At 66.3% G+C, this 114,891-nt stretch carries 100 protein-coding genes (2 of these 100 running past the window's edge); 40 read left to right on the forward strand and 60 right to left on the reverse strand.

Features of this window, described 5'->3' with window-relative positions; all coding sequences use genetic code 11:
- A protein-coding gene (locus C7I55_RS02940) for a glycoside hydrolase family 2 protein (protein WP_199192691.1) crosses the window boundary here: on the reverse strand, positions 1-1,267 show its 5' portion. Its footprint begins 713 nt before the window's first position; 1,267 of the gene's 1,980 nt are visible here — the first part of the coding sequence; it begins with the start codon at positions 1,265-1,267; its stop codon lies beyond the left edge, outside the window.
- A gap of 923 nt (positions 1,268-2,190) precedes the next feature.
- On the opposite strand from C7I55_RS02940, the gene C7I55_RS02945 reads away from it, so the two are divergent.
- The 3 genes from C7I55_RS02945 to kduI all read left to right on the forward strand — a co-directional run bounded on the left by C7I55_RS02945 (position 2,191) and on the right by kduI (position 8,145).
- Entirely contained in the window at positions 2,191-4,968 is a 2,778-nt protein-coding gene (locus C7I55_RS02945) for a TonB-dependent receptor (RefSeq protein WP_106511358.1), read from the forward strand.
- Between the two features lie 131 nt (positions 4,969-5,099).
- Positions 5,100-7,235 (forward strand): CehA/McbA family metallohydrolase domain-containing protein, encoded by a 2,136-nt coding sequence (locus C7I55_RS02950; RefSeq protein ID WP_146150911.1) that lies wholly within the window; start codon positions 5,100-5,102, stop codon positions 7,233-7,235.
- A gap of 70 nt (positions 7,236-7,305) precedes the next feature.
- A complete protein-coding gene (gene kduI, locus C7I55_RS02955) occupies positions 7,306-8,145 on the forward strand; it encodes a 5-dehydro-4-deoxy-D-glucuronate isomerase (protein WP_106511360.1) in 840 nt (279 codons plus the stop codon).
- Positions 8,146-8,318: 173 nt separating this feature from the next.
- Here kduI and C7I55_RS02960 read toward each other — a convergent pair whose 3' ends face one another.
- From C7I55_RS02960 to C7I55_RS02970, 3 genes are read right to left on the reverse strand one after another with little or no spacing between them, the layout of a single operon-like run.
- Complete coding sequence (locus C7I55_RS02960) at positions 8,319-9,218, reverse strand: sigma-70 family RNA polymerase sigma factor (RefSeq protein ID WP_269845190.1); 900 nt, start codon at positions 9,216-9,218, stop codon at positions 8,319-8,321.
- A complete protein-coding gene (locus C7I55_RS02965; RefSeq protein ID WP_106511362.1) occupies positions 9,205-9,648 on the reverse strand; it encodes a hypothetical protein in 444 nt (147 codons plus the stop codon). Before C7I55_RS02965 ends, C7I55_RS02960 begins: the two co-directional genes overlap by 14 nt.
- Entirely contained in the window at positions 9,645-10,409 is a 765-nt protein-coding gene (locus tag C7I55_RS02970) for an SDR family oxidoreductase (RefSeq protein ID WP_233222009.1), read from the reverse strand. Before C7I55_RS02970 ends, C7I55_RS02965 begins: the two co-directional genes overlap by 4 nt.
- A 166-nt stretch (positions 10,410-10,575) precedes the next feature.
- On the opposite strand from C7I55_RS02970, the gene C7I55_RS02975 reads away from it, so the two are divergent.
- The 5 genes from C7I55_RS02975 (at position 10,576) to C7I55_RS02995 (ending at position 18,414) form a co-directional block, all read left to right on the forward strand.
- Positions 10,576-11,031: a carboxymuconolactone decarboxylase family protein gene (locus C7I55_RS02975; RefSeq protein WP_233222010.1), complete on the forward strand. Its 456-nt coding sequence runs from the start codon at positions 10,576-10,578 to the stop codon at positions 11,029-11,031.
- Positions 11,032-11,450: 419 nt separating this feature from the next.
- Positions 11,451-11,702, forward strand: coding sequence for a hypothetical protein (locus tag C7I55_RS02980; RefSeq protein WP_106511363.1), 252 nt, complete (start codon positions 11,451-11,453; stop codon positions 11,700-11,702).
- Entirely contained in the window at positions 11,702-15,193 is a 3,492-nt protein-coding gene (locus C7I55_RS02985) for an NACHT domain-containing protein (protein ID WP_106511364.1), read from the forward strand. Before C7I55_RS02980 ends, C7I55_RS02985 begins: the two co-directional genes overlap by 1 nt.
- Positions 15,194-15,797: 604 nt before the next feature.
- Positions 15,798-16,070 carry a hypothetical protein gene (locus C7I55_RS02990; RefSeq protein WP_106511365.1) on the forward strand — a complete coding sequence of 91 codons (273 nt, stop codon included), beginning with the start codon at positions 15,798-15,800 and terminating at the stop codon, positions 16,068-16,070.
- 484 nt (positions 16,071-16,554) lie between these two features.
- The gene (locus tag C7I55_RS02995) at positions 16,555-18,414 is read left to right on the forward strand and encodes a sulfatase-like hydrolase/transferase (RefSeq protein WP_158266259.1); all 1,860 of its coding nucleotides are present in this window, start codon (positions 16,555-16,557) and stop codon (positions 18,412-18,414) included.
- Positions 18,415-18,499: 85 nt separating this feature from the next.
- Here the strand turns inward: C7I55_RS02995 and C7I55_RS03000 are convergent, their stop codons facing one another.
- The 11 genes from C7I55_RS03000 to C7I55_RS03050 are packed head-to-tail and all read right to left on the reverse strand — an operon-like array spanning position 18,500 to position 33,009.
- A complete protein-coding gene (locus tag C7I55_RS03000; RefSeq protein ID WP_106511367.1) occupies positions 18,500-19,960 on the reverse strand; it encodes a DUF6519 domain-containing protein in 1,461 nt (486 codons plus the stop codon).
- 9 nt (positions 19,961-19,969) lie between these two features.
- Positions 19,970-22,138 (reverse strand): hypothetical protein, encoded by a 2,169-nt coding sequence (locus C7I55_RS03005; RefSeq protein WP_106511368.1) that lies wholly within the window; start codon positions 22,136-22,138, stop codon positions 19,970-19,972.
- Entirely contained in the window at positions 22,135-25,041 is a 2,907-nt protein-coding gene (locus C7I55_RS03010) for a putative baseplate assembly protein (RefSeq protein WP_106511369.1), read from the reverse strand. Before C7I55_RS03010 ends, C7I55_RS03005 begins: the two co-directional genes overlap by 4 nt.
- The gene (locus C7I55_RS03015) at positions 25,038-27,515 is read right to left on the reverse strand and encodes a putative baseplate assembly protein (RefSeq protein ID WP_106511370.1); all 2,478 of its coding nucleotides are present in this window, start codon (positions 27,513-27,515) and stop codon (positions 25,038-25,040) included. Before C7I55_RS03015 ends, C7I55_RS03010 begins: the two co-directional genes overlap by 4 nt.
- Positions 27,512-27,871: a GPW/gp25 family protein gene (locus C7I55_RS03020; protein ID WP_106511371.1), complete on the reverse strand. Its 360-nt coding sequence runs from the start codon at positions 27,869-27,871 to the stop codon at positions 27,512-27,514. Before C7I55_RS03020 ends, C7I55_RS03015 begins: the two co-directional genes overlap by 4 nt.
- Positions 27,872-27,878: 7 nt before the next feature.
- Positions 27,879-28,202 carry a hypothetical protein gene (locus C7I55_RS03025; protein ID WP_106511372.1) on the reverse strand — a complete coding sequence of 108 codons (324 nt, stop codon included), beginning with the start codon at positions 28,200-28,202 and terminating at the stop codon, positions 27,879-27,881.
- 14 nt (positions 28,203-28,216) lie between these two features.
- A complete protein-coding gene (locus tag C7I55_RS03030; protein ID WP_106511373.1) occupies positions 28,217-28,744 on the reverse strand; it encodes a phage baseplate assembly protein V in 528 nt (175 codons plus the stop codon).
- On the reverse strand, positions 28,741-29,871 hold the full coding sequence (locus C7I55_RS03035) for a hypothetical protein (RefSeq protein ID WP_106511374.1): 1,131 nt from the start codon (positions 29,869-29,871) through the stop codon (positions 28,741-28,743). The genes C7I55_RS03030 and C7I55_RS03035 overlap by 4 nt, the downstream gene beginning before the upstream one ends.
- Complete coding sequence (locus tag C7I55_RS03040; protein WP_106511375.1) at positions 29,864-30,184, reverse strand: hypothetical protein; 321 nt, start codon at positions 30,182-30,184, stop codon at positions 29,864-29,866. The genes C7I55_RS03035 and C7I55_RS03040 overlap by 8 nt, the downstream gene beginning before the upstream one ends.
- Positions 30,181-30,834 (reverse strand): hypothetical protein, encoded by a 654-nt coding sequence (locus C7I55_RS03045; protein WP_106511376.1) that lies wholly within the window; start codon positions 30,832-30,834, stop codon positions 30,181-30,183. Before C7I55_RS03045 ends, C7I55_RS03040 begins: the two co-directional genes overlap by 4 nt.
- Before the next feature lie 9 nt (positions 30,835-30,843).
- A complete protein-coding gene (locus C7I55_RS03050) occupies positions 30,844-33,009 on the reverse strand; it encodes an eCIS core domain-containing protein (protein ID WP_199192692.1) in 2,166 nt (721 codons plus the stop codon).
- Between C7I55_RS03050 and C7I55_RS28430 the strand changes: the two genes are divergently transcribed.
- A complete protein-coding gene (locus C7I55_RS28430) occupies positions 32,989-33,339 on the forward strand; it encodes a hypothetical protein (protein ID WP_199192693.1) in 351 nt (116 codons plus the stop codon). The genes C7I55_RS03050 and C7I55_RS28430 overlap by 21 nt on opposite strands.
- 6 nt (positions 33,340-33,345) lie before the next feature.
- Entirely contained in the window at positions 33,346-33,927 is a 582-nt protein-coding gene (locus tag C7I55_RS28435; RefSeq protein ID WP_199192694.1) for a hypothetical protein, read from the forward strand.
- Positions 33,928-34,510: 583 nt separating this feature from the next.
- Here C7I55_RS28435 and C7I55_RS03060 read toward each other — a convergent pair.
- From C7I55_RS03060 to C7I55_RS03090, 7 genes are read right to left on the reverse strand one after another with little or no spacing between them, the layout of a single operon-like run.
- Positions 34,511-34,762: a hypothetical protein gene (locus C7I55_RS03060; RefSeq protein WP_106511377.1), complete on the reverse strand. Its 252-nt coding sequence runs from the start codon at positions 34,760-34,762 to the stop codon at positions 34,511-34,513.
- Positions 34,759-36,840, reverse strand: a complete 2,082-nt coding sequence (locus C7I55_RS03065; protein WP_106511378.1) for an ATP-binding protein — start codon at positions 36,838-36,840, stop codon at positions 34,759-34,761. Before C7I55_RS03065 ends, C7I55_RS03060 begins: the two co-directional genes overlap by 4 nt.
- A complete protein-coding gene (locus tag C7I55_RS03070) occupies positions 36,837-38,090 on the reverse strand; it encodes a DUF4255 domain-containing protein (RefSeq protein ID WP_106511379.1) in 1,254 nt (417 codons plus the stop codon). The genes C7I55_RS03065 and C7I55_RS03070 overlap by 4 nt, the downstream gene beginning before the upstream one ends.
- Positions 38,087-38,929, reverse strand: a complete 843-nt coding sequence (locus tag C7I55_RS03075; RefSeq protein ID WP_106511380.1) for a hypothetical protein — start codon at positions 38,927-38,929, stop codon at positions 38,087-38,089. Before C7I55_RS03075 ends, C7I55_RS03070 begins: the two co-directional genes overlap by 4 nt.
- On the reverse strand, positions 38,926-39,714 hold the full coding sequence (locus C7I55_RS03080) for a T4 family baseplate hub assembly chaperone (protein ID WP_158266260.1): 789 nt from the start codon (positions 39,712-39,714) through the stop codon (positions 38,926-38,928). Before C7I55_RS03080 ends, C7I55_RS03075 begins: the two co-directional genes overlap by 4 nt.
- Positions 39,665-40,192, reverse strand: a complete 528-nt coding sequence (locus tag C7I55_RS03085) for a phage tail protein (RefSeq protein ID WP_106511382.1) — start codon at positions 40,190-40,192, stop codon at positions 39,665-39,667. Before C7I55_RS03085 ends, C7I55_RS03080 begins: the two co-directional genes overlap by 50 nt.
- Before the next feature lie 12 nt (positions 40,193-40,204).
- Positions 40,205-41,965 carry a phage tail sheath family protein gene (locus C7I55_RS03090; RefSeq protein ID WP_106511383.1) on the reverse strand — a complete coding sequence of 587 codons (1,761 nt, stop codon included), beginning with the start codon at positions 41,963-41,965 and terminating at the stop codon, positions 40,205-40,207.
- 1,443 nt (positions 41,966-43,408) lie between these two features.
- Here C7I55_RS03090 and C7I55_RS03095 point away from each other — a divergent pair.
- Positions 43,409-44,761, forward strand: a complete 1,353-nt coding sequence (locus C7I55_RS03095; RefSeq protein ID WP_106511384.1) for a glycoside hydrolase family 43 protein — start codon at positions 43,409-43,411, stop codon at positions 44,759-44,761.
- Between the two features lie 6 nt (positions 44,762-44,767).
- On the opposite strand, the gene C7I55_RS03100 is transcribed toward C7I55_RS03095, so the two are convergent.
- Genes C7I55_RS03100 through C7I55_RS03125 form a run of 7 tightly spaced genes read right to left on the reverse strand, consistent with a single transcriptional unit; the run spans position 44,768 to position 53,980 of the window.
- A complete protein-coding gene (locus C7I55_RS03100) occupies positions 44,768-46,183 on the reverse strand; it encodes an AMP-binding protein (RefSeq protein ID WP_158266261.1) in 1,416 nt (471 codons plus the stop codon).
- Positions 46,180-47,022, reverse strand: coding sequence for a hypothetical protein (locus tag C7I55_RS27975; RefSeq protein ID WP_158266262.1), 843 nt, complete (start codon positions 47,020-47,022; stop codon positions 46,180-46,182). The genes C7I55_RS03100 and C7I55_RS27975 overlap by 4 nt, the downstream gene beginning before the upstream one ends.
- Positions 47,019-48,302 carry a diacylglycerol/polyprenol kinase family protein gene (locus tag C7I55_RS03105; protein WP_106511386.1) on the reverse strand — a complete coding sequence of 428 codons (1,284 nt, stop codon included), beginning with the start codon at positions 48,300-48,302 and terminating at the stop codon, positions 47,019-47,021. The genes C7I55_RS27975 and C7I55_RS03105 overlap by 4 nt, the downstream gene beginning before the upstream one ends.
- A 14-nt stretch (positions 48,303-48,316) precedes the next feature.
- Entirely contained in the window at positions 48,317-49,411 is a 1,095-nt protein-coding gene (locus C7I55_RS03110; RefSeq protein ID WP_106511667.1) for a DUF3419 family protein, read from the reverse strand.
- Complete coding sequence (locus C7I55_RS03115) at positions 49,408-51,819, reverse strand: PEP/pyruvate-binding domain-containing protein (protein WP_158266263.1); 2,412 nt, start codon at positions 51,817-51,819, stop codon at positions 49,408-49,410. The genes C7I55_RS03110 and C7I55_RS03115 overlap by 4 nt, the downstream gene beginning before the upstream one ends.
- Positions 51,820-51,827: 8 nt before the next feature.
- Positions 51,828-52,754 (reverse strand): UbiA family prenyltransferase, encoded by a 927-nt coding sequence (locus tag C7I55_RS03120; RefSeq protein ID WP_199192695.1) that lies wholly within the window; start codon positions 52,752-52,754, stop codon positions 51,828-51,830.
- The gene (locus C7I55_RS03125) at positions 52,751-53,980 is read right to left on the reverse strand and encodes a hydroxymethylglutaryl-CoA reductase (protein ID WP_106511388.1); all 1,230 of its coding nucleotides are present in this window, start codon (positions 53,978-53,980) and stop codon (positions 52,751-52,753) included. The genes C7I55_RS03120 and C7I55_RS03125 overlap by 4 nt, the downstream gene beginning before the upstream one ends.
- A 217-nt stretch (positions 53,981-54,197) precedes the next feature.
- Here C7I55_RS03125 and C7I55_RS03130 point away from each other — a divergent pair, with 217 nt between their 5' ends.
- The 4 genes from C7I55_RS03130 (at position 54,198) to C7I55_RS03145 (ending at position 58,561) form a co-directional block, all read left to right on the forward strand.
- Positions 54,198-56,546: a VIT domain-containing protein gene (locus tag C7I55_RS03130; protein WP_106511389.1), complete on the forward strand. Its 2,349-nt coding sequence runs from the start codon at positions 54,198-54,200 to the stop codon at positions 56,544-56,546.
- Positions 56,546-57,310, forward strand: a complete 765-nt coding sequence (locus C7I55_RS03135) for an archaeosortase/exosortase family protein (protein ID WP_106511390.1) — start codon at positions 56,546-56,548, stop codon at positions 57,308-57,310. Before C7I55_RS03130 ends, C7I55_RS03135 begins: the two co-directional genes overlap by 1 nt.
- On the forward strand, positions 57,304-57,840 hold the full coding sequence (locus tag C7I55_RS03140) for a hypothetical protein (protein WP_158266264.1): 537 nt from the start codon (positions 57,304-57,306) through the stop codon (positions 57,838-57,840). Before C7I55_RS03135 ends, C7I55_RS03140 begins: the two co-directional genes overlap by 7 nt.
- Positions 57,841-57,961: 121 nt before the next feature.
- A complete protein-coding gene (locus tag C7I55_RS03145; protein WP_106511392.1) occupies positions 57,962-58,561 on the forward strand; it encodes a L,D-transpeptidase family protein in 600 nt (199 codons plus the stop codon).
- Positions 58,562-58,586: 25 nt separating this feature from the next.
- Here C7I55_RS03145 and C7I55_RS03150 read toward each other — a convergent pair whose 3' ends face one another.
- The gene (locus tag C7I55_RS03150; protein ID WP_106511393.1) at positions 58,587-58,796 is read right to left on the reverse strand and encodes a dodecin; all 210 of its coding nucleotides are present in this window, start codon (positions 58,794-58,796) and stop codon (positions 58,587-58,589) included.
- 117 nt (positions 58,797-58,913) lie between these two features.
- Here C7I55_RS03150 and C7I55_RS03155 point away from each other — a divergent pair, with 117 nt between their 5' ends.
- Positions 58,914-60,665, forward strand: a complete 1,752-nt coding sequence (locus C7I55_RS03155) for a DUF885 domain-containing protein (RefSeq protein ID WP_106511394.1) — start codon at positions 58,914-58,916, stop codon at positions 60,663-60,665.
- Between the two features lie 22 nt (positions 60,666-60,687).
- On the opposite strand, the gene C7I55_RS03160 is transcribed toward C7I55_RS03155, so the two are convergent.
- From C7I55_RS03160 to C7I55_RS03200, 9 genes are all read right to left on the reverse strand, one after another.
- Entirely contained in the window at positions 60,688-61,086 is a 399-nt protein-coding gene (locus tag C7I55_RS03160; RefSeq protein WP_106511395.1) for a hypothetical protein, read from the reverse strand.
- Positions 61,087-61,165: 79 nt separating this feature from the next.
- Positions 61,166-61,657: a hypothetical protein gene (locus tag C7I55_RS03165; protein ID WP_106511396.1), complete on the reverse strand. Its 492-nt coding sequence runs from the start codon at positions 61,655-61,657 to the stop codon at positions 61,166-61,168.
- Between the two features lies 1 nt (position 61,658).
- Positions 61,659-62,243, reverse strand: a complete 585-nt coding sequence (locus tag C7I55_RS03170; RefSeq protein ID WP_233222011.1) for a demethoxyubiquinone hydroxylase family protein — start codon at positions 62,241-62,243, stop codon at positions 61,659-61,661.
- A complete protein-coding gene (locus C7I55_RS03175; RefSeq protein WP_233222012.1) occupies positions 62,240-62,728 on the reverse strand; it encodes a disulfide bond formation protein B in 489 nt (162 codons plus the stop codon). The genes C7I55_RS03170 and C7I55_RS03175 overlap by 4 nt, the downstream gene beginning before the upstream one ends.
- A 25-nt stretch (positions 62,729-62,753) precedes the next feature.
- A complete protein-coding gene (locus tag C7I55_RS03180) occupies positions 62,754-64,100 on the reverse strand; it encodes a S41 family peptidase (RefSeq protein ID WP_106511398.1) in 1,347 nt (448 codons plus the stop codon).
- A 198-nt stretch (positions 64,101-64,298) separates the two neighbouring features.
- The gene (locus tag C7I55_RS29170) at positions 64,299-65,474 is read right to left on the reverse strand and encodes a murein hydrolase activator EnvC family protein (RefSeq protein WP_106511399.1); all 1,176 of its coding nucleotides are present in this window, start codon (positions 65,472-65,474) and stop codon (positions 64,299-64,301) included.
- Positions 65,475-65,478: 4 nt separating this feature from the next.
- Positions 65,479-65,901, reverse strand: coding sequence for a 23S rRNA (pseudouridine(1915)-N(3))-methyltransferase RlmH (locus C7I55_RS03190; RefSeq protein WP_106511670.1), 423 nt, complete (start codon positions 65,899-65,901; stop codon positions 65,479-65,481).
- 131 nt (positions 65,902-66,032) lie between these two features.
- Entirely contained in the window at positions 66,033-66,428 is a 396-nt protein-coding gene (gene rsfS, locus C7I55_RS03195) for a ribosome silencing factor (RefSeq protein ID WP_106511400.1), read from the reverse strand.
- A 9-nt stretch (positions 66,429-66,437) separates the two neighbouring features.
- Positions 66,438-67,079, reverse strand: coding sequence for a nicotinate-nucleotide adenylyltransferase (locus tag C7I55_RS03200; RefSeq protein ID WP_106511671.1), 642 nt, complete (start codon positions 67,077-67,079; stop codon positions 66,438-66,440).
- A gap of 186 nt (positions 67,080-67,265) precedes the next feature.
- Between C7I55_RS03200 and C7I55_RS03205 the strand changes: the two genes are divergently transcribed.
- Positions 67,266-68,408, forward strand: coding sequence for a DUF3667 domain-containing protein (locus C7I55_RS03205; RefSeq protein ID WP_106511401.1), 1,143 nt, complete (start codon positions 67,266-67,268; stop codon positions 68,406-68,408).
- Between the two features lie 80 nt (positions 68,409-68,488).
- Here C7I55_RS03205 and C7I55_RS03210 read toward each other — a convergent pair whose 3' ends face one another.
- From C7I55_RS03210 to C7I55_RS03220, 3 genes are all read right to left on the reverse strand, one after another.
- Complete coding sequence (locus C7I55_RS03210; RefSeq protein ID WP_106511402.1) at positions 68,489-68,860, reverse strand: hypothetical protein; 372 nt, start codon at positions 68,858-68,860, stop codon at positions 68,489-68,491.
- A gap of 116 nt (positions 68,861-68,976) precedes the next feature.
- Positions 68,977-70,953, reverse strand: a complete 1,977-nt coding sequence (ftsH, locus tag C7I55_RS03215) for an ATP-dependent zinc metalloprotease FtsH (protein ID WP_106511672.1) — start codon at positions 70,951-70,953, stop codon at positions 68,977-68,979.
- A gap of 205 nt (positions 70,954-71,158) precedes the next feature.
- The gene (locus C7I55_RS03220; RefSeq protein ID WP_106511403.1) at positions 71,159-72,076 is read right to left on the reverse strand and encodes a DUF481 domain-containing protein; all 918 of its coding nucleotides are present in this window, start codon (positions 72,074-72,076) and stop codon (positions 71,159-71,161) included.
- A gap of 44 nt (positions 72,077-72,120) precedes the next feature.
- Between C7I55_RS03220 and C7I55_RS03225 the strand changes: the two genes are divergently transcribed.
- On the forward strand, positions 72,121-73,248 hold the full coding sequence (locus tag C7I55_RS03225) for a hypothetical protein (RefSeq protein ID WP_158266265.1): 1,128 nt from the start codon (positions 72,121-72,123) through the stop codon (positions 73,246-73,248).
- Between the two features lie 89 nt (positions 73,249-73,337).
- Here C7I55_RS03225 and C7I55_RS03230 read toward each other — a convergent pair whose 3' ends face one another.
- The 4 genes from C7I55_RS03230 to C7I55_RS03245 all read right to left on the reverse strand — a co-directional run bounded on the left by C7I55_RS03230 (position 73,338) and on the right by C7I55_RS03245 (position 76,442).
- Positions 73,338-74,804 carry an ammonium transporter gene (locus C7I55_RS03230; protein WP_106511405.1) on the reverse strand — a complete coding sequence of 489 codons (1,467 nt, stop codon included), beginning with the start codon at positions 74,802-74,804 and terminating at the stop codon, positions 73,338-73,340.
- A 115-nt stretch (positions 74,805-74,919) separates the two neighbouring features.
- Complete coding sequence (locus C7I55_RS03235; RefSeq protein ID WP_106511406.1) at positions 74,920-75,258, reverse strand: P-II family nitrogen regulator; 339 nt, start codon at positions 75,256-75,258, stop codon at positions 74,920-74,922.
- A gap of 11 nt (positions 75,259-75,269) precedes the next feature.
- Complete coding sequence (locus C7I55_RS03240; protein WP_106511407.1) at positions 75,270-76,013, reverse strand: TorF family putative porin; 744 nt, start codon at positions 76,011-76,013, stop codon at positions 75,270-75,272.
- Between the two features lie 270 nt (positions 76,014-76,283).
- Positions 76,284-76,442 carry a helix-turn-helix domain-containing protein gene (locus C7I55_RS03245; protein WP_233222013.1) on the reverse strand — a complete coding sequence of 53 codons (159 nt, stop codon included), beginning with the start codon at positions 76,440-76,442 and terminating at the stop codon, positions 76,284-76,286.
- A 220-nt stretch (positions 76,443-76,662) separates the two neighbouring features.
- On the opposite strand from C7I55_RS03245, the gene epsC reads away from it, so the two are divergent.
- Both epsC and C7I55_RS03255 read left to right on the forward strand, forming a co-directional pair.
- Positions 76,663-77,361, forward strand: a complete 699-nt coding sequence (gene epsC / locus C7I55_RS03250) for a serine O-acetyltransferase EpsC (protein ID WP_106511409.1) — start codon at positions 76,663-76,665, stop codon at positions 77,359-77,361.
- Positions 77,361-77,696 (forward strand): DUF2794 domain-containing protein, encoded by a 336-nt coding sequence (locus tag C7I55_RS03255; RefSeq protein WP_106511410.1) that lies wholly within the window; start codon positions 77,361-77,363, stop codon positions 77,694-77,696. Before epsC ends, C7I55_RS03255 begins: the two co-directional genes overlap by 1 nt.
- 198 nt (positions 77,697-77,894) lie before the next feature.
- Here C7I55_RS03255 and C7I55_RS03260 read toward each other — a convergent pair whose 3' ends face one another.
- The 3 genes from C7I55_RS03260 to C7I55_RS03270 all read right to left on the reverse strand — a co-directional run bounded on the left by C7I55_RS03260 (position 77,895) and on the right by C7I55_RS03270 (position 81,314).
- Complete coding sequence (locus C7I55_RS03260) at positions 77,895-78,461, reverse strand: outer membrane beta-barrel protein (RefSeq protein ID WP_106511411.1); 567 nt, start codon at positions 78,459-78,461, stop codon at positions 77,895-77,897.
- Between the two features lie 181 nt (positions 78,462-78,642).
- Positions 78,643-80,295, reverse strand: coding sequence for a COG3904 family protein (locus C7I55_RS03265; protein ID WP_106511412.1), 1,653 nt, complete (start codon positions 80,293-80,295; stop codon positions 78,643-78,645).
- Positions 80,296-80,420: 125 nt separating this feature from the next.
- Positions 80,421-81,314: a LysR family transcriptional regulator gene (locus C7I55_RS03270; protein WP_106511413.1), complete on the reverse strand. Its 894-nt coding sequence runs from the start codon at positions 81,312-81,314 to the stop codon at positions 80,421-80,423.
- Between the two features lie 96 nt (positions 81,315-81,410).
- On the opposite strand from C7I55_RS03270, the gene C7I55_RS03275 reads away from it, so the two are divergent.
- A complete protein-coding gene (locus C7I55_RS03275) occupies positions 81,411-82,520 on the forward strand; it encodes an aldo/keto reductase (protein WP_106511414.1) in 1,110 nt (369 codons plus the stop codon).
- Positions 82,521-82,574: 54 nt separating this feature from the next.
- Here C7I55_RS03275 and C7I55_RS03280 read toward each other — a convergent pair whose 3' ends face one another.
- Positions 82,575-84,041: a PAS domain S-box protein gene (locus tag C7I55_RS03280; RefSeq protein WP_106511415.1), complete on the reverse strand. Its 1,467-nt coding sequence runs from the start codon at positions 84,039-84,041 to the stop codon at positions 82,575-82,577.
- A gap of 163 nt (positions 84,042-84,204) precedes the next feature.
- Here C7I55_RS03280 and C7I55_RS03285 point away from each other — a divergent pair, with 163 nt between their 5' ends.
- Positions 84,205-84,474 carry a GlsB/YeaQ/YmgE family stress response membrane protein gene (locus tag C7I55_RS03285; RefSeq protein WP_106511416.1) on the forward strand — a complete coding sequence of 90 codons (270 nt, stop codon included), beginning with the start codon at positions 84,205-84,207 and terminating at the stop codon, positions 84,472-84,474.
- 17 nt (positions 84,475-84,491) lie between these two features.
- Entirely contained in the window at positions 84,492-85,025 is a 534-nt protein-coding gene (locus tag C7I55_RS03290; RefSeq protein WP_106511417.1) for a general stress protein, read from the forward strand.
- Positions 85,026-85,296: 271 nt separating this feature from the next.
- Here C7I55_RS03290 and C7I55_RS03295 read toward each other — a convergent pair whose 3' ends face one another.
- The 3 genes from C7I55_RS03295 to C7I55_RS03305 form a co-directional block, all read right to left on the reverse strand.
- Positions 85,297-86,379, reverse strand: a complete 1,083-nt coding sequence (locus C7I55_RS03295) for a hypothetical protein (RefSeq protein ID WP_106511418.1) — start codon at positions 86,377-86,379, stop codon at positions 85,297-85,299.
- A gap of 58 nt (positions 86,380-86,437) precedes the next feature.
- On the reverse strand, positions 86,438-87,358 hold the full coding sequence (locus tag C7I55_RS03300) for an SDR family NAD(P)-dependent oxidoreductase (protein ID WP_106511419.1): 921 nt from the start codon (positions 87,356-87,358) through the stop codon (positions 86,438-86,440).
- Between the two features lie 246 nt (positions 87,359-87,604).
- Positions 87,605-88,123, reverse strand: coding sequence for a hypothetical protein (locus tag C7I55_RS03305; protein WP_106511420.1), 519 nt, complete (start codon positions 88,121-88,123; stop codon positions 87,605-87,607).
- A gap of 165 nt (positions 88,124-88,288) precedes the next feature.
- Here C7I55_RS03305 and C7I55_RS03310 point away from each other — a divergent pair, with 165 nt between their 5' ends.
- The 5 genes from C7I55_RS03310 (at position 88,289) to C7I55_RS03330 (ending at position 91,824) form a co-directional block, all read left to right on the forward strand.
- Positions 88,289-88,696, forward strand: coding sequence for a hypothetical protein (locus C7I55_RS03310; RefSeq protein WP_106511421.1), 408 nt, complete (start codon positions 88,289-88,291; stop codon positions 88,694-88,696).
- 16 nt (positions 88,697-88,712) lie between these two features.
- A complete protein-coding gene (locus C7I55_RS03315) occupies positions 88,713-88,991 on the forward strand; it encodes an HPr-rel-A system PqqD family peptide chaperone (protein WP_106511422.1) in 279 nt (92 codons plus the stop codon).
- Positions 88,988-89,851 carry an HprK-related kinase A gene (locus C7I55_RS03320; protein ID WP_106511423.1) on the forward strand — a complete coding sequence of 288 codons (864 nt, stop codon included), beginning with the start codon at positions 88,988-88,990 and terminating at the stop codon, positions 89,849-89,851. Before C7I55_RS03315 ends, C7I55_RS03320 begins: the two co-directional genes overlap by 4 nt.
- The gene (locus tag C7I55_RS03325; RefSeq protein ID WP_106511673.1) at positions 89,848-90,849 is read left to right on the forward strand and encodes a nucleotidyltransferase domain-containing protein; all 1,002 of its coding nucleotides are present in this window, start codon (positions 89,848-89,850) and stop codon (positions 90,847-90,849) included. Before C7I55_RS03320 ends, C7I55_RS03325 begins: the two co-directional genes overlap by 4 nt.
- Positions 90,850-90,948: 99 nt before the next feature.
- Complete coding sequence (locus C7I55_RS03330; protein WP_106511424.1) at positions 90,949-91,824, forward strand: alpha/beta fold hydrolase; 876 nt, start codon at positions 90,949-90,951, stop codon at positions 91,822-91,824.
- 6 nt (positions 91,825-91,830) lie between these two features.
- Here C7I55_RS03330 and gph read toward each other — a convergent pair whose 3' ends face one another.
- Positions 91,831-92,493 carry a phosphoglycolate phosphatase gene (gene gph, locus C7I55_RS03335; protein WP_106511425.1) on the reverse strand — a complete coding sequence of 221 codons (663 nt, stop codon included), beginning with the start codon at positions 92,491-92,493 and terminating at the stop codon, positions 91,831-91,833.
- A 77-nt stretch (positions 92,494-92,570) separates the two neighbouring features.
- Between gph and glmU the strand changes: the two genes are divergently transcribed.
- Both glmU and glmS read left to right on the forward strand, forming a co-directional pair.
- Entirely contained in the window at positions 92,571-93,929 is a 1,359-nt protein-coding gene (glmU, locus tag C7I55_RS03340) for a bifunctional UDP-N-acetylglucosamine diphosphorylase/glucosamine-1-phosphate N-acetyltransferase GlmU (RefSeq protein ID WP_106511426.1), read from the forward strand.
- Positions 93,930-93,932: 3 nt separating this feature from the next.
- Positions 93,933-95,759 (forward strand): glutamine--fructose-6-phosphate transaminase (isomerizing), encoded by a 1,827-nt coding sequence (glmS, locus tag C7I55_RS03345; RefSeq protein ID WP_106511427.1) that lies wholly within the window; start codon positions 93,933-93,935, stop codon positions 95,757-95,759.
- 436 nt (positions 95,760-96,195) lie between these two features.
- Here glmS and C7I55_RS27980 read toward each other — a convergent pair whose 3' ends face one another.
- Positions 96,196-97,143: a DUF5681 domain-containing protein gene (locus C7I55_RS27980; protein WP_158266266.1), complete on the reverse strand. Its 948-nt coding sequence runs from the start codon at positions 97,141-97,143 to the stop codon at positions 96,196-96,198.
- A gap of 1,040 nt (positions 97,144-98,183) precedes the next feature.
- Positions 98,184-99,005, reverse strand: coding sequence for an alpha/beta fold hydrolase (locus tag C7I55_RS03355; RefSeq protein WP_106511429.1), 822 nt, complete (start codon positions 99,003-99,005; stop codon positions 98,184-98,186).
- A gap of 325 nt (positions 99,006-99,330) precedes the next feature.
- Between C7I55_RS03355 and C7I55_RS03360 the strand changes: the two genes are divergently transcribed.
- Entirely contained in the window at positions 99,331-99,570 is a 240-nt protein-coding gene (locus C7I55_RS03360) for a DUF2171 domain-containing protein (protein WP_199192696.1), read from the forward strand.
- Between the two features lie 526 nt (positions 99,571-100,096).
- On the opposite strand, the gene C7I55_RS03365 is transcribed toward C7I55_RS03360, so the two are convergent.
- The gene (locus C7I55_RS03365) at positions 100,097-100,885 is read right to left on the reverse strand and encodes a carbon-nitrogen hydrolase family protein (RefSeq protein WP_106511430.1); all 789 of its coding nucleotides are present in this window, start codon (positions 100,883-100,885) and stop codon (positions 100,097-100,099) included.
- Positions 100,886-101,265: 380 nt separating this feature from the next.
- Between C7I55_RS03365 and C7I55_RS03370 the strand changes: the two genes are divergently transcribed.
- Positions 101,266-101,688, forward strand: coding sequence for a GFA family protein (locus C7I55_RS03370; protein WP_106511431.1), 423 nt, complete (start codon positions 101,266-101,268; stop codon positions 101,686-101,688).
- A 440-nt stretch (positions 101,689-102,128) separates the two neighbouring features.
- The gene (locus C7I55_RS03375; protein ID WP_233222044.1) at positions 102,129-105,182 is read left to right on the forward strand and encodes a sensor histidine kinase; all 3,054 of its coding nucleotides are present in this window, start codon (positions 102,129-102,131) and stop codon (positions 105,180-105,182) included.
- Between the two features lie 36 nt (positions 105,183-105,218).
- Here the strand turns inward: C7I55_RS03375 and C7I55_RS03380 are convergent, their stop codons facing one another.
- Together C7I55_RS03380 and C7I55_RS03385 are read right to left on the reverse strand one after the other, a co-directional pair.
- Positions 105,219-107,342, reverse strand: a complete 2,124-nt coding sequence (locus C7I55_RS03380; protein ID WP_106511433.1) for a xanthine dehydrogenase family protein molybdopterin-binding subunit — start codon at positions 107,340-107,342, stop codon at positions 105,219-105,221.
- Positions 107,339-107,806 carry a (2Fe-2S)-binding protein gene (locus C7I55_RS03385; protein WP_106511434.1) on the reverse strand — a complete coding sequence of 156 codons (468 nt, stop codon included), beginning with the start codon at positions 107,804-107,806 and terminating at the stop codon, positions 107,339-107,341. Before C7I55_RS03385 ends, C7I55_RS03380 begins: the two co-directional genes overlap by 4 nt.
- A 262-nt stretch (positions 107,807-108,068) precedes the next feature.
- Here C7I55_RS03385 and C7I55_RS03390 point away from each other — a divergent pair, with 262 nt between their 5' ends.
- The 4 genes from C7I55_RS03390 to C7I55_RS03405 all read left to right on the forward strand — a co-directional run bounded on the left by C7I55_RS03390 (position 108,069) and on the right by C7I55_RS03405 (position 111,828).
- Entirely contained in the window at positions 108,069-109,403 is a 1,335-nt protein-coding gene (locus C7I55_RS03390; protein ID WP_233222014.1) for a c-type cytochrome, read from the forward strand.
- A gap of 140 nt (positions 109,404-109,543) precedes the next feature.
- Positions 109,544-109,927, forward strand: coding sequence for a DUF305 domain-containing protein (locus C7I55_RS03395; protein WP_233222015.1), 384 nt, complete (start codon positions 109,544-109,546; stop codon positions 109,925-109,927).
- A complete protein-coding gene (locus tag C7I55_RS03400) occupies positions 109,924-111,360 on the forward strand; it encodes a YncE family protein (protein WP_106511437.1) in 1,437 nt (478 codons plus the stop codon). The genes C7I55_RS03395 and C7I55_RS03400 overlap by 4 nt, the downstream gene beginning before the upstream one ends.
- A gap of 39 nt (positions 111,361-111,399) precedes the next feature.
- Positions 111,400-111,828 carry a PaaI family thioesterase gene (locus C7I55_RS03405; protein ID WP_106511438.1) on the forward strand — a complete coding sequence of 143 codons (429 nt, stop codon included), beginning with the start codon at positions 111,400-111,402 and terminating at the stop codon, positions 111,826-111,828.
- A 49-nt stretch (positions 111,829-111,877) separates the two neighbouring features.
- On the opposite strand, the gene C7I55_RS03410 is transcribed toward C7I55_RS03405, so the two are convergent.
- Positions 111,878-112,249 (reverse strand): response regulator transcription factor, encoded by a 372-nt coding sequence (locus tag C7I55_RS03410; protein ID WP_106511439.1) that lies wholly within the window; start codon positions 112,247-112,249, stop codon positions 111,878-111,880.
- A 198-nt stretch (positions 112,250-112,447) separates the two neighbouring features.
- Between C7I55_RS03410 and C7I55_RS03415 the strand changes: the two genes are divergently transcribed.
- The 3 genes from C7I55_RS03415 to C7I55_RS03425 form a co-directional block, all read left to right on the forward strand.
- Entirely contained in the window at positions 112,448-114,040 is a 1,593-nt protein-coding gene (locus C7I55_RS03415) for a PAS domain-containing sensor histidine kinase (protein WP_106511440.1), read from the forward strand.
- A gap of 123 nt (positions 114,041-114,163) precedes the next feature.
- Positions 114,164-114,805, forward strand: a complete 642-nt coding sequence (locus C7I55_RS03420) for an NADPH-dependent F420 reductase (protein ID WP_106511441.1) — start codon at positions 114,164-114,166, stop codon at positions 114,803-114,805.
- A 27-nt stretch (positions 114,806-114,832) separates the two neighbouring features.
- A protein-coding gene (locus tag C7I55_RS03425) for an alkene reductase (protein WP_106511442.1) crosses the window boundary here: on the forward strand, positions 114,833-114,891 show its beginning. The gene runs 1,018 nt beyond the window's last position; 59 of the gene's 1,077 nt are visible here — the first part of the coding sequence; it begins with the start codon at positions 114,833-114,835; its stop codon lies off the right edge, out of view.

A 114,891-nucleotide genomic window follows, 5' to 3' on the forward strand; every position in this document is an offset into this window, starting at 1 on the left:
GCTCGACCTTGATGTGCTTGCGCAGCATGTTGAAGCCGGCCTTCTTCAGATACGCCAATTCCCAGCGTATCGCCTCCTCGGAGGGCGGCGTCAGCAGTCCGTCGGGCCACCAGCCCTGATCGAGGGTGCCGTTCTGGAACAGCGGCTTGTTGTTGAGCAGCAGCGCCGGCTGACCCGCGACCGGCCCGGCCCCTAGCGAGCTCTTGCGCATGCCGAAATAGCTCTCGACCGTGTCGGTCGGTGCGCCCTCGACCCTTGCGTCGCGGTATGCGGCGGCCTCGCGCTCGGTCAGGATCACGTCGCCGCGCGACTGATGCGGGCTTTTGTCCGTGTAACCGACTAGTGGATTCGCGACCTTCACCAGTTCCAGCTTGAGGTCGTACAGGAACGGGTCGGACGGCGACCACAGGCGCGCGTCCGGGATCGCCAGCCGGCCAGGGCGGTTGCCCCGCACGATCACGCTCGCGATCTTCCTACCTCTCGACGAGGCAGTGATCCGCACCGCGTCGGTATCGGTCGCGCTGTGGTTGAGGGCAACGTCGACCGCCAGCTCGCCTTTGTCGATATCGGGCGTGATCTTCACGTCCTCGATATGAAGCGGCGGTACCGGCTCCAGCCATACCGTCTGCCAGATGCCACTCACCGGCGTGTACCAGATGCTGTTGGGGTCGAGCTGTTGCTTGCCCCGGGGCTGCGCTCCAGCGGACGTCACATCGCTTACCTGCTCGACCAGATCGTTTTGGCCCGAGCGCAAATAGTCGGTCACGTCGAGTGCGAACGAGTCGGACCCGCCACGATGCGAGCCGACCAGCGAGCCGTTGACCAAGATGTGCGCTTCATAGTCAACGGCGCCAAAGTGCAGCAGCACGCGCTGGCCCTGCCACTCCGCCGGCACGGCGAAGTTCCTGCGATACCAGATCCGATCGGTGGGCAGCACCGATCGCGCGACACCGGACAGTTTCGCTTCGACCGCGAAAGGAACCAAGATCTTGCCGTCGGCGGTTGCCGGCATCGGCGCCGTCTTGTTGCGGATCGCATAATCCCACTGCCCATTGAGATTGAGCCAGCGCTCGCGCTTCATCTGCGGACGGGGATAGCTTCGCCAGGCATTGTCGGGGCGTACCTGCTTGCCCCAACGCGTGATCAGATCGCTGGTGTAGATTGGTGCACCGGTCTGCGCCTGCACCGGGGCCTGCGCCTGCGCCGAGACCGGCGCCGCCAGCGCGAGGGCGGTGAAGCCAAGCAACACATGCTTCATTCCGATCATGTCTTCCCCTCCTGTTCGGCCGGACGCCTGCTCGTATTCACGGACGCCGGGGGGACGATCGAATCTTGGCCATATCCCGTGGCCGTCCTCCTCTCATCGCGCCCACATACTTAAGCCACTCACTCCGTCGTCCGGGCAAACCCAAAGCTCCATAGGTCGCCACTGCAAACTCCACAACTCATATGACAACATTCTGATGATGGATCTGCCGACACTGCCTCGGCGCGGATTGGAATGGCAGATCTCGCACTCGCATACAGCTGATCCATCGGCGCGGCACGGCACCAGAAGGATGATCCCGGAGGTCTAAGGCCCGTCGAACCAGGACGAGTCCCCGAGGCGAGAGTCGGTGTGCCCCGTCAAGCAGGCGGCGGGAGGCCTTGCGGCAACGCGTATTCCAGCGTGCACTCGCTCAGCTTCACTCCGCCTTCTTCAAGCAAGAAAGAGATACTTGTATGATAACAAATCCGATGATAGTGATTCGGCTATCGACCGATGAGGACGGCAAGAACCCGCCCACCGGTCGACCGACTTTGCAGGTGATCGGCTTGAGCGCACGCGTGGCGCACAAATCGTTCTCGGCACAGTGGAGAGGAGCGTCAGGCATTTCCGAGCATAAGGCTGTCCCGTGTCGCGGGCGCATCTGAGCGCGTTAAGCTAAGCATTGGCCTAGAAGGCGGAAGGTCGGGTGAGTTGTTGCTTACCCGAGCGGGGGTCGACGCATGTCGCGCGTCCGTGCTGCTCATCCCGGCAGGCCGCTGGCGCGGCGGCAGTTCTTGCGAGCGGAGCGCACCGATCTCGCCGGTCCGCCGCGCCGAAAGGCGGCACCGCTGGGTGCACATCATTGCTCCCGGACGGGGCGGCAGCCGGCGCCGCTGCCTGATTAAGTAAAAAGATATGACAACATCAGAGAGGGGAATATAATGCTGAACCGGTGTGCATCTGCCGCCTTGCTGACCATGGCCGGCCATATCGTGGGGATGCCGCCGGCCTCCGCCCAGGCGGCAGACGCCCCGGAAGTCGCCCCACCCGCGCCCGCGGCAGCTGACTCCGCTTCGGAGCAGGAGATCGTCGTCACCGGCATCCGTCAGAGCCTGCAGGCCGCCGCCGACATCAAGCGGACCGCGGTTAACGTAGTCGACTCGATCGTCGCGGAGGACATCGGCAAGCTCCCCGATCTGACCACAGCGTCCGCGTTGCAGCGCATCCCCGGCGTTCAGGTGGTGGTCGGCGGCAACAACGAGATCGTCGGGGCGCGCATCCGGGGTCTGGAGGACATCATCTCGACTCTGAACGGGCGCGAGATCTTCACCGGGGTCGGGCGCGGGTTCTCCTTCCAGGATCTGCCTGCGGAGGCTCTTGCAGGCGTCGACGTCTACAAGTCGAACTCGGCTGATCGGATCGAAGGCGGGGTCGGCGGCGGGGTCAATCTGCGTCTGCGCCGAGCGCTCGACTTCAAGGAACTGACGCTGTCCGGCAGCGGCCGTGTCACCTATTTGCAGGAAGCGGGATCGGACAACACGTTCAATCCCGCCGTCAGCGGCCTCGTCGCCAACCGCTGGAACACGGGCATCGGCGATATCGCGGCGATGGTCGGCATCTCCTACCAGCGCAACGAATATGCCCGTCCGGTTGCCTGGAACGATTGGACGCGCAGCACCAACGTCGCCCCTGGCCGCACGTCCCCGAACCTCCATTCTCCGACCGGGTTCGCCGCGGGCGTCGAACATGGCCATTACGAACGTCCGCAAGGCAATTTCTCGCTCGAATGGGCGCCCGACAAGACCAGCAAGATCTATCTGGAAGGCCTCTATGCCGGCTTTCGCGGCAACGTCTACCAGGCTCGCCCCACCTTTCGCGCGTTTACCGGCACGTCCTTCGTCGCCGAGGCCGGCGATACGTGCGAGGACTTCGCGGTGGGGCCAGACGGCTATTTCTCGTCCAACGTCCGCTCCGAAAGCAATCCCAGGGGAACCGGCACGATACAGCGCCTCTGCAACGCCACCGGCTATACCGCCAGGAACATCGAATATTACACCGCGAGCGTCGCCAACAAGGCGAAGACGGATATCTTCGTGATCGCGACCGGCTTCAACAAGCAATATGGGGCGCTCAGCTGGAACACCGACATCTCCTATGAATCCTCGACCAACCGCAACGACAGCTTCCGCGTCGACATCGGCAAGCGTATCCCCGAGCTGATCCAGGTCCGCGACGACAATCACGTCGTCAAGGCCACGATGCCCGGCAATCCGATGAACGACCCTGCTGGCCTCGCCTTCACCAACGGCATGACCGAGGATATCAATCGCAGCAAGGGCACGATGTGGGCCGTGATGAGCGACCTCAGATACGATTTCGGCGGCTTCATCGATTATATCCAGGCTGGTGTGCGCGTTGCCCGGCGCAAGGCGGGGTTCGAACAATATCTCGGCGGACCGCCCGCACCGGGCGGATCGTTCGTCACTCCGCTCGCCACGGCGGGCCTGCCGTCCAACATCCTCGTCGAGGCTCCCGGCGTGCCGCAGATGAACGATGGTGCAGGCTACCTGCAGATCGACCCGGAATATTTGATGCAGGAGGATATCAAGCGGCAGCTGCGCACGCTCTACCGGATATCGCCGGACAGGCCGGCATTCGATCCGACCCGCGATTACGACGCGCAGGAGAAGAATTACGCGGGGTTCGTGCAGGCTCGCTATGCCTTCGCGCTCACCGACGGGATCGAGGTCGACGGCCTGGTCGGCGCCCGCCTGACCCGCACCGACCGCACGATCGCCGGTGCCGGCCGAGTCACCGATCCGGCGACCGGGACTTTCACGGTGGTTGCGGTCAACCGCTCGACCAGCGACACCGACATCCTGCCCAATGCCAGCGCACGGGTGAACTTCGGTGGCGGGCTGCAATCCCGGCTGAACTATTCCAAGACGCTGTCGCGGCCGAGCTTTTCGCAGCTCAATCCGGGGCTCAGCTACGTCGTGTCCTACGTCAACACCATCCAGAATTCGGGTTCGGGCGGCAATCCGGATCTTCGGCCACAAAAGGCCGACAGCTTCGATGCCTCGCTCGAATATTATTTCGGCCGCAGCAACTACGTGTCGGCGGTGGCATTCTACCGCGACATTACCGATCGCGTGGTCACCGGAACCGAGGTTCGCACCATCGACGGCCTTCAATATGTGATCTCGACGCCGCGCAATCTCGGCTCGGCCACGATCAAGGGCCTTGAGCTCAGCGGCCAGATCTTCTTTGATTTCCTGCCCGAAGGGCTGGACGGTCTGGGCGCACTCGGCAATTTCACCATCGTCGATAGCGAGGTGACCACCCCCGACGACCGGCTGCAGGGCCTGTCGCTGCTCGGCGTCTCGAAATACAATTACAACATAGGCCTGATCTACGAGAAATACGGCATCTCCGCGCGCGTGATCTACACCTACCGCTCGCGCTATTTCGACGGCGACATCACCAATGGCCTGTCGCTCAGGCCGGTCTCGCTTCCTGTCGGCCTGAACGGTATCCGCGCGGCCGGACGTCTCGATTTCGGCGTGAATTACGACCTGACACCCGACATCACCCTCAGCTTCGCGGGGACCAACATCACCGGGCAGAGGACGATCAACTTCGAAACCCGTCCGGATTTCCCGCGCGAGGTCCGCAACGATGATACCACCTACTCGCTCGGCGTGCGCTTCAGCTTCTGAGGCTTGGAATAGGAACGATATGCCCGATCCCCGCCGATGACGGACGGAGGGGAGGGCTCGGGCGGCCCAGCAGGGTTCGCATCACCGGATGATACAGGAGAAACGTTTTGCGCGGTTCGAAAAAGCACAGGATGACATGGCTGGGAGTGGGGTTCGCTCTGGCCGGCATCGCGGCACCGCTGGCTGCGGCGCCGGCTGGGGGGGGCCTCACCAAGCTGAGCCGGTCGACGCAGGCGCTGTCGGGAGACGTGCGGGTGACTCGCGCCGCAGATGCGGTGACGATCGACTGGCCGGCTGGAAGCGCGGTGCGCGGCGAGCTGGTGCTGTCGCTCCAGCGCGATCGTCCGCTGATCCAGTCGGTGGCGATCGGCGGCCGCGCCGTGCTCTCGGGAGTCGATCCGGCGGGTGTGGTGACCGTCGGCACGCGCGATCTCAAGCAGGGATGGACCGTGTTCTTCGACAATCCTCGTGAGCGGCCGTTCGAAGCCTTCCCACTCACGCTGCGGCGTGACGGTATCAGCGTCCGCAAGGATGGGGGCTACACCAAGGTCACGGTCGGCGGTGCGGCCGCGGGACCGTTTTCGGGCACGTTCGAATTTACCATCTATCCAGGCTCGCCACTGATCCGGGCAGCGATGGTGATGTCGACCCAGCGACCGGCAACGGCCTACACGTTCGATGCCGGACTTACCGCACCGACCTCGGCCGCGATGCCGTGGCGATCGATCGCCTATACCGATCTGACCGACACCCTGGTGCGGCGCGAAGGCGCGGACGCCCGCAGGCCGGCGGCCGCCCCGGAAGTGCGCGCGCGCATGATCGTCGCCGAAGGAGCGGCCGGCGGCGCGCTTGCGATCGTGCCGCCGCCGCACCAATTCTTCTACCCCGTCGATTATGCCAACAACGACAACAGCGCCTGGTACGGCAGCGACTATCGCGTGCTTGCCGGGCGCACGGGCTTCGGAGTGCGTCAGACCCTGGAGGGGGACCGACGCTGGGTGCCATGGGTCAATGCGAAGCCGGGCACGATGCAGGACATGGGTATCTTCTACCTGGCCGACCAGGGCGATGCCGCCACCGTCAGCCAGGCGGCACTGGCGCTGACTCGCGGCGATCGCTTCAAGGCGCTGGCCGGGCACCGTACTTTCACCAGCCATTATCACGTCGAACACGCGGTCGACTTCCTCAATCGTGCGCGCTTCCAGCAATCGACGGGCGTGCCTGCCGGCCTTGAAACTCCCGAGTTCGTCTCACGCTTCAAGGCGATGAACGTCGAGATCGTTCATCTCGCCGAGCTGCATCTGGGAAACAAGGAGCTCGATCGTGCCGGAGACCGGCTCACCCTGCTAAAGACGATTCACGGCGAGACGGCGCGACTCTCCGACGATCAATTGCTGCTACTACCGGGCGAGGAGCCGAACGTGCATTTGGGCGGCCATTGGCTCAGCATGTTCCCGAAACCAGTTTACTGGACGCTCGATCGCAAGGAAGGTCAGCCGTTCGTCGAAGACGATCCGGTGCTCGGCAAGGTCTATCACGTGGGGTCGTCCGACGACGTCCTCAAACTGATGGAGGTCGAACGGGGGCTGATGTGGACTGCTCATCCACGAATCAAGAGCTCGTTCGGCTTCCCCGATGCCTACCGCGAGGCACCCTTCTTCAAGAGCGATCGCTTCCTCGGCGGCGCCTGGAAGGCAATGCCCTCCGACCTTTCCGAGCCCCGGCTGGGCTCCCGTGTCCTCGACCTGCTGGATGACATGAACAATTGGGCGGCGGGCCCCGGAGAGCGCAAGATCACGCCAGGCGAAGTCGACGTTTTCCAGATTGACCGTCGCAGTGAGCTCTATGCGCACATGAACGTCAATTATCTGCGGCTGAACGGACCGCTGCCGACCCATGCGGGCGGCTGGAGCTCGGTGCTGGACGCGGTCCGCGGCGGTCACTTCTTCACGACTACGGGCGAGGTCCTGATCCCGAGCTTCACCGTCGATGGCGCGCAGAGCGGCGAAACCGCTGCCGCCGGCACGCGGGCGAAAGTCCGGGCAACTATCGAGTGGACGTTTCCATTAGCCTTTGCGGAAATCGTGAGCGGTGACGGCACCCGAGTCTTCCGCGATCGCATCGATCTGACCGACGGAGCGCCGTTCGGCAGCCGTACGATCACTAGGGAAATCGATCTCGGCGGGCGCAAGTGGGCCCGGCTTGAGGTGTGGGATGTCGCGGCCAACGGCGCATTCACCCAGCCGGTGTTCCTCGATCGCCGGTGACTGTCTGCTGGCGCGCTGCCCCGCCCCTCCCGACGTCAAGGCGGCCGAGCTTTTCAAACGAAAGACGAACATGTTCGAACGAACCTATTACGCCACCCATCCCGATGTGATGCAGGGTGCGCCCACCGAGACGCTGCGCGCGCTCTACCTAATCGACACATTGTTCCGACCGGGCGCATGCGTCCTCAACTACACGCACGCAGACCGGCTGGTGATTGGAGGCGTTGTGGTGGAGCATGGCAGCGTGGTTCTCCCCGCGCAGGTCGAGCCCGCGTCCACTGCGGGTCATCCCTTTCTCGAGCGTCGCGAATTGGCGGTAGTCAACGTTGGCGCCGCCGAAGGAGCGGTGACGGTCGATGGCGAGCTGTTCACGCTGGCGCCAAAGGATTGCCTCTACGTGACGATGGGCGCGGCCGACGTGCAGTTCGCGGGCGATGGCGCGCGCTTCTATCTGGTGTCGGCGCCCGCGCACGCCGCATTCCGAACCCGCAAGGTTTCCATTGTCGATGCCAATCGGCTCGAGCGCGGGAGCATGGAGGAGGCCAATGATCGCACGATCTACCAACTCGTCATCCCCGGCGTCTGCGATAGTGCGCAGCTGGTTCTCGGAATGACGACGCTGAAGCCCGGCAGCGTCTGGAACACGATGCCGCCGCACGTCCATGCGCGCAGGAGCGAGATCTATTTCTACTTTGAACTCGGCGACACCCAGGATCGAGTAATGCACTTCATGGGCGAGGGAGAGGCCACCCGTCACATTGTCCTCGCCAACGAGCAAGCTGTGATCTCTCCGCCCTGGTCAATCCATATGGGCGTGGCTACCCGTGCCTACACGTTTATCTGGGCGATGGCGGGGGAGAACCAAGATTATGGCGATATGGACGTCATGGACATCTGCCAACTCCGCTAGGTGCCGACGGACGGTGGTCTCGCCATGTCCTCGGCTGTAAACAGCCATCGGCTCCGGCCAGCCTTACGCCTAGGTGGCCGGCCGGATGGCGGAGTACGCAGCTTCCGCTCATGACCGCCGCGCTTATTCGCCCCGCCCACTCGCAACGACAGCTCCCGACCAATTCACGACCTTCAGTGGCTGTGCTGCGGATGACCGTCTGTGCCGAAAGCTGCCGCCACATGGCGGAGCTTGTCAGGATTACGAACTATATAGATCCCCATGATGCGGCCATCGCGTACATCAAGCGCAGTGGTCTGGAGCACGTCGCCCCGATCGATACTGATGTAGCCGGGCAGGCCGTTAATGGTCGCGGTGCGTAGCAGCGTCGGCGCTGACGTGTACTTCCGACGCAGCCCGAGGAACAAGCGAAGCGCTCGGTCGATCCCACGCACCACATTGCGGAAAGCGATGACCTTGCCGCCGCCATCGGAATGGATCTCGACGTCGCGCGCCAGCAATGCCGACAATGCGACCGTGTCACCGTCGCGCGCAGCAGAAAAGAAGGCTCGCGCGATCTGATCGGCCTCCGTCGCCTCTACGGTAAAACGTGGCCGCGCATGCTGCACGTGCTTGCGTGCGCGCGAGGCAAGCTGTCGCACGGCTGCAGGCTCCCGCCCCAATGTCGTCGCGACATCGGTCAGCGCCATGTCGAACACGTCGTGGAGCAGAAAGGCAGCACGCTCCAGCGGCGACAGGCGCTCCATGGCGAGCATCAGAGTGAGCGTCACGTCATCGGCGATCGCCTCCTCCGCCTCGGTCGTGCCCATGAGCGGTTCGGGCAGCCAGGCCCCGACATAGGTCTCCCGGCGTGCGCGGGCCGACTTGAGCTGGTCGAGGCAGAGACGCGTAACAACGCGGGTCAGATAGGCCGCCGGCGTGTCAACGCTCTCCGCCCTTGCCGCCCATCGCAGCCAGGCCTCCTGAACGACATCCTCCGCCTCGCTGACCGATCCGAGCATCCGATAGCCAAGACGCAGCAGTCTTGGCCGCTCGGCCTCGAAACCAGCGAGGCGTCCGTCATTGGGCGGCACGAGAGTCCTCCACCGGATGCGACCGGCGACTGCCGCCTGCCGCATCGCGCCACGCCCACAGGGCGAGAGCGGCCGTCAGTATAGCCGGAAGTGTCACTGCGGGAAAATCCTGAACCAGCGCGCCCGTCCCGCAGATGCCCACCGCCACCTCCCAGAAATGGAACAGCGCGTGGCCCCCAAGCCAGAGCGCAGCGAGGGACCACAGCGTGACGCGTGCCGCCGGCCGCGCGGCACCCGTCAGCATCGCGATACCGACTAGAAGGAAGATCAGTCCGATATCGCGCAGGAAGTGCTGGTTGAACGGGCCGGTGGTGGTGACGCCCGGGACCGCGAAGTACCAGTTCGCAGGCGAGATCAGCATGAACAAGCCATTGGCTATGGCCCCGAGACCGAGCGCTACCGCCAGCGCAATAGGATGGCGCCTGTTCATGCCTGCCCCTGCGACTGAGCGGCAAGCCACGCATCAAAACGCGTAGACGCAATCCGAGCGTCCTCTCTAGGCACCAGCGTGTGGTCGTCGGCGGGGGCGCCGAAATAGTTGCGATCGTCCGTGACGACGATCCGGCGCGGATCATCTCGCGCGCCAAGCCAGCTGGCGGTGAATTCCGCGAGCGGCGCGCGCTCGGGTCCCGCGACTTCGACGATGCCATCTGCCGGATCAGCCGTGGCTATCTCGGCAAGCAGGGCCGAGATGTCGGCGGCAGCGACCGGCTGGAGCGCAATGCGCGGCAAGTGCGCGGCGTCGCCCTGCGTATAGCCGTCCGCGATGGTTGACAGAAATTCGAAGAACTGGGTGGCCCGCACGATCGTGTAGGGAACGCCGCCAGCGGCGATCAGCTGTTCCTGCGCTAGCTTGGCACGAAAATAGCCCGAGGCTTGAAGGCGATCCGTGCCGACGACCGAGAGCGCGACGAAGTGGCGCACCCCGGCGTCGCGGGCCGCTTCCAGCAGGTTCGCCGTGGTGCCGCGAAAGAAGGCGAGAGCGGCCGCATCATCGAACGAAGGAGCATTGCTGACATCAACTAGCACCGCAGCATCTGTCAGCGCCCGAGCCAAGCCTGTTCCGGCTTGGGCATCAACGCCGGTGCTGGGCGATGCGGCGACGACCTCATGACCCTCGGCCCGCAGCAGTCCGACGAGGGGTCGGCCGATCAGTCCGGTGCCGCCGATAATAACGATCTTCATGTCCATGTCTCCGATGCAAGTGACTGCCTGCATGACGAGATGGCCGCCTCCGGTGTGACATGGGACGAAGGCGGGAACGAAAAAAAATCTGCTTCAAAATGTCACGATGCACCGGCGTACCTCGTCAAGTCAGCGAGCGCCGATGCTCGGCGCCGATTGCAAGGAAAGCAGCATGACCGAGATGAAGCGCTTGAACTGGTCGGAAATTGCGCCCGAGGGCGCCAAGGCTCTGTTCGGTATCCATCATTATGTGACCAGGAAGACTGAGCTTCCTGAAGAGCTGATCCATCTGATCTTTCTACGAGTGTCGCAAATCAACGGCTGCGCCCATTGCATCGATATGCACACCCGTGATCTGCTCAAGACCATGGCGATCGACAAGGTCTCGCTGGTCCCCGTCTGGGCGGAGGTGCCGCACCTGTTTTCTGACCAGTATCGAGCAGCGTTGGCCTGGGCGGAGGAAGTGACCAATGTCAGCACGACCCATGCTTCAGACGAAGCCTATGCCGCCGCTGCCGCCGCCTTTGCTGACAAGGACTTGGTCGATCTCACGCTAGCGATCGCGGCAATGAACGCGTTCAATCGCCTCGGCGCGCCATTCCGCCTGCCGGTCGCTGCGAAGCCATAAGCTCGCGAAAGGGGAAGCATACCTTTGCTTCCCCTTTCGACGGCACGCGACCATTGTACGCCGTTGTCAGGTAGTGGCTGGAACGTCGGCTCACCCCGAAACTCGCCGTTCACCGCGCTGGTAGCCCCCAAGCCCTGCCGTAGCAGTGTCTAACACGTTTCGACATGTCTTGCCCCCGGCTACACAGCGTTCCCGATGATTGATCGCCCCGAGAGGCATGCCCCGACATCCGTCTGAACCACGTTGGAAAAAGCGAATGTCCCGAACAGCGCGCCGGCGAAGGTCAATATCGCGATGATCGCGAGGACGGCGCGGTGCCAGCATAGCCGCGATACCGGCCGGAGGGTTGCTGGAACTGCTCGTCCTGCAGTTCGGCCGAGGTGAGGAGCTCCACCAGTCCCGGCCAGCAAAGGTCCGCGATGACCGAGGAGCAAAGCCTCGCCATCCAGCGCGATTACGCAATGAAGGAGGGTCGCCGCGAGATTGATGTCCGCCTGTCCATGGCCTACTACTTCATCATGCGGATGAACCTGGACCTGCCGCCGACCCGCGCGCAAATCTGCCTGAGCAACATTGACGAGGTAAGGAAAGCGATCGACGACGCCAAGGCCGGGTCGAAGACGCGCATCCTGGAGCGCAAGGGGCGGTCGGACGGCCTGGACGCGCGTTGATGGAGGGCGGGGGCGCGGCGACCCAGGGCGGTGTCGGCTACCAGGACCAGGTCGCGGCCCTCTACATGGGGCGCATGCTCGACCAGCGGCCCCGGCCGCCGAAGGACCGGCCTGAATCGGTCAGGATCGAGGCGACGTCAGCGGTCGACGACGCGCTCGTCGAGATGGCAGACGGCCGCCGCCTCTTCATCCAGGCGAAGCGCGCGCTCGCCACCAACGGCGCCGCGTGGACGGGCATGTGGAAGGCCTTCGCCAACCAGGTGACAACAGACTTCCGCCCCGGTGACTCGCTCTCCCTCGCGATCGGCGAGACCACGACGATGGCAACCCGCCTCAGGGAAATCTGCACGCGCTCGGACGAGCCCGACGTCGGGGAGTGGCACCAGAGGCTCAACGAGCCGCAGCGCCGCCTCGCTATCGCGATAGCGGCCGCGCTCGGCGGCGACCACGCTCTAGCACTGTACGTATGTCAGCAGCTCGACGTCGACATCTGGCCTGCGGAAGGGCTGGCGCGCGACTATGCGCCGCTCTGGATGCCAGCGTGCGACCAGTCGCCGGACCGGCTCCACGCCGTCCTTACCGGAATCGCGCTCGAGGGCGCCGCCATCCGCCAGCGATTCGCGCCTGCCGAACTCTACGACCGCCTGCGCGCGGACTGGGACATCCGCATCGATTCGCCTGAGTCGTGGGGTGCGCCACGCTATCGCGGAGCGATTGCGAGGTCCGCCGTCGTGACGCTGCCGGGCACCGGCTTCAGCCGACCGATAGGCGACGACTTCTTGTGGCCGCGCTGCCTGCCCTACGACCGCGGCCGCAAGCCGGACTTCGACGACGACGCGCCGCGGTGGCGGGAAGCGGGGGACTCGGCCGCGGAGACACTCCGGAACTTCCCCAGCGCCGATCTGGATTCGGTTGTCCTCATCGCCGGCCCGGGGTTCGGGAAGTCGACCCTGGTCCAGGCGATCGCGGCGAGGCTCGCAAACGACGGGCTCCTTCCAGCCATCATACGGATTCCCGAACTGGCGGACGCCGGCTCCGGCATCGCCGAGTTCCTCGCGAACGAGGTCAACTCGGCGTTCGGGGTAGGCATAGACTGGGCCGCCGCCGCCGGCGCGGGCACGCTCGTCCTGCTACTCGACGGACTCGACGAGGTCTCAGGATCGCGGCGGTCGGCGGTGCTGCAGAAACTGTCCGACTACCGCGCCAGCTCGCCTCAGGTGCGATGGCTCATGACGGTGCGGGATCCCGCGGCCCTCGCCATGCCCGAAGGTGTGCGCGTCCTTGAGCTGGCACCCCTTAGCGACGAGGAGATAGACCGCTACGTCGAATTCTACCGGCCGGGCGAACCCGCACTGCCGGCGCTGATACGCGAACGCCTGCGCGGGCGGCCCGACCTAAACCGCCTAGTACGCATCCCGATATTCCTCGCGCTGATGCTGGTGCTCCGGCAGGAGGAGAGAAACATCAGCAGGAGCGACCTGCTCGAGACCTATCTCGAAGTCCTGTTCAACCCCAAGGACTACAAGGCGTCGCAGGACGAGGCCGTCGATCCGACCACCCTGCGCAAGATCGCCGAGCGCGCCGCGTTCGAGGCGCTGGAGGATGACGATGTGGGCATGGGCGCGCAGGCACTCGACGGGTGCACCCACCACCTAGCACCGGAAGTCGGCCCTGACGTCGTCCGCCGCTCCCTGCTCAGCCGGGGCGTGATACGGAGGGTCAACGCAGTGCGCTTCGACTTCCCGTTCCCGATCGTGCAGGAGTTCCTGGCATCGACCGAGCTGCTGCGAAACCACGCGCCGGAGCTGGAGGCGCGCCTTAAGATGATCGCGCACCGTCCGTGGGCCCAGGCGATCCAATTTGCGCTCGAGCGGCATCCCGATCCCGAACCGCTCGTGCGGCATCTGCTCTCGACGACTGACGACGCCTTCCACACCGCGCTCCGCCTCACAGGACGCTGCGTCTCGAACGGGATGCGGCTTCCGGCAGGGCTCCGAGACGAGGTGGGCGACCGTCTCGTGGCGATCTGGGGCCGGACCTCCTGGCGGACCGCCGAGCTCGTGGCGGGCATCATCATCGACGCGTTCTCGCAGCCCCTCCACCCGGCAGTTCGCGAGCGACTTGGCGACCGGCACCTCATTCACCACGGCTCGGACGCGATTCTGGCGCGGCACCGAGACCAGGCGCTAACGTTGGATGTCATGGCGCGGCTGCTGGCCGGTGACATCGAGCACATGTTGAACATCGGCGAGCTCCAGGGAGAGGTGAACCGCATCGGAGGACCGGTCTTCGCGATGTATGTCGGCGCGGCGCTCACCAACCCGTCAGACGGCGCATCCGGGGCTATCACGGCGCTGATCTTGCACATGAGCCGCGGGTCGGTCCCCGAAGTCGACGCCCACGACGCCTTCTCGAATGAGGAACTTCCGATCGGGGTCAGGCTGGCAGCCTGGGTGCATACGGACGCGCCGGTCGAGGACGTGATCGAAGGCCTGATCTCGGAGGCGCTCCGCGTCGACGATTACGAGCACCGTAGTTCCGCGGCGCGGGCGCTGAGCGTCCCAGCGATGAGCACGGAGGCGGCGCTCCGGCTACTCCTGGACCCCGATCTGGAGGATGAAGCGCGCGAGAAGGCGCTGGACTACCTACTGGCGGACTGGCTCCGCTCGAAGGAGCGCGGCCGCATTGAGGAGCTGGCCCGCGACAAGTCGTTGCCCAACGCTCTGCGCGACCGCGCGGAACTCTTCGCCCTGGCCGCCGGCGCGGGGGAACTGATCGACCCGCTGGTCGAGCGTATGTCGGCCACGGACGCACAGATGGTGGCCGCCGTGGCGATCATGTTCGGGCATGTGCCGCGGCGCGGGCCGGTCGAGCGCGCTGTCGAACTGATCGAGGCCCGGGACTGGTCCCCCGCCGACCGGTTGACGATCGCGCATTCGTTGATCACGGGCCTGACCTACCGCATGGAAATGTTCTCGTTCCGATCGGGCACGCTTCACCCGATCCCGCCACACCCCGGACGGGCGATTCCCCTCGAGCTCATCAGGCGGTGGCTCTCGCTCGGCGGCTACACGGCACGAGAGCGGCTACGTCTCGCGCTGGAAGCGATCCGGATCGGGGCGTCTTCAGCGTCGGATCTGTCGGTTCTCCTAGAGGATGCACTGAAGGAACCCGCCGACAGCCACGCGGCGGACGCGTCGACCGCCGGGCGGGCCATCGAGGAGCTGGAAAAGGGGCCCAACCGGCTCACTCTCCCGCGTCTCCTCGAATTGCTGGCCGAGGAGGACTACAACATGTCGTCTTCAGCAGCGAGCGTGATCGCTGGGCGGGGAACCAGAGAGGCAGCCGACTCCCTCATCAGAGCCTACGGCCGACTCGAGGACGGTTACCTTAAGGGAGCGGTCCTCGATGCGCTCGAACCGCTGGCCGGGCGGCTTGGACTGCGCGTGACGCGGGAAGGCAAAGAGCTTCGCGCCGTCAGCTCGCGCTGAGGACCCATCAGTCCTCTAGGCTCGAGCTGAAACTCGCGATGTCGGTTTCAGCCACTAGCCAGCTAAATACCGCCAGTCAGCAACCGGCCAGACCTGCTCCTTCAGGACCGCGAGTGGCTACGCCGGCGAGCGTCAGGTTCTGGGAGGACCAGCCGTTCGAGTTCCCAGCACCGATCGGCCGCTTTGTCCCAAAGCTTGCACTTCCTTGGGCAGATGCCCTCCATCGGTAACGCCTCCTCAGGGATCGGCAATATCGGTGAGCGGCGACGCGTGTTGACGCGTTACGACACTGCCGCGAGTGATTCGCATGGGAGCCCTGATGTCCGGAGCCGTGCCAGAAGAGCCGACCGCAAATGTGGGGCAAAGTGTGGAGGCGAAGCTTCTTTTAACCTGGTAAACCCAATAACGATCAAACACTTACGGGAAAATCACGGTAGCCTCCCGCCCTACGCTCGCTCCTGTTCGACAAGTTCACGTCATCGAGACCCTCTCGCATCGCTTCGAGTATCTCGTCGGCGCCCACGATCATCTGTGGACCCGACCTGCTGGATAGGGTCTGACCCTGCTATGACGCCCGTGGGGAGAGACAGGAGAGGTTTACAGGATGAGGAAGGTGCTGCTCGCGGCCGCGCTGCTCGCGCTCGTCGGATGCGACACTCGGGCGGCGATCTGGACCGCGTGGGTCTACGAGGATTGGGACAACCGGACGAAGAGTGAGAGGCTGACGGGCTTCAAGACTTTCGAGCAGTGTCAGGAGGCGGCGATCTCGAGGCTGCGCTCCTATCCCGAGCCCGATGGCGGCGATTACGAATGCGGCTACAAATGCGAATACAAGCCCTCGATGCAGACGAACGTCTGTAAGGAGACCCGGAAGTAGCGGGAGGCGTCCTGATCGTTGCCCTCACTCGGAGCGGCGTCGATGATCGTGCCCACCATTCCCTCTGGCCGGCGTTGGCGAGCGCCTGATGCGAATCGAACTCGATCCATACGCAACGACGGCCATAATCGTCTCCACTCGGTCCACAGTGGACCAGATTATCTCGGCGAAATGTTGGCATTTTTGTTGGTGCCATGTCTCGCGTCTTCAAAGAAATCGAGCAAGTACAAGCGCTTGTGAAGATCTTGTGAGTCCTCTCCTGGCACCACACTCTCCTTCTAGGGAGCAGTGTCGATAAATCCCCGATCGCGGGAAAGGCCGCCGTTCCTGGCATGGATCGGTTCGCGGCAGGCGCCGTCAAGACAGGCGCGAACTGCCTCAGCTGTCGGTCATGATCGTGAAGGGCTGGATCCGCGGCGAAGCTGCGTGGTGCCAAGCGACGCTGAGATGCGCTACACCCGGTCGGAGCAGGGGTGGGGGCATCATGGTGAGCGATCGAGTCGCTGGAGCAAGCGGGCAGCGCGGCACTTCCGGTATCTACGGCCCGTTTCGAATGGCCTATGCAGGCTTGATCGCGGCCTTGTGGCTGGTTCAGACGTCCGGGCGGCTCGTGCTTTTCTGGCAAGCAGGCACCGGCACCGGACCTCTCGCTGTGCTGCTGCACTTCGCGCTGGCTTTCTCCCTTCTGTGCATGCTTGGCCTGATCCTCACGCTACTCGGTGCCGGTCGCCGGTTCGAGGCCGTTCGCGTGACCTTGGCAGTGGTGCTGCTCGCAGCCGTCCACACGATCCTGACCCTGTTCGACATCTACCAGGCCATCTTCATCAATCTCACCGGGAATCCGGCACCCACCCTGATCATCTTTCGTGCGACTCCTCTCGCCCTGTCGCTTCTCGACAATATCGGGATCAGTCCGTTGCGGCTTGCCGCTGCCGTCCTGCTGGTGTTCGGTGTGCATATTCTCCTCTATTGGCCGCTTGGCGGTCTCCTGATGCGGCTCTCGCGCCGCCTGGCGCGAATCCGGGTGCGCATTGGGGCCTTGCGGGTGAGCGGTCGGGTGGGGCTCGCCGCTGCGTCGGTCGGCACCTATGCGGCCGTCGGCATGGTGCCCCTCGGCGTCAGGGGCGGCGAGCCTGTTCTCGAGGGTTTGAGGCCCGTCTTCCAGATCGCGCCACCCGAATTGCTGGCGGCGGCGCGTGCACCGGGACGATCGCATCGACCGACGATCCGAAAGCCGGCGCCGGCGGCGAGCCGCCCGTTGGTCCTGATCGTCGTCGACGCGCTTCGCCGCGACCGGATGGGCGTCTACAATGACGAACTCACGAACACGCCGTTCCTGAGCAGCCTCGATGCGCAGGGAAAGCTGCACAAGTTCGACGGCTACGCCACCTGCACCTTTTCCTTCTGCGGGATCATGAGCATTCTCGCGTCGCGGAGCTGGAACGATTTCGGGACCCGGCCGGACACCCTGGTCGATCTCCTTGCGGCGCATTCCTACGATATCCGGCTGGTCCTTGCAGGCCAGCATGCGAGTTTCGGGGGGCTGACGACTCTGCTCGGCGGCCCGATCACCAGCATTTCCGATCAGCCGTCCGGCACGCAACCGAACGATTGGCGGGCGATCGATACGCTTGAAACGCTGCAGGTTCCGGATCCGCGACGCACCTTTCTGTACATGCACCTGATGTCCACCCACGCCGGCTCCTTCATCCACCCGGACTTTCGGGTAACCCCCGACGATAGCGGAATGGTCGGTGCCTATCTGTTCAGTCCCTCGGGCAAGTCGGACTATCGACGGATATACGATCTGCGGGTCCGGCAGGCTGACGAGATCATTCGCCGGGCGTTCGAAGTTCTCGCCCGCAAAGGCCTGTTCGAAGACGCACTCGTCATCATCACCGCTGATCACGGGCAGCGCACATCCGAGGGCGGTCTCCTCTATCATGGCGGGGAGGCTGATCCTCCGACGCTCGCCGTTCCGCTCCTCCTCTATGACGCGCGCGACCGAGCCTATCCCGCACGAGATCCGGCAAGCCTGATCGATGTCGCGCCGACGTTTGCCGAGGCGATCGATCTTCCCGCGGCGGCTGGATGGAGGGGCGTCGCTTTGCAGCGAACGGCGCAGCGTCAAGCCGTCCCGGTCGGCACATCCGAATCCACCGGCATCGTCTGGGGCGAGGGAAACCGCGCTCTACTGTATCTTTGCAATCGCGACACCGGCCGGGAGCGGTTGACGCCTCTGCGGACGGGTGGACTCGCAACGGCGCCCGAGCTTCTCCAGCGGGCACGGCGCCTCCACCAGGTCGCGGCGGCGCCGGTCCGCGAAGCGGCCTGCCGGATGTGATATCCAAGATAGAAACCGTGGTCGCGCCCTGAATTCACCGGGCAAGGATTCTTTCCCGCGGTGCCTGCAGCGGGGGTGAGTGGCGCTAGCGCTTCTTGGCCGCCTCCGGCTTGGCGGCCGTCCCGGCTCTGGTGGCTTCGCCCTTGACCGTGCCGGTCAAAGCGTTGTTGCCACCCGTTGCCCGATCTTCGATACGACAGGGGAGACGCTGGATGCAGCAGCGTAGATCGGAAAACTCGGAGGTACCCGCCGCATTGGCAATCCGGCCCGCGAGCGGTGCATAATGATGCTGCGGGCCATGCGGTCGCTGGAATTGAGGGTTACCCGGGAGCCCTGGCCATTCCACTTCGCCGGTCAGGATACGCGCCGGGATCATCCAATAATCGCCAGCGCGGTAGGCGCCACCCTGCTCGAAGGTGATCTTCACGCCAGCCTCCAACTCGATCTCCACATCTTCGGCAATCGCGATCGCGCCGCCGGCCTTCGCCGGGTCGCCGGGATGGTCCCATCGGCGCAGCAGCGCGTGCCGACCCAGCGCCTCCGCCTCGGAATAGGTCGGCAATGGCGCTGAGCCATTGGGCAGCGAAAGCTCGACGCGCAAGTCGTCACGCTGCACCTTCGCGACCTGCGCAAGCAGGCCCGCCGCCCCGGCGGAATCGTCCACCAGCTCGACCCAGTCGCCCTCGACCAACGTGGTCGCCTCGTCCCGGCCGAGATGACCCAGGACCATGCGATTGCCGTTGCTCGACAGGACCGGAAAGGTGATCGCGCCATTGTCCCGCGACCATTTGAAGGTCGCGCCGCTGCCTTCTTCTTCGGCGTCGCCGCCGGTTTGAATTTCCACCCGATAGAGCTGGTTCTCGGCACCCCGGTAGCGGGCGTCGGGCGCGATCGAGCAGAGCGAGTCCGATCCCTCGCTTGGATTGGCACGCGCGCGGAGGCGCCCCGATCCCAGTCCGACGAGCGCGTCGAACGCCGACCGATCGTCGATGTCGAGCAGCAGGCGCACCTGCCAGCGGATGCGCGCCCGGCCGCACGTGTCGATCCCGCCGAGCGCCACCTCCCGGATATACGGATCCTGATCGGCCGAGACATAGTCTTCCCAGACGTCGAGATAGGCGAGCCAGTTGCGCTGGCGGAGCGAGTCCGGGGGCGTCTCGCCGAAGGGGAAGCCACCCTGGGCACGGTAGCGGATCGCGTCCCCGGCCTCGACAGGCAGTCCGCCGACATAATAGCGGCCGGGCAGGATCAGCAGATCGTCGTCCCCCAGTTCGCCTTTCTCCGCCTTCAAGATGGCGTCGACCTCGGCGGCGCGCTCCGGAGAAAGCGAGGCGCGAGACTCGGCGCTGACGATCTGGAAGCCGCATTCGGTCGCAGGCCCTGCGGCCGGACCGAACAGGTCTCGGGTCAGCGCGCGCATATAGCCAAGCAGGATCGCGGTCTGCTCGTTCCAGTCGGAGTCGAGTTGTACGCGCCCCTGCTGCATCAGAACGCGGCTGTACTGACTGCCGGCATGATAGCTGTCGCGAGAGAAATCGCCCTTCATCACGGCCTCCTAATTGGCAAATATGACGTCGGGTTCGGTCGACGCCGGGGAATATTCAGACAGCCTCTCTCGCAGGCTCGCTTCCCGTTGCGGCTGGAAGAGATCGTGGAAGACGCCCATTTCGGACTCGTCGTCGGCGCCGCGGCGAATCTCGACGGCGCACCATTGCGACAATTGCGCATATGCGGCGTTGCCGTAGCGGATGCTGTTGAAATGGGGGCGGACGCGTGCGGCCTCGATCGCCGGATCGACTCCCGGCCGGGCGCCGGCCTGTTCGGGCTGGCAGTGGCTGCGGCGGGGCGTACGCGATCCGGGGGGGACGTAGCAGAAGCGCATGCAGCCGAGCTGGCGGCGGGCGACGCGGACCTCGCCCGTGAAGATGCTGTTTTCGGCCAGCGGTATCGCATGGGTCTGGACACGGCCGAACACTGTGCAGCGCGTGAACGAAGCCTTGGCGAAGGCGAGGGGCAGGGTGTTGGCGCTGATGGCGGCCCGCTGGTCGCTCGTTGCATCGACGATGCTGTCGCTGAGCAGGATTTCGACGGGATCGCTCTGCACTTCATCGGCAACGACCTGGATAGCGCCGATGATCGATGCGGAGATCCGGATGCGCGCATTGCTGTCGATCAGTTCGAGCCCGGGCTCGCTCGGGCGCTTCGGGTCGCAGTCACAGGTCAATCCCCAGCCCGGGACGAGTGTGCAATGTCGAATCGTGACGTCGCACAGATCTCCCTCGGCAAAGCGTTCCTCATCGTTGCGATCGGGACCGGAAATCTGGATGCCGCGCCCCGCGACAAGCAGGCCGTCGAGCACCAGGCGGCTGCCCGCCTTGCCGGTGACGGTGAAGGCGTCGGGCCGATCCGCCATATAGTCGAGCAGGCGGATGACAGGGCGCGTACGATCTGCCGCGCGGATTTGCAGATACTCACCCGCAGCCAGTTCGAGCGCGAGCTGTTCGCTATAGGCCGAGCTGTCGAGGATCTCGATCACTGCGGCGCGTGGGCGGTCCGCACGATGGTCTCGTACCTCGCGCCATGCTTGAAGCGCGGCGGTGATCGACTTGTGGATGTCTTTGCCGATGCGGTCGCGGCTGACCTGGTAGAGCTCGAAAGCAGCCGGCTGTGCGAGTGGGCGGTGATATTCTCCGCCGCCGATGTCGGCGGAGAACGCCGTCCGATAGTCCACCCAGACCCCGTGCTTGGGGGGCTGGCGGACCGGGAACAGGATGCGGCCGCGTTCCGGATCGACGAGCAACTGGCCGCGGCCGGCTCGGTAATGCCAGTCGGCGAGATCGGCAGGGACGATGCGTGCCGCCGGAACCGGCTGCGGTGCGCCCTTTTCGGGCCAATCAGGCGCGTAGATCGCCAGGCTCTTGCCTGCGCCATAGAGTGCTTCGCTCGCGTGAACGACAGGCGTGCCGTGGTCGTGGCGATGCTCGAGTGCGCGGCGGCGGATGCGGACCGGAAGGTTGGCCTCTCCGGCGATGGTTGTCGGAACCGTCTCGGGTACCGCGCGGGCATAAAGCGGGCTGTCGTTCCCGAGAATGCTGAAGCTGTAGCATTGAGAGCCTTCGCTCTCCACGCAGTAAGCCGGGGCGTGCGTAACGCTGTAGGTTCTCAGCCGCCAGGCGAAGATGCCAACCGACGGCACGTTGAAGCGGCCGTGGCGGCGGATGTCGACATTGTGGGCGATGGAGTCGAAGGGTGTGCCGAGGCGGGCAAGGGAATCGCTGTCGCGGAGATCGGGACGGCGGCCGCGCTCGGGGCGGACATGCGCGATGTGCTGCGTGCGCGCGAGCAACGCGTAGAATTCGACGGCGCGCGAGGGCCAGCCCGAAATGCTGTTGGCGAGCTCCTCGAGCAGCGCCAGCGTGCCCTTGCGGCGGCGCCAGGCGAGCGTGTTGGCGATCTCGGCGCGTGGCGTGATTGCCGGGGTGCGTGCCCGCCCGGCGGCGGCCACCGGCCGATAGCCCACCAGATCACCGATATAGGGTACGGCCCAATCGGCGCAGGTCTCGATGAACCAATTGGCATATTGCTGGGTGATGTCGCCTTCAACAGCGTCGACCTGCTCGCCGATCAGCGTGACCAGCCCGCGCAGCGGGTAGCCGGCGTCGGCATCGCGCCGGCGAAGATAGTCAGGCAGCAGCTCGTAGAGCGCGTGCGGCTGGAGGCTCATGACGGAAGCTCCTGAAGGATCAGCGTTTCGGGAACCGCGGGCGAGAGATAGGCGATCTGGTGCCGTTCGACGCTGATCCTCGGCCGGGCCTGGTTGAGCGTGTCGGCCAGCTTCACCCCACCGTCGCCGAGGATCTGCTCGCCCGTGATCGCGTCGAAGACGTCGATATCGACTGACACCACGCCCCGGACGCGCTGGATTGCCCGGAAGGCGTGGCTGAGAAACACCGGCGCGCCGAGCTCCTGCGCGTCGAACGCGAAAGCGCTGAGCATCGCGGCCCGGATCTTGGGCTCGACGGCTTCCCAGAGATAGTCGGGATCGATCCGCACGCCTGCCTGTGTGACGATGCTCCGCCGTTCGCGTACCGCAAGCGTCAGCGGGATCATCGGGTCGCCGAAGCGATGGAGAGCGTCCTTCAGGTTGGCGAACAGGTCCGCGCTCTCGTCGATCGGCGCGTCGTCGACGCCCGCAACGACGACGGTGATGCGGTTGCCGGTCCGCCATGCCGAGGCCTTGCCGATCCCGCCGAAGGCCCGCGCGAAATCGGCATAGTCGCTGGTCGAGAGCAGCCGGTCGAGCGCCATGATTGCAACAGGTGCGTTGCGGCGGATGGCCTCGATGCTTTCGCGATCCGCACCGCCGGAGGCGCGGATCGGATTGATCACGTCCTTGACCCCCAAGGGACGGGACGCGAGCAGGCTGATCTGGCGGGCGGCAACGTTTCCCGGGGCGCCGATACCGCTGCGGTAGCGTGCCTTCACATTCTCGCGTCCGGTCGGCAGGCGCATGCCTTGCCTGCCGTTGCCGAAGATCACGACGGGTTTGTCGTCGTTGCCGGTCTTGGTCGTGAACTTGCGCTCAGTCGCGTCCACCGCGGCAAGCGTCGAGACCTCGCGCCACAGCACATCGTTCACGCGAACTTCGAGCGTGCTGGCAATACCCGACGGAGTACGTGCCGAGACATGGGTAAGCGGCGGCTGACGAAGGAGGAAGCTCTGGAGCGGCTGCGCGGCATTGCCGCTGCCCATCACCTCGGCGCGCGTTTCACCATGCGTCGCATGCGCGACGTTCGCGTAGATCGTCACGGTGTCCCGCTTGTAGCGATACGCGAGCCCCGCAATCCCCGTGGCGGTCGAGGCGGCGATCCTTACGACCGAATGATAGGTGTCTCCCGCCTGAGGCTCCGTTTCGGGTGGGTCGCCGCCGTTGGACCCGTTCGGCACCGTGCTGAATGCGGCGAACTCCTTGCCGGGAGTGCTGTCGCTGTCCTCATCGTCATCGTCATCGTTGTCGTCGCTGCCGTTGTCGTTGTCGTTGTCGTTGTCGTCGTTGTTGTGCACGGCAACGGTCCGTACCGTCTGCTCGACTCCCGAGAGCATCACCAGCTCGGTGGCTCGGATGCCGGGAATGGGGTTGCCCTTGCCGTCCGGAATGTCGGTGCGCTCGCCCTCCACGATCAGCCAACGACCGGAATCGAGGCCCTCGTACAGATCGTCCAACTCGATGACGTCGCCGAACACATCGTCGGTGATCGGCGCGTCCGTGAGTTCGAGCTTCTCGCTGCCGAGATAGACCCGTGAGCCGCGCACCATGCTGAAATCGTCGTTGTAATTCAGCCACTGCGGATGTTCGTCGCCCCACGAGATCACGAGCGACTTGCCCGACAGCCCGAAAGCAGCGAGCGACTGGCGGCGGATGGTTGCGGACGAAGGCGGCGAGACGGTCGATAGATCGGCCCGTTCGATAATCACGCGTGTGCCCGGCGCGATGTCATAGTCCGAATCGAGCGCAATCTGAAATGAGTGATGGACCGTGTTGTCGCTGGAATTGAGAACCCATTCCGCGAAAGTCGGGGGCTCGCTCTCGCTGCCGACCTTGGTGAGCTTGAGCGGCGCATTATGCCCGAACGGGCGCGCCTCTATCCGCATCGCATACACTTCGAGCGTCGGCGGGACTGACGGCCCGGCGTTGCGCAGCGCTGAATAGAGCGAGCGTGCCAGCGCGGGATCGGAATCGGCGAGCAGCTTGGGCAGGGTATCGGCCCGGCTGGAAAAGCTGCTCGCGACGCTTCGCGCCAACTGCGCGCTGCCCCGCGGCGCACGGCTCTGCGGCCGGCGAAGCGCATCGAGCGACGCTGCGTCGAGCACCGGCGCGTTGCCGGTGTCGGCGACAGGCGGCTCGCTCGAACTCTGCTTGGGAGAAGCAAGCGTCACGTGGGTGCGTTGCGCTACCTCGTCGGGCTTTACCGTGGCGATCCGGATCGGCCAAAGGACAGCGCCCGTCTCGCCGATGAGCAGCATGTCGCCGGGCTTCAGTCGAGTCGCGGTGCCTTTCAGAAAGAGGCCATCCTGGACGATCATCCGCAGCATCTGCGGCTGAGTCAGGCGAGGGTGGATCGCGTTCCATTCGAAGCGCGCCGGCAGGTCCTCGCTGGTCTCGAAGGCCTGCATCGTCTCGCCGGGATTGGGTATGCTGTTCGCCTTGGTGCCCTTGGGGATCACCACCGGGGCGGCATCCTTTTCGAGGCCGAAGGCAAGGTAGACGCTGGCAGCGACGCCCGGACGCGGGACATATCCGATCAGTCGGGCGAGCTCGACGAGCGAGCGGCGCTCGGTGGCCGTGCGCAAATAGCCCTCATTGGCGATCCGCTCCTGATAGAAGCAGAGCACGTCGGCGATGGTGGCCCAGGCATCGAGCATCGCGATTGCCGGATCGCCGAGATCCCGCGTCCGCAACGCCGCGAGCTCGGGATAATCGGAGGAGGAGAGTCGGGCGAGCATCGTCTCGAGGAAGCTGGAATGTGTCCCGATCCTGGTGTTGAGTGCGTTGAGCCCTGGACGGTTGTCGATCGGCAGCGGCGTCACGGCGTGGAGGCCGTCGCAGCATCCGCACGTGCAGCTCATCGCCCACCTCCCATGTCGAATTCGAGCCGGCCGTTTTCCGGATAGTTCGGATCGTTATCGAGCCGAGCGATTTCGCCGGGGCGCAGCACCAATCGGCCGGTGTCGAGCGCACTGGTGTCGCCCGGGCGGTCGAGCGGCTGCAGCGCGGTGACTCGCACCGTCTCGATCCCGTCCACTGCCATCGCCGCGGCGATCACCTGGGACAAAGCGACCGGCTGGCCGAAACGCCAATTGTCGGGGTGGAAGAACCCCGGCGTGCCGTCCATTCGCAGGCGATTGGCAAAGATGTCGAGCAGTGCGCTCTTGATATGCGCGCGGTTGAAATGGGGCAGGACGCAAACGTGCAGCGCCAGGCGCAGAGGCACGATCCGCGCCTCGGTGACCACGACGTCGTGGCCGATCCGCCGGTAGCGTTCGAGGGCTTTGGTGACGTCGCCGATCAGATCGGGTGAAGACTCGGTGCGGCGCAGGGGGTCGATCGCGACCCGGGCCTCGTGCCAGCTTCCGGTCCAGCGGAGCTTCGCCGCGGCGCCCTGAAGTGGCGCCTCGCGGGCGGCCAGTTCGGCATAATCGTCGGCGATGATCGCGCGCTCGCGACGGGACTGGATCATACCGGGCGCGAACAGGCATGCCTCCGCGACCGGCTCGGGATCGGCGCCGCCACGCGCGGCCAGCGGGTTGCGGACCGTGATGGTGGGACCTTCCACGATGGCGTCGCGCAGGACGAGCAGGCCGATTGCCTCGCGGCCGACATTGCCCGCGATCCCGCCGCCGCTGCGATAGGTGGCGAGCAGTGCCGAACCGAGATCCGGCGCGCGTCCGTGGCGGCCGTCGCCGAAGCGGAGATGGGCAAAGCCGTCATCATCGATCTCGGCGACGAAATCGCGATCGTCGCTGCCGCTGGCGATCAGGTCGCGGCGCGGCAACCAGTTCGACGCTCCGTCGGCGAGACGGATTGCGGGAAGCGCGGCGCGCGGGTCGCGGATCGACAGCGCCGCTGCCGAAAGGGAAGCCAGGATCGGGTCCGCGAAGGTAAGCGGTGCCCGATCGAGCGTGGGCGCATAGGCCGCGGCCTCGCGGCGGACTTCGATGACGCTGCCTTTGCACGCGCAGTCGCCGGGAAGCTCCCTTCCGATCACCGGACCGAGCGGCTGAATGCCGGTAGCGCCATGGTCGACGGGCACCACGTTGCCGCGCGCGATGCTGACGTCGCGGACGCTGTCGCAATCGGGCGCCGGGCGGCGGGTGGAGATGCAGAGCGGAAACGGAAGCGCGTCCTCGGCGCTCCATTCGACGTCGACGAGCAGCACATCGAGCAGCGCGTCCTGGTTCGGCGTCACCCGGGTGAGCCGGACGACGTGGCGGTGCGCGGCGTCAGCGTCGGCCGGGTCGCCGGTGCGGGGCCCGAGCACTTCCTCGAAGACCAGATAATCGCCGGGGCGGAGCGCGAGCCGACGCGCGCTCTCGTCATCGCCGCCTTCGCCCGGCGTGGCTGGATCGACGAGGGTGGCGCGGGTCGTTCCGATCGGCAGGCAGCATTCACCGTCGCCCCAATCGTGAAAGGCAATTCGGCTGTGGGCAGCGCGGAAGACGATGGGACCCTCGAGGCCGAGCGGCTCGAAGATCTGCGTGCCCTGCCCGAACTCGGCGAACAGCTCCGGCGGAATAAGCGCGCCGGCATTCGGGTCGATACGCTCCGACCTCGTGGCGAAAAAGAAGTCGTCCGGCGAGGCCCGCGTGAAATCCATGTCGGTGTCGACCGTGACGAAGGCACGCGCGTTGCACCCTTCGTGCAGCGCATAATCGATCAGCCGCAGGTGCCGGCGGATCGAGAGCCGCCGGCGCGCAGTGTCGAGATACGCCTCGGTGGCGACGGCATCCTGATAGTAACTGAGATAATCTCCGGCATAAGCAAGCAGCTCGACGAGAGTGACGCAGAGATCGGGGGCGTGACGCTCGCGCCATTCCGGCAGGATCAGCGCCAGACGATCGTACATCAACTGGCGGAAGCTCGCATAATCCTTCGCCAGATAATTGATGTCGGGCGCGGTCCGCAGCTCGGGTGGGCAGCGCACGAGCGCGCCGCAATCGACATCCGACGGGCAGTTGGTTTTGAAGCTGAAGTCGAGGCAGCGGAAGCGCGGATCGATGCCAGGTACGTCGAGCAGGCACAAAGTGTAGGTCGAGAAGTCGCCGGGACGATCGAGCGTGACCTTGAGGCAGTCGTCGAGTTCTTCGTCGTGCGAGGGGTCCAGAGCGACACGGACCACCTTGATGTCGCGGATCCGCTGGCCGCCGGTGACGCGGACATTGTCAGGAGTGAGCCCCTTGGGAATGCCGTCGAAGAAATGAAGGCAAAGCGACATCTGGTCGTCGGCGACGTCGAGATAGTCCAGCCCGTTCCAGTCGGGATTGTCGAACAAGCGTCGGCGCCGCTGATCTACGCGGCAGGAGAAGGCTTCGTCACCGCTCATGGGATGCTCCTCTCGAAGCTGGTCTCGACGACGTCTCCGGTCCGTCGGACCGCGTAAGTGACGTCGACGGTGAGCTTGGCATCGTCGCTGGTCACTTCGAGGTTGCGGACCTCGATCAGGTCGCCGAGCCAGCGATCGAGCCCGGCCTGAACGGTGAATTGCAGCGCGGCGGCGACTTCGGGGCTGTTCGCAGCGAACACCATCTGGAGCAGGCCACTGCCGGAGTCGGGACGGTTCACCCGCTCACCGGGATTGGTGAACAGGAATATCTCGATCATGTCGCGGACGTGACGATCGTCGCCACAAGCGGCGGTGCGGCCGCGGCTGTCGAAATGGAGGGGAAAGGCGATGTTCATGGTGCCCTCACATTGCCGAGACGCGGGGCTGAGTGGCGACGATCATCAGCGGCGTGCCGGTCGGGATGCACGTCGCCTGGCTATCCATCAGCAGCACCGGCTGGCCCATCGCGGTCACGCGGATCGCCGAGCTGACGAACTGGGCCGTCGCGCAGGGCGGCGCGCCCGAGCTCATTGCCGGGAAGGTGCAGCCGGCCACCGTATAAGGAGAGGCGAGGGTCACGATCGGCTGGCCGCTGACGGTCACGCGCGGAAAAGGCGCAGTGGGCTGCGCCATGCCTGCGTGGGTGCAGAGCACGGTCGCACCCGAATGCAGCATGAAACCCGGCATTGCGAATCCCTCCCCTAAGTGACCTTGAGCGCACCCTGGTTGACGTCGGTGATCCCAAGCAGATTGATAGTCGCGGCGGTGATCTCGACCTTGGGCGCGACCAGCGAGATCCCGGTTTGATTGATCGATACGATCGATGCGCCCGATTGGATCATGATTCCGCCGGCGGGGCCGGGCAGATCGCTGATCACCACCATGTTCTGGCCCGCAGTCTGCAGCACGATGCTGGGGCTCAGCGGCAGCCCGGCCTTGGCCATCGGCGGCACGTCCGCAGTGGAGCCCCAGCGGCAGCCCACCCAGATCGGGTAATCGGGATCGCCATGCTCGAACTCGATCCACACGCCGGCACCGATCGGCGGGACCAGGTAGACGCCCATCGGCGGTCCTGTCGGCCCAGCCAGCGGCGTACACGGCTCGGCCCAGGTCGAGGGCACGACGCTGAGCACGTCGGGGACCATACAGTTGAGACGGCCGCGCATCTCCGGGTCGATGTTGTTGAGCACCGTCCCGCGATATTTTCCCCAGAAAGGCGGCCCGCTCATGCCGGCACCAGTGGGGTGTTGGAGATCAGGCCATCGCGCGAGAGCGTGAAATCCTGCTTGTAGCTGCCCTTCTTGAGCGTGTGGGTGACGCTGTCGACATAATAAAGGCCGTCATAGGCAAGGCCCGCGCCGCGCACCCCGACCAGCATCCGCGGTTCGAGCACATGGCCATAACGCATCACGTCCAGCGAACCGCTGCCGCTGATCGCCGCGGCATTGTCCTTGTTGAGCAGGAATCCGAGGATGTTGCGTGCCGCCTTGTCGGGCGAAAGCTTGGCGCTGGCGGTGTCGAATTCGATCCGCGCCGGCGGAGTGGGGCGGAGGCCGAGCGGGGGCTTGAACGCGTTGACGTTGGGCAGCGGGACGGGGATCGGGATCTTGCGGGTGAACGGATCGAAGATCGTGAACACGCGGATCTTCTTGGCGAGACCATTGAGCGTGAAGCTGAGCGATTCGACGTTGGTATGCGCGTCCATGTTGATCGACAGCGCCGGCTGGGGGATCGGCAGGTCCACGTCCGGGCCGAAATAGGCGACGCTCTGGAGCGGCAGCGGGCCCGGGCGCACGAAGAAGACGTAGCCGCAGCGTGCGGCGATCTGGCCGATATAGGCGCGGTCGGTCTGGTTGGTCTGGGTATCCCAGCCCTGGACCGGAGTTTGGACGATGGGCACGATCGGCGGGATCACCATCGGCACGATGCCGAGGGCGAGGTAGGGCGCGAGGATCAGGTTGACGATAGCGAGCTCGTTCATCGCCGGGAAGGGGCGGGTGAGCGAAACGATGTCCATCGCGACGCTCAGATCCTCGCCGGTGATGGTCAGGGTCGATTCCCCCGGGTCGCTGGACGGCTGCAGCTGCTGCTGGGTGACCAGCCCATCCATCAGGACATGGGGGAAGCCGCCGATCGTGGCGATGATCACGACGCGGGTGGAGATCGGGTCGAAATAGCCCACGGGCAGCATCGTGGTGAGCAACGGCGAGTCCTTGCTCACCGCGAAGGTGAGCTGGAAACCGCTGCGGGTGGCATCGTGGTTGACGGTGATCCCGGTCAGCGCGTCGATCACGTCCTGCGGCGCCGGGATCGGCACTGCAGGTCCGATCAGCAGGGAGAGGGTGAGATTAGCCATTGGGCGCCCCCGGCACGCCTTCGGGCAGAGTGATGCGCAGCTTGCGCCCGATCCGCGCCAGCAGATCGGTCGGCCGCATCGCGCCATTCGCGTCGCAGAGCCGCCAGAATTGCTCGGGATCGTCGAAGTAGAGGGCGGTGACGTTGTCGAGCCGCTCGCCCTGCGAGACGACATGCTCGCGCACCGTTGCGAAACGCGCGGGCTGGGGCAGAAAACGACGGCGGAGATAGATCGTGACGGTGCCGTCGGAATCCTCGATCGTCGCGGTCTCGACGGCGGCGTAGCGGCTGGTCGGTGGAAACAGCAGGTTCATCCGATTGCTCCGATCCCGAATGTGCCGAGCGCGGCGCCAGGGCTGCGCTGGACGAGCTGTTCCTTGGTTTGCAGATAGGCCATGAACAGGCTCGCGCCTTTGTGCCCCGAAGGCAGATCGCTCACCGACAGCACGCGCATGCCGAGGCTGATCTTGGCGCGGATCGGGTTCAGATTGGGGTCGAATGCCTCTTCGGTGATGCTGAACTCGGTGATGCGTACCGGCAGCACGCGGGTCTTGCTCCACACGAACACTGTCAGCGGGGATTCCGCCGGAGCGATTTCCAGCGTGCCCGATCGCGCCAGGCTCTCGGCGGACTGGAGGCTGGCGCTGGTGGGGTAGATAATGGTCTCCAGCGCGGCGAGTTGCGGAAAGATTCCGAGCTGGGCAGCGGCCGGGTTCTGATCCGGGAACTCGATCTGGTCGGCCGTATCGATCTCGGCCTCGAGCTTGATCGTCTCCGTCGGCGGGCCCTTGAGCCGCATCGCCTCGAGCCGGTCGCCCTCGCCCACGGCTTGAATTGCGAGGCTGCGGGTCAGCGTGTCGGGGTTGTATTGCAACGCAATCGTCCGCAGCAGCGCGCCCGATCTCGGATCGAGCAGAACGATGCCGCCTTTGATCAGGCGCGGCGAGCGGGGGAAGGAGGTCATGCGGCGGCCTCAAACATTGTCGTACAGACGCGTGCAGTGTGGGTTGGTGACCTGCGGCGATCGCATCGCCGGGGCAGCGGGGCGAGGACTCATCAGCCCGCTGGCAGTATGCGGGCCCAGGTTGATCAGGATATGCCCGAGCTCGTGCGCCAGCGTGGCGGTGTCGCCAGTGTCGACCACGACGATCTTATTGCGCATTGCCGCATGCGCAGTTCCCGAGAGGCAAGAATAACCGCTGGCGCTGATTCCACTGACGCTGTGGACGAAGAAGGCCTGAAATCGCGCGCCGAAGCCGAAAGCAGCCGCGCCCCCGACAAACAGGGCGCGTTCCTCGCGACCAGGCGACGCGCAATTGTTGCCCGACCGCAAATCGGTGTCGTTGATCAACCCGGTGGTCTGCACGGGCGTCGCCTCTCTCGACACGCCATGCCGCACGCGGACATTGCATTGCGACAGGATTGCGTCGGCTTCGCGCACATCGTCGGCCGGATTGTGCGTAGCGCCATCCAGCTTGAGCGTATCGACGGTGATCGTCTTTTCCGGGCGCGCACGGGCGTCTCCGGGCGCGGCGCGTGCCGCTACGCCAGCGACCGCGGCCAACATCAGGTTTGCGCGGGTGACACCATCCTGCTGCGCCGTCGTGAGAACAGCCGGTGCGGTGCCGAGCGCTGTTCGTATAGTGGCAAGGATCGCAGCGCCGTCCGCTTGCGATGCCAGCAAAGCGGCTTCGGGATTGCGCAAGTTGTTCATGAATTCGAGAGCAACGTCGAACCCTGCCGCACCGAGCTGGCGGAATGCCTCCTGAATGAACGGGCGCTCGGCGACTGCGTTGGTCACGGCGCGCGCGTTCAGCCCGATGCCGCGTGCCAGGGGTGTTGTTTCTGCCACGAGGAACAGGCCGACTGCAGCCTGGATCGTCGCGACATTGGGTGCGCCGATTGCGCCGGCTGCGCGGTCCAGCAACGGCACCCAGGCGGGATCGAAGCCGCTCGCGAGCGCGCGGATCTGCAGCGGGTGGACCGTCGCGATGTGCGTGGCGCTATCGATTTGGACCGGTAGCGGCACGCGCAGGCCAGCGCGCCAGTTCGTCATCGCCGGAACCGGCAGGAAGGTTTGATTATAGACCAGCAGCGCCCGGGCAAGTTCGGCGGCAGTGATGATGTCGAGCGGCAGGGGCCCCGCGGCCCCGGGCGGTGTGAACGGAGTCGCGGTTGTCCAGAGCGGCAGAAGTTGTGCCGCAACGCGATTGGGCGTCAGATTCTCGCCGAGGATCACATTCAGGCGGTCGGCGCCGCTGTCGTATAGGCCGCCTCGCACCGAGACCGGCCCGACGACGCTGTCCACGACGTTCGTTGGCCAGAACTGAAGTCCGGTCCGCGCTGCTTCTCCAAGCCGCATGACATAACCGACTGCATCGGGGCTCGCGCGCGCAATAGCATGTCCGGCGGATGGCGCGACGGCTGCGGGGATCGGCCCGGCAGGGCGAGCGGAGACGATGCGGGCCGCGGCGGCGTCCGCCTCTTGCTCCGCCGCGGGCGTGGCACCGACGGTCCCGAAGTCCGTTCCGGGCATCGAGCGTTGCTGAACGACATGGGCAAGCTCATGCGCCAAGAGCGCGCGCCCTTCGGTTGTCTCCGGCGCGTAGCGGCCGCGGTCGAATACGACATGGTGTCCGGCAGTGTAGGCCAGCGCGTCGATTGCCCGCGCGGAACTTGCCGCCGCCGCGCCGTCATGAACGCGGACGCTGCTAAAATCGTGGCCGAAACGCGGCTCCATGAACGCGCGCGTATTCGAATCGAGCGGCTGACCGGGCGCGTCCAGGACAGGCTCGATCACCGCTGGAAGATTTTGCGCAGCATCGCCAATGGTCGCTCCGCCCCGAGTGGAGCCTTTATCCTGATCCGCTTCTCTGCGGCTGCTTCCAAGCGGGTGCGTCCCGTCGACGGGTTTACGCTGCACACGCTCACCGCCACCACCTTGTTGCACGACATGCGTCAGTTCGTGCGCCAACAAATGTCGCCCGCCGGCGGAGCCCGGCGCAAATTTGCCTGGGCCGAACACGATGTCGTTGCCGACCGTATAGGCGTTAGCACTGACGTCGCGGGCCGATTGCGCCGCAGACGTGCCGGTGTGGACGCGCACTGCGCTGAAATCGTGGCCGAAGCGGCCCTCCATATCGTGCCGCAATTGCTGATCGAGGGGCGCGCCGCTGCTGGCGAGCGTATGGTGGACGCTATTCGGGATGGCAGAAGATTCGGATTGCGGACCATTGGCGAAACGCTGGATGATCGGCCGCGCATCACCGATCCCGGAAGTAAGCGACGCCGCGAGCACCTGATCGGCGACCCGATCGGCCTCGATCTCCATCGGATCGTTCGAGGCTCCGATGCTGAGCTTTCGCTGCAATGCTTCGTCGTCCTTCAAACGCAGGGGCTCGGGCGCGCGCAGCTTGAACTGGTCGCCGAAAGGCGAATTCAATTTCGGCGGCTGCAGCAATTCGGGTAGCGTCAATTGCAGATTGCCCGGCACCGGAGGCGCCACGCCGAGATTGCGATAGCGCTTGATGATTGCCTCGATATCCACGCCACCCAAGCGCGGCAGCATCTTGCGCTGAAATTCGGCCTCCCGCTCCGCTTCCGGCGAGCTCGGTGGGAATCTGAGGCCTTCGCGAAAGCGGGCTTGGTCCGCCGCCATCTTGCGCGTCTCGGCAGCATAGTCGCGCGTCTTGACGGCATTGGGGGGAGAGAATTTGATCGTGATCATGCCGTCGGTCGGCTTGTCGACCGGGCCGTTCCAGGTCAGTTCCACGCTCAATCCAGGCTTCAGGAAGTCGAGCGGAATCGCCGGAATCTGCGCAGGCAGCTTCTGGTGCTTGATCGCGAGCGTTCCGATCGTTGCCAGAGCGACGGATCCCGACGCCACTATCTGCGGCGCCGACCCGAACAAGCCTTGAACGATACGATCCTTGATTCCTTTCCCAACGCTGGTTTCCAGGAAGGCTTCGGCAAGTTTCTTGAGCGCTTCTTCGTTCATCTCGTCGTCGCTCTTCGGGCGCATGTCCTGCACCAGCGGCGCTATCGGCGGGAGCGGTAAGGGATGAGTCGACTGCGCGGGATCACGTTGTAACAGGCCGTCCTTCTTGCCGTTACAGCTCGCACAGCTTCCCCCGCCAGGCGCGTGCGTGCCGCATGCGCATTGCCGCTGCAGCAGCCCCGGGCCAAGCGTCCTGTGGGCTGAAGCGCCGGATGCGACCCGCTGCAAACTCTCCCGCGTCATCGCTCGATTTCCTCGCAAGTCGATTGGCCCACCTGTTGGCCCCAGCTTCTGGCGTTTGCGCTCTTGATCCCTCGGAGCGGCGCCGCCCGGATCAATCGCTCCAGTCCCGTCTTCACTATCGCCTGCACTAGCGGGCCGAGGCGCGCCTCGCCCGATCGACGAGCATGGAAGCAGTTACGCGGCGTGAACGAGGATCGTGCCATCCGACTAGACCCAGTGGGAAGTTCGATCGAAGCACCGTTGCCGCCCAAGTCCTCGGAGTGCCCCGCTCCAGGCTTGCTGCACGACGTGCACGTGCCGGTCGACATATCCCCCCGACAAGCGCATTTGGGCTGGAGCAGGGGCAGCCTTGGGGTAGCAGCGGCCGCTGGGGGCTCACCCTTATGGACGGAGAGGCGGTTCATCGAACGAGTTCTCCGAAGACTGCTTCGGCGATCTGTGTGGCGGTGTTCTCGACCGGCGCCGATTGGGTGCGGACCGGGTTGGTGCCGACCCGAGCGACAGCACCGAGCCGAAGGCCACTCTCAAGAGCGTTTTGCGCAATCACCCGTGCCAGCTCCCTCTCGACCGCGGCCCGGATCAGCGGCGCGTGGTGAGAGCCGTAGGGGAGACCCTCGAGCACCAGCCGATCGATTTGCAGGTTGACGATCATGCCGCGCCCTCCACGCTCTCCAGCCAACGGAAGTCCGAGTCGTTGATCGGCTTGTCGAGCTTTTGGAACTCGCTGCGGGCTGCTTCGAGGACGATCGGCATCGTCAGGCTTCCACCCGACGCAACCGCGGCAAAGGCGGCGTTGAGCGCAATATTGTGGATGCTGCCGCCGGTGAGATTGAGCCTGGCCAATCGCCCGAAATCAAGCATGGCGGTATCGACGGCCGGCGGAAACACCTTGCGCCAGATCGCCGCGCGCTCGGCCGCGGCTGGGAAGGGGAAATTGACGATGAACCGCAGCCGACGGACGAACGCCTGATCGAGCGACGATTTCATGTTGGTGGTGAGGATCGCGAGGCCGCGATAGCCTTCCATCCGCTGTAGCAGATAGTTGATTTCGATATTCGCGTAGCGATCGTGGCTGTCCTTCACTTCGCTGCGCTTGCCGAACAGCGCATCGGCTTCGTCGAAGAACAGGATCGCGCCGCCATCCTCGGCCGCGTCGAACAGCTTGCGCAGGTTCTTCTCGGTCTCGCCGATGAACTTGCTGACCACGCCCGACAGGTCGATCCGATAGAGGAGCAGCTTGAGCTCGCGGGCGAGCACTTCGGCCGCCATGGTCTTGCCGGTGCCGCTGTCGCCGGCGAACAACACGCTGATCCCGAGCCCGCGGCTGAGCCGGGCCCGGAACCCCCAATCGTCATACACGGCGGTGCGATTTCGTACCTGGGCGGCGATCTCGGCGAGTTGGGCGCGTTCGCGCGTCGGCAGTTCAATGTCGTCCCAGTCGGTCTGGGGCTGGATCGGCTGGGCAAGCTGATCAAGTGCCGGGCGAGTCCGGTCGAGCGCGGCGGCCCAAAGCATCTCGTCGCGCCGTGCGGAGTCGCCGTCCTTCGCCGCTGAACCCGCGGCGATCGCGCCGATCGCCGATTGATCGAGGTTGAATTGCCCGGCGAGCAAGTCGGCCTGGCTTCCGCCATCGGTGCCGAGCGCATCGATCCACAACTGGCGCTGCTCCGCCGGGAGCGGTCTGGCGGCTTCGAAGACAATGTTGGGCCGGACAACGTCGCGCCACGCCTGCCTCGAGGCGACGAAGACGAGTCCACCGCAGCGGTTGAGCAGCCGCTCGACCGCCTGAACCTGTGCAGGCGGGACATCTTCGGCGTCGATATAGAGGGCAAGCGGAAGCAATGCCGCCTCTCGCTGCCACAGTCGCACGAACGTCTCGCTGTCGCCTTGCGCTGCGGGCGCGGTCTCGCCGCGCAGGCGGTACAGCCGCATGCCGGCGCGCGTGGAGACCTCGCGCGCGACGGCGAGCTTCGACGCGGCCGAATCGCCGAGCAGCTGGAACAAGGGCGGCTGGGCGCCGTCGGCGAGACAGTCGGAGATCGCGTCGGCGAGGGCCAACTGGCTGGGCGGCAATGCCGCGCCTCCCTCAACGACGATGGTCTCGACCAGCGGCGCGAGCCGGTCATCGAGATAGTTCAGGCCCTTGATGTAATTGACGATTCGCTCATCGGCGCGAAGTGCGCTGGCAATCAGTGGCTGGGCGGCGGGCTGGTGGATCTCGATCAGCCGCCAATAGCGCAGCGGCCGTTCGGGCGACATCACGTCCCAGGCCGGGTTCTCCAGCGCGGCAAGCGCGAGCTCGAACGTGGGTCCTTTGTTGCTCGCTCCCCGCTGTGCCCGGGAACACAATGCGCCGAAGCCGGTGTCGAATTCCATGGCGGCGCACATCAGCAGCAACTGCCGTTCGAAATCGCTGAGGCCGAGGCGTTGCGCGAGCACTGCGAGTGCGGGCACGTAGCGCGTGTCCGGCGCCTCGGCCGCGTCCTCCGAGGCTTCGGGGCCTGCCAGCGCGTCGACCGGCGCTGCGACCGGCTCGGCCTTGCGTGACGAATCCCCGGAGCGGAACCAGCGGCGCAGACCGGCGGCCTTGGGTTGGACCGCAACGGCAGGCGCAGGTGGATCATGGGCTTCCGCGCGCTCGGCAAGAGCGACGATCCGCTTACGCAATGCGATGAGCTCGCGGTTGAGGTAGGCGCCGTTCGCGGCGAGCCAGCGGTCAACCTCGGTCATGCGACGACCACCGTCTGTGCGGGATCGAAAGCGGGGAGCGGGGGAGTCCCCGCGGAGATGGCAGGGATGCTGTCGACCCCGTCGACGCGCAGCCGCACGACATAATCGCCAGCAGCGGCGACGTCGGGCACGGTGAACGTGAGTTCGGTCGGCTGCTGCGGGTCGGCCGGGTTGGTGACGCTGTCGGGCTTGACCTGACGATCGCCGAACAGCAGCAGCACGCGCTGTCCGTCGCGGATACGGGGAGCGCATCGGATGGTGATCGCGACGTCGCCTGGAGCGGCGGCAAGCGGCGTCACGACGATGCGCGGCGCTAGCGCCAGCGCCACCGCGTTGCTCGAAATCGGCGGGACGTCGGGGCGCGCCTGCGTCAGGACGAGCAGATAATAACCGGGATGCCAGCGCGACGAGGCATCCGGGTCGTCGGCGACATCGTCGATGTGCACGCTGAGCGTGTCGGGCCGATCGCTCGCCGACGGAGGGAGCACGATGTCGGCGTCGAGCAGCGCGCTGCTGATCACAACCTCGCTGTCCGATGCCGAGACATTGCTGCCGATCAGATCGAAATCTTCGCCGAGCCGAATCGCCGATTGTGATCGCGGAAGCGTCAGCCGTTCCAGAACCGGTGCCAGCCCAGCGACAGCGATTGCGCCGCGATCTTCCGATCCACGCTTGAGCACTGGCAATGGTGCGCGCACCGGGCGACGGCTGTCGATCAGGATGATGCCGACTTCGTACGCGGCGGAGAGGCGATATTGCGTCTGGAAGATCGTCCAGAGCTTCGACATCTCCTCGACACCGAGCGGATGCCAGGTGATCCGGACCCGCTCGATCTGATTGCCAAGATCGTTGTTCGCCAATGCCGCCGAGATCTCGGCCGCCCCAAGCAGCGGGTGATCGTTGAGCAGGCCCATCGCGCTGCCGAGAACTCGGTGGCTGGTCCCGTCATTGTCGGACTCCCCGCGGCCGTAAGCGGTGAGGAGATAGCGCAGGCTGATTGCGAGTGGAGGCGTGCCGGTCTCGCCTGGGCGGACGATCCCGGGCACGTCGTGGTTGCGCCACGCCGCGGCGATGGGGGTCTCGTAGAGGAATAAGTTGAGCTGCGCCTTGGTGATGTTCTTGCGCGCGAGGTCGAGCGGCTGGGTGGTGACTTCGATGTCCGAAAGATCACTGTCGATCAGCGGCACTTGGGTGAGCAGCAGGTTGCGCAGGGTGGCCGTGGCGGCGGCGATGGCGCGGGCATTGCTCATCGCGCAGCCTCGCGGCGCTGGAGATATTCGCTCAGGCTCTGCGGCGCGGGTGCTGCGACGCGGGCTTTCGCAGGCGCGGCTTGCGGTGGGGGAACCTGCGCGCGAACGTCGATCCGGGAGATGACGATGTTGACCACGGTCTCGGGCGGCGGAAGCGGTTCGGGACGGCGCCGTTCGCCGCGGCGCGGCTCACGCGCAATTTGCGGTGTTGCGACCGGCCGGAGCACCGGCGGCGCCGGTTGCGGCGTCGGCTCCGGCCTCGTCGGTGTGCGACTCGGCGCCGGCGCGGGCGCGGGGGTGGCTGCGGCGGGTGGAGCGACGGCCGGTGGTGCAGCGACGGGCGCATCTCGCTTGGGCGGCGCGAGGCGGGGCTCCGGCGCCTCGGCCGCGATGGGCTGCTGTGGAGGCATCGGCGTGGCGAGGATTGGCGGCGGCGCGACCGGGAGCATCGCAGGTTCGGCGTGCGGCACGTTGCGCGGACTGCGATCAGGCGAGGACCGGGCGTCAGGTTCCATTGCGGTTGGTCGCGGATCTCCGTCGGGTTCGAGCGGACGCCGGGGCCGCCGCGCAACCGGAGGAGCGGGCGGCGCTTCCTCGACGTCCGGAACGAGCGGCAACAAGCCGGCTTGCGGGCCGATCGCGGCCCGGCGGAGTGCGGGCGCCGACCACCCACTTTGAGTCTCGACGGCCTCTTCGATGCGGTCGTCTGAGTCGGCACGCAGACGCGACGAACCCGCTTCTGCTTCGAAACGGGAGCGCAGGCGCGGCTCCACCAGTGGCATTTCGCCAATCGCCCGCGCGGCAACGAGGGACAGGAAGTCGGCGCCGCCCCCGCTCATGACGCCGCCATCTCGACGTAGATCTGGCGGCGCGCCGGGCTGAGCGCGAGAATATCCGCCTCGCGCCATCCATAAGCGCGCGCCAGGCTGTCGATGTCGCGCAGGATCTGTCGTGCCCAGCCGTGGATCTCGCGCATCAGGAAGGCAGCGATGTCGAAGATCGCGACGAAGTGATGACCACAGGCGGCACAGGCGAGGTTGAGCTCGACGACTGCCTGCGGATCGGCGCGGGCCATGCTCTGGATGATCGGCGTGATCGCCGCTGCCGGCAAGGCGGCGGCCGCGACCGGTTTACCCTCGACATCGCGCCCGGTTACGCAGCGCTCGAGCAGGATCGTCCGGACCGCCTCGGCATCAGCGCCCGAAGGGATGGCGAGCAGGTCGGCGGTCGCGGGTGGTCGAAGCCGGATCTCGCGCCCGGCAATGACGGTCACCAGATCGACCTCGGCGGCGGCGGTCGGAGAAACGCGGACATCTTCGAGCGCGAAATTCGCCTCGAGTTGTTCGCTACACTGCGGGCAAGTGGCAATCGTGGCGAGCGCCGGCCCGAACAGCTCCTCGCGCAAGTCCAGCAGCATTGCGTCGCGCGCGCCGAGCGGCAGCGCGGCGATATCCGACTGGGAGGTCCCCGGCCTCACGGCGGCGAGCAGCGCCACGACCTGGCGCTGCAGCGGCTGCCCGAGGCCGCGTTCCCATACGTCAAGGATCGCGGAAGGGTCCGGCGCCGCCATCGGACTAGGCGGCGGGTTCGGTGAAGGTCGGTTCGGCAGGCTCGGCGACTTCATAGTCGCGTTCCCAGCCCTCGTTCTCGAGCTTGATGTGTTGGATCGCAATTGCGTTGGCATTTGCGTCGAGATCGGGGAGCGCCTGATATTCGGACACCCAGCACCGGAAGACCTTATAGGCGAGCGCCACCTGCCCGGCCTCGTTGAGCACTTCGATGATCAGATCCTTGCGGAAGTCCTTGAGCGAAGTCTCGGCGCCAAGGCCCGATCCGAAATTCCAGATCTTGTTCGCCCATTGCTCGAACTCGACATCATGGGTGACTCCGCGATCGAGCGTGATCGCATCGAATTCGGTCCGGCCCGGTGATTTGCGACTGCTCGATGGATCACCGCCTTCGCGGTGCTTGACCACTTCGGTGGTGCGCTTGAGACCCGTCACCTTGCTGATGCCGGCAACATACCGCCCGTCCCACTTCACCCGGAACTTGAAGTTCTTGTAAGGATCGAAGCGTGACGCATTGACGCTGAACTGTGCCATTTACTGCCTCCCCTAGACCTGGATCTGTCCAGCGATCTGCTGAAGCTTGACGATCACGAACTCGGCGGGCTTGAGCGGTGCGAAGCCGACGACGATGTTGACGATCCCCAGATTGATGTCGTTCTGCGGCGTCGTTTCCTTGTCGCATTTGACGAAATAGGCTTCGGCCGGAGTCTTCCCCTGGAACGCGCCCTGGCGGAACAGCCCGTTCATGAACGCGCCGACATTGAGCCGGATCTGGGACCATAAGGGCTCGTCGTTGGGCTCGAAGACGACCCATTGGGTGCCGCGATACAGGCTTTCCTCGATGAACAAGGCTGTCCGGCGAACCGACACATATTTATATTCGTCACCCAGCTGATCGGCGCCGCGCAGCGTGCGTGCGCCCCAGACGACACGCCCGTTGGTGGGGAAAGCGCGCAGGCAATTGATTCCGAGCGGGTTGAGCATCCCGTTCTCGGCATCGTTGAGCTTGACCGCGAGTCCCTGGATGCCGTTGATCGCTGCATCGAGCCCTGCGGGCGCCTTCCACACGCCGCGGGTGCTGTCGGTCCGCGCCATGATCCCGGCGATCGCGCCGCAGGGCACGAACAGGTCGGTCTGGCCGTCGCGGAGCGGATCGGCCTCGAGCAGCGGCGGGAAGTAGAGCGCGGCATTGCGGGCTCCGTCTCCGCTGAGGCCGAGCGCCGGGAGGCCTGCGACCGCGTCGCCCGGTGCGGTGACCGGGTTCGCACTCCACTCGAACGGGGAATCGACGAGCAGCATCGCGCGATGCCGGCGGCAATATTCCATCGCGCTCTGATAGACCGTCGCGCCGATGCTCACGCCGCGGACGTCCGGGGGGATGCACAGCAAGTTGAACAAATCGGCGCTGTCGAGAGCATAGAGGCCCGTCTTGTCGGCTTGCGTGCCGATATACGCCGCTGCGTCAAGCGGCTTGCCCTCATCGCCCTTCATCGCGAGCTCGGCAGCGCGCACCTTCTCGCGCGCAGCCGTGACCTTGGCCAGATCGCCGGAGGCGACCGCCGCCGCGAGCTCGCCCTCGGCCTGGCCCGCAGGATCGCTGAGCGCGAGGTTCGCCTTCGAAAGGTCGCTGCGCGCCTTGTCGATGTCTGCCGGAACCTGCGGGTCGGCGGCGAGCGCATCCTTCAGCGCCTGCGACGCGGTGACCGCCTTCGCCAGCAGCGGAAGCTTGTCGGTGGCCGGGTCGGGCGGCGTTGCCGATGACCAGACGGCCAGATTGGATTCCGCGGCAAGCACCCGGTCGATGCGGCGCGAATTGTCTGCGACACCGACGTTGAGAAACTTTTCGCTGCTATCGCCGTAGCGCAGCGTCAAATTGAACAGCGCGTCCGTTGCCGAAAGGGCGAGCCGGGCGCGGACTTCTTCCGAAACGTCGGTATCGATCGTGGCGCGCAGCTTCCGACCCCACGTTCCCGGGCTTGCCGCCGCCAGCACGAGTCCGTCGACATTCAGCCGGGCAAGGGCGTCGGCCGGTGCGTCGGGATTGGTGAAAAGGCGGACGATCAGCGCTTGACCGCCGCCGTTCACGTAAAAGTCGCGCACGGCATAGCTGAGCGGCCGATCGACGGCGAGGCCGCCGAAGCGCCGCTCGAAGTCGCCGAAGCTGTTGACCACGACGGGCTCGTTGATCGGACCCCTGGCGGTGCGGCCGACAAAGGCGGCGATCGAGGTCGCGACCCCGGTGATCGTCCGCACCCCGCTGGGAATCTCTTCGATATAGACGCCGGGATAGCTCACTGCGACTGGCATCACGCGTCCCCTTTGTGCAAGCGTTTCCAAACTGCCTGGAGCCGACGTCGCGGTCAGGCATACGGTGACGCCCCTCCAGGCGCATGCCCGGGCGGCGAAAACATTGCGCAGGTGAGCGCACTCCACGTGCGCGACTGCGCCAGAAGTTCTGCATCAAACAAGCACAAGGCCTAATGGTGCATGCTTGGCTGCCTGTGATCCTTGCGGCAGCGCAAGACCCTTCCTTGGCGGACTTCGAAATGAGACGAATATGACCGCTGCCAATTATTTGATCGTGATCTGCTAACCCTTCGAAACTGCATTCGCATACTGAGAAGAGCAGATCATAGCGAGTCATGTGATCGATGCATAATAAACGTAACGTTGCTGGTCCAGTCAATAAAGAAATGCATGGTTACGGTGATATGTATCAAAATAACGTCGTTTGAGCCAATCGTTATATTAGCTATTGGCTGCTAATATATTGCCTATTCTCGCAAGAGCGCTCAGGTGGCTATCGCCTCAAGCGAATCACCGTTGCATTGCCTCGCGATCACGCTCTCACTTGCCGGTGGCGAGTGCGGCAGGATGTCTGAGTTCACGACATCGGACGCGCCGGGAAGATCCGCGCCAACGAGTCCGATATGTAGAGCTCCAACTCGCGAGCTGAACTGTTCTCCAAACTTAACATTGGAGCAAAGTCGGCGCAACACCGCTCGAAAGCGGAACATGTCCATAATGGTGATAAGGTGGTTCCAGAACCTCGCATTCCCAATCGACCGAGAAACACCTATTGTAATCACTGCTTTAGGTGCTTTGCCTGACCCAGGTGGAACTGCTTATACCTGCTAACTATGCTCAGCAGGAGGAACATGCGCGGAACGCTCACTGCAATAACAGGTATAGAGGAAAGAAATGAACATGTTCGCGACTCGGCGGGACTCGCGGGCGTGTATCGCTCGGATCGCCCGGTGGAACACAAGGGTCGGTATCAGCCCCCCTGCCTCAAGGCGCAAAGCGACCAGGCAGGGCGGGAAGACAGCCGGCGAATTCTTCGAGCCTCAGATCGCCGGCGGAAGACGCAGCATCCTCCAGCGATCGGGCCATCGCGTCGCGAGTCCATGCATCTCTGGCCCGATCCCGAGACGGGGGAAGCGGCGTCTCCCCCTCCGGCACGCTGCCAACGCGCCACCTGGCACCAGCCATGAATATTCCCCTACCGCGCGCGACCGACGGGTCGACGTCTCAGTGAATGAGACGGCGCCGCCGCGGCAAAGCCGCAAGGGGGGGCTTCCGGCTGGGGGAGCAAAGGCTGCGACACCGACGGGAAGGTGCCGATACCTTCATGCTGGCCTCACGGAGAAGGGCACAAATATCCGTGGCGCCCTGTCGTTCTCCCTCGCGCCGGCGCCGAGTTGCCGCTGACGCTGGAGGCAGCCGCCGATCGCGGCTATTGCGCGGCGGATGAGCAGTGAAACGCCGTTCGCCTTCGACGTCCAGCCCAGCGAAGACGGTGATTCAACCGTCCTCGTCGTTACCCTCAGCGACGGCGCGCCGCGCCGCTATCGCATCGGCGGGCGCGAGCAGCATCATTACGCCGACTTCTACGCGGAACTCGCCCGGGATTTCGGAACGCGGCTGCCCCGTCATTTCGACGGCGTACCGGACGGCCGCCGCGAGCCCCCCTGGCGGCCGCTGATCCGTGAAAATCTCTCGCCGCGGATCCTGTGCGGCTATGGCGATCCGGCGGTGCTCAAGACCGACGAAGGCTATTACCTCGTCGCGACGTCGAACGACGCGCCCGATGCCTTTCCGATCCTCCGCTCCGACGATCTCGAAGGCTGGGCGCCGGTCGGCTTCGTGTTCCCCCAAGGCGAAACTCCGGTGTGGGCCGCTTCGGGCGTGCAGGTCGGCGACTTCTGGGCCCCCGAAATGGCGCGGGTCGGCGACGAATATTGGCTGACCTATACGGCGCGGGGCACCGACAACGTCCTCTCGATCGGCCTCGCCCGGAGCGATCGTCCTGCCGGCCCATGGGTCGACAACGGCCGGCCCCTGCTCGGCGGCGGCGTCATCGACGCGCACATCTTCATCGATGCCGACGGCTGCCCGATCCTGTTCTGGAAAGAGGACACGAACGGCCTCTGGCCGCGCCCGCTTGCCGGACTGCTGCGCGACCATCCCGACTTGATTGAGCGCCTGTTCTCGACCGAGCAGGATCGCAGAACCGCCGCCTTCGCCGCGGCGATCAAGCCGTGGGCCGACGGTCGGCGGCCGATGGAACGCTTCTTCCTGATGCAGCCGCTGATCCGCGCTGCGCTGGCTTCCTGGCCCAAGGTCCAGCACGTGCTGCGCGAGTCGGGACTGGCCGACACGATCCTGAAGGCGATGCGGACTCCGGTTTATGCCCAGCCGCTGGCGATGGACGGCAAATCCCTGGTCGGCGTCCGCACAGAAGTGCTCGCCAACGATCTCGAGTGGGAAGGCCATCTGATCGAGGGGCCGTGGGTGACCCGGCAGAACGAGCGCTACTGGCTTTTCTATGCCGGCAACGATTTTACCACGCCGTCCTACGGGATCGGCGTTGCCGTCGCCGATCACCCGCTCGGTCCCTATCGCAAGCGGGCCGAGCCGTTGCTGCAATCGACGGAGAGCTGGGTCGCGCCAGGCCACGCTTCGGTCGCGCCGGGCGTCAATGGCAATCCCCAGCTTTTCTTCCACGCCTTCTTTCCCGGCCGCGGCGGCTATAACGAGTTCCGGGCGCTGCTGACCGTCGGCCTGCGCTTCGGCGAGGATGACGTGACCCTGGTCCCGTAAACCGGTTCAGCGCTCAACGAGGCGCTGCAAGGCAGGCTTGTCGACCTTCGAGCCGTGACGCCGGTCCATCGGGATGCGCGATATGTGCACGATTTCGGCCCGCATATCGTCTGCAGCGTCTCGCCAGACCGGCAGGCAAGCGGCATCGCCCTCGATGGCGACCACGGGGCGGCTAGCCCGGCTGCACAGCGCCGCCCGTTCGACGCCGGGAAGCAGGCGGAACCGCGCCTCGACTTCGAACGGCCAGAGCGTGCCCACCCGTGCATCAATCCGGCCGCGGAGCCACAGCCGACCCGCCTCGTCGAACCGGCCGCCGTCCCCGGTCTTGTGCCACGTGATTCCCTGATCGTCGCGCACCTTGGTGCTGCGGTCATGGGCCGGATCGAGATAGCCCGAGACGACATGGCCGCCGGCCACCCAGATCTCGTCCTCCACAATTCGCACCCGCGCCCTTTCGCTCGGGGTGCCGGCAAGCAGGCCGGCGCCGCGCCGCATCTCCGCCCAATCCCCGGCTGAGATGTGCGAGGCTTCGACATGGGCGATCGGCTCGGCCTCCGTGGAGCCGTAGACCGACACCGTCCGCAGCGCCGGTGCAGCTTCCGCAATGCGGGCGACCAGATCCGGGAAGACGGGGCCGCCGCCGGTGAACAAGGTGTGCGCGCCTGACGGGAAGCCACTCTTGGCGAGCCGCTCAGCCAGGGCCGGGCTGAGCAGCAGCCGGCTCACGCCATGACGCTCGGCGTGGCTGCGGATCGCTGCGCCGGCTGCCCCGGCCGGATCGCGCAGCCGCCAGTTCGGCAGCACCGAGGTGATCCCCTGGCCGAGATTGGCGATCACGAACACCGGGAAGGCGACGAGGTCCACCTCGGGCCGGCCGCGGGCGTCGATCAGCGGGGCAACCGCGGCATCCTGCGCGACGAGGAAATCGTGGGTGCGCACGATTGCCTTGGGCGCGCCCGATGTTCCGCTCGTGAAGGAAATCAAGGCGGGGGTGTCGGGCGGAACGTCTTCGGGATCGGCATGTCCCGCGGCGTGGCCGAGCCCGAGCCGAAGCGGAATTCGGCGAACGGCAGGCGCGATCCAGGGCAGCAGGCGGTAGAGACCGGCGGCAAGGAGGGCGCGCGGGGCTGTCGCGGCGACGGCGTGGCGGAGGCCGTACAGGCCAAGCGCGGGCTCCGGCAGGACGGCGGCCGCCCCGATCCGCCACAAGGCCGCGAGACCGGCATAGAGGTCCGCGTCGAGCGGGAGGGCGATCAGAACCCGGTCGCCGCGCTTCAGGCCCCGTGCCCGCCACGCCGAGGCGAGCGCGGCGGCGCGACGGTCCAACTCCACATAGGTGGTCGTCCGGCCGCGTCCATCGATGATCGCCGGGCGATCGGGATGGTCGGCAACCTGCCGTGCGAAGGCTTCGAGGACGTTCACCCGCCGTCCCGGCGGCCGAACAGAGTGTAACGGCGCATGACGCTGCCGCCATGCTTGACGCTGCGATCGGCCGAGATGTTGTCGACGTGCATCAGCGCGTGGATGACGTTGCCGTAGCCGAGGTTCCGAGCCTGTTCGTGAAAGGCGTGCGCGAGCAGGTGGCCGATTCCGGTGCGGCGGCTCGCATAGGTCTTGAGGATCGCCGAATTGGGGGTGGGACCCTGGGCGAGATCCGGAAGGCCGAACAGGAATCCTGCAAGGTCTCCCGTCTCGCCGAACGCGAACAGCACCAAGCGCGGATCGATGGCGCCGAGCAGGGGACGGTATAGCGCCAGAAATGCGTCCAGCCCGATCGGCTTGAAGAAGGATTTGTCGGCGAACGATCCCGCCGCGAGTGCGAACAGGCGATCGAGCAGGGCGTCGGCGCCACTGCCGTCCCAGGGGCGAACGATGATCCCGGGGACTTCAGGCGCCGGGAGGCCGGGCTCAGGAACCGGCGCGCGTGCCGAGACATAGTGGCTCACCGGGCCGAAGCCCGCGGCTTTCAGCGCTTCGACATCGTGCGCGCCTGAAACCGGCTCGAGCGCGAACGGCGGCGAGCCGTCGCTCTCCGTCACGGCGCGATAGGGGTGCCAGGTGTCGCCATCCATGGGCGCCAGCACCGCCGTCCTACCGGATCCCTGAAGCCTTGTGCAGGCAAGGCGCAGCAAGGATGCGCCAGCATCCGGGTTGTCGAATGCGAGCCTGCCGATCGCCGCGGCCGGCTTATTGTCCCACAAGGGGCCGTCCGGCCAGACCCGGCAGCGCGCACCATCGATCGAGAGCTCGAAATCCGTCATCGGAACACCGCCTGCGTCAGATAGGCCGTCATCGGCACGATGCTCGCGACGGCTGCAATTCTCGGCCCCCGCCACCGCTCCGTCCAGCCGGACCGCGCCAGCAATGTGACGAGGACAAGGGCGAGCGACAGGGCCGCGATCCAGTTCGCCCACAAGACCCAGCGTCCGTAAGCGGGGCCGACCGCGATCAGCCCGGCATAGAGGGCAAGGCTTGCGACATAGGCAGGCAGCGCCCAGCGCCGGTCGCATCCGAGCGCGATCATCACATAAGCGAGGAGAATGCCGGTCATCGCGAGATTGTAGAGATTGATCCCCGATCGCTCCGTGCTCTCGCCGACGAAATACCAGATCAGCCCGGTGCCGCACAAAGTGGCGATGAGATCGAGATCGGGATGCTCGCCGCGGCACGGATTGCGGCGGCGGGCGATCAGGTGCGCGCCCATGACAAGCAAGGGCAGGATGGTGCCGAACAGACCGCTGACTCCCAGGAAGAAGAAGATCGCGATCAGGAATGCCCGGCTCGCATGGGCGCTGAGACCGAGCCTTCTCTGGAGCATAGCCGCCGCGAGCACCGCCGGGAAGAAGATCAGGGCGAGGAGCCCGAGCGCCTCCGGTGTCGCGTAGAGGTATCCGGCGAGGAAGAAGTGGATGCACACCGGAACGAACAGATTGTCGAGTCCGCGCCACGAGACCGCCTCGACGACCGCGCCGAACGCCGCAATCGCGACGCCGAGCACGACGACGTTGAGGCGCGGCACATCGGTGAGCAGGAGGAGCATCACCATCGCGACGATCCACGTCACCGCGAAAAAGGCGACCACGCCCTCCCAGCTTTTCACCCCTGCTTCGAGCTGGAATCGCGAGCGTCCGTAGGTGGTGCCGGTCAGCGCGGCGGCCGCGTCGGAAAGGGCGATCACCGCCACCGGCAAGCCATAGAGGATGTAGGTGTCGCCCGACCGTAGAAAGACGAAACCGATGGCCAGCGCCAGCCAGACGTCGCCGAAGGAGCGGCGCTCGACCGCATGGATCGTGCTGCCGAGGCCGGTCGTCCGAGACGCGGGCGTCCGCAGGTACAGCATCAGCGCGAGCGCGATGAGGATCAGGAGAACGATCGGCCAGGCGGAGTCGAACAGCCACGGCAGCACCAGCGCGTAGAGGCCGATGGCGATGTGCACGCACTTGCGCTGAACCTCGGGCAGCCAGGCGAGATTCCGGCCGACGTGCCGCACCAGCGCGATCACGCCGAGCAGCGCGCCGATCGACCCCGCCAGGATCAGCAAGGCGATGGGGATGCTCAGCGGACGTCCTCGACGATGAAGCGGCTGTAGAAGAAGGCCTGGTCGCGGGCGGCAAGCGGAGCCGCGATGTCGGGGCGTGGATGGACGCGGCCGGAATGTTCCGGCGGCAGGCTGCGCGGCACCATCATGTTCCAGTAGACCATCCGTGCGCCCGGGTTGGAGGCGTCGACGATCCCGCCATAGGTTGCGGCAAACGACTGCGGCGACATATATTCGAAGATATCCGACAGGTTCCAGCCGTCGGCGCGCAGCCCTCCTTCGGCCAGCGTTTCGATCGTGCCCAGCACGACGTCCAGGCGGTCCAGCCGATCTGCGATGGTCGCATGATGTTCGGGCCGGAATGCAAGCGGCAGGCGCGAGCCGTGCGCGCCGGTCATGATCCAGCGCAAATAGGGATTCGCGACGGGATCGTTGTCAACGAAGGCATGGCGGATGCGGCGGGCGACGTGATCGGAGACGCTGCCCTCGACATGATCGAAGAAGGCGGGGTCACGGCCGAGCGCACCCATTGCGCGGCGCGAGAAGAAGCCCTTGAGCAGCCAGCGCCATCGGCGATTGTTCCATCGCTTGTCGAGGAAGCGGGCGCGCTCCTCGGCGCTTCGGGGCTCGAAGATCGCTGCGACCGTCCGCTTCGAGTGGACGAGCGGCAGCAGCCGGTCACGGAACAGCGCGAAATAGCGTTCGAACTTCCCGATCGCGCCGGCGCCATGCGCGATCACCTGCGGCCGCAGCCTTTCCCAGAAAGCGGCGGTGTCCGCGTCGGCAGCGGCGAGCACGCGATCGAGCAGGGCGCCGCGGCGCTGCGAGTGCCGGAAGCCGAGCAGCTCGACGAGTTCGCCATGGTCGAGCACCGGCCAGGCGGCGATGCGGAGGCGAAGACAGGCGATCTGGGCCGGGGAGAGATCGACCGCGATCACCCGCGCGGGATCGCAGAGCAACATGGCGAGCGCATTGTCTCCAGCCGACGCGATCGAGACCAGGGTTCCGCCGGTCCGCCGGCCAAGCGCCTCGCAGAGAATGTCGGCATCTTCCCACAATTGTGCGTAGCGGATCGCCTCGAACCGCGCTTTGCCGGCGATCTCGGTGGTCATGGCGCGCACCGCCGGACCAGACCGCTGGCACCGTCCACTTCGATCGTTTCGCCGTCCCGGATCCAGTCGGTCGCGCCCTTGAGGCCGACGACGCAGGGTATGCCGAGCTCGCGTGCGACGATCGCCGAGTGCGAGAGCAGGCTGCCACGCTCGACGACGATCGCCGACGCGCTTGCGAACAGGGCGATCCAGCCCGGATCGGTGTGGCGCGCCACGAGGATTTCGCCGGCCGCGATCGATTGGCCGCGGGGATCGGCGATGACCCGCGCGACGGCGGTCGCACGGCCGGCCGAACAGCCGGTGCCCTTGCGCTCCGTCCCTTCTTCCTCGGAACGTGCGGCCGAAAGGGCCGTCAGTGCCGTATAGGCGCCGCCGCGGACGATGAGGCGCTCTCCGGGATCCGGGCTGGCGGCAGCGCGCTCCATCTCGCCGCGGCGGAGGGCTGCCAGGCCGGCAAGGTCGAAGCTCACCGCGAACCCCTCGATCGTGCCGAGCACTTCCTGGATGGTGAGCAGAAAGACGTCGCGGGGATCCTCGACCAGCCCGGCGGCGTGGAACTGGCGGCCGACCGCAAGCAGCAGGCGGCGTGCGCGGCCGAAGATCCGGGTGCGCTCGTAGCGAAGATTTTCGCGGTCGCGGACGCGGTTCTTGGTCCAGCGCAGCAGCGCCCCGGCAACCATCCGCCGCAATGGCCGGCCGCGCAGGCCGGCATGAAGCCGGGCGAAAGGATCGGAATTGCGGACGGGTGGCGCGGCGCGGCTTCGTGCCGCCGCAGCGATCGCCGCATGGAGCGAGCGGGGATCCTCGTCCAGGGTGACGCTTTCGAGTTTCAGCTCCTCGGTGCAGCGGTCCCCGAATTCGGCGACATAGGCGGCGATGTCGGGCGCGATCGCACTGGCCGCGAGCGCGGCCCGATCATCGGCTTCGAGGGCGGCAATCAGACCCGGATCGTCGGCGGCGCGGGCGCCCATCGCGCGGATCAACTGCGCCGGACGGGCGGAGATGATGTCGCCCTGGCCGATCAGGACGTCATTGTGGATCTGCAGTCCGTCCTCGGCCAGCCACGTCTCGAGCAGGCGCCGCGACGCGCCGAAGGCGATCATGCACAGGAAGTCGTTGACGATCGGCGCGTCCCACCGATCCAGGAGATCGCTCTCGATCCGGCGATATTCGGCGGCGAGCTCGGTCAGCGGCATCGCCTTGAGACGCTCCGGGGTGGTGGCCGCGAGGGCGCGGTCGAGCCGCAGGCGGAAATCGCGTGCCCGTGCGGGGAGGCCGACGGCTTCGCGGAGGAGACCGAACGCGACCTTCGCAAGCCGGCCATATTCGCGTGTCTTCGCCCATCCGGTGGCAGGGGCGACCTCGAGCCGCGCGGCCATTTCGGCAGGGAGCGGCGCACCGACGCCCATCATCGTTTCCATGAAGCCGCGATTGAGTGCGTAGCCGGGCAGCAAGGCGAGCGCGCGGTACCAGTTGCCGAGATTGTAGTAGACCCGACCGTTCACCCGGACGAGCATGTTCTCGAACACGTTGCGATTGGCGCCGATCGCTGCCGACGAGACCCCGAGCAGGCCGACGAAGGCGGTATAGACGCGCGCATAGGCATAAGCGGCGAATGTGAAGGTCAGCGGCGAGACGATCCCCGGATAGCTTTCGACGATGTTCGAATTGTCGAACACAGCAATACCGTCATCGGCGATCGGCGCCTCCCGGATTGGGGAGGTGATCGGGCGCGCCTGCAAGAGGTGAAGGCGGTCGCCGGCATAGGCCCACTCGATGTCCTGCGGCCCGCCGAACGCCGCCTCGACTTGCCGGACCAGGGCCGCCACGGCCTGGAGCTGGGCCGGGGAGAGCAGGGCATCGTCCCCGCTCGCGTCTGCAACCCTTTCGCTGGTGGTGTCGATCCACCAGGTGCTGCCGTCTATCTCTCCGGCGACGAGACGGTCGCCGAGTCCTGCGGTGGCGGAGATCACGATACGGTCCCGGCGCCCGGTGACGGGATCGGCGGAGAAGGCGACGCCCGCAAACTCCGCATCGATCATGGCCTGAACGATCACCGCCGGCCGTCCACCGCCCTCCAGTCCGTGGCCCGCGCGATAGGCGGCGATACCGTCACGCTCGCCCGACGCGGCGACCCGCTCGACCGCCGCCGGAACATCGGCCGGTCCGACGTTGAGGATCGACTCGAACTGTCCGGCATGGCTGTGCGCCGCGCCGTCTTCCTGAAGGCCCGACGATCGCACGGCATAAGGTCCGGCACCCAGCGCCGCGAGGGCCGAGGCAAGAGCCGAAGGATCGGGCGTGCCGACGATCGTGAAGAAGGGTGGGACGTCGAAGCCGGCCGAGTCCAGCCGCGCGAGCGCTCCCGCCTTGCCGCCGACGGACGGATCGGATGCCGCGTGTTGCATGTCCACGATCATGCCCAAAGACCCTCGAGAAACGGGGAGAAACCGGCCGCGGCGTAGCAAGCGAACACCCACAGGCCGGCAGCCGTATCGACCGACTTCTGACGGGCGGGACTCGGATCGTTGCGATAGGCCTGGCCCGCGCGGCAGACGAGGAACGCGGCGACGATCCCGATCGCGGCCGTGACGACGGGTGCACCGGTGGCCGCGCCGACGGTGGCGAGAAGCAGGAGCGCCGCACCGATGCACACCATCCACAACAGGCCGGCGCGACGGGGCCCGAGCAGGGCGCTGTAGGTCTCGACTCCAAGACGCTCATTCTCCGGCGCCCACAGCTTGCGCCCGATCTCGAGCACGCAGCCATTGGCGAAGCTGAGCAGCAGGAACAGGCCAAGCGCCGCGGGCGCGCCGCCCCGGGGCATCCATTCGAATCCGGTCACCAGCAGATCGATCGCCGGCATGATCAGCATGTGCGAGATCATGTAGGCGAACGGGCGGGCCTTCAGCCAGGCGGGCGCAAAGAACTCGAACGCCATCAGCAGCATCCAGCCCCAGACCAGAAGCAGGAGGATGAGGATGCGCGGGTCGATCGCCGCGCAGGCGATCGCCGCGATCGGCGCCGAGGCGATACCGAGCCCGACGATCAGCCGGAGCGTCACGAGCCCGCGCGGGATCGGCCGTTCCGGGCGGTAGCGCCGATCGTCCTCCTCATCCTTGATCTCGTCCAGCACCCGCAGCTGGAAGAAGAACAGCAAGGTGACGAGGAAGGCGGCAGCGTAGGTCGGCCAGTCCGGTGGCGCGCGCCCGGCAAGATGGGCCGAGGCGCTGACGCTCGCCGCCGAGAAGACCAGGACGAGGGCGCTCGTACGGGCCAGGGGGAAGCGCTCGCGCTGGTACAGGTTCAGCCGTCCAGCCAGCCGCATCGTGGCGTCGCTCATCGCCGCCCGCGCGCCAGGCTGTGATGGGCGCGGGTGAAGTCTCCGGCGGCGAGCGCCGCCATGATCGAGATCTCCCCGGCGAGGCAGAGACTGGCGGCAACTTCGGCCAGTGCCGAGGCTTTGCCTGCGCCGGCAAGGCCCATCAGTTCCAGTGCCGCGCGTTGCGAGGGCAGGCCGGTGCCCCCGCCGACCGAGCCGACGAGCAGATTGGGCAGGGTCACCGACATGAACAGCCCGTCCCCGCGCCGCTCCATGCGCGTGAGGCCGGTGGCGGATTCGGCGACGCAGGCCGCATCCTGTCCGGTGGCGATGTAGAAAGCGGCGAGGGCGTTGGCATAATGGCCCTGGGCACCGATCTGCCCCGACAGCATCGCGCCGAGCTGCGCGACACGCGCATAATCGAGCATGCGCTCGATCGTCACGTGCAGGCGGCGCTCGATCAGGGCCTCGGGAATGATCACGCTTGCCGAGACCTTGCGTCCGCGTCCGGTGATCAGGCCGAGATAGCTTGCCTTCTTGTCGCCCGAGAAATTGCCTTCGATGAACCAGCATCGCGGCGTCACCGGACAGGTTTCGAGCAGGGCGCGGCACAGCGCCTCGGTGGCGATCGTGACCATATTCTGCCCGGCGGCATCGCCCGTCGTGTAGCGGCAGACGAGGAAGACGACGTCGTTGTCGATGAACGGCTCGATCGATTCGAGCTTGCCGTGGCGCGTCGTCGCCTCGGCCGCCGCGCGCAGCGCCTCGGTGCGCTCCGCCGCCCAGGCGACGAACGTGCCGGCCTCTCCGATGTCCGCGAACACGAAGGCGGGGGAGCGGACCACGCCGTCGGCGAGCAGGGCCGCGGAGGCTCCGCCCGACCGGGTGATGACGTCGGCGCCGCGGGCGTAGGAGGCGACGAGCGCCGCCTCGGTGGTTGCCATCGGCACGGTGAAATCGCCCTGGGCATGAAGGCCGTTGACGCGAAGCGGTCCGACTGCGCCCACCGGCAGCTTCACCGTGCCGATCATGTTCTCGATATTCGCGCCGTAGAGCGATGCCGTGTCGAGTGTCGCCGGATCGGCAATGGCCGCGGGATCGCTCTCGCGCTCCTGCCACCAGGCTTCGATCGCTTTGCGATCGGCACGACGCTCCACCCGAAAGCGCGGGGGCAGCGGGTCGCTTCGGGGCGCGAGACGACGCCGGACGGCATCGGCTTCGGCGGCGCCGCCGAGCCGCGCAAGCATTCTAAGCACTCGAAACGAGAAGATGATGGCCGCCCCCGATCCGTCTGGCTGTCGGAAGGATCATTAGAGTGATCTTTGGTGGACGGCATAGCCCCAATGAAGGCTTCCGGCCCTTGCACGGGAAATTGACACGGAGTTCATCGAAACCGGAAGACCCGCGGACGATCCATCCACGGCGATCGCCGATCACGGCACCTCACGGAAGAGGGATGCCGCAATGTCGTATGTCCAGGAACAGCACGCGCCGGGAAAATGGTCTTTCATTGCGGCGGTGCTGTTTCCGGCGGTCGTCATCATCGTCGAACTCGTCACCGGCCTCTGCGCCGAGGCATTGTTCGATCCGCTGCCCTCGATAGGGCATGTCCTGCTGGTCGCCGCTGTCCCCGCGATCAACTGGCTGCTCTGGCGGGAGCAGAGACGCGATACGACGGGCTCGCTCTGGCTCCTGGTCGGCGGTGGTGCGGCGATCGTCGTGTCCGCAGCCTACGCGCTGCTGCTGCTGCCGATCCTTCCGTTCGCCGCCGTGGCGATCCTGCTGCTGGGGCTCGGCCTGCTGCCGTTCGCCCCCTTCGCATCCCTGTTCTACGCCTTCCGCTGGACCTTTTCGCTGATGGCCGATCGTTCCGGAAGCTGGCTCTACGGGCTCGCAGGAGCAGCAGCGGGGCTTCTGCTGCTCGTGTTCGTCGATCTCCCCGCCACCGCCACCTATTTCGCGCTCAACCGCTACGAAGGAACTCCGGAGCAGCAGCGCAGCGCGGTGGCGCTGACTCGGGAGTTCGGCGACACCGACATGCTGCTCCGACTTGCGCATGGGGACACCAATCGGGCGACGGGGCTTGCCAGCTTCCTCCTGTCCTCGTGGAGCAATGGCCTGAGCGGCTCCGACCAGCCCCGCACCACGGCCGCCCGCGAGCTTTACTACCGGGTGACTGGAACGCCCTTCAGCGCCGAAGCTTCGCCCACGGATGGCCTCGGACGGAGCCGCGACCGGCGGTTCCAATGGGACGAGGATCAAGGCGGAGAGAGCGTCGGCGGCCGGGTGGAGGGGTTGTCGCTCATCAGCTCGCGTCTGGACGGCTCGATCGCAACCGCCGACAATCTCGGCTATTTCGAGTGGACCTTCGACATCGGCAATGCCGGTCCGGCGCAGAGCGAGGGACGTTTCACCATTGCGCTTCCGGAAGGGGCGGTGGCATCCCGTGCGACCTTGTGGGTCAACGGTGAGCCGAGGGAGGCGAGCGTCGCGCGCCGGAGTGCAGCACGGGCGGCCTATTCGGCGGTGGTTTCGGCGCAGCGCGATCCCTTGCTGGTGACCACCGACGGCGCCCAGCGCCTGCTGATCCAGGCCTTCCCGATCCTGCCCGGAAATTCGATGATGCTGCGCGTCGGTTTCACGGCGCCGTTCGACATCGCGCCGGACGGGCGCCGTCGGCTCGCTCTGCCCGCCATCGTCGAGCGCAATTTCGCCATCGCGCCGGATCTGCGGCATGCGGTGTGGATCGAAAGCGATGGCCCGATCGCAAGTCCGATCCTCGGCGGCGATGGTGTCAGGATCCTGCGGGCGGCCATCGCCGACGAGACGTTGCTCGCCCGGCGCCCCCGCATCGCGGCGCCGCGGATCACCGCGCCATTGGAGCGGATCGGACAGGTAAGCGGCGCGCCGGGGCTCGCGCCGATCGCGATCGCGCAACGCATCGCGCCTGCCGATCTCGCCGCGCCGGGCGCGCTCATGCTGGTCGTCGACGGATCGACGCAGAACCGGGCGGCGGCCAGCCTGCTGAGCGGAGCGTTGGATGGGCTGCCCCGCGGCCTGCAGGTGGGGCTCGTCATCGCGGACGGCGAGCGATCGACGGTGGCGCCGGCACCCTGGTCTCCGGCGCAACGGGCGCGGTTCGTCGAGGTGATCGCCAGATCCCCGTTCGCCGGCGGCGAGGACAATGTCCCGGCGCTGATCGAGGCGGTGGAAACAGCCTCCGCGCCCGGCTCTGCGATCCTTTGGGTCCACGGGCCGCAGCCGATCGTGTTCGAGCGCTCGCGCGCCCAGCTCGATCAATGGCTGGAACGCGCATCGCAGCGGCCGAGGCTGATCCGCTACCAGGCTGTCGCCGGGCGGGCGCTGGTGCAAAGCGGATCGCGCTGGTTCGACAGTGCGACCGAAATCCTGCCGTCCGGCGATCCGGCTGCGGATCTCCGCGACGCAGTGCGCAAGGCGGTGGGCGGCCAGGGCTGGACGGTGTCGCGGGACGAGGTCCCTGCCAGGCGCGCGCAGGGCTCCGCTCATATCGTGCGGCTCTGGGCGGCGGGTCGCATCGCCGCCGACGACGGGACGAAGCCTGCCGATCAGGACGCCTCCATCCGTCTGGCGCACCGCCTCAACCTCGTGACCCCGCTCACCGGCGCGGTCGTGCTGGAGACCGACAAGGATTATGGCGCCAACGGCTTGCCGGTGCCCTCCGCGGACGACGTCCCGACCGTGCCGGAACCTGAAGTCTGGGCGCTGCTCGCGATCCTGGTCTGCGCCGGCCTTTGGCTGGTGCAGCGGCGCCGGGTCGCGGTCTTCGGCTGATGCGGCGATCCCATGCATTGGGCCTGGTTGGGGCCGCCTGCTGGGATGCCTGGCGGCTGCTCGCCTCGCGGATCGAGGATGCGACGGGCCTGTTGCTTCTCGGCGCCGTGGCGATCGGCCTGTGGGCGGCAGGCCGCGCAACGCGCAATGCTCCGATCCGAGTCGGGCGCCTGGCCGCTCTCTTGTGCCTCTATGCGGCCGCGACGCTCACCGGGCCCGCTCTGCTCCAGATCGCGGCTGCAATGCTGGCCGTGGTGATCGTCGCCGTTCCCGAAGCAACCCGGTCGCTGCCGCGCGTGCCGCTGCTCGCCGCGGCCTTGCTGGCATTGCCGATCCTGCCGACCATGGATTTCCTGCTCGCCTACCCGCTGCGGCGCGCCTCGGCGATGCTGACCGTGTCGCTGCTGCAGATGAATGGCCTCTCCGTGCGTCTCCAGGGCGTGGCGCTCGATTGGCACGGCCGGCTGATCCAGTTCGACGCGCCGTGCAGCGGGGTGCGGATGCTGTGGGCCGCCTTGCTGCTGGCCAGCATCGTCAGCATCGCTGGCCGCTTCTCGACCGCGCGCTACGCGCTGCTGCTGGGCACCGCGCTTGCGGCCGCGGTGACCGGCAACGGCGTTCGCGCCGCAAGTCTCTTCTATCTCGAAACCGGGCTGCTGACGCCGGGGCTGCCGTGGGCGCACGAGGCGATCGGGATCGTCGCCTTCGCGTTCATCGCGGCCGCCGTCGTTGGCGGCAGCCGGTGGAAGGCACGCGCATGGTAAAGCCAAGCATGTTTTTCCTCGCTGCTGCCGCGCTCGCCGCCACAAGCGCCCCGTTCCTGGGCCGCGGCGCACCGCAGCCGCCCGCGGAGGTCAAGTGGCCCGCCAGATATGAGGGCCGCGCACTGGCTCCGATGGCGCCGGCACCCGAGGATGCCCGTCTCGCCCGCGACTTTCCCGGCCGGATCGCGCGCTTCAGCGACGGGCGCCGCCAGATCGTTCTGCGCTCGGTCGCGACGGCAACCCGTCAGCTTCACCCCGCCGGCGACTGCTTCCGCGCGCTCGGCTACGCGATCGAGCCGCTGCCGATGATGTCCAGCGGTTCGGGGGCGCTTGCCTCCTGCTTCCGCGCAAGCCGGAACGGCGCCAGCGTGAAGGTGTGCGAACGGATCGTCGACGCCCGGGGCGGGAGCTTCTCCGATGCCTCGGCCTGGTACTGGCCGGCGCTGCTCGGCCGCTCCCGTGGGCCGTGGCTCGCCGCGACGACGATCGAAAGCGTGCCCCCCGACATATTCACGGGTGTCAAGCATTAACCATGGTTTGTCGCAACAAAGACAAGCCTGCGACGTTCTTGCTGCAGGTTAGGATGTCGGATCGGGGCGCTTGCGTCAACCCGGAGTGCCGACTTCAAGTCAGTAGCGTGGAGTATCTCATATGCGCGGACGGCGTTCGTTTGTCTGCGGGGCGATTTGCGCCCTGCTGATCGGGTTTGCACCGCTCTCGTCGGCGGCAGCGCAGGATTCCTCTCCCCTCGACATGGAAGCATTGACGCTGGATGCCGGCCAATATGTCTGGCATCCCGAGCTGGCATCCGCAGGCGCCGTCGAAATCGTCGTCAGCCTCCCCCTGCAGACCGCCTACGTGTTCCGCGGCGGAACGCTGATCGGGGTTTCGACGGTGTCGACCGGTGCCCCGGGCTACGACACGCCGACCGGCACGTTCCCGATCCTGCAGAAGAAGGTCGACCACAGGTCCAACCTCTACGACGATGCGCCGATGCCCTACATGCAGCGGCTGACCTGGGACGGAGTCGCCCTGCATGCGGGCAAGATCCCGGGCTATGCGGCGTCGCATGGCTGCGTGCGGCTGCCGACCGCCTTCGCACGGAAACTCTATTCCGCCACCAGCCTTGGCGCATCGGTGCATATCGTCGATGAGATCCCCGCCTCGTCGAGCGCCGCGCTCGAGCTGGCGAAGGGCAGCGCGTTGGCCGCGTCTGCGCTCGACGCTGAACTGGCGCGCGGCACGCGCTGAGCGCGGCTGCGCGTCCGGCCTCCGATCAGCCGTCGAGGGTGAATCCGATCCGCAGCGTAACCTGGTAATGGGCGACCCGGCCGTCCTCGACATGACCGCGCGTCTCCTTGACCTCGAACCACCGAATGTCGCGCAGGGTCGAGGCGGCGCGCTCGATCGCTTTCTCGATCGCATCCTCGATACCGGTCGGCGAGCTGCCGACGATTTCGACGATCTTGTAGACATTGTCGCTCATCATGATCTCCCGTGATGGTTACAGCGGCGCAACGGGCGACCCGCGCGAACGTTTCGCTTTCTCCGGTTCGCACCCTCCGGCTAGATGTGCCCATCGCCCCATCGCCGGAGTCACCGAATGCCCCGTTTCGCCGCTCTTGCCCTCGCTGCAGCATTCGCCTCGTCGAGCCCGCTCGCGGCCGCACCGTCCGACGATTTCAGGCGGATCCTGGACGATCATTATGCCTGGTTGCTGCGCGAGAGCCCGACCTATGCGACCTCCCTCGGAGTGCGCGATCATGACGATCGTCTCGAGGATCTGAGCCTTGCCGCCGCGGACCGTCGTGCCGGCGAAGCCCAGGCCTTCCTGAATCGGCTGGATGCGCTCGGGGACGGCGGGCTCACGCCGGGCGAGCGCACCAGCCGCGCGATCCTCGAGCGATCGCTCGCGGAAAGCGTCGAGGCGAACCGCTTCGGCCAGCGGGTGATGCTGTTCACCACCTACGCCGGCTGGCACCAGAATTTTGCCGGTCTTGCCAGCGGCCTTCCGTTCCGGACCAAGGCGGATTTCGAAAGCTATCTGAAGCGCCTGGCACTTTATCCGGCGATGAATGACGAGGCGCTGAAGATCACCGCGGCGGCGGTCCGCGGCGGTTACGTGCTGCCATGTTCCGTCCTCGGCAATTCCGAGAAGTCGATCACCGGCGTGATCGCCGAAGATCCCAAAAGCTCGCGCTTCTACGAACCATTCACAGGCAATCGCCCGGTCGACGTCAGCGAGGCCGAATGGACCGCGTTCCAGGCGCGCGCGCAAACGCTCATTCGCGACGTGCTCAATCCTGCTTATGCGAAGCACGCCGCTTTCTACCGCACGACCTACGCGCCCAAATGCGCCCAATCGGACAGCGTCTCGGCCCAGCCGGGTGGGCGGGATTATTACGCCTTTCGCGTGAGGCAGGAGACGACCACGGCGCTCACGCCCGATCAGATCCACGACATCGGCCTCAGGGAATCGGCCCGGATCAATGCCGAGATGGACAAGGTGGCGAAGGACGGTGGCTTCGCGTCCCGCCAAGCCTTCATCCAGGATCTTCGCACGAATCCGATCCATTACGCCAAGAGCCCCGAGGAGCTGCTCCGCGCCAGTGCCCGCGTTGCGAAAACGATCGATGGCAAGATGCCGGGGCTGTTCAAGACGCTGCCGCGGCTGCCCTACGGTATCCGAGAGATCCCCGCGGAGACCGCGGAAGGAACGACAACGGCCTATTACGGGCAGGGTGCTCCCGAAAGCGGCCTCGCCGGTACGTATTATGTGAACACGTCTAAGCTCGATCAGCGCCCGTTCTGGGAAATACCGGCGCTCACCCTGCACGAGGCCGTACCGGGCCATCATCACCAGATCGCCTTGCAGCAGGAAATCGATCTGCCGCCGTTCCGCCGCTATTTCACCTTCTTCACCGCCTTCACGGAAGGATGGGGCCTCTACGGCGAGAGCCTTGGCGAAGAGATGGGCCTCTACGACACGCCGGTGAAGAAGATGGGCCAGCTCTCCTACCAGGCGTGGCGGGCGGCGCGCCTGGTGGTCGACACGGGTATTCACGCCAAGGGCTGGAACAAGGCACGCGCGGTTTCCTACATGCGCGAGAATACCGCATTGTCCGACGCGAACATCGATGCCGAGGTCAACCGCTACATCAGTTGGCCCGGGCAGGCGCTCGGCTACAAGATCGGCGAGCTCAAGATCCGCGAGCTTCGAGCCCGCGCCGAGCAGGCGCTCGGCACCAAGTTCGATCTCCGCCGCTTCCACGATGCGGTGCTGCTGCAGGGATCGGTGCCGCTCGACGTGCTCGAGGCGCAGGTCGACGCTTGGGTGGCGGCGGAGAAGGGGTGAGCAGCCTTTTCAGCGGCAGCTCTTAGCGGGGCTGGGTCGGCTGCGCCTGACGTTCCGCGCGTGCGCTGTTGATCAGCTGCATCTGGCAGCCGCTGGCTCCGCCTGGTCCGACCGGCGAGCAGCTTTGGATGCCGGTGCGGCCGACGAACTCCATGCTTTCGGCCTGGGTGGCCCAGCTGGTGCTCGCGGGATCGTTGCTGGTGTCGTCGCGGAACTCTTCCGGGATGCGATAGCGCTCGCCGCTCGGCCGGCGGGCGCAGATGACCACTTCCCCCTCGGCGCCGCGTGGGCAGCGATCATTGCCGTAGACGACCACACGGCGGATTCGCTCGGCGGAGGCAACGTCGGTTTGCGCCAGCGACGGCGCGACGGCGAGGAAGGCGGAGCCGGCGAGAACCAGCGTCGCAAGGGCGGCTTTCATGATGGCCTCCAGTTCGTAGCTTGCAAACTAGAAGGCCCGTGCGCACCCTTTGTTCCGGATCGAGGGCCGGACGCGGTCGTTACCTGGGCGGCGCCTGATCGGCTTCGACCGCCGCCGCTTCGGCGTCGATGCGGCCGAGCCGTTCCTGCCGCGCTTCCTCGATCAGCCGGTTCCAATTGACCTCGTCGCGGCCGGCCCGTTCCGCCCGTGCCTGACGAACGAGATCGTTGTAGCAGCCGATCATGCCGCCGGCGCCCACCGGCGAGCAGCTGCCGATCCCGGAACGGCCGACATATTGAAGCTCGGTCGCCTTGGTCGCCCAAGCTTGGTTGGCCGGATCGTTGGGATTGCCGCGCAGCGCTTCCGGGATTCGGTAGCGCTCGCTCTCCGGCTTGCGGGCGCAGACATTGATCTGATCGTTGGTGCTCTGCGGGCAGGGATCGTCGCCGTAGACGATGAGCTGGTTGACCCGCTCACTTCCCTCGGCCGCCGGCGCGGCGGCGGTCTCCTGGGCCAGAGAGGGCGCCGAAAGGGCGATCAGGGCACCGGCGGCGGCGAAAGCGAGCTTCATGTCAGATCCTCTTCGAAATCGCGATCGCGACCCGGCAGCCGGCGCGAATGAGCGTGGACAATATGGGATAGCCGAACGTGTCCTCGGCACCCGCGGCGAGCGCGGTATCGCGATGCTCGAGCTCCTCGGCCTGAAATTGGCGGATGGTGGCGGAAAGGTCCGGCTCGTCGACACCCAGGCTTCGCACCTGGTCTTCATAATGCTTGTCGATCTCGGTCTCGACCGCGGCGGTACAAGCCATTGCCGCGCTTGGGCCGAGGAAGGCGGTGACCGCACCCAACGCGTGGCCGGCGACGTTCCAGATTGGTTGGATCAGCGTCGGCCGCACGCCGCGTTCGATCATCATGTCGTCGAAGGTGGCGAGATGGTGCCGTTCCTGGCTCTCCATGCGGGCGATCGCTCGCGCGGCGGGATGCGGGCCGAGCACCGCGAGCTGGCCGGCATAGATGCGGGTCGCGCCATACTCGCCGGCCTGATCGACGCGAATCATGGACTCGATGTCGGGGCGTTTGTCGCCGGGGCGCCAGCGGGGCCGCAAGGCCATCCCGGCGCGTTCCGCGGTTTGAGCGTCGTGCATGTCGGTCATGCGCTCCTCCGAGGCTTCCTGAAGCTCAGCCACAAGATCACAAGAGCGAACCCGATCGAAATGATCGCGTTCCATCCCGCCATCGAAATGCCGAGGAATTCGAACTGGACCTGGTCGCAGCGGATCAAAGGTGCGTCGAGGATGCTCTTCAGCATGTCTGCCGGCGATCCGCCCCCTGCCGCGGAGGTGCACTGGGTGAAGCCCTCGAACACACCCGCTTCCACGCCCGCATGATAGGCGCCGATGCCGCCGCTGGTCAGGATCGCCAAGGCGGCGAGCCACACCAGGCTGCGACCGCCGTCAGGGAGGCGAGCGCCGGCGAGCGCCAGCAGCCCCAGCGCAAGTGCGGTAAAATGGGCGTAACGTTGCCACCAGCACATCTCGCACGGGAACAGCCCGCCCCAGATTTCCGAGCCATAGGCGCCGGCGAGCAGCGCGCCGGGAACAAGGACGGCGAGCAGCTTCGCCTGATTCAATGCTGTCACCGGCTCTGGTCCAGAACGGCTCCGATCAACGCGTGCCGCCCTTCGGCGCCGCACCTGCTGCCGCGGTTGCGGTACGCGGCCCGGCAAGGCGGGCGATGGTCTGCACCGCATAATGAAGCTGGAAGTCGTCGATGCCCTTCTTCTTCAGCTCGTCCGGCGTCGCGCTGAAGCGCGGATCCGGCTTGCCGTCATCCTGCACCACCGACTCGTCGACCTTGACCTCGTTGATCAGGTGGCGGCGCAGATCCGCCTCGCGCAGGCGCGGACGGGACTTGTAATCGGGATCGGAGAGCTGCGGCACTTCGATATCCGGAACGATGCCGCCTTCCTGCACCGAGCGTCCCGACGGTGTGTAGTAACGGGCGGTGGTGAGGCGCAACGCCGTGTCCCTGCTGAGCGGGAGCAGGGTCTGGACCGAGCCTTTGCCGAAGCTGCGCTCGCCCATGACGATCGCGCGATGGTGATCCTGCAGCGCCGCAGCAACGATCTCGGCGGCCGACGCACTGCCCGAATCGACCAGCACCACGATCGGACGACCGCGCGTCGCATCGCCAGGCTCGGCATAATAGCGCTCGATGTCGTTCTTGGCACGGCCGCGCTGCGACACGACTTCGCCGCGTTCCAGGAAGACGTCGGAAAGGCCGACCGCCTGATCGAGCAGGCCGCCCGGGTTTGAGCGCAGATCGACGATATAGCCGGTCGGCGGGCCGCCGAGCGACTTGTCGATCGCCGCGATCGCGGCGAGCGCTTCCTGGGTGGTCGTGCGGCTGAACGTGTTGACGTTTATGATGCCGACCCGGTCCTTCACTTCCCACTTGACGGCAGGAAGTTCGATCTTGGCGCGGGTGAGCGTTACGTCGAACGGCTTCTCGCGGCCCGGTCGCAGGACGGTGATCTTGATCGTGGTACCCGGCGCGCCACGCATCTGGTCGACGGCTTCGTCGAGCGCGCCGCCGTAGATCAGCTTGCCGTTCAGATGGGTGATGTAATCGCCTGCCTTCAGGCCCGCCTTGAAGCCCGGAGAATCCTCGATCGGCGCGACGATCTTGACGACACCGTCCTCGAGCGTGACGTTGAGGCCGAGGCCGCCATATTCGCCCTCCGTCGAGGTCATCAGCGACTGATAGCCCTTCTGATCGAGATAGGAGCTGTGCGGATCGAGGCTGGCGAGCATCCCGTCGATGGCGCCCCGCAGCAGGGTCTTGTCGTCCACCTTCTCGACATAGTCGGCGCGAACTCGGTTGAAGACGCCCATGAACTCGTCGAACTCGCGCATGCTGTCGGCTTCGGCCGACGCGAAGGCCGCCGTCGCAGCGGGAATGATCGCGATGGCGCTGACGAGGCCGAGAGCGCGGAAGAGATTGCTGGCCATGATGAATCCTGCTGGTCGATGCCTCGCCCTGACCGATCGTGGTGGCAGCGCCGGTGCGCGTCCGCCGAAACCAGGAATCAGGGCCTTTCCAATTGTCGCTGCTTTACCGGGTTTTGTAGCGTCCGAAAAGCAACGGCAGGTGAACGAACAGCGCCTTCATCCCTCCGTTCGCTCGCGCGGCCGGAAGCGCTCCCCGGATCATGAGATGGTGATCAGCGGGGCGATCGGAAAGGGGCTGCCGTTACGCCGAAGTTCGATCCCGATCTGAGGGTTTCGCGAGCCTGCCCGTCCGATCGGCGCCCGCGCGTCGACCAGCGCGCCGCGTTTGACCGTGACATCGGCAAGATTGGTCAGCGTGGTTGTCCAGCCGCCGCCATGATCGAGGATGACGATCGATCCGTAGCCGCGAAACGGCCCGGCATAGGCGACGCGGCCGCGGGCGGGGGCGATGATTTGCGCTGCGGCGGCGGTCGCCACGGTCAGGCCGCGGGCGTGCACGCCGGCGTCGGAGATCTCGCCCATGCCGGTGACGACACGGCCCTGCACGGGGAGGGTGTAGGCGGGGGCGGAGGGCCTCGGTGCGCTGCCGCCGGCGATGGGGCGGAGAAGGGGGCCGGGAAGCTGGGCGAGACGCTGTCTGAGGCCGGCCTGGAACTGCTCGGTTCCGGCAAGCGCGGCGAGCTCGCGCGCTTCTTCGCCGAAGGCGAGGGCGCGATCGCCCTCGGTGAGCGCGGAGGCTCGGAGGCTCTCCGATCGCGCGCGCTGGCGCTGCTCCAGCTGGGCGAGCGCGATCCGGCGGCGCTTCAGGTCCTCGCGGCTGGCTTCCAAAGCGGCGATCGCGGTCGCCGCCTGTCGGCGCAAAGCATTGCCGCGCTCGACCTCCACGCGGAGTTCGGCGGTGCGCCGGCGGATGACGGGAAGGGTCGAGGCGAGCAGCGATCGTACGCGGATGAGGTCGTTGACCGACCCCGGCTGGACCAGCGCCAGCGCCGAGGGCCGCCGCGCCATCGTCTGCAGGGCGGCGGTAAGCCGGATCAGCGGCGCCTGCTTCTCCGCGAGCCGGGCGCGCTGGGCGCGGCGCAGCGCCTCGATGATCCTGCCCCTCGTCTCTCCCGCGGTGATGTCGGCCTCGGCGGCTTCGATCCGGGAGGCCAATGCCGCGGCGTCCGCGCGCGCCTTTGCTGCTTCACCGTTGGCGCGGGACGCCTGCCGCTCGAGCAACTCCGATCGCCGGCGCGACTGCTCCGCCTCCGCCTTTGCCGCCGCCAGGCTCCCGGTCGCGCTGCCACCGCCGCCCACAGTCTGTGCCGCCGCCCAGCCGCCGCCGGCAAGAGCCGCCATGATCAGCAGCGAGGAGAGGAATCGGCGGCGCATCGCGTCATCCTTCTCTGTGATAGGGGTGGTTGGCAAGGATCGAGGTGGCGCGAAACAATTGTTCCGCGAGCATTGCCCGTGCGAGGAGGTGCGGCCATGTCGCCTTGCCGAACGCGAAGAGCAGATCGGCCTCCGAGCGCTCGGCATCGCCGAACCCGTCGGCACCTCCGATCAGGAACCGCGCTTCCCGCTTGCCGCCGTCTCGCCACAGTTCCAGACGCTTGGCGAACGCCAGCGAACCAAGCTGCTCGCCTTTTTCGTCGAGCAGAATGGTAACCATATTCTCGGCGGGGGGCGGGAGCTTGCCGCCGGTTTCGGGAAGCTCCGTAAGCCTGGTCGGCCAGGCGATCCGCTTCAAATAGCGCTCGACCAGCTCGCCTTCCGGGCTGCGGCCGATCTTACCGCGGGCGACGATGTGAAGCAGCATCCGCCGGGAGTAGCCCTCTTCGCGCGGCGGTGAAAGCGGCGCCCGCTCCCGAACCGCGTCGTCGGCGGCATCGTCGCCCGGGCGCAATTGTGCCCCCGCACGCAACTCGCCGCAGAATCCCCCTCAGACGCTCAGCGCGCCGCGCTGGCCGCGGGCGCATTCTCCTCGAACGCCCACATGCGCTCGAGATTGTAGAAGCTGCGCACTTCGGGTCGGAACAGATGCACGATCACGTCGTCCGCATCGATGAGCACCCAGTCGGCGACCGGAAGCCCTTCGACCCGAACGCTGCGGCCGAGATCTTCCTTGATCCGCTGCTGGAGCTTCTGCGCCATCGAGGCGACCTGACGGGTCGAGCGGCCCGACGCGATCACCATGTGATCGGCGATGCTCGATTTCCCACCCAGGGGAATGGTGACGACGTCCTGCGCCTGGTCGTCGTCGAGGGACCGAAGCACGAGCTCGTGCAGGGCTTCGACCGGTTCGGTTGCTCCGCCGGACGGGGGAGCGGTGTCGGATTCGGGCAATGTGCCTCCTTAACGGATCGGCCTGCGCGTCACGCCGTCGCGCAGGGCCAGGGGTTTCAACGAATATAGGGACGAGAGGTGCCAGTGTGGAGTGGCGGCGCGAATGCCGGTGGCGGAAGTCGGATCGAGCGGCAGTTGCAGAAGCACGAGTGCCGACGGTCTCCACCGTGTCCAGTCCCTGGCAAGAGCTGCGGGCCGGACGGAGCGCCGCAACCAGCCCATGGCGCGAGCCGCCCGGGCTGGGCCATCATACCCCGGACGCGCGACCACGGCAATCGGCACGAGACGCGCTATTTTCCGCCAGTCTTTCCAGCGATGGAATTGAACGAGATTGTCGGCACCCATCAGCCAGATGAAACGCCGCCTCGGGTAGCGGCGGGTAAGGGCGAGCAGGACGTCATAGGTGTAGGGCGTGCGGAGCTCCCGCTCGATCGCGGTGGCGCGGATCGGCAACCCGCGTGAGGCGCGCAGCGCCGAGGCGTAGCGCACGGCGAGCGGTGCCATGCCCTGCTTCGGCTTCAGCGGATTCCCCGGGGAGACCAGCCACCAGACCTCGTCGAGCGCGAGCGCTTGGAGCGCGCCCATGCTGATCCGCCGGTGGCCGCGATGGGCAGGATTGAAGGAGCCGCCGAGCAGGCCTGTTCTGGTCACGCGCGGGCGATAGCATGGCCGGCGCGAAAAGGTGAACTGTCTGCGTCGGAGCCCGCTTGGCGTGCGGCGGAACGGCGGCAGCGGCGTGGTTTCGCTGCAACGCACCGCATTCGACTGCGGCGGCGCTCGACGAACCGTCTCGACGGAATCGAATCTCCCGGCCAAAGTCGCGCAGAGGGGGAAAAGATGGAAACGGCTGTCGAAGGCGTGTGTGAGGTGGCGACCGGGCTCGCAGTGGCGCGCGCGGTGGAGCCCGCGAGCGGCGAGTCGCATGGCCATGGCGGCGAGGCGTGCCTGAATTGCCGGACGCCGCTCGTCGGGCATTTCTGCTACGAATGCGGTCAGAGTGCCCATGTCCACCGGTCGATGGCTGCGTTCGGCCACGATCTCCTGCACGGCGTGTTCCATTTCGAAGGAAAGATCTTCCGGACCCTGCCCATGCTGGCCTGGCGTCCCGGCGAGCTGACCCGACGCTATATCGATGGCGAACGCGCGAAGTTCGTCTCGCCGATCGCCTTGTTCCTCTTCTCCGTGTTCCTGATGTTTGCGGCGATCAACTGGATCGGCGGCCCGTTCAACCTGTCCTCGGGAACGCCGGCGCAGGAGCGCGCCGATTCCACCGCGCAGTTCCGGTCGGACAAGGCAGAGAGCGAGGCCAAGCTCAAGGAGTTGGGTGCGGAGCTCGCAGCGGCGCGAAAGACGGGTAAGCCGACCGCCGACATCGAGAAGCAGATTTCCGGTGAGCGTCTCGGCCTGAAGCTAATGACCGAAGCTCATGCGCTTCAGCTGCGGCTCGCCAACCAGGAGGAAGCCCGGGACAAGGCGCAAGCGGCCGACGAAAACAATGACTCGGACGTGACCGAAGGATTTTCGAACGCGCCGACCGGCCTCGCCTGGCTCAACAAGGCATTCGAGAAGGGGCGCAGGAACCCCTCGCTGCTTCTCTACAAGCTGCAATCGAACGCCTACAAATTTTCCTGGGCGCTGATCCCGATCTCGGTGCCCTTCCTCTGGCTGCTGTTCCTCCACAAGGCGCGGTACCGCCGCTTCAAGGCGTACGACCACGTCGTCTTCGTGACATACTCCATCGCCTTTATGAGCCTCGGCTACATCGTCCTGACCTTGCTTCGCCCGCTGGCGCTCGGCCAGGCGTTCGCCGGAACCGCGATGTTCATCGTGCCGCCGCTGCACATGTATCGGCAGCTGAGGGGAGCCTATTCACTCAGCCGATTCAGCGCTTTGTGGCGGACCTTCATGTTGCTGAACTTCGCCTTCGTCGCAGCCAGCATCTTCTTCTCGCTGCTGATCCTGATGGGCGTGCTTGGATAGAGCGACGAGCGCGCTCGGCGCATATTCGTCGTTCCAATCCTTCTTTCTCCTGCCGACGCCGCCGGCAGCCGATCGACTGATCAGCTGCAGGGAAATTTCCGGGAGAGCACTGCCTTGAGGCCGTCCTTCAGCTCCACCCGGCTGCGCTGCGCTGCGGGGATGGTTCGCAGCTGCGCCAGCATCTCGTTGGGCGTCAGGCCGCCGCCCTTTGCGGGTGGACAATAAGCGGGCTTGCGGCCGGCTTTCTGTGCCGCGAGACGCTCCGAGCGCAACTGCTTCGAGGCAGTTTCGACCTCACCTTTGAGCAATTTGTAGTCGCTCGAGAACAGGGCCATCATTCCCTTCTTCTCGAGTGCGTCGGCTTTGAGCAGGAAATCGGCGACGTTCATCGCATTGGCTGAGGTCACCGGCGCCGCAGCGAGCAAGGCGGCCGCGATCAATTTGGTCTTCATGTCCCCTCCACCGAGAGCGCTCGTGATGCGAACGCAAGAACGGCCGGAGAGGTCTGCTCTCCGGCCGTTCTCAATCATGCAGTGAAAAGTGTTGAAATCGAGGCGCTTTCGCTGGCTCAGGCGCCTTGTGGTGCCGGATCGCCGAATGGGCCCCGCGGCGGCTTGCGGGTGCTCGGGATCGAAGAGCCGGCGGTCGGCAGGCTCGGACGGCGCGAGGAGGAATCCTCGCGGCCGATATCCTCGCCGCGGATCACCCGCTTGGATTCCTCGCCCGACAGCGTCTCGAACTCGAGCAGCGCGCCGGCGAGCCGGTGGAGCTCGTCGATCTTGTCGGTGAGCACCTTGCGCGCCGTCGCTTCCGCTTCCTCGATCAGCCGCCGCACCTCGCTGTCGATGAGACGCGCGGTCTCCTCCGACACGCTCTGGCTGCGGGCGACGCTGTGGCCGAGGAACACCTCTTCCTGGTTGTCGCGATAGCGCAGCCAGCCCAGCTTCTCGGACATGCCATATTCCATCACCATCGAACGGGCCATGTCGGTGGCCTGCTGGATGTCGTTGGAGGCACCAGTGTTGAGCTCGTCTGCACCGTAGATGAGCTGCTCGGAGATGCGGCCACCGAAGCAGAGCGCAAGCCGTGCCTTCATCTGCTTCATCGACATCGAGTAGCGGTCGCGCTCCGGCAGGTTCCAGGTCACGCCAAGCGCACGGCCGCGCGGGATGATCGTGACCTTGTGGAGCGGATCGCAGCCCGGGACATGGAGCGACACGAGGGCATGGCCGGCCTCGTGATAGGCGGTCGCCTTCTTCTCGTCCTCGGTCATGACCATGGACTTCCTCTCGGCGCCCATCATCACCTTGTCCTTGGCTTCCTCGAACTCCTTCATCGCAACCAGGCGCTTGCCCTTACGGGCCGCGGTCAGCGCCGCCTCGTTGACGAGGTTGGCGAGGTCGGCGCCCGAGAAGCCGGGCGTGCCACGCGCGATCGTACGCGGATCAACGTCCGGCGCCAGCGGCACCTTTTTCATGTGGACGGCAAGGATCCGCTCGCGGCCCTCGATGTCGGGGCGCGGCACGACGACCTGGCGGTCGAAGCGGCCGGGACGGAGCAAGGCGGGATCGAGCACGTCCGGACGGTTGGTCGCGGCGATGATGATGATGCCTTCGTTGGCCTCGAAGCCGTCCATCTCGACGAGCAGCTGGTTCAGCGTCTGCTCGCGCTCGTCATTGCCGTTGCCGAGGCCGGCGCCGCGATGGCGTCCGACCGCGTCGATCTCGTCGATAAAGACGATGCAGGGCGCGTTCTTCTTCGCTTGCTCGAACATGTCGCGGACGCGGCTGGCGCCGACGCCGACGAACATCTCGACGAAGTCGGAACCCGAGATGGTGAAGAAGGGCACGTTCGCCTCACCGGCGATCGCACGGGCGAGCAGCGTCTTGCCGGTACCCGGAGGGCCGACGAGCAGGGCGCCCTTGGGGATCTTGCCGCCGAGGCGGGCGAACTTGGTCGGATCCTTCAGGAAATCGACGATCTCCTGCAGCTCCTCGCGCGCCTCGTCGATGCCGGCGACGTCGTCGAAGGTGACGCGGCCATGCTTCTCGGTGAGCAGCTTCGCCTTGGAGCGGCCGAAGCCCATCGCACCGGAGCCCGCATTCTTCTGCATCTGACGCATGATGAAGAAGGCCACGCCAAGGATCAGCAGGAACGGCATCGCCTGATAGAGCAGGATCAGCCAAACGCTGGTCTGCGGCTCGGGCTCGCCCTGGAACGAAACGCCCTTTTCACGAAGACGCGTGGTCAGCTGGGGATCGGGCACCGCATTGGCGCGGAAGGTCTCACCATTGGTGAGCTTGCCCGAGATCACTTCCTTGCTGATCGCGACTTCCTTGACCGAGCCTTCGTCGACACGGTTGAGGAATTCGGAATAGGCCATGCCGTTGGCGCCGGCGCCGCGGCTGCCGCCGTCGACGATCTGCACGAACAGGATCAAGGCGAGGAGGATACCGGCCCAGATGAAGAGGCTCTTCATCCAGGGATTACCGCCGCCATTTTGCGGGTCCTTGTCGGGGCTGCGGTTGTCGCGATTGTCGGGCATGAATACTCCCATCGAAGCGATGTCCCGGGCACCCTCCAACAGGGTCAGCCGCCGGCCATCGCGCTCGGCATTAAGCACGTTGTTCCTTACATAGGAATTCGGCGCCCATACGCAATGTAGACTCGCCCGGTGAACGGAGGATTACGGCAGGCGGCTTTCGCGCGGCCGTTCCGACGCCGACGGAGCAGGATCCGGATCGACGGAGTCAGAAGCTGTAGACCAGGGTCGCGCGGCTCAGCGTATCGATATTGCTGCCGCCCGCGCCGATCCTGTCCTCGTAGCGGACATCGTAGGAGAAGCGCGCCTTCAAAGGCCCGAGCAGCTTGGCGTCAAGGGAGGTGAGGGCGTTGGCGCTGCTCTGGCCGTCCTCGAGATAGAAAGCGCTGGTCTGCTTCAGCTCCAGCGTCGGCGCGATCGCCCAGCGGAAATTGACCGAGGCGCGCGCCGCGAGGCTGGTCTCGGCCGGAAGCTCGACGGGCTCGACATGGCGAAGCGCGGGCCCGCCTTCGAATTCCAGCTTCGCCTTGGCGCTGGTGATGATCGTGTAACCGAGCCCGCCGCCAAGCGTGTAGCGGCTGTCATAGCCCTGGTTCTGGTCGGATTCGAACTGGGCGAGACCGTAGGTGTAGAGGCGCGGACCGAATTTGTAATTGGGCTGCCACGAGGCGATGAAGCGCTCTGTGTTGACGACGTTGCGGCCGTCCTGGACCTCGGCGCGGGCATCGATCTTGTGCCGCCAGTTCAGCCCCTCCTTGTTGAAGCCGAGCGAGCCGTAGAATCCGACATAGCTGGTTTGGCCCGTCGAGCGCGAGGCGCCGATTTCGACCTGGCCCTTCCAATTGTCGAACAGACCGGCCTTGGCGAGCTCTTCCTCATGTTCCTTTTTCCGCGCCGCTTCGGCCTCGGCAACCTGCAGTCGCCAGACCTTGAGCATGTCATCGATCTGGGCACCGGCAAGGGGGTGCGTTTCCCGGGCCAGGCGGATCACCGTCTCGATCGTCTTCGCATCGCCGCTCGCGATCGCCGCCTCGATGATGGCGCGGACGCCGTCCGGCAGCGGCGGGGCGAGATCGGCCGGCGCTTGGGCAAGAAGCAGCACGGGCAGGAACGCGGATACGGGCATGGCCAAGTCGCTAATGCGAATCGGGGACCGGATGCAACCGCCGGGTGGCCGCAATCGACGAGCCGCGTCGAAAAGCCGTCAATAATCATATTGTGCGTAGTCGCAGTTCAATCCGCCCGCTAACCGGCGTGCGGGGGAAAGGGGGGCGCCCAGGCGCGATCTTTCTTCCGAACCGGACACAGAAAGGTCGTATTATTTCCATGCATTTGCGTAAGTCGTTCCGCGCGGCCGCTGCCGCCCTTGTTCTCGTGACCGCTTTCACCCCCGCCTCGGCCCCCGCCCAGTTCGGCGCGCTACGCGACGTCGCCGGCCGCCTGGGCGGCGAACTCGGCGTCGGCAAGATTCTCAAGGGCAAGGGGCCGATCACCACCGCCCTGCCGGATGCGAAATGGGGCGATCCGAGCAAGGACGGGTTCGTCCCCCGCGAAGCCAAGAGGGGGCTGGCCGAGCTTCAGCGCACGCCCAATGGCGGCTTCGTGCTGCAGCCGGGTTACTGGGCAATGGCGGCGCAGAGCTATTGTCTGCATGCCGGCACCCACGGGCCGGGCGGCGGCGAGGGCTATCTCTACGCCCCGCCCGAAGGCAGTGCCAGGGACGCGGTGATGACCATCGTCCGCAACTCGGTGAACCATCCGGACATCGATCAGCACGACATTCAGGCCCTGCTGTGGGCGATCCTCTCACGCGCCAAGTTCGAGGATCTCGGCAACAATCTGAAAACGGTGGCGGCGCGGCTGCTGACCCCGCGCCAGCTCGCCTCCTTGAACCGCTCGGCGCTCGACATCCTGAGCGGCCCGGCGCTGCAGAATGCGATCGGCGGAGTGCCGGAACCGCTGCGCACGATCATGGAAGCCGAGGCCGATCTGCGGCGGATGCTGACCACGCCCGGAACCACTTTCGCCGAGCTCGAACGCGCCGCGGTACTCGCCGGGATGGCGCCGATCGGGCCCGGCAGCCTCGACATCCCCGAGGGCCGCTGGAGCCATCATCCGGACGGTTACTGGATTCGCTATCTGCCGCGCGGCTACAGCGAGACGATGATCGAGATCTGGGTTCCGCAAGGCAGCCCCGGCGTCGGCAAGGAGTTCGATCCGGCCACCCATATCGCCGTGCCGGGCAACACCTCCCGCCAGCGCTTGCTCCAGTCCGGTCGCCCGCGCCGGGAGAGCTGAGGCAGATCCACGTCAAATCAAAACGCCCCCGGGGACGGGTCCCGGGGGCGCTTCGGCAACCGCTCGCAGGCGGTCAGGGGTTGCAACGCTTACGGGTTGTACGCGCGCTCGCCATGCTCGTTGATGTCGAGACCTTCGCGCTCGAAGTCCGCGGCGGGACGAAGCCCGATCGTCTTGTCGAGAGCGAAGAAGAGCAGCAGCGAGACGCCGCCCGAGAACACAAGGGTGAGGCCAACCGCCTTGAACTGCGTGATCAGTTGGGCGCCCATGTCGTAGGCACCGGGAACCGCTGGCATCACGGTATAGTCGAAGAAGCCCTGTCCGCCGAGCGCCGGATCGGCGACGATCGCCGTGCCGATCGCGCCGACGATGCCGCCCACGCAGTGGACGCCGAACACGTCGAGCGAGTCGTCATATTTGAGCTTGTTCTTCACCGTGGTGACGAAGAAGAAGCAGACCACCGAGGCGACGGCGCCGAGGATGATCGAGGTCACCGGCGCCCCGAAGCCGGAGGCCGGGGTAATCGCGACCAGGCCGGCGACGGCGCCGGTGGCAGCACCGAGCAGCGACGGCTTCTTGTGGACGATCTGCTCGACCAGGGCCCAGGCCAGCGCCGCTGCGGCGGTCGCGACGAACGTGTTGATGAAGGCCACCGCGGTGACGCCGTTGGCTTCGAGGTTGGAGCCGGCGTTGAAGCCGAACCAGCCCACCCAGAGCAGGGATGCGCCGATCATCGTCATGACCAGAGAGTGCGGCGGCATCGGCTCGGCCTTGTAGCCGAGGCGCTTGCCGATCACGATGCAGCCCGCGAGGCCTGCAATGCCGGCATTGATGTGGACGACGGTGCCGCCGGCGAAATCGAGCGCGCCCATTCCCCAGAGATAGCCGGCATCCTGCGACACGATCGCGCCGGCCGCGTCCTTGACCACCGTCGGTGCGAGGAAATCCGGACCCGCCCAATACCAGACCATGTGGGCCATCGGGAAATAGACCACGGTCAGCCAGATTACCACGAACAGCATCAGCGGCCAGAATTTCACACGCTCGGCGAACGCGCCGACGATGAGGGCCGGAGTGATGCAGGCGAAGGTCATCTGGAACACGACGAACGCGAATTCCGGGATGTAGACGCCGTTCGAGAAGGTTGCCGCCAGGGTGGTCCCGTCGACTCCGGCGAGGAAGGCCTTGGAAAGGCCGCCCACGAACGGGTTGCCGCTGGTGAAGGCGAGGCTGTAGCCCCAGCCGACCCAGACCAGGGAGGCGATCGCGACGATCGTCAGCACCTGCATCAGTACCGACAGCATGTTCTTGGCGCGAACCAGGCCGCCATAGAACAGTGCAAGGGCCGGGATCGACATCATCAGCACCAAAGCCGAAGAGATCAGCATCCAGGCGGTGTCACCCTTGTTCACCATATCGGCTGTCGGCGTGAACGCCGCGGCAGGTGCCGCCGGTGCCGCGGGCGCCGCCGCGTCCTGTGCCCAGGCCGGCATCGCCAGGAAGGCATTCAGCGCCAGCGCGCCCATGCCTCCTGAAATCCGAGTTGCGAGCTTCATGATTGTCCCTCTGCTTTCGGGCCGGAGTTCGGCTTCGGTGGCCGCTCCTGCTCCTGTCCCCTTGTTCCCCGGCGTGCCGGCGGCTGTGCGCAGCCCACCATCCACGCCCCGCGCCTCACAGCGCATCGTGATCGGTCTCACCGGTGCGGATCCGGAGCGCCTGCTCGACGTCGAGGACGAAGAGCTTGCCGTCGCCGATCGAGCCGGTCTTGGCGGTCTGCTCGATCGTCTCGACGACGCGGCCCGCAAGATCGGCGGCGACGACGATCTCGATCCGAACCTTCGGCACCATGTTGGTCACGTATTCGGCGCCGCGGTAGATTTCGGTCTGGCCCTTCTGCCGGCCGAAGCCGCGGACCTCCGAGACGGTCATGCCCTGGACACCGATGCTCGAGAGTGCCTCGCGCACCTCGTCGAGCTTGAATGGTTTTATGATCGCAATGATGAGCTTCATGCCGTCCCCCTTCAGAATGCGACGCCGACCGACGCGACGACGCCGGCCTTGCTGGCATTGCGGCCGCTCGGCGTGATGAACGTCCCGTCGGTGTCGACGTACGACACGCCGAAGGTGAGGTTCTTGAGCGTGTAGGACGCGCCCAGGCTCCAATCGGTATATTCGTCGCCGATGGTGAGATAGCTCGGGCCGAAGCTGTGGCCGAGATGGGCGGAGAGGCTGATCGGCGTGCCGGGCAGAGCGCCGGAAAGATCGGCGGCGAGATAGAGATTGTCTTCATCGCCGCTGCCGATGGTCAGCGCGGACTGGCTCGGCGCATAATTGGCGGTCGCCTTGGCCGTGACGGCGCCGAAGGTGTGCGAGACCGAGATATAGGGCTCGACGAAGTCCGTGTTGGCGTTGCCGCCGCCGGGATAATAATAATAGAGCACGCCGCCATCGATCGTGGTCCCACCGAACGTCTTCTTGTAGCCGACGACGAAGTCGATCTCCTGATCGGATCCGGCGGCGACATAGTCATCGATAGAGGAGCCCCAGACGCTGCCGTAGAGGCCGGATTGGTGGGACACCGAAAGGCTGCCCTGGACGGCGAACCTCTTGTCGGTCTGCGAGATGCCGCGGAAGCGGTAGTCGGAAACCAGGGTGGCGCCGCCGTTGACGCTGAAGCCGCCGCCCAGGTCTTCGGCGGCTGCCGGCGCGGCCGCTGCCACGGTTACGGCGACGATAAGCGCCTTGGAAGTTCGTGTGAGGTGCATCGGGAGTCCCCCTTGTTCGGCCGTACGCGACCTTGTTGTTTTCGGGATCCCGTCTCTCCGTTGGACGGTTTCGCCCGAACCGGCAGCTTGCGTGCGGGTGCTGCAGCGCACAACGTGAAATGTTCACCGCTGCCGTGAGGGGCTCGAGATGGACTTGAGAGGGAATATGGCAGGTTTCGGAGCCTGCGTCAGGATCGGACGCGGCCAGGCGGTGGCCGGCGCGTTTATGCTCGACGGGATCCTATTTGCAGGGAATCGTCACCTGGCCGGTTAGAAGTTGCGGCGTTGCGCCGCCAGCATCATCCGGATCAGCATTGCGACGGGGCGTGGAACGCCGACCTTGCCTTGCACCCACAGGCTCACCGAAGAGCGGGAAACGCCAATCGCTTCGGCGAGATCGCCGTGCGTCTTGTAGCCGAGCTTGGCCATGGCCCGGCGCAATTCCTCTGGCGGCATCGAAGCGGCGAGTGGATCCATCAGCGGCGAGAACCTTCGTATACCATGGATGCGGGATAGCCTTCGCACATGCACAAGAGCAAGCGTGCCGGTCTTCCAACGTGGGACAATGTGCTCGAGCGCTCCGCCTCTACTGGCAATTCGTCGGCGGGCAGCTTATCTTGCGCCGCTTGAGCGGTTCGAAGGACATTTGATGCTGGCGGGTCTCGTCTCCTATCTCGATTCGATCAAGGCCCGTGATCCGGCGCCGCGCACCCGGTGGGAAATTCTCCTCTATCCGGGGGTATGGGCGCTCGGGCTTCACCGGATCGCGCACTGGCTGTTCCGCGGCGAACTTTATTTCCTCGCCCGCCTGATCAACCATGTCGCGCGCTTTTTCACCGCCATCGACATCCATCCGGGTGCCGTCATCGGGCGCAATTTCTTCATCGATCACGGTTTCGTGGTGATCGGGGAGACGGCGGTGATCGGCGATGAGGTCACGATCTACCAGCAGGTGACGCTCGGCGGCACCAATCCGGCGAACGGTGAACCCGGCAAGCGCCATCCGACGATCTCCGACGGCGCGATCATCGGCTCCGGGGCGCAGGTGCTCGGCCCGATCGTGGTCGGTGCTCGCGCCCGCATCGGCGCCAACGCCGTCGTCACGCGTGACGTGCCCGAAGGCGCGACGATGGTCGGCATCCCCGCGCGTTCCACCCTGGTCTCGGTCGACCGCACCTCCGGCAATTTCCTGCCCTACGGAACACCCTGCTCGGAGACGCTCGATCCCGCCACACAGAAGCTGGAGATCCTGCAATGCGAGGTCGAGCAGCTGCGCAAGCGGCTTGCCGAACTGCTCGAGGAGCGGGATGCCGGCGTTTCGGTCGACAAGGAGCGTGGCCGCGCCTGATGGGTGACGTCTACCCTTTTCCGGGGGGCTCCTCGCCTCAGATCGGCTTCACCCGGGCCGAGCTGAGCCGGATCATCGATCTTTACGGCCGGATGGTCGCCGCCGGCTTCTGGAAGGATTATGCGCTCGAATTCGGCAAGGATCATGCCGCCTTCTGGGCGTTCCGTCGCAGCGCCGAGCGTCCCGAATTCAAGATCGAGAAGCGGCCGTCGCTGCGCAACAAACAGGGCATGTGGGCGCTGGTCAACGAAGGCGGCATGGTGCTTCGCCGTGGCCATGAACTGGGCCCGGTCCTCGCGCCGGTCGAGCGCCGACTGATGAAGGTGGTCGGCTGACGCCTGCGGCACAGGAGCCGCGGTGAGGCAGTGTCAGTGAGAGCATGATCCACCTGTCTCGGGCTACGTGTTCGACGGCGCTCGTCCGCTTGGGGGACGGCGGCCCCTACGTGCTTGAAGTCATCTCGGTAAGTTCGTGAAAACGTCGAAGCGGCCGGTCATACGACCGGCCGCTTCGTTGCATTGTCCGGATGTTCGTCAGAACCGGACGTGCGCTCCGATGGTCGGGCGCAGAGTGTCGAACGAAATTGTGTCCACGGCGACACGAATACCCACCTTCTGGCCGACCGCAATGTCGGCTCCGACACCGACGAGATAATCGCCGATCGTGTCGTCGACATCCAGGTCGTCGTCGTCGATCAGGTCCTCGTCGACGCCGAGCAGACCCGCACCGCTGATATTGACCCACTGATAGCCGGCGCGGGCGAAGACCACCGTGCCCGTGCCGGCGCGGAAGCCGACGCGGCCAGCGATGCCGTAGTCGGAATCGATCGGGCCGTTGCCGAGATTGAAATTGCCTTCGACGCCGATCACCGCCGAGGTACCGAGATCGAAGTCGACGCCGCCATAGGCGCCATAGATCAGGCCGGAATCATCGATGTCGAAGCCGCCGGTGTCGACGTCGTCGGTGTCGATGCCGAGATTGTGAAGACCAACCTGCACGCCAACGTAAGGATGGGCGGTCGCAGTCTCCTGCGCATAGGCCACACTGGGAACAGCGAGCGGCAATATCGCAGCGCTCGCGATCAACGCGATTTTCTTCATGTAAATACCCCCTCGTGGCCGCCGACTTCCGGCGACCAGGAGCGGGCTGATGAAAGATATTGGATGCTTGTGCAAGATAGTGCGGATAAATCAGAAGTACCGTGTTCCAAAGGCAACAGTCACCGGAAGTTCTCACTCCTTCGGGGGCTGCTCTCGGCCACTCCCTTCGCTCCTGTCCGGGTCAGGCTTTCGGGCAGCTGGTGACTTCCGCGTCGAACAGGTGGCGGCCGTTGGTGGTGCTATAGGAGTGGACGAAGCGAACGCCGTCCCGCAGGGCCTTCGCCACTTGGGGCTGACGGCAGGCCTGCGCGCTCAGCATTTTGGTCATGACCCGTCTGCCGTCCGCCACGTCGAGATTTTCCGCACCCTCGATCATGTAATAATGGGTGAGAGTGAGGCCCGAGGCGGTGGCGCGGGTCAATGTCGTCGCTTCATCGAGTCTCGTCGGCGCCGACGCGTTGGTCTGCGCGGCGGCGGCTTGCAACTCGCGCTGCATCTGGGCTGCGTCGAGCGCCGGCACCGGCGCCGTCGCACCGGCACGCCGAATGACGATCTCGGATCCGGTCAGCACGCCTGCGCTCTCGAGCTCGTAAAAGCTCGGGAACCACATAGTCTCCGCCGGCGTGGTGAGGGCTCGGGCGACGAACGCGGGATCGACGCCTGCGGCAAGATAGGCGTTGCGCATGGCGGCGACGCTCGCCTGCATCTCCGCCGCGTTGAAGCCGGGGAAGTTCGGCGCGTGGAAGCCGATACGGGCACTCTCCTCGGCGGTGCGTTCTCGGCCGGCGAGCAGGATGTTGGTGCAGGCCGACATGCATGCCTTGTCGACCCGCGTGTCCAGGCGCCGCGCCCGCACGATTGCCGCGATGCGCTCCGCTTCGAGGATGCGTCCGCCAGGCGAGGTCAGGACGATGACGGTGACGCCAGGATGGGCCTGCAGCACCGTCTCGAAGCGCTTCGCGGCGCCGCTTGCGATGCTGCCGGCGAGGATCAGCTCGCGGCCGTTCTTCGACACCGTCATGTCGGCGATCGCGCCCATTGAATCGCGGCCCGTCGCGAGCTGACCGAACTCCGCCGCCTGCAGCGCGATGTCCCCCGATCGCAGAAGCGTCGCAACGGCGGTGATGACCAGCATCGCCCGCGCCGCGACGGCCCAGGCCGGCGTGCCGCCGCGGCGACGGTGCCAGTAAGCCGAGCGCCAGATCCCGACCGAGCTCCACACCCACAATATTGCGGAGATGCCCAGATAGGCGAGAATGACGATCGCGAGCCCTTGCAGCGATCCCGATCCGCTCTGGATGCGCTCCGCAAGGGTACGGGTGCCGGCAAGGATGAGGGTCGAGAGCAGGGCGCCGTTCACCCAGTAGGACATCGGCAGCGACAGATTGCCGGCCCAGTGGCGGACGAGATAGTTGCGCCCCGCATAACGCTCGTCGAAGGCGACCACTTGGGCGTCGTAGACGCTGTGGTCGCTATGATCGGGATCGAAGACGAGCTGCTCGTCGCCTTCCTCATAGGCCTTGCCGTACGCCCACATCCTCAGCGTTCCGGCGACCGCAAGGCCGGCGAGGTAGCTCAAGGCGATGCCCATGGGCGGGACGACAATGCCAGGAACGATGTAGTCGGCCAGGGTGAGGGTCAGAAACAGCGTGGTTCCCGCCATCAGCAGCACGAAGGCGATCGCGCAGCTGAGGGCGATGCCGGCGATGCGGTCGTCGATTAGCCGCCGCAGCAACAGCCGGTCCAGTGCCCACGAGAGCAGGAGACCGAGGACCAGTGCGGCGACCGCGGCGCCGGCGAAATGCGCCATGTCGTTGAGTGCGCTGTTGTTCATGATGTTCCCCCCGGACGGTCATCAGGCTAGCAGAGGCCGTGCGGGTGGGAAGAGGCTTTCGGTCGCGAGCCCGGGACAGTTCCTGATGGCCGCGCCCGCAGGCTGGCCGGGGCTCGCCGATCAGCCTAGCGATCGCTCCACCGCAGGGCGTCGATCAGCGCCCGTAAAGCTGGGGTGACCTGCCGGCTCGGATAGTAAAGATGGCAGCCCGGATAAAGCGGGCACCAGTCGGCGAGAACCTGAATGAGCCGCCCGTCCGCGATCTCGTCGGCGACGTCGTGCGCCATCATGTAGCCGAGGCCGACCCCTGCGCGGACCGCGGCACCGGCGAGATTTTCGTCGTTGACGATGAGCTGGCCGGCGACGCGCAGCCTGAGCTCGGTGCCGTCCCGCTCGAACTCCCAGGGAAGGAGCCCGCCGCCGCCGACCAGTCTATAATTGACGCAGAGATGAGCCTCGAGCTCGCCGGGATGTCGCGGCGGCGGATGGCGCCGGAAATAGTCCGGCGTGCCGACGACCACGGTCCTGAATTCCGGGCCGACCGGAACGGCCACCATGTCGAGATCGACGGTTTCGCCGAGGCGAATGCCCGCGTCGAATCCGCCGGCGACCAGATCGACGAGACGATCGTCGACGATGACTTCGACCGAAACGTCGGGGTGCTCGATCAGAAAAGCGGGGAGCCGTGGGGAGAGGATGGTGCGCGCAGCATAGCCGAAGGTGGTCAGCCGCACTGCGCCCGACGGCGCGCCGCGCCAATCGTCGAGCGCGGCAAGCCCCCGCGCCACTTCGGCCAGCGCAGGGTCCAGCGAGCGCAGCAGGCGCTCGCCCGCTGCCGTCGGCGCCACCGATCGGGTGGTGCGCGCGAGCAGGCGCACGCCGAGGCGCGCCTCCAGCGCCCGCATCGCGTGGCTGAGAGCCGAGGGCGACAGGCCCAGCGTGGCTGCGGCGCGGGTGAAACTGCGTGCCTTCGCAACAGCTGCGAACGCTGCGAGATCGTCGAGGCCTCCTCGTTTCATTGCTGCATTTCCTTCACAACCCCTTGTCGCGAACGGCCTCTAATCCTGAGGCGATCATGGTGCCATCTTCCGGTCGTTATCACGGGAGATGCAGCAATGAACCTGACGAACTATCGCACTTTGGGGCGCTCGGGACTGGTCGTCAGCCCCCTGGCGCTGGGCACGATGACGTTCGGCGCCGGGCGCTGGGGGGCCGATGCAGCGACCTCGCGCGCCATCTTCGACGCCTATGTCGAGGCAGGCGGCAATTTCGTCGACACGGCCGACGTCTATTCGGGCGGCGAGAGCGAGGCGATGCTCGGCCGGTTCATCGCCGACCGCGGCAATCGCGACCGGATGGTCGTCGCCACCAAGGCCGGCTTTCCCCGCAGCCAGGGCACGCCGCTCGCCGGCGGCAATTCCGCCCGCAACATCCGCGACGGCATCGAAGGATCGTTGAAGCGCCTCGGCACCGACTTCATCGATTTTTACTGGACCCATGTCTGGGACCGCACCACGCCTCCGGAGGAGGTGCTCCGCGCCCTCACCGATGCGGTGCGCCGCGGCGATATCCTCTATTACGGCTTTTCCAACGCGCCGGCCTGGTATGCGGCCCAGATCGCGACATTGGCCCGTGCCCACGGCCTGCCGGAGCCGATTGGCCTGCAATATTCCTATTCACTGCTCGATCGCGGCGCGGAGCTGGACGTTCTGCCGGCCGGACAGGCGCTCGGCATGGGCCTGGTCGCATGGAGCCCGCTCGGCGCCGGCATGCTGACCGGAAAATACGGACGCGAGAAGCTGGCCGACGCGGGACCCGCAGGAAGCCTGCCCGATCGCGTCGGCGATACCGCGGCGGATGGGAGTGACGGGCGGCTGAACGGCGACAACCCGTTCGGCGGAATGCTGTTCACGGAGGCCAATTTTCACGTCGTCGACGTGCTGCGCGGGGTCGCGGGCGAGATCGGCCGGCCGATGGCGCAGGTGGCGCTCGCCTGGCTCATGGCGCGGCCCGGAGTCTCGTCCGTGCTGATCGGCGCGAGCCGGGTGGCGCAGCTGGAGCAGAATATCGCCTCGCTCGACATCCGCTTCACCGAGGCCCAGCAGCAGCAGCTCGAGGCGGCCGGCGCATTGCCGCTGCTCAGCCCCTATTTCATCTTCGATCTGCCCAGGGACCGCATCTTCGGAGGGCAGTCGGTCGAGCCTTGGGGGATGAGGGAGCGCTGACGATGCAGCGGCCTGGGGCGGCGGAGTGGGACATGTTGCCCCACCAGGACGTGCTCAGGCGCGTGTTCCCATTCCGCGCTCCCGGCCCCAGACCACGGCACCGCTGCGGCGGCTGACGCCGATCTTGGCATAGATCCTTGCGACATGATTGCGGACCGTGTTGCGGGCGATGTCGAGGCGTTCGGCGATGGCGCCATCGTCGAGATCGTCGCAGATCAGCTCGAGGATCTCGCGCTCGCGCGGGCTGAGGTCGGCCGCGGGGGCGCGGGCCTCGGGTCTGCGCAGGGTCGCCAATTTGTCGAGAATGGCCCGGCTGAGCCAGCTCGCATCCTTCATCACCTCGTCGATGGCGTCGGCGAGTTCGGCTTCGCTGCGCCGCCGTTCGGTTACGTCCTGATACACCCAGAGCACGCAGGGCGCGCCGTCGACGCTGATCGTCTCTGCGGACACCAGGCAGTCGACGGCGTCGCCCGCGTGCGACAGCAAGCGACCGTCCTGGTTGCGGATGCTGCCCTGCTCGACGAGATCGCGGTCGAGCGCCTCGCGAGACTGAGCGCTCTCCCAAAGCTGCAGCTCATGGGCGGTCCGGCCAAGTGCATCATCGCCCTCGTAGCCGGTGAGCTTGCGGAAGGCCGCGTTGACCCTGGAGATGCGGTGATCGGCGTCGCGGGTGACCATCATGGCGACCGGCGCCATTTCGAACACCGCCGACAGATGATGTTCGCTCGCGGCAAGCGCCGCCTCGGCCTGCCGCCGCGGCTCGAGGTCGGCGAAGGTGAGCAGAATGGCATCCTCGTCGGTGACGTCGATCGGCTGTCCTGCGAACAGCACCAGCCGCCGCGATCCATCGGCGACCAGCAATTCGGCGCTGGTCTGCGCGACGATCTCCCCGTCTTCGATCCGCTGCCTGACTGCCTGGGGGTCGCGGAGGCTTCCGAGCAGGTCCAGGCCGGACAGGGTCTTGCCGTTGAGTTGCTCCGGAGCGAAGCCGGTCAGCGCCAGAAAGCCTGGATTGGCCTCGGCGATCCTGCGATCCCGCAGCCGGACGAGAATGGCCGGCGCGGGATTGGCGTTGAACATCGCCTTGAAGCGGGCCTCGGCATCGAAGCGCTCCGAGACGTCGCTGAGGACCAGGGCGAGATAGTCGGCCTCGCCGCCGTCCACGTCCATGACGACGTCGCGCACCTGGTGGACCCAGCGCACCTGGTCCTCGCCCGCCGGGGCGACCCCCACGACCAGATCCGGAAAGGTGTCGCCGGCGAGCAGCCGGAAGAGCGGATAGTCGCGATGCTTCAACGGGCGATGCTCGATCGACCATAAGGAGAAACGCTTCGCATAGCCCTCGGCCGTCGATCCGAGTTCGTCGAGCGCGCGAACGCCGTGCATGCGGAGCGCCGCGGCGTTGGCGCTGAGGATCGTCCCGGTCGGGTCGACGAGGATCACGCCGTCGAGCAATTGCGACATCAGCTGCTCGAGGTGGCGCAGCGTCGGTACGTGGGGGGCTCGTGACGGATCGGACATGTCCTCCCAAGCGCTCGAGGCGCGCCGCTGTTCCGAGGCGCAATACCATCGGCCTTAGTGCTGCCGCACCAGTGTCTGCTCGGGAAGCGCTTCGGCCGATCTGAACATTCGAAGCCCGGCGCCCGTTTCCACCGCCATCAAGCATTCAACGAAGGGAACATCCATGGGCTTCATCCTGCTTCTTGTCGTCGGCGGTCTGATCGGCTGGGTCGCCAGCCTGATCATGCGCACCGACGGTCAGCAAGGCATCATCCTCAACGTCGTCGTCGGGATCGTCGGGGCCCTGCTCGCCGGGTTCATCATCACGCCGCTGATCGGCGGTGCGCCGATCACCAGCGGAGAGATCAGCGTGCAGTCCGTCATCGTGTCGCTGGTCGGCGCCGTCGTGCTGCTGGCGATCGTCAACCTCTTTCGCCGCGGTTCGGTTCGTTGAACGCAGGAGACAAGATCATGAGCATGGAACTGGCTTCGGCCATCTTCGACAGCCGCGCGGAAGCGGAACGTGCAATCGCGGAGCTGCGCAGCGCCGGCGTTCCCGATCAGGCGCTCTCGGTCGTGACCAACGGCGATGGCGTGACCGAACGGGTCGACGGCGTCGATGAGACATCGCATGAGGCTCACGGCAGCGTGCTGCGCGGGATCCTCGGCGGCGGTGCGCTCGGCGCCGGCCTCGGCGTGGCGGCGCTCGCCATTCCGGGCGTCGGGCCATTGGTCGCTGCGGGGGCGATCGCCGCCTCCGCCGTGCCCGGAGCGATGGCGATCGGCGCTGCTGCCGGCGCGGCGGCGGGAACCCTCAACGAGACGCTGATGAAGCACGGCATCGACGAGGAGGACGCCGCTTATTACGGCGAACGCCTCGGCAGCGGCGGCATCCTCGTCTCGGTGGATACGCTCGGCGGAACGATCTCGAACGAAGCGGCGCGGGACATATTGTACCGCAATGGCGGCCACTCGTCGCAACAGTCGCGCCTGTCGACTTACTGACCAGGAAGGGGTCGGCCGGCATCCCTGCCGTCCGGCCTCGTACGTCGGGAGGGCGGAGGGCGCACATGGGCCTGATCCCTCCCGCCCACGGCTCCGTGGAGGAGTCGGGGGCGGCGGATTTCAGCCTCGGCGCGGGTGTTTAGTATCGTGACGAGGAGATGGGCGGCCGCTCTCGGCTTCTCCACGAAGTCGTGGACGGCTGATTGGCTCGTGCTGATATGGAAACGGCCGGAGCAGCGCTCCGGCCGTTGAGGTTTGCGCTCTCTGTTTTTCAGGCGACGTCGGCGATCCGGTCGAGCACCGGCAGACGGTCCTGCAGGCCGCGGGGCAGCGGCCGGACGACCGCGGCACGTGCGGTGTGCCAGAAGGCGGAGAGTAGCAGCAGAGCCGAGCCGATGACGAAGGCGGCGAGGGCGAAGTTGAGTTCGACAACGTCGAAGCGGTCGAACAGGTCGATCAGCGCCCACAGCACATAGGCCAAAGCGGAGACGAGCAAGGCGCGACGGTCGATCGCCAGCGCCACGATCCCGAGTATGCCGTAGACGAGCAGCACCAGCATGCCTTCGCCGACGCTGGCATTGCCGTCGTTGAGACCGAGCAGGGTGAAGATCGGATGGACCAGCAACGGCGCCGCCAGCAGATGCAGCCAGAATGCGACGTCGGAGCGTCGGGTCTCGCGGCGCGGATCCGATCCGTCCCACCACATCGCGAACAGGAACACGCCGACGCCGAGCAGAAGTGCTGCGGTGAGGATCACGGTCTCGGTCATCGATTCGCTCCCGACCGCGTAAGCGACGAGGGCGAGGATGACGCCGACCAGGGTCGCCGCGCCGACGGCGACGGTTATCGGGACTCGGAATCGGCGCCAGTGGAGCCAGGTCGCGCCGGCAGCGATCGCTGCGGATGAAGCGGCCGCAAGCATGATCGCGGGCTGATTGTTTTCGAATCGTGCCTCACCGAACGCGAGAACGATGCTGCTCAGCGCAAGCACCAGGATGCCGCCGGTATACGCGAGCAGCAGCAGGATGCTGGGAAGCGCCATTCGCCGCTTGCGGGTGAAGAATTCGGCGAGCCCCCAGGCGGTCGCAGCCGCGAACAGGCCGGCGAAGGGCGAGGGGCCCTCGCCGTCGATCCGGGGGCCGAACGACTGGCCGATCCACGCCACCGCCACCAGCAGGATCGCCGCGGCAATGCCGACGAAGATGTCGTTGAAGCCGGTGATCAGCCGGAAATGCTCTTCATCCACCGCCGGCAGCGCGCGCTGCCCGGCAACATGGTTCCTGAGCGAACGTGCCGCTTCGGGGCTGATCGCCCCGGCGGAGACTGCACTTTCGATATCGGTATCGCTGTACATGGTCCGACCCTCCCTGACGGCGGGATCCTACCACTACGTGTGTTGGTGTGGCAATACACTATGTCGCTGAGGATGTGCCTTGGGTTGCCTGCAGCGCGCGCAGGATGGTCATCGCCTGTTCGGCTCCGGACTGGGGCACGATCTCGCCGCTGCGGTCGGTGATCCTGTCCCAGTTGGCGGCGACCTCCTCGACCGTTCTGCGTCCCTCGGGCAAAGCATAGCCCTGGGTCAGGGTGACGTAGGTGGCCTGGACGACCCCGGCACCGGCGCCGACGATCATGTTGGTCGGAGCGTCCTCGGAAACGAGGTAGAGCGCCGCGGGAACCACATTGTCCGGGTTGAACAAAGCGAGCATGTCCGGCGGGAAGATGTCCTCGGTCATGCGGGTGGCCGCGGTCGGTGCGATCGTGTTGACGCGGATATCGTATTTGGCGCCTTCGAGGTGGAGCGTGCGCGCCAGACCGGCGATGCCGAGCTTGGCAGCGCCGTAATTCGCCTGGCCGAAATTGCCGAACAGCCCGCTCGAGCTGCTGGTCATCAGGATGCGGCCATAAGCTTGGGCGCGCATGATCTCCCACACCGCCTTGGTGCAGAGTGCCGAGCCGAGCAGATGGACCTCGACGACGCTGCGGAAATCGTCAGCGCTCATCTTGGCGAAGCTGCGATCCCGGAGAATGCCGGCATTGTTGATCAGGATATGGACTCCGCCCCAGGTTTCCTGCGCGGAGCGGACCATTGCCTCGACCTGTTCGGGATCGGTGACGCTGGCCCCGTTGGCGATGGCGGTGCCGCCGGCCGCCGCGATCTCCTCGACCACCTTCGCGGCCGCATCGGAACTGCCCGACCCGTCGCGGGCGCCGCCGAGATCGTTGACCACGACCCGCGCGCCGCGCCGGGCAAGCTCGAGCGCATAAGCCCGGCCGAGCCCGCCTCCGGCGCCGGTGACGATCGCGACCCGTCCGTCGAAGGTGATGCTCATGTCCGCTCCATTGCCTGTGTGTCGAGGCGCGGGTGATGGCAGATCGCTCGGAGCGGGGCCAGAGGCGGAAGGGAGGCATGATCCCGATCGGGACGTCGTCAAAGGCGGGGCCGGTTGGACTTGGGCGATCCCGAGGCTGCGGGGGGCTCGGACCCCCCCTCCAACAGCCTTCGGCCAACGCGGCGAGCAGGGAGGATCTTCAAAGGAGAGGGCGCGCCGGGGTGGCGCGCCCTCCTGTACGTGGAGCTACTTGCGGCGGCCGCGCTCGTAGCCCTGCACGCAATTGTCGGTGACGGTGCGGCTGCAGGTCGGGTAATTCTCGGTGCTCGGCTGGGTGGCGAAGGCAGAGGCGCCCGCACCTGTGCCGGCACCCGGCGCCGCGTTCACGCCGGCGGGGACGGTCGCCGGATCCGAGACGACCGGAATGCCGCGGGCGTCGCGTTCGGGCGCGGTGTTGCCGGGGGCAACGGTGCCGCCGCCGGCGGCGCTGCCCGTGGTCATCGCGCCCGACTGGGTGGCGGTGGCGGCATCGGTCGCCACTGCGCTGTCGGTCGTGGCGGTCGTGCTGGTGGTCGACTGGGTCTCCGTCGCGGCGGCATCGGCGGCGGTGCCGGTCGTCGCCTGCGAGTCCGGTGCGGTCTGGGTGTCGGTGGCCGTTTGCGTGTCGGTCGCAGCTGCACCCGGCTCGGCGCCGGTGGTGCTGGTGGTCTGGGCGATGGCAGTGCCGCCGAACGCGATCGCGGCCGCAAAGAAAATGGCTCTCATAGGTTCCTCCTGGTGAGTCAGGCCGCCAAGCCGCGACCTCAAAATCCAAACGCCACCGCAACGATTTCTCTCCCTGTCTCTCGGTGGGACGAGGCAGAATCGCGAGAGGGTGCTTCTTTTCGCAATTTACGGTTATGAAAGGGGCTTGGCATAAAAGCAGGGCGCATGAGCGGACCGGAGAGCGAGATCGGCGAACAGAGCGGCGACCGGCCGAGCCGCAGGGCCGTGCTGGCGCTTGGTGCCGCGGCGGCGTCGACGGTGGTGACGATCCGCCCTGCGCTCGCCCAGACCGCCGGATCGGTGCTCAATTGCGAGATCCCCGTGCCGTCGACCCAGGCCGGCGGCAATTACATCGCCGCCGACGGATCGCTGGTGCCGGCCGGCACCGCCGGTGCCTACCCGCCTGCGCCCCGCCCGATCACCGGCGAGGAGGCCAAGGTGCTGCTCAACGGCGGTCCGACCCCGGCCGGCCTCAATGCCGAGGCGTCGCAGGCCTATGCCAATTACATTCGCCGTCTGCAGGCGGGGATGAGCGGATTTACCTGCTACGCCTCGCTGCAGATGCCGCGCTGATCCGACCCGGGCCGGCATGGCCGGTCCCCGCTACATCGCCGATCCCGAGGATCAGGTGCAATCGGTACCGCTCGAGGGGCTGATCGTCCTTTATCATCGCCCGTCCGGAATGACCCATTTGCTGGCGCCGCCGGGGCCACAAATCCTCGCGGCGCTTGCCGGCGAAGTGGGCGACGCCGAGGCGGTGCTGGCCCGAATCTCCGAGCATTTCGATCTCGCGGCCGACGACCCGGCCGCCGCGATCGCCGCGCGCCTGGGGGAGCTCGAAGCCGCCGGACTGGTGCGACGGGTGTGAGGCACGCGCTTGCGCTCAAGATCGGGCCCGTCAGCTTCCGCATCGGATCCGCTTGGCGAGAGCCGCTGGCACAGCTGGAGCGGCTCTACGCGGGCTATCCGGCTGCCGATGAGGTCGCTGACTTCACCGTGCGCCTGGAGCCGGCGACGCCGTGGCGCCGCTTCGCCCGGCCGTCGGTGGCGATCCGCGGCGATTATACGCTCCCCGACGCCGCGCCGCTGCCGCTCCCGCTCGGGCTGCTCGCTGCCGAAATGGGCATGAACCTGCAGATGGCGCTGGGTCAGAAACGCTATCTGCTGCTGCACGCCGGGATCGTCGCGCGCGACGGGGAGGCGCTGATCCTGACCGGCGCGTCCGGGGCCGGCAAATCGACGCTGGCGGCCCTGCTTGGCGAGCAGGGCTGGCGGTTCATGGGCGATGAATTCGGCCTGCTCGATCCCGAGACCGGGTTCCTCCACCCGTTCCCGCGCGCGATCAGCCTCAAGAATGCGGCTCTGGCGCTGTTCGACGGTGCCGATCCCGGGCGCCTCGGCCCGGTGCTGCGCGGCACGCCCAAGGGCATGATCCGCCACCTCCGCCCGCCGGCCGACGCGATCGCCCGAATGGCGGAGCCGGCGCGCCCGGCCCTGATCCTGTTTCCGCGCTACGGCCGCGACTTCCCCGCAGAGGATCGGCCGGTCGGCGCCGCCGAGGTGTTCGTCCGCCTCACCCAGGCCTCGACCAATTATGTGAGCCTTGGGGCGCGGGGCTTCGACGCGCTGACCGCCCTCGTCGCCGAAGTCCCGGCGCGGGCGATCGATTACGGATCGAGCGCGGAGGCGATCGCAATGGTCGAGCGGCTGTGGGCGGCGCGCGCATGAACGACGCGCGCTTGCTTACCCGGATCCTGGCGGATCCGTCGCGCATCGGGGAGGTGCGTGACTGGACCGCGTTGCTGTGCGCGGCGCGGGCGGAATCGCTCGGAGGCACGCTTGCCTTCCGGCTGGAGGGCTCGCCGGTTCCCCCCAAGGTCGCGTCGATCCTGCTGGATGCCCGCCGCGATGCCGCCCAGGCGCGGACGCAGGCCTTGTGGGAGGCGGAGATGGCGCGGCGCGCGCTTGCCGACACCGGCATTCCGGTGGTCCTCCTCAAGGGCACCGCGTACGCCGCCGCGGGGCTCCCGCCCGCGCTCGGCCGGTCGATCGGCGACCTCGACATTCTCGTGCCCCGGACGGCGCTCCCCCGTGTCGAAGAGGCCCTGCTGGGCGCCGGCTGGGAATGGGTGAAGGAGAATGCGTATGACGATCATTATTACCGGACCTGGATGCACGAGCTGCCGCCGCTGATCCACCGCGAGCGCGACCGGATGATCGACGTCCACCACACCATCCTGCCGCTGACGGCGCGGCGGACGCCGGACGCGCAGGCGATGATCGACGACAGCGTCGCGCTCGGCGACGGTCTGCGCATCCTCGCGCCCGAGGACATGGTGCTGCACGCCGTCGCCCATCTGTTCGCCGACGGCGATCTCGCCGGGGGGCTGCGCAACCTGTGGGACATCGACCGGCTGCTGCGCAGCTTCACCGAGACGCCGGCTTTCTGGTCGCGGCTGGATGCGCGGGCGCGCCGTCACGACCTTCTCGCGCCCTTGCAGCGCGCGCTGAGGCTCGCGGCGCGGTTTTACCGCACACCGGTCGAGCAGGCGCTGGCCGGGCGGTCCGCCGGCGATGCGCTGTACGAACGCCGTCTGCTCGCCCGTGACGGCTGGGGCCGCGCCACCCGCCGCGGCACGCGCCTCGGCTTCTATGTCCGCTCGCACTGGCTGCGCATGCCGCCGATGATGCTGGCGAAGCATCTGCTGGAGAAGGCCCGGCGCTGAGCTGGCCGCCGCGAAGCGCGCCTTGACCTCACGCCCGTCTCGCCGCAGCTTCTCCACGCGCCGCATTGGGGCTGGCGACGATCACAGGGACGAAACCTTATGCTACGCTTTCTGGCATGGCTCCTGCTGCCGTTCGCAGCCACCGCCGTGCACGCCGCCGAGCCGCAATTCGCAAGCGACCGGATCAGTGTCGAGGTGCGCGGCAAGGGCCCGGACGTCGTTCTGATCCCCGGACTGAGCTCGTCGCCCGAGGTCTGGGACACCACGGTCAAGGCGGTGCCCGGCTATCGCTACCACCTCGTCCATGTCGCGGGCTTTGCCGGCAAGCCGGCCGCCGCGAATGCCAGCGGTCCGGTGGTGGCGCCGGTCGCTGCCGAGATCGCGCGCTACATGCAGGCCACGAAGCTCGCCAAGCCGGCGATCGTCGGCCACTCGCTGGGCGGCGCCTGGGCGATGATGGTGGCGAGCCGGCATCCGGACAGCGTGTCCAGGGTGATGGTGGTCGACATGCTGCCGTTCATGGGCGCGATGTTCGGCGGCGGTAACGCAACCCCGGACAGCGTTCGCCCGATCGCCGAGCAGATCCGCCAAGGCATCGGAACCTCCACCGGCGATGCGCGCAAGGCCCAGCTCGAGCAGACGATCGCAAACATGGTGCGCACGGAGAGCCTGCGCCCGCTTGCGGTCAAGCACTCGCTCGACAGCGATGCGACAGCCTCCGGTCAGGCGATGTATGATCTGATCACCACCGATCTTCGGCCGGACCTGGCCCGAATCAAGGTGCCGATGACCGTGCTTTGGGCGCGGGCGCCGAACGCTCCGGTGAACGACGCGCAAATGGCGCAATTCTACAAGCTCTCCTACGCCAACGCGCCGCAGGCGAAGCTGGAGCAAGTGCCCAACAGCTACCACTTCATCATGTGGGACGAGCCTGCCGCATTCCAGGCCAAGCTCAAGGCCTTCCTGGCGGAATGACCCTTATCAGAGGCGCGCGAGCGTTTCCGGCAGATCGCGGAGGGTGTCGATCACGGCGGCGGCGCCGAGCGCCGTCGCCGGGCGATCGCGATAGCCGAAGCTGACGGCGACCAGCGGTAGTCCGGCGGCGGCGGCCGTCTCCGCATCGGTGATCGAATCGCCGACCAGCACGGCCCGGCCGCCGCCTGCCCGGCTCACGGCTTCCAGCAAGGGCGCGGGATCGGGTTTGCGCACCGGCAGGGTGTCGCCGCCGACGATCGCCCGGAAGCGGCCGGACCAGCCGAGCGCATCGATCAGGGCGCGCGCGAGCGCCTCCGGCTTGTTGGTGCAGATGGCGAGCGCTGCGCCCGTGGCGGCGAGGGTATCGAGCATCGCGCCGGCGCCGGGATAGGCACGGGTGGCGTCGCAAATGTGGGCCGCATAGAAGTGCATGAACAGCGAAGAAGCGCGGTTCACGTCTCCGTCGGAGGCGCTTCCGGTTGCTGCGAGGCCGCGGCGGAGCAGCATGCGGACCCCGTTGCCGATCATCGTGCGAACCGCCGCCTCGCTCAGCGTCGCCCGGCCGAGTGTGGCGAGGGTGTGGTTGAGCGACGCGGCGAGATCGGGCGCGCTGTCGGCGAGCGTGCCGTCGAGATCGAAGACGACGGTGTCGAAGGGAAAGGGAGCCATGGCGGCTCCATCCGTTCGCGCTATGGAAATGGCAAGATTTCCGTGCGATGGGCGCGCTTGAGCAAAGAGGGAGCTTCATGAACCCGTCACGGCCTTTTGCCGCCGTCATCCTTGCCGCCGGCAAGGGAACGCGGATGAAATCCGATCTTCACAAGGTGCTGCATCCGGTCGCCGGCCGGCCGATGCTCGAGCATCTTCTCGCCAGCGTCGAGGGCCTCGGGGCCGCGCGCACCGTGGTCGTCGTCGGGGCGGGTCGCGAGCAGGTCGAGCCGCTGGTCGCGCGGCATGGCGGCGAGGTCGTCGTTCAGGATCCGCAGCTCGGCACCGCGCATGCCGTGCTCCAGGCGCAGGCGGCGCTTGCGGGTTTCGACGGCGACGTGCTGATCCTCTACGGCGATGCGCCGCTGGTGCGGCCGTCGACGATGGCGCGGATGCTCGAGCGGCTGCGCGCCGAGGACGCGCCGGCCGTGGTCGTGGTCGCCTTCCGGCCGGCCGATCCGCTCTTCTACGGCCGCATCGTCGCCGATGCCGACGGCACGATCCGCAAGATGGTCGAATATAAGGATGCGACGCCGGAGGAGCGCGCGCTCAACCTGTGCAATTCCGGCCTGATGGCGGCGCGCGGCGCGGATCTGTGGCCGTTGCTCTCGGGCGTCGAGAACGACAATGCCGCCGGCGAATATTATCTGCCCGACATCGTCATGCTGGCGGCGGCAGTCGGCCGCGTCTCGGCGGCGATCGAGACGGAGGCGGACGAGGTCGCCGGGGTCAACAGCCGCGCCGAGCTGGCCGAGCTGGAAGCGATCTGGCAGCGGCGGCGGCGCGCGGAGCTGATGGCGGAAGGAGTGACCTTCGTCGCGCCGGAAACCGTGTTCCTGGCTCATGATACCGAGATCGGCCGCGACACGATCGTCGAGCCCAATGTCGTGTTCGGGCCGGGCGTGCGCATCGCCGAGCGCGTGAAACTGCGCGCGTTCAGCCATCTGGAGGGCGCTGATGTCGGCACCGGCGCCGAGATCGGGCCGTACGCACGCCTCCGCCCGGGCGCCGAGATTGGCGACAGGGCCAAGGTCGGCAATTTCGTCGAGATCAAGAAGGCGCGGCTCGGCACCGGCGCCAAAGCCAATCATCTGAGCTATATCGGCGATGCCGATGTCGGCGCGGACGCGAATGTCGGCGCCGGCACGATCACCTGCAATTATGACGGCTTCTTCAAATATCGGACGGTGATCGGCGAGGGCGCGTTCGTCGGATCGAACAGCGCGCTGGTCGCGCCGGTGGCGATCGGCGACGGCGCGATCGTCGGCGCCGGATCGGTGATCACGGGCGACGTCGAAGCGGGGGCGCTTGCCGTGGCGCGCGGGGCGCAGCAAGTGAAGCCAGGCTGGGCGGCGCGGTTCCGCGCGGCGATGCGCGCCAAGAAGAAAGCGATTTAGTCTATGTGTGGAATCATCGGGATCGTCGGCAAGGCGCAGGTCACGCCGCGGCTCATGGACGGGCTTCGGCGGCTGGAATATCGCGGCTACGATTCCGCCGGTCTGTGCACCCTGGTCGACGGACGGCTCGAGCGCCGGCGTTCCGAGGGCAAGCTCGACAATCTCGCCGCGGTGCTCGCCGACGAGCCGCTGCCAGGTGATGTCGGCATCGCCCATACCCGCTGGGCGACGCACGGCGCGCCGACCGTCGGCAATGCCCATCCGCACATCGTCGACGGTGTCGCGCTGGTCCATAACGGCATCATCGAGAATTTCCGTCCCTTGCGCGAAGAGATGCAGGCGGAGGGCCGCGTCTTCCGGTCGGAAACCGACAGCGAGGTCGTCGCCCATCTCGTCGACCATCAGCTGAAGCTCGGCAAGGATCCGCGCGAGGCGGTCGCTGCGGTGCTGCCGCGTCTCCACGGCGCGTTCGCGATCACCATTCTGTTCCGCGACTTCCCCGGCATCCTGATCGGCGCCCGCATGGGCGCGCCGCTGACGCTCGGCTATGGCGACGACGAGACCTATCTCGGCTCGGACGCGCTTGCGCTGGCCGCGCTCACCCAGCGCATCGCCTATCTCGACGAGGGCGACTGGGCGGTGATCAGCCGCGACGGCGCCGACATCTACGACCGCGACAACAACAAGGTCGATCGTCCGGTCGTGCTCTCCGGTGCGTCGTCGGCGCGGATCGAGAAGGGCAATCACCGCCATTACATGCAGAAGGAGATCTTCGAGCAGCCGCTGGTCGTCGCCCAGACGCTGCAATCCTATTTGCGTTCCTACGAGCAGCAGGTGGCGCTGCCGGACATGGATTTCAGCTTCGCCGACGTCCCCCGGATCACCATCGTCGCCTGCGGCACCTCTTTCTATGCCGGCATGGTCGCCAAATATTGGCTCGAGCAATTCGCCCGGGTCCCGGTCGAGCTCGATATCGCGTCCGAATTCCGCTACCGGCAGCCGGTGCTCGAGGCCGGCGGCCTTGCCTTGTTCATCTCGCAATCCGGCGAAACCGCCGACACGCTGGCGGCGCTTCGCCACGCCCGCGCCGAAGGCCAGCGCATCGCTGTCGTCGTCAACGTGCCGACCAGCTCGATGGCGCGCGAGGCCGACCTGCTGCTTCCCACCCGGGCCGGGCCCGAGATCGGAGTCGCCTCCACGAAAGCCTTCACTTGCCAGCTCGCGGTGCTCGCCGCGCTCGCCGCCAAGGTGGCGCGCGACAAGGGGCGGCTGACCGAGGCCGAGGAGCGCGAGATCGTCGGCCACCTTTCCGAAGCGCCGGCAGCGATGAACGCCGCGCTCGCCCATGACGGCGACATCGAGAAAATGGCGCCGCTGATCGCCCGCGCCCGCGACGTCCTCTATCTCGGCCGCGGCCCCGATTATCCGATGGCGATGGAGGGCGCGCTCAAATTGAAGGAGATCAGCTACATCCACGCCGAAGGCTATGCCGCCGGCGAGATGAAGCATGGGCCGATCGCGCTCATCGACGAGCATGTGCCGGTGATCGTGATCGCGCCCTCGGGCCCGCTGTTCGAGAAGACGGTGTCGAACATGCAGGAAGTCCAGGCGCGCGGCGGCAAGGTGGTGCTGATCTCGGACGCCGAAGGCCTCGCCGCGGCCGCCGACGACCGCCTGCTGGCGACGATCGAAATGCCGAAAGTTCATCCGCTGATCGTGCCGCTGACCTATGCGATCCCGGTGCAGCTGCTCGCTTATCATGTCGCCGTCGCCAAGGGCACCGATGTCGACCAGCCGCGCAACCTGGCCAAGAGCGTCACGGTGGAGTGAGTCCCCTATCGGAGCGCGTAGAGCATGATCGGATCAGGCCCTCGTCCTTGGTTGGGAGCCGGATTCACACCTCAGGCCGGAGCTAAACGCTCCAACCTAAGTTGATCAGGCTCTCGGCGGCGCTCCAAGCCCGGTTGCGGCTAAGCTGAGTTGAGGAGGTGGACGCCGCCGCATCGAGCGTTCTTCCGATCGATTTTCCGGGGCGAATCCGGCTGAGAGGCCTGCCTGGCGCTGCTCCCGTCCGCCAAGCGCATAGCCAACGCGACGGCCGCCCTGGATTCCGGAACACCGCGCGTCAGGTGCGCACCGGATCGGAGGGCGGCGCAGCGCGCCGGTCCTGTTCGTTGCTGGACCTTTGCCTTCAAGAAAGGGCGTTGCCCCGGCGGCAGAGGAGTGGACCACGCGTCTTCAGGCTGGAAAAGTAGACCTCTTGCCCTCAGGGCCTGGACAGCGTCACACTCGGCACGAAGCCGTAATGCCTGGGTGGGCGGGGCCCAGCGGGACGCACGGACGGCGGCGGAAATGGAAGACCGTCATCCGTCCGTGGGCCAACATGTCTATCGGGACAGGCTTTGTCGAATGCTGCGCTCCCGAGCAGCGTGGCGCGCCGGCCGGGGCGCGCCGTGTCCAGCGGGCGTTGACGTTCCGCCGGGATGGCCAGAGGGAACGCGCCTGCACGACCGATCGATCGGCACCTAGCCGAAGGCGTGTCGGCGCCTGTAATAACAGGTGAGATACAGGTGGACGCCGAACCCTGCGCCGCCGCTGGCGCGGGCGCGCGCGTACGCGGTTGCGACCTTAACCGCGCCGGGACCGCGTCGCTGCAGCATTCTGGTTCGGGCATCGTCGCAACCGGCTGGGCCGGTGCGGCTGCTGCCGGGCCGGCTTCTGCTGCTCGGCCGGAAAGGGCCGGCGCGACGGCGGTCGCGGTGCTCCCTGCAGCGACGTCCTCGGCGGCTCTCTCTGCGGCACCGGCGGAGCGGTCGCGGGCATCGAGCAGCCTGGAGTGGGTGACGAGCAATTTCATCGCCTGCTCCGCCTCGAGCGGCGTGATCTCGCCCGCGGCCATGGCCGCGATCAACGCGGAGCTCGCCTCCGCCACGTCCGCCCGCGTTGCGGTGACGGGCAGGTCGATCTCGACCGGAGACGATTTGGCCGGGGCCACCAGCCGGGTGAAGCAGGCGCGCAGCGCCACCTGATCGCCTGCCAGCGCGCGATCGACCACCGCCCGCGCGAGCGCCTTTTCCTCACCGTCGTTCAGCAACTCGATGAGTTGCGACACCTTGTTGCGCGCGCCGCGCGGCCGCCCGGCCGGATTGCCGCTGCGGCCGGGGAGGAACTGGCCGGTGGTGGCGCGGGGAAAAGCGGTGGCGGGATCCGGCATGGCGATCTCCTTAGACGGAACGGGCTCGAGGCGTGGTCGCCCCATGCTCATCGGCGTTCGCTGTTTGTTCTATCAGCGTGGATTGCTGAGGGCAAGACATTTGTTGCGAATAGCGCAATCGTGGGCTTGGGTGCGGCGTGCGTGGTTCGATCGGGTAGACCGCGCCTCGTGCCAACCGGACATGACCGGCGGTTCCAAAACGGCGCTCTTCGGCCGGTCGCATCGAGCGCCTCGATCTGCAGACTTTCGCCCGATCACCGATGGGAGAGGCTTTCGTCCGGATCCCTTGGTTAGCGTCAGACGGAGAGCATCGCGGCGATCGCGCTCAAGATGCTCGTTCCGAGATGAAGGAAGGCGCCGATCCGCACATCGCGCGAATAGCCGCGCCGCAGGGTGAACCAGGCGAAGATTTTGGAACTGTCAGGACGCCAGTGACCAGCCAGGCGCCGAGGCGGCGCGGCTCTGGAGATGCGGGAGTGTTCTCGGGATGAGGATGACGGCCCGCGTGGGCCTGTGCAAGGGGGTTGATGCCGGCGAGGCGTGGCTGCCGGGAGGCGTGTGCCGGGTGCGCGCGTGAGCAGTCTGGACGGGATAGACCGCGCCTCGTGCCGCCCTGAGCCTGACCGGCGGTTCCTGGACCGTGCTCAGCGGCCCGTAGGCTCAGCGCGAGAGCTCGCGGTTAAGCACGACCTATCCCAGATGCTGCCGTCCATTCATGTTCGGCATCCGGTCCGACGGGACGACCGGCTCTGGAACGAAGCTGCCGTTCGTAGGGGCCGCGGTGAACGGCAGCTGTTGTCGAAAGTCGACGTTCGCATCCGTGTCGCTGACGGTGTGGATTGGTCGTATACCGCTGTAGTTTTGCGTCGGGTGAAGTTCGCTCGAGCTTTGCTACTGATACCGATCTGTAGCACGCAATCGGCCGATCGCAGGACGGTACCGGTCGTCAATTCGGCACAGAGGGATGGCGGCGGTTGCGCTGATCGAAGGTCCGCGCTCTGCAAGCAGAACGCGCCGGAGCAGCCACCGCCGCCCAGCAATTATCCGCGGATGAAGTCCAAGACGTCCTGGTTGAAGTCGTCTGGCGTTACCTGCGCCATGCCGTGGCTGCCGCCTGGATAGGTCCTAAGCGTACCGTTTGGCACGAGCTTGATCGTCTTGTACGCGGCAGCCTCGATCGGGACGATCTGGTCGTCCTCGCCATGCGCGACGAGCGTCGGCACATCGATCTTCTTGAGGTCCTCGGTGAAGTCCGTTTCCGAGAATTCACGGATGCAGTCATAGGCGGCCTTTATGCCGGCTTGGACCCCCATCAGCTCGAACGTGTCTCGCAAGCCTTCGGCTATCGACGCGCCCTCCCGGTTGAAGCCGTAGAAGGGCATCGACAGCTCCTTGAAAAAGGTCGCCCGGTCCTTCAGCGTGCCCGCACGGATATTGTGGAACACCTCGATCGGCGTCCCTTCGGGATTGTGGTCGCTCTTCACCATGATTGGGGGCACCGCCGCCAACAGCACTGCCTTCGCAACCCGCGCTGTCCCGTGCCGACCGATATAGCGTGCCACCTCGCCACCGCCGGTCGAGTGGCCGATCAAGATGACATCGTCGAGATCCAGCTGCTCGAGCAAATCGGACAGATCGTCGGCATATTGATCCATATTGTTGCCATGCCAGGTCTGTTCGGAGCGGCCGTGTCCGCGGCGATCATGCGCAATCACCCGGAACCCGCGCGTTCCGAAGAACATCATCTGATGGTCCCATGCGTCGCCTGCGAGCGGCCATCCGTGAGAAAAGACGATTGGCTGGCCCGCACCCCAATCCTTGTAGAAGATCGTCGTTCCGTCCTGGGTCGTGATCGTGCTCATCGGGCTGCTTCTTCGCTGTGATGTTGAAGGCGCTCCATTAATGGGCATCGTGCACTGGCTCACGTAGGCAAGCGTATGGGTTCGCAGACAAAGGCATAAGCGGATCATACCCGCGTTCAGCTTGCGTGATCCGCGCAGGTGCGCGCAGCCGGGGAGCCAGACCCCGTTGATGTGGATGCCCGCAGTATCGGTGCGCGCGAGGGGACGGTCATACCCAGGTATGATCTTTGCATCCCGAGGGACAAGGGTTGAGGCGGATCAGTTCGGCTATCCCCTCGACCAGGGCGGCCGCATCGGCGCGCCTTCGCTTAAAGGAGCCAGCAGAATGATACTCGAGCAGATTGTTCCGGATATGGAAGTCATCGGCGCCGACGGCGTGCATGTCGGCACGGTGGATCGGATCGAAGGCGAACGCGTCAAACTGACCAAGGCCGACTATGCCGTCGGACACCAGGATCATCATCACTATGTCGCAATCGGGCTTGTTGCCGGGGTCGAGGACAACCGGGTGCGACTGTCCGCCAATGCCGACGTCGCTGTTTCTATCTTCATCGAGGAGAAGTGATGGCGGGATGCGCGTCGCACGTTGCGCGGAGCGGCGCGCGCATACGTAATCTGGTTGCGTATTGGGCGCGCTCACTGAACAACCGGACTGGCGAACTGGGGGCACGCGCGAAGGGAGCCTAGCGCCCATACGGCCTGCTCCGGTCAGCGTGCCGCCTTTCCCGCCTTGTTTGAGGTCAAGATAAAATTGGTGTGGTTCCTGCGGCGAAGCCGAGCCGTGGTCACCAAGGCAAGCCGCGGCGTCGGCGTAGAGATCGCCCGAGACGGAAAGCCTCTGTCGTGGCAATCATCCAGCGGTCCTCGCAGGCGCTCCCCGATGATCGATAGTGAAATCCGAGACGTCGGCGCTACGGCTGCCGCAATCGAGAGGGCCGGGCCAGTCTCGGCGGCGCTCGCGCCAGAAGTTGCAAGGGCTGTCGATCGCTTCGGCGGCCCCGACATCCTGATGAGCAACTCAGGCACGGTTCGAGTCGCACCGGTTGCGGACATGCGCTTCAAAGATTCTCCGGAAGTTCCCGACGTCAACCTCAGGATCGCTCTGCCACATATCGGGGGTAGAGTTTCCGGGCATCTCGAACCATGGCAGGGTTAAGTTCGAACACGAACAGCGGACTCTCGGCCGTGGTGATACCAAGCAGCTGTCCGTCGGGGGCGTAAGCAAAGCCCTCGCCGCCGAACAACGGTCCACCGTGCGTGCCGCTCCCTACGCGGTTTGAGCTCACGACGTAGCAGCCACTCACCAGTGCAGCCATGCGCCCCGCGAGGTGCCAGTCCTCAACCGACGACCCCGTCGCCCTGGGAATGGCGATGAGGTGAGCTCCGGCGCGGCCGTAAGCACGCGCATGCTCGTTGAACATGGCTTCGGTGCAGAGGAGAACACCGAGCTCCAGCCCGGCGGCGGCGAAGGTGCTGAAGTCCCGGGCCTGTGTGCCATACCAATTTGCTTCGTACCAGCCTGGCTCGTTAGGATAATACTGTTTGCGGTGAAAACCCCTGACACCTGACGGGTCGATGAGGACCGCCTCGTTTGCAAGGCGTTCGTCTTCCATAACTGGCCGAGAGGAGACGATCGCCGGAACCTGCAACGCACGCAACGCTGCCATTCCGGCCGCATGATCCGCCACGCTTCTGTCGGCGAGTTCCTGGTCGAACCAGGACCAGGCTGCGATCCAGGAACCGAACGGAAGTTCGTTGGTGACGAGGATGTCGGGCCCGGCCAGCCGGACAGAGTCCTCGATTGCGGTCCATTCGTCGCCAACCGGGATGAGGCCATCCTCCCACTGGACGACAGCGACGCGTTTCACCTCAATGGTCATGTCGAAGAGTTCCTTGCTGTTTTTTCCCCCCTAAATCGCTCGGCTGCTGATTTAGCCTGATCCCCACGTATAGTGTCCGGGTGCCGAAGCGCCCCGCAGGGGAAGGGACGCGGCCCATTGATGGTACGATCGTCAAGGTCGCCGCCGAACCGGGCGTGGGGCGATCGCGCTCGATGAAAAATGCCCTCAAGTACGAAGGCCAAGCGTTTCGCCGGTGAGCCACGGTCGCGCGTGGGCCAATATACACTCGTATACTATGCCGCCTCGGATCCCTGCCGCAAGGTCAGCAAAGAACATACAGCAATCTCCACACGGGCCGCGCAGCAACGGACGCCGTCGGCGCGATGCAATGGAGGACTGCGTCATTGTCAGGAGGCAAAATGGCGAACAAGCACATGGGCCGCTGCAGCTGCGGTGCCGTCACCTTCGAATTCAGCAGCGATCCGACCTTCGTCGCCGATTGTTATTGCATCGACTGCCAGAAATCGTCGGGCGGCGTGATGTCGACCTATCTGTCGGTGCCGGAAGAGGATTTCGTGCTGCTCAGCGGCGAACCCAAGGGCTTTCAGTATACCGCGGATTCCGGGAACACGCTGGTGCGCAACTTCTGCCCGACCTGCGGCGCGCGCGTCTTCACAAATCAGCTGCAAGGCTTTCCGGGCACCGTGTTCGTGATGATGGGAGCGCTCGACCATCCCGAGGCGATCATCCCGCCGATCATGGAAATCTTCACCAAACGACGCATCGCGTGGACCCGGGCGCTTGATGTTCCGCAATATCCCGCGCGTCCGGATGCCGGCTGACGGGGCGCGGATGCAATCCCAGCTTACATCGATCCGCATCTGCCCCGCTCGGATGCTGATTGCCGTGCCGGAATGCCGGCGGCGGGTTGCGGCTCGATCGCCCCGCCGCCCGCGTGACCGGAATAGGCGAGCATGAACCGGTGCCCCTCGCGTCCAGGTGGGTGCGTCACGGAGATGCGGTAGCGGATCTCGCACCGGGCCATCAAGCCCCGGTACCGGTGCGAGGCGTGCCGGAATGCCCCCCTTCGGCACGCCGAGCGGGCCGGATTTCGCCAATCCGGCCCGCTCCATTGGGCCACCTGACCGGCCGGGGAGGCTGCCTGCTCCGGTCACCAATATACGCGGGTATAGGTACTCGCGGCACGACTCATGGGCGAAGAGCGGCCGAGATGGGGACCCGAACACGTTTCAAAGAGCCCGGAGGCCGAGCGGTGAGCGCGATGCGCCGGGTTCTGGATGGTGCAGGGCGGATGGCCGGCGGCGTGCGGGTCCTGCTCGCAGCCTTGCTGGTCGCCGCCACGCCCGTCCTTGCCGCCACGCCCGACCTCGCCCGCTACAAGCATTCCTCGTGGACCCGGGACGACGGGGCGCCGGAAGGCATTCGCGCGCTCGCCCAGACCCCGGACGGCTATCTGTGGGTCGCCGGCCAGGACGGACTATTCCGCTTCGACGGCGTGCACTTCGAGCGTGTGTCTTCGCCGCGCCTGCAAACCCGGCTCGGAAGTGCCCCGCGTGCCCTGGCGGTGGACTTCAGGGGCAACCTTTGGATCGGCTACGACCAGGGCGGAGGCATCGCGGTCTATCGCGGCGGGAAGGTCGTCGACACGGCCATGCCGGACCCGCCGCCCATCATTCTGGGGATCATGCCAGCGCGCGACGGGACCATCTGGGCCAATTGGGGTGGCTGGGAAAACCGGCTGTGGCGCTACCGCAAGGGCCGCTGGGACAGCGTCGAGAAAGAATATGCCCTCCCATTCGGCGCGCTCTTCAACGGCTATTCTGCCCCGGACGGCACACTCTGGTTCGGACTCTGGGATCCCCGTGACCTCAGCAGCCACGCCTTGCGTCTCGCGCCCGGTTCGACCCGCTTCGCAACCTTCCCGACCCGCGGCCGATATCCCGCCGTGGCGAACGACAGGCGCGGTCGCCTGTGGCTGTCGGACACGAAAGGAACGGGACGGATCTTACCGGGCCGGCTGGGGTCGGAGCTGGCGGCTGTTGCCCTGCCGGCCGCCCCCGATCTCGTCTATCCCACGATCCGCTTCGACCATCGGAACGCTCTCTGGGGTACTTCGCGCTCCGGGGGAATTTTCCATGCCCGCGCACGCGACGATGACAGCCTCGGCACTCTCGAGCTGCTGAGGGCAAGGGATGGCCTAACCTCGGACCTGACGAATGCCATCCTCGTGGATCGGGAAGGAAATGTCTGGATAGGAACCGAGCAGGGGCTCGACCGCTTCCGCCCGATCGAGATCGTCGCCGAGGGCGACGTCCCCGTGAACCCGCGCGGCAGCATGACGATCGCGCAGGCGGCGGACGGCACCGTCTACATCGGAAGCGCAGAAGGCATATACGAGATCCGCGCCGGCGCCGCTCCGAAGCTCCGCAAGGTTGTGAAAGGGCAGCTTCAGGTCATCTGTCCGGCGCGGAACGGCTCCATATGGCTCGTCCATACCGGCCATGCGGTTCGGCTCGGCGACGCGGAAACCGGTCGGATCCCGATCCCTGGACCTCCCGGCCCGATCCATGCCTGCACGGAAGACGCGCAGGGCCGATTGTGGCTTACGGGCGAGAATGCGTTGCGCTGGCACGATGCAACCGGCTGGCATCGGGTGCCGAGCAAAGGGCTCGGCGGCGGCGGAACCGAGGAAGTCGTAACGGCACCTGACGGGCGCGTCGTCTTCAACATTCGCGGCGCTCGCTTCGGCATCATCTCGGGGACGTCGGTTCGCAGCGAAAGCGCGGCCGGTCTTGGCATCGGATACGTCAATGGCCTGACCCGGGTGCTCGATTATGTGCTCGTGAACGGCACCACGGGCGTGGCTCGAATTCGCGACGGCAGGATCTCCGTGATCCGGGCAGGCCGCTATCCCTGGGCGGCGCGGCTGCGCGATGCCGTGCAGACTCCGGCCGGTGACACCTGGCTGCTCGCTACGGCGGGTCTCGTTCGTGTGAAGACTGCAGAGCTCGACCGGGCGTTCGACAATCCCGGCTCCCCAGTGACGGCCGACACCTTCGACAGCCGGGACGGGCTTGCAAGCGGTCCCCAGCATTATGGCATCCGAGGCACGCAAATCGCCGTGGGAGGCGACGGGCGACTCTGGATCCTGACCCGCACGGGTGCATTCCGGCTGGATCCGTCGCGTCTCAAGGGGAACAAGATCCCGCCCGTCGTCTCGATCACCGGCGTGACAGCAGGGGATCTGAACGTGCGTGACCCCCGCGAGCTGACCCTGGCGGAGGGCACTTCCAGCCTCGCCATCAGCTATACGGCGCTCAGCCTCACCGTTCCGGCGCGCAATCAGTTCCGCTACAGGCTGGAGGGCGTCGATGACGGCTGGGTGGATCCGGGCAGCCGGCGCCAGGCATTCTACACGCGGCTCGGGCCGGGCACTTACCGGTTCCACGTCATTGCCGCGAACAATGACGGCGCCTGGAATCGCACCGGCGCCACGCTGAAAGTGGTGATACCCCCGACCTTCGTCCAGAGTTGGCCATTCTTCTGTCTCTGCGGTCTCGCGGCGTGCGGCGTAGCCGCAATGCTCTACTCGGCGCGTCTTCGATATCTCACCCGGCGCATCCGTGCACAGATGGAGGCGCGCCTGGCCGAGCGCGAGCGGATCGCGCAGGATCTGCACGATACGCTGCTGCAAGGCATCCAGGGCCTGATGATCCGCTTCCACGGTCTGGCGCTTCGCCCCGAGCTCGACCGGGCGACGAAGCGCGAGATCGACGAGGCACTCGATCAGGCAGAGGCGGCGCTCGTCGAGGGGCGCGAGCAGGTCGCAGGCCTGCGCAGTGCGCGTGTGACCGGCTTGCCTCTTCAGCTCGAGGAATTCATCGCCGGGCTGAGGCGCGAGCCGGGGCCGGTTCTGTTCCTCTCGGTCGACGGGGAGGAAAAGCTGGTCGAGCCGCTGGTCGCGGAGGAGGCGCTCAAGATCTCCCGCGAGGCCATCCTCAACGCGACCCGGCACGCCGGCGCATCCCGCATCGCCGTGAACATCGATTTTAGGCCTGACCGTTTCCTCGTGACCGTCGAAGACGACGGCGTCGGGATCGACGAGGCGATCATAGCCGCGGGCGGACGGGAGGGTCACTTCGGGCTGCGCGGCATGGCGGAGCGGGCGCAGCGCGTCGGCGGCGCGCTCAGCATCGAGACCGCCCAAAACGACGGCGCGCGAATCGTGCTCGAAGTGCCCGCGCGCGTCGCCTATCTGCGGCAGAGGCGTCCTTCGCCCCTTCGCCGCACGCTGAACGCCATGGCGGACCGCTGACGCGTTGCCGCCGGTCGGAGCCTTCACCGTCGCGGCCTAGCCGTCCAGATATTGGTCGAGGATGGGGAGGCGGCGAATGCGCTTGCCGGTCAGCTTGAAGATCGCGTTGCAGATCGCAGGCGCGACATTCGGCGACCCGCCTTCGCCCGTGCCCTCGATCGGATCGCCGCCCTCGAGGATCACGGTGTCGAGGATCGGAGTCTCAGACAGCCGCACGACCCGGTAGTCGTTGAAATTGCTCTCCTGCACCCGGCCGTTTGCAATCGAGATCTGTCCGAACAGCGCGGAGGAGAGGCCCCAGATCGCCGCGCCCTCCATCTGCGCGACGACTGCGTCGCGATTCACCGCCTTGCCCGGATCGGCGACCGTGCAGATGCGCTCGACGACGTATCTTCCGTCGCGGATCGCCACCTGCGCCGATTGCGCGACGAGGCAGTCCTGCCATTTGTGGCTGATGCCGATGCCGATCGCGCTGCCCGACGCGGTGGGCCCGGGCCAGCCACTGATCTCGACCAGCTTGTCGAGCGCCGCGAGCGCACGGGGCGTGTTCGCCAGCAGCTTTCGCCGAAGCGCGAGTTCGTCCACGCCCATCGCGGCCGCGACCTCGTCGATGAAGCTCTCGATGGCGAACACGGTTTGCGATGCGCCAACCGAGCGCCACATGCCCACCGGCACATGGGTTTCGCTGCGCACCCATCGCGCGTCGACATGCTCGAATTCGTAAGGCGGTACGACTGCGTCGGTGACTACGCTGTCGAACGCCTTCATCGCGACCGGATACATGCGCGGTAGGATCGACGGAGTCACCTGCCGGTGGCTGTACGCGTCGATGCGGTCCCCGGTGAAGCCGATCCTGATCTCGGAGATGCCCGCCGGGCGATAGAAATCGTGCGACACGTCCTCCTCGCGCGTCCAGATCAGCTTGACGGGGCGCGGCGCGAACTGCTTGGCCACGATCATCGCCTGCTGGACGACATCGGTCTCCTGGCGCCTTCCGAACCCTCCGCCGGCGACCAGCGGATGATAGTCGACCCGGCCGTCGGGAACGCCCAGAACCCTGGCCGCCGCCGCGCGCGCGTTCGCCGGATGCTGCGACCCGATCCAGATCTCGCCGCGGCCGTTCTCCGCCCGCGCCACGCAGGACATCGGCTCCATGGTGGCATGGGCAAGGAAGGGGACTTCGAACCGCCCGGTCATCACCTCTTGCGCCTTCGCGAGCATGCCGCGGGGGTCCCCGCGTGTTTCGACCGTCACGCCGGGTTGCGCCGCGAAATCCTTCTCGAATTGTGCGAAGATCGCCTTGTCGTCCACGGCGTCGTGCGGGGTTTCCGCCCAGGCAGGTTCGAGCGCGTCGAGGGCCGTTCGCGCCGTCCACCATCGATCTGCGACGATGGCAATGCCGTTCGGCAGATCGACCACCCCGCGCACGCCCTTGCGCCTGAGGACCTCGGCGCGGCGATCCGACTTGAGGGTGCCCCCGAACACGGGCGCCGACGTGACAGCCGCGTAGAGCATCCCGGGCAAGCGGATGTCGACGGCATATCGAGCCGAGCCGTCGACCTTGGAGGGGAGGTCGAGGCGCGTCCTCGCGCTGCCTTCGAAACGCGGCCGGTCGTCCGTGCGCTCGATCAGCGTGTCGGGGACGGGCAGGCGCGCGATCGCGGTGGCGAGCTGGCCATAGCGCGAGTCCATGCCGGCCCTCGGTCCGATCACGCGGCCGGTTTCGGTGCGAAGCCGTTCGACCGGAACCTTCCACCGCCGTGATGCCGCTTGCAGCAGCATCGTCCTGGCGATTGCCCCGGCCTTGCGGAACGGGCCGTTGAACCCCGACGTGCCGGTACTGGCACCGGTCAGCTGCTGGAACAGGATCGGGCTGTTATAGGCGGGATCGACCGAGGCGAGCTCGACCCGGATCCTGCTCCAGTCCGCGTCGAGCGTGTCGCCGAGCACCATGGAGAGAGCAGTCGATGTGCCCTGACCGATCTCGGCGAGGGGCGAGATGATGATGATCTCGTCCTCCTCGGTGATCTTGAGGAACGCAGTCCGATACCCTTCGTCTCGCCGCCCCGGCCCGGTCGCGAGGACCGGGAACGAGAGCATGAAGGCGCCGGCCATCGAGGATTGAAGGAACAGCCGCCTGCCGAGGGTCGGGTTGTTCATGCCGGCGCTCCCATGCGCGCGCCGCCGCGCGCCTCCTCCAGTGCCGCCCGGACCCGCGAGTAGGTTCCGCACCGGCAGATATTGGTCATCCGCGCCAGGATATCGGCATCGCTCGGGTTCGGAGTCTCGGCGAGCAATGCCGCAGCCGCCATGATCATGCCCGATTGGCAATAGCCGCATTGCGGCACCTGGTGCTTCAGCCAGAGCTGCTGGACGGGATGCAATCCCCCTTGTCCCAGCCCCTCGATGGTGGTGACCTTCGCGCCCTCGACATCCTCGACGGGGAGCAGGCACGATCGCGTGGCCTCACCATTCACGTGGACGGTGCAAGCCCCGCATTGCGCGATCCCGCAGCCGAACTTGGTTCCGGTCAGTCCCAGATCATCGCGCAAGACCCACAATAAGGGCGTGCCGGGCTCGGCATCCACCGAGACCTGCTCTCCATTCACGTCAAAACTGGCCATTTCGATCCCTGCATTTCGCGAAGCGCCGCGCCACTGTCGGCATCGCTTTCGCGGGCAAAGATCACCCCCGGGCGGGCGGCCGCAATCATACCCGCGTATCGTCCCCGGCCGTTCCCCTCAGCCCGACGCGCGCCGATCCCTCGACAGGGGGATGCGACTAGACGCGGGTATAAGTGTCCGCTGCATCGATCGCCTGTACCGCCTGCGCCGACACGCAAGTCGGAGCCGCCAGCATGAAGATCGAAGCAAGGAGCAAGCGGACGTGACCGCGGGAGCACGCCGTTATCGGCTGCCGCTTTTGGCGTCGGCCCTCCTGCTCTGCGGCGTGATCGCCTGGCGCGTGCTGATCCTGCCGGCCCCGCTCGCCTTCGCCGGCGGCCACCAGGTCGAACTGGCAGCCTATCCGGGCCGCAATCCGACGGGCGTCCCGCCGGAGCTGGACGGCGCGGACGTGGTCACCCGGGGCAAGTATCTGACCGAGGCCGCCGATTGCATGGCCTGCCATACCGCCAAAGGGGGGCACCCGTTCGCGGGCGGAAGGCCGTTCAAGCTTCCTTTCGGAACGCTTTATACGCCCAACATCACGCCCGACCGGGAAACCGGCATCGGTGCGTGGAACGATATGCATTTCCTGCGGGCGGTGCACGAAGGGATCTCACGCGACGGCACGCGGCTCTACCCGGCTTTTCCTTACGCCTCGTACAGCCTGATGCCGGACGCGGACGTTCTGGCGATCCGGCGCTACCTCGAGACGATCCCGGCAGTGCGGCTCGCCAACAGGCCGAACAGCTTCGGCTTTCCCTACAATCAGCGCTGGCTGATGGCCGTCTGGAGCGGCTTCTTCAATCCGGGAAAGCCTTTCCGGCCGATCGCGGAACGCAGCGCGCAATGGAATCGCGGAGCCTATCTGGTCGAGGGCCCCACCCACTGCGGCGAGTGCCACACGCCGCGCAATCTCGCGCAGGCGATGGATACGCGGAACAAGTTCGCCGGAGGGGTCGCCGAAGGATGGAACGCGTATAACATTACCAGCGACCGCGACAGCGGGATCGGCGACTGGAAACCGTCCGAAATCGCAGCATATCTCAAGTCCGGGCACGCCCATGGTCGCGGGGTCGCATCGGGACCGATGGCCGAAGCCGTCGAGCTCAGCTTCAGCAAGCTGACGCCGAGCGATGTCGCCGCGATCGCGAACTATCTGCGAACGATCCCGGCGCGCAGGACAAACGACACGCCAAAGGCGGCGGGGCCGGCTCCGGGGCAACCGTCGCTCGGTGCCGGCTATAGCGGCAACGGTGCACGCATCTTCGCGGACGCCTGTTCGGGCTGTCACGCCTGGAACGGCGCAGGGGCGATGGTCGGTGAGGCCCAGCTCAGCGGAAATCGTGCCGTCAACGATGCCACCGCGGCGAACGTCGCGCTGATGATCCTGCAGGGCGCGGGCACGCCGGGGACTCCTCGCCGATTCATGCCGAGCTTCCGCCAGAGCTATTCGGACAAGGAGATAGCGGACGTGGCAAATTATGTGACGGCCCGGTTCGGTTCGAAGCCGTCGACTGTCAGTGCGAAGCACGTCGGCGAGCTCCGTCACGAGTGAGGGTGCGGCGCAGGAGAGCAACGCCCCCAGTCGGTCGCGTGGCGATCCGTTCGAGTCAGGAAGACCATATGAAGATCGCAGGCAGATCCGGAACATCGGAGCGTGCTTCGAAATCCTGGAAGATCGGGCGGAGCCGATCCGTGGCGGCGCTTTGTGCACTGCTGTTTGCCGCCACTGCATCCGCGGCTGAAGAGGTTCCATCCTTTCTTCGCGAGATGCATGCGGCGATGGACCGGATGACGGACTCGATGGACGCCAAACCGACCGGAGACGTCGACATCGACTTCGTCGCGATGATGGAGCCTCACCACCAGGCGGCGATCGACATGGCCGTCGCGGAGCTCCGCTACGGCAAGAACGAACAGCTGAGGCGGCTCGCGCAGGAGATCATCGTCGATCAGCGGCAGGAGATCGCGGCGATGCGCATGGCCCTTGGCCGGCCGCTCCCCGCGACGGCTCCCGTTCCGACCGTCCCCGGCCCGGCGACGGCCCAGCACCAGCATCACAAGGAACGTGCGGAATGAAACCTATCGCCATGCTCCTGACCGCCGCGGCAGGTCTGACCATCAGCTGCGGCGCGGCCGCCCAGCAGGCGCCCTGGGCGAAGCCGGACACGCCTTCCGGTCCCAGAGACCGCATCTATGCGGCGGAGCAATTTTCGAACACGGTTTCGGTCGTGGACCCTTCCACGAACAGCCTGCTCGGAGTCATTCGGCTGGGCGATCCGCAGCCGATGAACCTCTCGCCTCTCTACAAGGGACAGGTTCTCGTTCACGGGCTCGGCTTTTCGCCCGATGGCCGGCAGCTCGCCGTGGTGTCGATCGGGTCGAATTCGGTGACCTTCATCGACACCGCGACCAATGCGGTCAGGCACACCACCTATATCGGCCGCAGCCCGCACGAAGCCTTCTTCACTCCGGACGGCAGGGAGGTCTGGGTGACCGTCCGAGGCGAAGATTATGTGTCGGTGATCGACGCCTCGACCTTCGCGGAGAAGGCGCGCGTGAAGACCCCCGGCGGGCCCGGCATGACGATCTTCTCGCCGGACGGGCGCTATGCCTATGTCTGCTCGTCCTTCAATCCCGAGCTCGCGGTGTTCGAAGTCAAGTCGCGCAAGCGTGTGGGCACCGTGAAGCAGCCAAGCCCCTTCTGCCCGAACATCGCGGCCACTCCGGACGGGCAGCAGGTCTGGTTCACCCTCAAGGATGTCGGCAAGACCATCGCCTTCTCGGCGAGGCCTCCATTCGCGATTCTGAAGGAGATCGACACCGGTCCGATCACCAATCACGTCAATTTTGCGCGGACCCCAGGCGGGCAGTTCGCTTATGTCACGATCGGCGGCAGCAACCAGCTCAAGGTCTTCAGGACCGACGACTTCAGCCAGCTCGCGACCATACCGGTCGGCAGTCTTCCGCATGGAATCTGGCCGTCCGGCGACGGCAAGCGCATCTATGTCGGGCTCGAGAATGCGGACGCGCTCGCCGCAATCGACACGGCGACGAACAAGGTCGTCGCGCAGATCCCGATCGGCCAGGCGCCGCAGGCGATCGCCTATGTGGCCGGCGGGGTGCCAAGCGGTGACGGACGCGCGGGACTGCAGCCGCTCGGCCTCGCCGGCGCCGCGGCGCACCTGAAGCTGGTTACGCTCGAGGGCGCTGTCGCAACCAGCGTGACGCTGTTCGACCAGGGGCTGACGCAGGTCCTCCAGGCCGCGGTGACCGGGCTCGCCCCGAAACGGGCCTATGTGCTCGCACTTGCGGAACATGGGGACGGCAGCGGCGCATTGCAGCCGCTCGCCAAGTTCATGACGAATCCTGCCGGATCGGCGATCGTGAATGCGGTCGGACCGATCCGGCAGCTCGTCTCGTCCGAAGCGTCGGTACCGCGACGCAATCTCGTGATCGCGGAGGGTGGCGATGGCGCTTCCACCAAGATCGTGCAGGTCCAGCAACGCTGAGTCTAAGCTTTGCATCATGATAGAAGGACTGGAAAACCCATGAGCGCTCCCAACGGCTTCGATACTGCGCGCGCATTCATTGGCGACGGGCGCCCGCCCGGTATCGGCGAGGCGCTGAATTTCCGACTTCTCGAGGTAGAGCGCGGCTTTGCGGTCTGCGGCGGCGAGCTCGGCCGGCATGCAATGAACGCAACCGGCTTCGTGCACGGCGGCTATATTGCGACGCTGCTCGACACCGCGTGCGGGTTCGCCGTGTTGAGCCTGCTCTCGGCGGATCAGACCTATACCACCATCGACTTGAAAACAGCCTATCACAGGGGTCTTAGACCGGAGGTCGGTACGGTGCGTGCGGAGGGCAGGGTGGTGACGATTGGCCGCCGCGTCGCCTTTGCAGAGGCGAAGCTCCTCGGTGGCGACGGCAAGCTCTACGCGAGCGCCACGTCGAGCCTGCTGGTCATCGCGTCCTGACGGATTGTGTACGGACTGCCGCCCGAAGACGGACGCGCTCCGGCAAGGGTCAGGCGGCCAGCGCCCGCTCGATGCAGGTGACGAGGTCTTCACCATCGAACGGCTTCTTGAGCGTGCAATAGGCGCCTGCTGCCAGCGCCTGTTCCCGCAGCGCATCGGTCGTGAAGGCCGAGATCAGGATCACCGGCACCGCGCACTCCGCGTCATGCATCCGCCTAAGAAGGTCGATGCCGCTCATTCCGCCGGGCATCTGGACGTCGCTGACGACGCAATGGCTGCCGTCCCTTGCTTCGGACGACAGGAACGCTTCGGCAGAGTCGAACAGCGCGACACGATATCCAAGACTTCGGACCAGCCCGTCGAGCGACGAACGGACGCCTGCGTCGTCGTCGACGATGGATACCAGCGGCTCTTGCGACAATTCCAATTTCCTTCCCGGCGCCGGTGTTCCGGCGGGATGTCAACGAAGCATGAGTGCGCCGAGACGCGATCGCGCGAAACTATACGCGCGGCTAGGTTTCTTACCAGCGCCGACATTTGCCGCATGCCCTACATCCCGATAGTCCGATCGCCGTGACGAGGGTGGATCGCGCCCGACCTTTGGTTCAAGGGAGGCCGGATGGACAACGCTTTCGATCGCGATGAGCGCAGCGGCCCTTCGGCAGGAGGCGCCCCTGGGGGAATCTCCATCTCGGGTGACGAACTCCGGCGCATGGTCGACGCCGTGCCGGCGGTGCTCTGCTATTTCGACACGGACCTCGTCTGCCGGTTCGCGAACCGGTATCTCGAAGAATGGTATCTTCGCACGCCCGAGTGGATGGTCGGCAAGTCCTTGCGGGAGATCATCGGCGAGGAGGACTTCGCGGCGCGCAGCCCGCATCTCGAGCGTGCCCGGCGCGGCGAAATCTCGGCCTTCACGACCTTCTCGCCGCTCCGCAACGGCACCTACCGGCAGGCGGACGTGCGGTACGTCCCGCGCATGGGACCGGACGGCTTCGAGGGATTGTATATCCTCACCTTCGACGTCGCCGAGCTGCATCATCGATTCCACAGCGTGTTTGACGGGACGGCTCTGGGATTCTGGATCGTCGACCTCGCGATCCTCGCCCGGATGCTGGGAGACGCCGGCGTAACCGACGCGAATTCGCTGCGCATTCACCTGGCCTCCGATCCCGATTTCGTCCGGCGCGCGCTCGATCGAACGCCCGTGGTCGCGATCAACGCCAAGGCCGCAGAAATGTTCGACATCGAGATCGAGGCTGCCCGCGGGCAGCCTTTCGGGCGGTGGTGCTGCGAGGCCAGCCTCCCCGCCTTCACGCAGAATCTATTCGCCTTCCTGTCGGGGGCCTCGTCCTTCGAGACCGAAACGGTCATGGCGAAGTCGGACGGCAACTGCCTGGATGTCGCGCTGACCTGCGCCTTTGCCAAGAACGCACCAGGCGAGACCGCGGTCATCGTCGGGACGACCGACATCAGCGAGCGGATCGGCAAGGAGCACGAACTTGCCAGGATGCAGGCCGATCTGGCGCATGCATCGCGCGTTGCGACGCTTGGGGAGCTCACGGCCTCGATCGCGCATGAGGTGAACCAGCCGCTCGCGGCGGTCCTCGCCAACGGCAATGCCGCGCTCCGCTGGCTCGGGCGCCCCGATCCCGAAATGGAGGAAGTGGAATCCGCCATTCGCCGGATGATGTCCGAATGCTCGAGGGCCGCGGAGATCATCACGCGGACTCGCGCGCTTGCGCGCAAGGGCGTCGGCACCCTGACGCGGGTCGATCTCAACCAGATGGTTGAGGACACGGTCGACATCGTGCGGCGGCAGGTGTCCAATCTGGGAGCCGAGCTGGCGCTGGAACTCGCCGACGGATTGCCGCGGGTCGAGGCGGACAGGATCCAGCTGCAGCAGGTCCTGATCAATCTCGTGATCAACTCGGCCCAGGCCATGGCGGAGCGTGACGGACCACGGGTGGTCGCGGTCAGCACCCGTGCGGCCGCGGGACATGTGGAAGTGGCGGTCTCGGATACGGGGCCGGGCGTGGGCGACGACCCGTCGCAACTGTTCGCCGCATTCTTCACCACCCGGGAGACGGGAATGGGCATGGGGCTGTCGGTGTCGAAGACGATCATCGAAGCGCATGGAGGATCGATTGGGGCGTGCAACCGCAAGGGCGGGGGCGCGCGCTTTGCCTTCATGCTCCCGGCCGCGGCCTGAGGAGGCTTCTATACGCGCGTATGAGTTTGCGACCTGCAGGTAGCATTTCGAACAACGTTTCGACGAGGCACTTCTCCGATCGAGGGCGGCCAACTCACCGACCGCCCGAACCGGAGAATTTTCATGAAGTACGCCATTATCGGATCGGGCGCGATCGGCAGCGCGATCGCCCGTCAGTTCGCACGCATCGACACACCGGTGGCCGTTGCCAACAGCCGCGGGCCGGAGGCGGTTGAACCGCTGGCGCAGGAACTCGGGGCCGCAATCGTGCCGAAACCGCTCGCGGACGCGCTGAAAGCTGACATCGTGATCGTGGCGACACCCTTCGATGCCGTTCCGTCGGCGCTTGAGCAAGCGGGTGCGTGGAATGGCAGGATCCTCGTCGATACCACCAACGCTTTGAACTATTCCGACTTCTCCCCGCTCGACCTTGGTGGCCGGCCCTCGACCGAGATCGTTGAGGATCACGCGCCGGGCGCGCGGGTGGTCAAGGCCTTCAATCATAATTGGGCGCGGGTTCTCGGTCGCGAGGCCTCGGACGGCCGTGACGGAAGCCGCGTCCTGTTCGTGTCCGGCAATCACGTGGATGCCAATGCGGAGATAGCGGAGCTCATCCGAGCGTTTGGGTTCACCCCGATCATCCTCGGCAGACTGGATGAAGGGGGACTTCTTCAGCAGTTCCGCGGCCCCCTCACCACGTACAGCCTGGTCTCTCAGGCACAGGGCGGCGCCAGTGCGCCGGAGATGGATCTCCTCAATCCCTGACTCTGACTTTTTACCAAGGACAGCGAAATGACGTCGCTCTTTGACCCGATCGAGCTCGGCGCGATCAAGGCGCCGAACCGGATCTT

This window comes from Allosphingosinicella deserti (assembly GCF_003012735.1).
Lineage (GTDB): Bacteria > Pseudomonadota > Alphaproteobacteria > Sphingomonadales > Sphingomonadaceae > Allosphingosinicella > Allosphingosinicella deserti.

Coding starts and splice junctions, on each gene's coding strand:
- epsC (WP_106511409.1), top strand. CDS start 76,663: ATGCTGGCGGGTCTCGTCTCCTATCTCGATTCGATCAAGGCCCGTGAT.
- C7I55_RS03385 (WP_106511434.1), bottom strand. CDS start 107,806: ATGGCCAGTTTTGACGTGAATGGAGAGCAGGTCTCGGTGGATGCCGAG.
- C7I55_RS02970 (WP_233222009.1), bottom strand. CDS start 10,409: ATGGACATGAAGATCGTTATTATCGGCGGCACCGGACTGATCGGCCGA.
- C7I55_RS03145 (WP_106511392.1), top strand. CDS start 57,962: ATGCGCGGACGGCGTTCGTTTGTCTGCGGGGCGATTTGCGCCCTGCTG.
- C7I55_RS03300 (WP_106511419.1), bottom strand. CDS start 87,358: ATGAGCATCACCTTCGACGGACGGGTCGCGATCGTCACCGGCGCCGGA.
- C7I55_RS02990 (WP_106511365.1), top strand. CDS start 15,798: ATGAGGAAGGTGCTGCTCGCGGCCGCGCTGCTCGCGCTCGTCGGATGC.
- C7I55_RS03400 (WP_106511437.1), top strand. CDS start 109,924: ATGAAACCTATCGCCATGCTCCTGACCGCCGCGGCAGGTCTGACCATC.
- C7I55_RS29170 (WP_106511399.1), bottom strand. CDS start 65,474: ATGCGCCGCCGATTCCTCTCCTCGCTGCTGATCATGGCGGCTCTTGCC.
- glmU (WP_106511426.1), top strand. CDS start 92,571: ATGAACCCGTCACGGCCTTTTGCCGCCGTCATCCTTGCCGCCGGCAAG.
- C7I55_RS03285 (WP_106511416.1), top strand. CDS start 84,205: ATGGGCTTCATCCTGCTTCTTGTCGTCGGCGGTCTGATCGGCTGGGTC.
- C7I55_RS03325 (WP_106511673.1), top strand. CDS start 89,848: ATGAACGACGCGCGCTTGCTTACCCGGATCCTGGCGGATCCGTCGCGC.
- C7I55_RS03070 (WP_106511379.1), bottom strand. CDS start 38,090: ATGAGCAATGCCCGCGCCATCGCCGCCGCCACGGCCACCCTGCGCAAC.
- C7I55_RS03130 (WP_106511389.1), top strand. CDS start 54,198: ATGTCGTATGTCCAGGAACAGCACGCGCCGGGAAAATGGTCTTTCATT.
- C7I55_RS03275 (WP_106511414.1), top strand. CDS start 81,411: ATGAACCTGACGAACTATCGCACTTTGGGGCGCTCGGGACTGGTCGTC.
- kduI (WP_106511360.1), top strand. CDS start 7,306: ATGTTCGAACGAACCTATTACGCCACCCATCCCGATGTGATGCAGGGT.
- C7I55_RS03160 (WP_106511395.1), bottom strand. CDS start 61,086: ATGAAAGCCGCCCTTGCGACGCTGGTTCTCGCCGGCTCCGCCTTCCTC.
- C7I55_RS03170 (WP_233222011.1), bottom strand. CDS start 62,243: ATGACCGACATGCACGACGCTCAAACCGCGGAACGCGCCGGGATGGCC.
- C7I55_RS03420 (WP_106511441.1), top strand. CDS start 114,164: ATGAAGTACGCCATTATCGGATCGGGCGCGATCGGCAGCGCGATCGCC.
- C7I55_RS03045 (WP_106511376.1), bottom strand. CDS start 30,834: ATGACCTCCTTCCCCCGCTCGCCGCGCCTGATCAAAGGCGGCATCGTT.
- C7I55_RS03295 (WP_106511418.1), bottom strand. CDS start 86,379: ATGTACAGCGATACCGATATCGAAAGTGCAGTCTCCGCCGGGGCGATC.
- C7I55_RS03315 (WP_106511422.1), top strand. CDS start 88,713: ATGGCCGGTCCCCGCTACATCGCCGATCCCGAGGATCAGGTGCAATCG.
- C7I55_RS03330 (WP_106511424.1), top strand. CDS start 90,949: ATGCTACGCTTTCTGGCATGGCTCCTGCTGCCGTTCGCAGCCACCGCC.
- C7I55_RS03080 (WP_158266260.1), bottom strand. CDS start 39,714: ATGAAGTCGCCGAGCCTGCCGAACCGACCTTCACCGAACCCGCCGCCT.
- C7I55_RS03075 (WP_106511380.1), bottom strand. CDS start 38,929: ATGAGCGGGGGCGGCGCCGACTTCCTGTCCCTCGTTGCCGCGCGGGCG.
- C7I55_RS03265 (WP_106511412.1), bottom strand. CDS start 80,295: ATGAACAACAGCGCACTCAACGACATGGCGCATTTCGCCGGCGCCGCG.
- C7I55_RS03415 (WP_106511440.1), top strand. CDS start 112,448: ATGGACAACGCTTTCGATCGCGATGAGCGCAGCGGCCCTTCGGCAGGA.
- C7I55_RS03375 (WP_233222044.1), top strand. CDS start 102,129: ATGCGCCGGGTTCTGGATGGTGCAGGGCGGATGGCCGGCGGCGTGCGG.
- C7I55_RS03355 (WP_106511429.1), bottom strand. CDS start 99,005: ATGAGCACGATCACGACCCAGGACGGAACGACGATCTTCTACAAGGAT.
- C7I55_RS03270 (WP_106511413.1), bottom strand. CDS start 81,314: ATGAAACGAGGAGGCCTCGACGATCTCGCAGCGTTCGCAGCTGTTGCG.
- C7I55_RS03125 (WP_106511388.1), bottom strand. CDS start 53,980: ATGCTTGCGCGGCTCGGCGGCGCCGCCGAAGCCGATGCCGTCCGGCGT.
- C7I55_RS03015 (WP_106511370.1), bottom strand. CDS start 27,515: ATGAGCGGTGACGAAGCCTTCTCCTGCCGCGTAGATCAGCGGCGCCGA.
- C7I55_RS03240 (WP_106511407.1), bottom strand. CDS start 76,013: ATGCACCTCACACGAACTTCCAAGGCGCTTATCGTCGCCGTAACCGTG.
- gph (WP_106511425.1), bottom strand. CDS start 92,493: ATGGCTCCCTTTCCCTTCGACACCGTCGTCTTCGATCTCGACGGCACG.
- C7I55_RS03035 (WP_106511374.1), bottom strand. CDS start 29,871: ATGGCTAATCTCACCCTCTCCCTGCTGATCGGACCTGCAGTGCCGATC.
- C7I55_RS03260 (WP_106511411.1), bottom strand. CDS start 78,461: ATGAAGAAAATCGCGTTGATCGCGAGCGCTGCGATATTGCCGCTCGCT.
- C7I55_RS03155 (WP_106511394.1), top strand. CDS start 58,914: ATGCCCCGTTTCGCCGCTCTTGCCCTCGCTGCAGCATTCGCCTCGTCG.
- C7I55_RS02950 (WP_146150911.1), top strand. CDS start 5,100: ATGACATGGCTGGGAGTGGGGTTCGCTCTGGCCGGCATCGCGGCACCG.
- C7I55_RS03065 (WP_106511378.1), bottom strand. CDS start 36,840: ATGACCGAGGTTGACCGCTGGCTCGCCGCGAACGGCGCCTACCTCAAC.
- C7I55_RS03040 (WP_106511375.1), bottom strand. CDS start 30,184: ATGAACCTGCTGTTTCCACCGACCAGCCGCTACGCCGCCGTCGAGACC.
- C7I55_RS03135 (WP_106511390.1), top strand. CDS start 56,546: ATGCGGCGATCCCATGCATTGGGCCTGGTTGGGGCCGCCTGCTGGGAT.
- C7I55_RS03190 (WP_106511670.1), bottom strand. CDS start 65,901: ATGCTGCTTCACATCGTCGCCCGCGGTAAGATCGGCCGCAGCCCGGAA.
- C7I55_RS03025 (WP_106511372.1), bottom strand. CDS start 28,202: ATGCCGGGTTTCATGCTGCATTCGGGTGCGACCGTGCTCTGCACCCAC.
- C7I55_RS27975 (WP_158266262.1), bottom strand. CDS start 47,022: ATGACGGATTTCGAGCTCTCGATCGATGGTGCGCGCTGCCGGGTCTGG.
- C7I55_RS02975 (WP_233222010.1), top strand. CDS start 10,576: ATGACCGAGATGAAGCGCTTGAACTGGTCGGAAATTGCGCCCGAGGGC.
- C7I55_RS03085 (WP_106511382.1), bottom strand. CDS start 40,192: ATGGCACAGTTCAGCGTCAATGCGTCACGCTTCGATCCTTACAAGAAC.
- C7I55_RS03060 (WP_106511377.1), bottom strand. CDS start 34,762: ATGATCGTCAACCTGCAAATCGATCGGCTGGTGCTCGAGGGTCTCCCC.
- C7I55_RS03150 (WP_106511393.1), bottom strand. CDS start 58,796: ATGAGCGACAATGTCTACAAGATCGTCGAAATCGTCGGCAGCTCGCCG.
- C7I55_RS03365 (WP_106511430.1), bottom strand. CDS start 100,885: ATGACCATTGAGGTGAAACGCGTCGCTGTCGTCCAGTGGGAGGATGGC.
- C7I55_RS03000 (WP_106511367.1), bottom strand. CDS start 19,960: ATGAAGGGCGATTTCTCTCGCGACAGCTATCATGCCGGCAGTCAGTAC.
- C7I55_RS03210 (WP_106511402.1), bottom strand. CDS start 68,860: ATGAAGACCAAATTGATCGCGGCCGCCTTGCTCGCTGCGGCGCCGGTG.
- C7I55_RS03050 (WP_199192692.1), bottom strand. CDS start 33,009: ATGGAGGGCCGCTTCGGCCACGATTTCAGCGCAGTGCGCGTCCACACC.
- C7I55_RS03360 (WP_199192696.1), top strand. CDS start 99,331: ATGATACTCGAGCAGATTGTTCCGGATATGGAAGTCATCGGCGCCGAC.
- C7I55_RS03165 (WP_106511396.1), bottom strand. CDS start 61,657: ATGAAGCTCGCTTTCGCCGCCGCCGGTGCCCTGATCGCCCTTTCGGCG.
- glmS (WP_106511427.1), top strand. CDS start 93,933: ATGTGTGGAATCATCGGGATCGTCGGCAAGGCGCAGGTCACGCCGCGG.
- C7I55_RS02995 (WP_158266259.1), top strand. CDS start 16,555: ATGGTGAGCGATCGAGTCGCTGGAGCAAGCGGGCAGCGCGGCACTTCC.
- C7I55_RS03405 (WP_106511438.1), top strand. CDS start 111,400: ATGAGCGCTCCCAACGGCTTCGATACTGCGCGCGCATTCATTGGCGAC.
- C7I55_RS03115 (WP_158266263.1), bottom strand. CDS start 51,819: ATGCAACACGCGGCATCCGATCCGTCCGTCGGCGGCAAGGCGGGAGCG.
- C7I55_RS27980 (WP_158266266.1), bottom strand. CDS start 97,143: ATGCCGGATCCCGCCACCGCTTTTCCCCGCGCCACCACCGGCCAGTTC.
- C7I55_RS03020 (WP_106511371.1), bottom strand. CDS start 27,871: ATGAACATCGCCTTTCCCCTCCATTTCGACAGCCGCGGCCGCACCGCC.
- C7I55_RS03230 (WP_106511405.1), bottom strand. CDS start 74,804: ATGAAGCTCGCAACTCGGATTTCAGGAGGCATGGGCGCGCTGGCGCTG.
- C7I55_RS03180 (WP_106511398.1), bottom strand. CDS start 64,100: ATGGCCAGCAATCTCTTCCGCGCTCTCGGCCTCGTCAGCGCCATCGCG.
- C7I55_RS03255 (WP_106511410.1), top strand. CDS start 77,361: ATGGGTGACGTCTACCCTTTTCCGGGGGGCTCCTCGCCTCAGATCGGC.
- C7I55_RS03030 (WP_106511373.1), bottom strand. CDS start 28,744: ATGAGCGGGCCGCCTTTCTGGGGAAAATATCGCGGGACGGTGCTCAAC.
- C7I55_RS03095 (WP_106511384.1), top strand. CDS start 43,409: ATGAGCAGTGAAACGCCGTTCGCCTTCGACGTCCAGCCCAGCGAAGAC.
- C7I55_RS03120 (WP_199192695.1), bottom strand. CDS start 52,754: ATGAGCGACGCCACGATGCGGCTGGCTGGACGGCTGAACCTGTACCAG.
- C7I55_RS03305 (WP_106511420.1), bottom strand. CDS start 88,123: ATGAGAGCCATTTTCTTTGCGGCCGCGATCGCGTTCGGCGGCACTGCC.
- C7I55_RS03090 (WP_106511383.1), bottom strand. CDS start 41,965: ATGCCAGTCGCAGTGAGCTATCCCGGCGTCTATATCGAAGAGATTCCC.
- C7I55_RS03010 (WP_106511369.1), bottom strand. CDS start 25,041: ATGAGCTGCACGTGCGGATGCTGCGACGGCCTCCACGCCGTGACGCCG.
- C7I55_RS03310 (WP_106511421.1), top strand. CDS start 88,289: ATGAGCGGACCGGAGAGCGAGATCGGCGAACAGAGCGGCGACCGGCCG.
- C7I55_RS03220 (WP_106511403.1), bottom strand. CDS start 72,076: ATGCCCGTATCCGCGTTCCTGCCCGTGCTGCTTCTTGCCCAAGCGCCG.
- ftsH (WP_106511672.1), bottom strand. CDS start 70,953: ATGCCCGACAATCGCGACAACCGCAGCCCCGACAAGGACCCGCAAAAT.
- C7I55_RS02980 (WP_106511363.1), top strand. CDS start 11,451: ATGACCGAGGAGCAAAGCCTCGCCATCCAGCGCGATTACGCAATGAAG.
- C7I55_RS03205 (WP_106511401.1), top strand. CDS start 67,266: ATGGAAACGGCTGTCGAAGGCGTGTGTGAGGTGGCGACCGGGCTCGCA.
- C7I55_RS03280 (WP_106511415.1), bottom strand. CDS start 84,041: ATGTCCGATCCGTCACGAGCCCCCCACGTACCGACGCTGCGCCACCTC.
- C7I55_RS02985 (WP_106511364.1), top strand. CDS start 11,702: ATGGAGGGCGGGGGCGCGGCGACCCAGGGCGGTGTCGGCTACCAGGAC.
- C7I55_RS03290 (WP_106511417.1), top strand. CDS start 84,492: ATGAGCATGGAACTGGCTTCGGCCATCTTCGACAGCCGCGCGGAAGCG.
- C7I55_RS03370 (WP_106511431.1), top strand. CDS start 101,266: ATGGCGAACAAGCACATGGGCCGCTGCAGCTGCGGTGCCGTCACCTTC.
- C7I55_RS03245 (WP_233222013.1), bottom strand. CDS start 76,442: ATGGCCAAGCTCGGCTACAAGACGCACGGCGATCTCGCCGAAGCGATT.
- C7I55_RS03140 (WP_158266264.1), top strand. CDS start 57,304: ATGGTAAAGCCAAGCATGTTTTTCCTCGCTGCTGCCGCGCTCGCCGCC.
- C7I55_RS02945 (WP_106511358.1), top strand. CDS start 2,191: ATGCTGAACCGGTGTGCATCTGCCGCCTTGCTGACCATGGCCGGCCAT.
- C7I55_RS03380 (WP_106511433.1), bottom strand. CDS start 107,342: ATGAACAACCCGACCCTCGGCAGGCGGCTGTTCCTTCAATCCTCGATG.
- C7I55_RS03110 (WP_106511667.1), bottom strand. CDS start 49,411: ATGACCACCGAGATCGCCGGCAAAGCGCGGTTCGAGGCGATCCGCTAC.
- C7I55_RS03005 (WP_106511368.1), bottom strand. CDS start 22,138: ATGAGCCTCCAGCCGCACGCGCTCTACGAGCTGCTGCCTGACTATCTT.
- C7I55_RS02965 (WP_106511362.1), bottom strand. CDS start 9,648: ATGAACAGGCGCCATCCTATTGCGCTGGCGGTAGCGCTCGGTCTCGGG.
- C7I55_RS03235 (WP_106511406.1), bottom strand. CDS start 75,258: ATGAAGCTCATCATTGCGATCATAAAACCATTCAAGCTCGACGAGGTG.